The sequence below is a fragment of the Actinopolymorpha cephalotaxi genome, assembly GCF_013408535.1.
GTDB classification, from domain to species: domain Bacteria; phylum Actinomycetota; class Actinomycetes; order Propionibacteriales; family Actinopolymorphaceae; genus Actinopolymorpha; species Actinopolymorpha cephalotaxi.
Genome location: NZ_JACBZA010000001.1, coordinates 4,882,911 through 4,996,447, shown reverse-complemented (window position 1 = coordinate 4,996,447; position 113,537 = coordinate 4,882,911). Strand labels below are relative to the sequence as shown.

At 72.0% G+C, this 113,537-nt stretch carries 107 protein-coding genes (2 of these 107 cut by a window edge); 72 read left to right on the top strand and 35 right to left on the bottom strand.

Annotated features, from left to right (window positions below):
* Window positions 1–74, bottom strand: the beginning of a protein-coding gene (locus tag FHR37_RS22065) for a phytanoyl-CoA dioxygenase family protein (protein ID WP_092882277.1). The gene continues 709 nt to the left of window position 1, outside the view; the window shows 74 of its 783 coding nt (coding positions 1–74); its start codon is at window positions 72–74; its stop codon lies beyond the left edge, outside the window.
* 156 nt (window positions 75–230) lie between these two features.
* On the opposite strand from FHR37_RS22065, the gene FHR37_RS22060 reads away from it, so the two are divergent.
* Window positions 231–1,055, top strand: a complete 825-nt coding sequence (locus FHR37_RS22060) for a helix-turn-helix transcriptional regulator (protein WP_175542405.1) — start codon at window positions 231–233, stop codon at window positions 1,053–1,055.
* 30 nt (window positions 1,056–1,085) lie between these two features.
* Here FHR37_RS22060 and FHR37_RS22055 read toward each other — a convergent pair whose 3' ends face one another.
* Window positions 1,086–1,691, bottom strand: coding sequence for a TetR/AcrR family transcriptional regulator (locus FHR37_RS22055; protein WP_175542406.1), 606 nt, complete (start codon window positions 1,689–1,691; stop codon window positions 1,086–1,088).
* A 121-nt stretch (window positions 1,692–1,812) separates the two neighbouring features.
* Between FHR37_RS22055 and FHR37_RS22050 the strand changes: the two genes are divergently transcribed.
* The 3 genes from FHR37_RS22050 to FHR37_RS22040 all read left to right on the top strand — a co-directional run bounded on the left by FHR37_RS22050 (window position 1,813) and on the right by FHR37_RS22040 (window position 4,621).
* A complete protein-coding gene (locus FHR37_RS22050) occupies window positions 1,813–2,847 on the top strand; it encodes an alcohol dehydrogenase family protein (RefSeq protein WP_092882279.1) in 1,035 nt (344 codons plus the stop codon).
* Window positions 2,848–2,956: 109 nt separating this feature from the next.
* A complete protein-coding gene (locus FHR37_RS22045) occupies window positions 2,957–3,706 on the top strand; it encodes a dienelactone hydrolase family protein (protein ID WP_092882280.1) in 750 nt (249 codons plus the stop codon).
* A gap of 171 nt (window positions 3,707–3,877) precedes the next feature.
* Window positions 3,878–4,621 carry a hypothetical protein gene (locus tag FHR37_RS22040; RefSeq protein ID WP_092882281.1) on the top strand — a complete coding sequence of 248 codons (744 nt, stop codon included), beginning with the start codon at window positions 3,878–3,880 and terminating at the stop codon, window positions 4,619–4,621.
* Between the two features lie 24 nt (window positions 4,622–4,645).
* Here FHR37_RS22040 and FHR37_RS22035 read toward each other — a convergent pair whose 3' ends face one another.
* On the bottom strand, window positions 4,646–5,485 hold the full coding sequence (locus tag FHR37_RS22035; protein WP_092882477.1) for a glycosyltransferase family 2 protein: 840 nt from the start codon (window positions 5,483–5,485) through the stop codon (window positions 4,646–4,648).
* A gap of 346 nt (window positions 5,486–5,831) precedes the next feature.
* Between FHR37_RS22035 and FHR37_RS22030 the strand changes: the two genes are divergently transcribed.
* The 3 genes from FHR37_RS22030 to FHR37_RS22020 all read left to right on the top strand — a co-directional run bounded on the left by FHR37_RS22030 (window position 5,832) and on the right by FHR37_RS22020 (window position 8,539).
* On the top strand, window positions 5,832–7,328 hold the full coding sequence (locus tag FHR37_RS22030) for a hypothetical protein (protein ID WP_092882282.1): 1,497 nt from the start codon (window positions 5,832–5,834) through the stop codon (window positions 7,326–7,328).
* 83 nt (window positions 7,329–7,411) lie between these two features.
* Window positions 7,412–8,068 (top strand): class I SAM-dependent methyltransferase, encoded by a 657-nt coding sequence (locus FHR37_RS22025; RefSeq protein WP_237768657.1) that lies wholly within the window; start codon window positions 7,412–7,414, stop codon window positions 8,066–8,068.
* Window positions 8,069–8,128: 60 nt separating this feature from the next.
* The gene (locus FHR37_RS22020; RefSeq protein WP_092882284.1) at window positions 8,129–8,539 is read left to right on the top strand and encodes a RidA family protein; all 411 of its coding nucleotides are present in this window, start codon (window positions 8,129–8,131) and stop codon (window positions 8,537–8,539) included.
* A 70-nt stretch (window positions 8,540–8,609) separates the two neighbouring features.
* Here the strand turns inward: FHR37_RS22020 and FHR37_RS22015 are convergent, their stop codons facing one another.
* Window positions 8,610–8,885, bottom strand: coding sequence for a DUF5302 domain-containing protein (locus FHR37_RS22015; protein ID WP_175542407.1), 276 nt, complete (start codon window positions 8,883–8,885; stop codon window positions 8,610–8,612).
* A 151-nt stretch (window positions 8,886–9,036) separates the two neighbouring features.
* On the opposite strand from FHR37_RS22015, the gene FHR37_RS22010 reads away from it, so the two are divergent.
* The 5 genes from FHR37_RS22010 to FHR37_RS31940 all read left to right on the top strand — a co-directional run bounded on the left by FHR37_RS22010 (window position 9,037) and on the right by FHR37_RS31940 (window position 13,301).
* Entirely contained in the window at window positions 9,037–9,471 is a 435-nt protein-coding gene (locus tag FHR37_RS22010; RefSeq protein WP_092882286.1) for an SRPBCC family protein, read from the top strand.
* Window positions 9,472–9,632: 161 nt separating this feature from the next.
* Complete coding sequence (locus tag FHR37_RS22005) at window positions 9,633–10,421, top strand: vitamin K epoxide reductase family protein (protein WP_092882287.1); 789 nt, start codon at window positions 9,633–9,635, stop codon at window positions 10,419–10,421.
* 132 nt (window positions 10,422–10,553) lie between these two features.
* Entirely contained in the window at window positions 10,554–11,012 is a 459-nt protein-coding gene (locus tag FHR37_RS22000) for a DUF1707 SHOCT-like domain-containing protein (RefSeq protein WP_092882288.1), read from the top strand.
* A gap of 157 nt (window positions 11,013–11,169) precedes the next feature.
* Window positions 11,170–12,858: an aa3-type cytochrome oxidase subunit I gene (ctaD, locus tag FHR37_RS21995; RefSeq protein WP_092882289.1), complete on the top strand. Its 1,689-nt coding sequence runs from the start codon at window positions 11,170–11,172 to the stop codon at window positions 12,856–12,858.
* Window positions 12,859–13,001: 143 nt separating this feature from the next.
* On the top strand, window positions 13,002–13,301 hold the full coding sequence (locus FHR37_RS31940; RefSeq protein WP_237768658.1) for a hypothetical protein: 300 nt from the start codon (window positions 13,002–13,004) through the stop codon (window positions 13,299–13,301).
* A 157-nt stretch (window positions 13,302–13,458) separates the two neighbouring features.
* Here the strand turns inward: FHR37_RS31940 and FHR37_RS21985 are convergent, their stop codons facing one another.
* Entirely contained in the window at window positions 13,459–14,751 is a 1,293-nt protein-coding gene (locus FHR37_RS21985; RefSeq protein WP_092882290.1) for a GNAT family N-acetyltransferase, read from the bottom strand.
* Between the two features lie 113 nt (window positions 14,752–14,864).
* Entirely contained in the window at window positions 14,865–15,590 is a 726-nt protein-coding gene (locus FHR37_RS21980; RefSeq protein WP_092882291.1) for an SDR family NAD(P)-dependent oxidoreductase, read from the bottom strand.
* A 78-nt stretch (window positions 15,591–15,668) separates the two neighbouring features.
* On the opposite strand from FHR37_RS21980, the gene FHR37_RS21975 reads away from it, so the two are divergent.
* The 4 genes from FHR37_RS21975 (at window position 15,669) to FHR37_RS21960 (ending at window position 19,738) form a co-directional block, all read left to right on the top strand.
* Window positions 15,669–16,220: a MarR family winged helix-turn-helix transcriptional regulator gene (locus FHR37_RS21975; protein WP_092882292.1), complete on the top strand. Its 552-nt coding sequence runs from the start codon at window positions 15,669–15,671 to the stop codon at window positions 16,218–16,220.
* 144 nt (window positions 16,221–16,364) lie between these two features.
* Window positions 16,365–17,156, top strand: coding sequence for a phytanoyl-CoA dioxygenase family protein (locus FHR37_RS21970; protein WP_092882293.1), 792 nt, complete (start codon window positions 16,365–16,367; stop codon window positions 17,154–17,156).
* A gap of 314 nt (window positions 17,157–17,470) precedes the next feature.
* Complete coding sequence (locus FHR37_RS33255; RefSeq protein ID WP_092882294.1) at window positions 17,471–18,850, top strand: C40 family peptidase; 1,380 nt, start codon at window positions 17,471–17,473, stop codon at window positions 18,848–18,850.
* A 21-nt stretch (window positions 18,851–18,871) separates the two neighbouring features.
* Window positions 18,872–19,738, top strand: a complete 867-nt coding sequence (locus tag FHR37_RS21960) for an SAM hydrolase/SAM-dependent halogenase family protein (protein WP_092882295.1) — start codon at window positions 18,872–18,874, stop codon at window positions 19,736–19,738.
* A gap of 79 nt (window positions 19,739–19,817) precedes the next feature.
* On the opposite strand, the gene FHR37_RS21955 is transcribed toward FHR37_RS21960, so the two are convergent.
* Window positions 19,818–20,309 (bottom strand): inorganic diphosphatase, encoded by a 492-nt coding sequence (locus tag FHR37_RS21955; protein ID WP_092882296.1) that lies wholly within the window; start codon window positions 20,307–20,309, stop codon window positions 19,818–19,820.
* A gap of 247 nt (window positions 20,310–20,556) precedes the next feature.
* Here FHR37_RS21955 and dacB point away from each other — a divergent pair, with 247 nt between their 5' ends.
* From dacB to folE, 6 genes are all read left to right on the top strand, one after another.
* The gene (gene dacB / locus FHR37_RS21950) at window positions 20,557–22,311 is read left to right on the top strand and encodes a D-alanyl-D-alanine carboxypeptidase/D-alanyl-D-alanine endopeptidase (protein ID WP_175542408.1); all 1,755 of its coding nucleotides are present in this window, start codon (window positions 20,557–20,559) and stop codon (window positions 22,309–22,311) included.
* A 118-nt stretch (window positions 22,312–22,429) separates the two neighbouring features.
* Window positions 22,430–23,635: a zinc-dependent metalloprotease gene (locus FHR37_RS21945; RefSeq protein WP_237768659.1), complete on the top strand. Its 1,206-nt coding sequence runs from the start codon at window positions 22,430–22,432 to the stop codon at window positions 23,633–23,635.
* A gap of 40 nt (window positions 23,636–23,675) precedes the next feature.
* Window positions 23,676–24,692, top strand: a complete 1,017-nt coding sequence (tilS, locus tag FHR37_RS21940) for a tRNA lysidine(34) synthetase TilS (protein ID WP_092882299.1) — start codon at window positions 23,676–23,678, stop codon at window positions 24,690–24,692.
* 70 nt (window positions 24,693–24,762) lie between these two features.
* Complete coding sequence (hpt, locus tag FHR37_RS21935; RefSeq protein WP_202884550.1) at window positions 24,763–25,332, top strand: hypoxanthine phosphoribosyltransferase; 570 nt, start codon at window positions 24,763–24,765, stop codon at window positions 25,330–25,332.
* A 425-nt stretch (window positions 25,333–25,757) separates the two neighbouring features.
* Window positions 25,758–27,782, top strand: a complete 2,025-nt coding sequence (gene ftsH / locus FHR37_RS21930) for an ATP-dependent zinc metalloprotease FtsH (protein WP_092882300.1) — start codon at window positions 25,758–25,760, stop codon at window positions 27,780–27,782.
* A 134-nt stretch (window positions 27,783–27,916) separates the two neighbouring features.
* Window positions 27,917–28,513, top strand: coding sequence for a GTP cyclohydrolase I FolE (folE, locus tag FHR37_RS21925; protein WP_456237030.1), 597 nt, complete (start codon window positions 27,917–27,919; stop codon window positions 28,511–28,513).
* 116 nt (window positions 28,514–28,629) lie between these two features.
* On the opposite strand, the gene FHR37_RS21920 is transcribed toward folE, so the two are convergent.
* Together FHR37_RS21920 and FHR37_RS21915 are read right to left on the bottom strand one after the other, a co-directional pair.
* The gene (locus FHR37_RS21920; RefSeq protein ID WP_092882301.1) at window positions 28,630–28,893 is read right to left on the bottom strand and encodes a DUF2795 domain-containing protein; all 264 of its coding nucleotides are present in this window, start codon (window positions 28,891–28,893) and stop codon (window positions 28,630–28,632) included.
* Window positions 28,894–29,018: 125 nt separating this feature from the next.
* Complete coding sequence (locus FHR37_RS21915) at window positions 29,019–30,107, bottom strand: alpha/beta hydrolase (protein WP_092882302.1); 1,089 nt, start codon at window positions 30,105–30,107, stop codon at window positions 29,019–29,021.
* A 282-nt stretch (window positions 30,108–30,389) separates the two neighbouring features.
* On the opposite strand from FHR37_RS21915, the gene folP reads away from it, so the two are divergent.
* From folP to FHR37_RS21890, 5 genes are all read left to right on the top strand, one after another.
* Window positions 30,390–31,232 (top strand): dihydropteroate synthase, encoded by an 843-nt coding sequence (folP, locus tag FHR37_RS21910; RefSeq protein WP_092882481.1) that lies wholly within the window; start codon window positions 30,390–30,392, stop codon window positions 31,230–31,232.
* A 191-nt stretch (window positions 31,233–31,423) separates the two neighbouring features.
* Window positions 31,424–31,786: a dihydroneopterin aldolase gene (folB, locus tag FHR37_RS21905; RefSeq protein WP_092882303.1), complete on the top strand. Its 363-nt coding sequence runs from the start codon at window positions 31,424–31,426 to the stop codon at window positions 31,784–31,786.
* Entirely contained in the window at window positions 31,783–32,349 is a 567-nt protein-coding gene (folK, locus tag FHR37_RS21900; RefSeq protein ID WP_092882304.1) for a 2-amino-4-hydroxy-6-hydroxymethyldihydropteridine diphosphokinase, read from the top strand. Before folB ends, folK begins: the two co-directional genes overlap by 4 nt.
* 5 nt (window positions 32,350–32,354) lie before the next feature.
* Window positions 32,355–32,843, top strand: a complete 489-nt coding sequence (locus FHR37_RS21895) for a DUF3180 domain-containing protein (protein WP_175542409.1) — start codon at window positions 32,355–32,357, stop codon at window positions 32,841–32,843.
* A gap of 181 nt (window positions 32,844–33,024) precedes the next feature.
* Window positions 33,025–34,047, top strand: coding sequence for a hypothetical protein (locus FHR37_RS21890; RefSeq protein ID WP_139238860.1), 1,023 nt, complete (start codon window positions 33,025–33,027; stop codon window positions 34,045–34,047).
* 95 nt (window positions 34,048–34,142) lie between these two features.
* On the opposite strand, the gene FHR37_RS21885 is transcribed toward FHR37_RS21890, so the two are convergent.
* Window positions 34,143–35,360, bottom strand: a complete 1,218-nt coding sequence (locus FHR37_RS21885; protein ID WP_092882307.1) for an NADH-quinone oxidoreductase subunit D — start codon at window positions 35,358–35,360, stop codon at window positions 34,143–34,145.
* Window positions 35,361–35,481: 121 nt separating this feature from the next.
* Between FHR37_RS21885 and FHR37_RS21880 the strand changes: the two genes are divergently transcribed.
* Both FHR37_RS21880 and FHR37_RS21875 read left to right on the top strand, forming a co-directional pair.
* Complete coding sequence (locus FHR37_RS21880) at window positions 35,482–35,970, top strand: PH domain-containing protein (protein WP_092882308.1); 489 nt, start codon at window positions 35,482–35,484, stop codon at window positions 35,968–35,970.
* Complete coding sequence (locus FHR37_RS21875; protein WP_092882309.1) at window positions 35,967–37,475, top strand: PH domain-containing protein; 1,509 nt, start codon at window positions 35,967–35,969, stop codon at window positions 37,473–37,475. The genes FHR37_RS21880 and FHR37_RS21875 overlap by 4 nt, the downstream gene beginning before the upstream one ends.
* Here the strand turns inward: FHR37_RS21875 and FHR37_RS21870 are convergent.
* On the bottom strand, window positions 37,379–38,461 hold the full coding sequence (locus FHR37_RS21870) for an SAM-dependent methyltransferase (RefSeq protein ID WP_092882310.1): 1,083 nt from the start codon (window positions 38,459–38,461) through the stop codon (window positions 37,379–37,381). The genes FHR37_RS21875 and FHR37_RS21870 overlap by 97 nt on opposite strands.
* Window positions 38,462–38,597: 136 nt before the next feature.
* Here FHR37_RS21870 and FHR37_RS21865 point away from each other — a divergent pair, with 136 nt between their 5' ends.
* On the top strand, window positions 38,598–39,971 hold the full coding sequence (locus FHR37_RS21865; protein ID WP_092882311.1) for a sensor histidine kinase: 1,374 nt from the start codon (window positions 38,598–38,600) through the stop codon (window positions 39,969–39,971).
* Window positions 39,968–40,633: a response regulator gene (locus tag FHR37_RS21860; protein WP_092882312.1), complete on the top strand. Its 666-nt coding sequence runs from the start codon at window positions 39,968–39,970 to the stop codon at window positions 40,631–40,633. The genes FHR37_RS21865 and FHR37_RS21860 overlap by 4 nt, the downstream gene beginning before the upstream one ends.
* Window positions 40,634–40,809: 176 nt before the next feature.
* On the opposite strand, the gene FHR37_RS33515 is transcribed toward FHR37_RS21860, so the two are convergent.
* Genes FHR37_RS33515 through FHR37_RS21840 form a run of 4 tightly spaced genes read right to left on the bottom strand, consistent with a single transcriptional unit; the run spans window position 40,810 to window position 41,894 of the window.
* Window positions 40,810–41,169, bottom strand: a complete 360-nt coding sequence (locus FHR37_RS33515) for an NAD-dependent epimerase/dehydratase family protein (RefSeq protein ID WP_378079820.1) — start codon at window positions 41,167–41,169, stop codon at window positions 40,810–40,812.
* On the bottom strand, window positions 41,144–41,446 hold the full coding sequence (locus tag FHR37_RS21850) for a hypothetical protein (protein WP_092882314.1): 303 nt from the start codon (window positions 41,444–41,446) through the stop codon (window positions 41,144–41,146). Before FHR37_RS21850 ends, FHR37_RS33515 begins: the two co-directional genes overlap by 26 nt.
* Window positions 41,446–41,628, bottom strand: a complete 183-nt coding sequence (locus tag FHR37_RS21845; RefSeq protein WP_139238862.1) for a hypothetical protein — start codon at window positions 41,626–41,628, stop codon at window positions 41,446–41,448. The genes FHR37_RS21850 and FHR37_RS21845 overlap by 1 nt, the downstream gene beginning before the upstream one ends.
* Window positions 41,625–41,894 carry a Rossmann-fold NAD(P)-binding domain-containing protein gene (locus tag FHR37_RS21840; protein WP_092882316.1) on the bottom strand — a complete coding sequence of 90 codons (270 nt, stop codon included), beginning with the start codon at window positions 41,892–41,894 and terminating at the stop codon, window positions 41,625–41,627. Before FHR37_RS21840 ends, FHR37_RS21845 begins: the two co-directional genes overlap by 4 nt.
* A gap of 520 nt (window positions 41,895–42,414) precedes the next feature.
* Here FHR37_RS21840 and FHR37_RS21835 point away from each other — a divergent pair.
* Window positions 42,415–43,167, top strand: coding sequence for an ABC transporter ATP-binding protein (locus FHR37_RS21835; protein ID WP_092882317.1), 753 nt, complete (start codon window positions 42,415–42,417; stop codon window positions 43,165–43,167).
* A 12-nt stretch (window positions 43,168–43,179) separates the two neighbouring features.
* Window positions 43,180–45,669, top strand: coding sequence for an FtsX-like permease family protein (locus FHR37_RS21830; protein WP_175542410.1), 2,490 nt, complete (start codon window positions 43,180–43,182; stop codon window positions 45,667–45,669).
* A gap of 54 nt (window positions 45,670–45,723) precedes the next feature.
* On the opposite strand, the gene FHR37_RS21825 is transcribed toward FHR37_RS21830, so the two are convergent.
* Both FHR37_RS21825 and FHR37_RS21820 read right to left on the bottom strand, forming a co-directional pair.
* Entirely contained in the window at window positions 45,724–46,446 is a 723-nt protein-coding gene (locus FHR37_RS21825) for a DUF1707 and DUF4190 domain-containing protein (protein ID WP_092882319.1), read from the bottom strand.
* Window positions 46,447–46,671: 225 nt separating this feature from the next.
* Window positions 46,672–47,175: a DUF1707 and DUF4190 domain-containing protein gene (locus FHR37_RS21820; RefSeq protein ID WP_092882320.1), complete on the bottom strand. Its 504-nt coding sequence runs from the start codon at window positions 47,173–47,175 to the stop codon at window positions 46,672–46,674.
* Window positions 47,176–47,424: 249 nt separating this feature from the next.
* Between FHR37_RS21820 and FHR37_RS21815 the strand changes: the two genes are divergently transcribed.
* Complete coding sequence (locus tag FHR37_RS21815) at window positions 47,425–48,207, top strand: type III pantothenate kinase (protein ID WP_092882321.1); 783 nt, start codon at window positions 47,425–47,427, stop codon at window positions 48,205–48,207.
* Window positions 48,208–48,220: 13 nt separating this feature from the next.
* Here the strand turns inward: FHR37_RS21815 and FHR37_RS21810 are convergent, their stop codons facing one another.
* The gene (locus FHR37_RS21810; protein ID WP_092882322.1) at window positions 48,221–48,550 is read right to left on the bottom strand and encodes an STAS domain-containing protein; all 330 of its coding nucleotides are present in this window, start codon (window positions 48,548–48,550) and stop codon (window positions 48,221–48,223) included.
* A gap of 44 nt (window positions 48,551–48,594) precedes the next feature.
* Window positions 48,595–49,365, bottom strand: a complete 771-nt coding sequence (locus FHR37_RS21805) for a glycerophosphodiester phosphodiesterase (protein WP_092882323.1) — start codon at window positions 49,363–49,365, stop codon at window positions 48,595–48,597.
* Between the two features lie 230 nt (window positions 49,366–49,595).
* On the opposite strand from FHR37_RS21805, the gene lysS reads away from it, so the two are divergent.
* From lysS to FHR37_RS21790, 3 genes are all read left to right on the top strand, one after another.
* Entirely contained in the window at window positions 49,596–51,110 is a 1,515-nt protein-coding gene (lysS, locus tag FHR37_RS21800; RefSeq protein WP_092882324.1) for a lysine--tRNA ligase, read from the top strand.
* Between the two features lie 358 nt (window positions 51,111–51,468).
* Window positions 51,469–51,807, top strand: a complete 339-nt coding sequence (locus FHR37_RS21795) for a histone-like nucleoid-structuring protein Lsr2 (RefSeq protein WP_092882325.1) — start codon at window positions 51,469–51,471, stop codon at window positions 51,805–51,807.
* Window positions 51,808–52,574: 767 nt separating this feature from the next.
* On the top strand, window positions 52,575–55,076 hold the full coding sequence (locus FHR37_RS21790; protein WP_092882326.1) for an ATP-dependent Clp protease ATP-binding subunit: 2,502 nt from the start codon (window positions 52,575–52,577) through the stop codon (window positions 55,074–55,076).
* A gap of 136 nt (window positions 55,077–55,212) precedes the next feature.
* Here the strand turns inward: FHR37_RS21790 and FHR37_RS21785 are convergent, their stop codons facing one another.
* Both FHR37_RS21785 and FHR37_RS21780 read right to left on the bottom strand, forming a co-directional pair.
* Window positions 55,213–57,915: a polysaccharide lyase 8 family protein gene (locus tag FHR37_RS21785; protein ID WP_092882327.1), complete on the bottom strand. Its 2,703-nt coding sequence runs from the start codon at window positions 57,913–57,915 to the stop codon at window positions 55,213–55,215.
* A gap of 201 nt (window positions 57,916–58,116) precedes the next feature.
* Window positions 58,117–59,019, bottom strand: a complete 903-nt coding sequence (locus FHR37_RS21780; RefSeq protein WP_092882328.1) for an HhH-GPD family protein — start codon at window positions 59,017–59,019, stop codon at window positions 58,117–58,119.
* A gap of 182 nt (window positions 59,020–59,201) precedes the next feature.
* Between FHR37_RS21780 and FHR37_RS21775 the strand changes: the two genes are divergently transcribed.
* Together FHR37_RS21775 and FHR37_RS21770 are read left to right on the top strand one after the other, a co-directional pair.
* On the top strand, window positions 59,202–59,945 hold the full coding sequence (locus FHR37_RS21775) for a hypothetical protein (protein ID WP_092882329.1): 744 nt from the start codon (window positions 59,202–59,204) through the stop codon (window positions 59,943–59,945).
* Between the two features lie 280 nt (window positions 59,946–60,225).
* Window positions 60,226–61,386, top strand: a complete 1,161-nt coding sequence (locus tag FHR37_RS21770) for a Gfo/Idh/MocA family protein (RefSeq protein WP_092882330.1) — start codon at window positions 60,226–60,228, stop codon at window positions 61,384–61,386.
* A 114-nt stretch (window positions 61,387–61,500) separates the two neighbouring features.
* Here FHR37_RS21770 and disA read toward each other — a convergent pair whose 3' ends face one another.
* Window positions 61,501–62,586 (bottom strand): DNA integrity scanning diadenylate cyclase DisA, encoded by a 1,086-nt coding sequence (gene disA, locus FHR37_RS21765; protein ID WP_092882331.1) that lies wholly within the window; start codon window positions 62,584–62,586, stop codon window positions 61,501–61,503.
* A 299-nt stretch (window positions 62,587–62,885) separates the two neighbouring features.
* Here disA and FHR37_RS21760 point away from each other — a divergent pair, with 299 nt between their 5' ends.
* Entirely contained in the window at window positions 62,886–65,573 is a 2,688-nt protein-coding gene (locus tag FHR37_RS21760; RefSeq protein WP_092882332.1) for an alpha-L-rhamnosidase, read from the top strand.
* 164 nt (window positions 65,574–65,737) lie between these two features.
* Here FHR37_RS21760 and radA read toward each other — a convergent pair whose 3' ends face one another.
* Window positions 65,738–67,186, bottom strand: a complete 1,449-nt coding sequence (gene radA, locus FHR37_RS21755) for a DNA repair protein RadA (RefSeq protein ID WP_092882333.1) — start codon at window positions 67,184–67,186, stop codon at window positions 65,738–65,740.
* 193 nt (window positions 67,187–67,379) lie between these two features.
* Here radA and FHR37_RS21750 point away from each other — a divergent pair, with 193 nt between their 5' ends.
* The gene (locus FHR37_RS21750; protein WP_237768661.1) at window positions 67,380–67,910 is read left to right on the top strand and encodes an SAM-dependent methyltransferase; all 531 of its coding nucleotides are present in this window, start codon (window positions 67,380–67,382) and stop codon (window positions 67,908–67,910) included.
* Window positions 67,911–67,970: 60 nt separating this feature from the next.
* Here the strand turns inward: FHR37_RS21750 and FHR37_RS21745 are convergent, their stop codons facing one another.
* Window positions 67,971–68,669, bottom strand: coding sequence for a class I SAM-dependent methyltransferase (locus FHR37_RS21745; protein ID WP_092882335.1), 699 nt, complete (start codon window positions 68,667–68,669; stop codon window positions 67,971–67,973).
* A 36-nt stretch (window positions 68,670–68,705) separates the two neighbouring features.
* A complete protein-coding gene (locus FHR37_RS21740) occupies window positions 68,706–69,599 on the bottom strand; it encodes a hypothetical protein (protein ID WP_330831764.1) in 894 nt (297 codons plus the stop codon).
* Window positions 69,600–69,820: 221 nt separating this feature from the next.
* On the opposite strand from FHR37_RS21740, the gene FHR37_RS21735 reads away from it, so the two are divergent.
* From FHR37_RS21735 to FHR37_RS21720, 4 genes are all read left to right on the top strand, one after another.
* Complete coding sequence (locus FHR37_RS21735) at window positions 69,821–70,762, top strand: Ppx/GppA phosphatase family protein (RefSeq protein ID WP_092882336.1); 942 nt, start codon at window positions 69,821–69,823, stop codon at window positions 70,760–70,762.
* Between the two features lie 36 nt (window positions 70,763–70,798).
* Complete coding sequence (locus FHR37_RS21730) at window positions 70,799–71,830, top strand: N-acetylglucosamine kinase (protein ID WP_139238863.1); 1,032 nt, start codon at window positions 70,799–70,801, stop codon at window positions 71,828–71,830.
* A gap of 110 nt (window positions 71,831–71,940) precedes the next feature.
* Complete coding sequence (locus tag FHR37_RS21725) at window positions 71,941–72,954, top strand: sugar phosphate isomerase/epimerase family protein (protein WP_330831763.1); 1,014 nt, start codon at window positions 71,941–71,943, stop codon at window positions 72,952–72,954.
* A 310-nt stretch (window positions 72,955–73,264) separates the two neighbouring features.
* A complete protein-coding gene (locus FHR37_RS21720) occupies window positions 73,265–74,047 on the top strand; it encodes an SGNH/GDSL hydrolase family protein (RefSeq protein WP_237768662.1) in 783 nt (260 codons plus the stop codon).
* Between the two features lie 150 nt (window positions 74,048–74,197).
* Here FHR37_RS21720 and aceA read toward each other — a convergent pair whose 3' ends face one another.
* A complete protein-coding gene (gene aceA, locus FHR37_RS21715) occupies window positions 74,198–75,736 on the bottom strand; it encodes an isocitrate lyase (protein WP_237768663.1) in 1,539 nt (512 codons plus the stop codon).
* A 157-nt stretch (window positions 75,737–75,893) separates the two neighbouring features.
* Here aceA and FHR37_RS21710 point away from each other — a divergent pair, with 157 nt between their 5' ends.
* From FHR37_RS21710 to proC, 5 genes are all read left to right on the top strand, one after another.
* Entirely contained in the window at window positions 75,894–77,330 is a 1,437-nt protein-coding gene (locus FHR37_RS21710; RefSeq protein WP_092882484.1) for a helix-turn-helix transcriptional regulator, read from the top strand.
* Between the two features lie 262 nt (window positions 77,331–77,592).
* Window positions 77,593–79,056, top strand: coding sequence for a hemolysin family protein (locus tag FHR37_RS21705; protein ID WP_092882339.1), 1,464 nt, complete (start codon window positions 77,593–77,595; stop codon window positions 79,054–79,056).
* Window positions 79,049–80,086, top strand: coding sequence for a hemolysin family protein (locus tag FHR37_RS21700; RefSeq protein ID WP_092882485.1), 1,038 nt, complete (start codon window positions 79,049–79,051; stop codon window positions 80,084–80,086). Before FHR37_RS21705 ends, FHR37_RS21700 begins: the two co-directional genes overlap by 8 nt.
* A 148-nt stretch (window positions 80,087–80,234) precedes the next feature.
* Complete coding sequence (locus FHR37_RS21695; protein ID WP_092882340.1) at window positions 80,235–81,167, top strand: proline dehydrogenase family protein; 933 nt, start codon at window positions 80,235–80,237, stop codon at window positions 81,165–81,167.
* Between the two features lie 116 nt (window positions 81,168–81,283).
* A complete protein-coding gene (gene proC, locus FHR37_RS21690; protein ID WP_092882341.1) occupies window positions 81,284–82,102 on the top strand; it encodes a pyrroline-5-carboxylate reductase in 819 nt (272 codons plus the stop codon).
* A gap of 31 nt (window positions 82,103–82,133) precedes the next feature.
* Here the strand turns inward: proC and FHR37_RS21685 are convergent, their stop codons facing one another.
* A complete protein-coding gene (locus FHR37_RS21685; protein ID WP_092882342.1) occupies window positions 82,134–82,514 on the bottom strand; it encodes a nitroreductase family deazaflavin-dependent oxidoreductase in 381 nt (126 codons plus the stop codon).
* A 75-nt stretch (window positions 82,515–82,589) separates the two neighbouring features.
* Window positions 82,590–83,645: a tryptophan--tRNA ligase gene (gene trpS, locus FHR37_RS21680; protein ID WP_092882343.1), complete on the bottom strand. Its 1,056-nt coding sequence runs from the start codon at window positions 83,643–83,645 to the stop codon at window positions 82,590–82,592.
* A 214-nt stretch (window positions 83,646–83,859) separates the two neighbouring features.
* On the opposite strand from trpS, the gene FHR37_RS21675 reads away from it, so the two are divergent.
* Window positions 83,860–84,498, top strand: a complete 639-nt coding sequence (locus FHR37_RS21675; RefSeq protein ID WP_237768664.1) for a GNAT family N-acetyltransferase — start codon at window positions 83,860–83,862, stop codon at window positions 84,496–84,498.
* Between the two features lie 11 nt (window positions 84,499–84,509).
* Here the strand turns inward: FHR37_RS21675 and FHR37_RS21670 are convergent, their stop codons facing one another.
* On the bottom strand, window positions 84,510–85,055 hold the full coding sequence (locus FHR37_RS21670) for an NUDIX hydrolase (protein ID WP_092882345.1): 546 nt from the start codon (window positions 85,053–85,055) through the stop codon (window positions 84,510–84,512).
* 121 nt (window positions 85,056–85,176) lie between these two features.
* Here FHR37_RS21670 and FHR37_RS21665 point away from each other — a divergent pair, with 121 nt between their 5' ends.
* From FHR37_RS21665 to FHR37_RS21645, 5 genes are all read left to right on the top strand, one after another.
* Window positions 85,177–86,226: an ROK family protein gene (locus FHR37_RS21665; RefSeq protein WP_202817964.1), complete on the top strand. Its 1,050-nt coding sequence runs from the start codon at window positions 85,177–85,179 to the stop codon at window positions 86,224–86,226.
* A gap of 4 nt (window positions 86,227–86,230) precedes the next feature.
* Window positions 86,231–87,454 carry an acetoin utilization protein AcuC gene (locus FHR37_RS21660; protein WP_092882347.1) on the top strand — a complete coding sequence of 408 codons (1,224 nt, stop codon included), beginning with the start codon at window positions 86,231–86,233 and terminating at the stop codon, window positions 87,452–87,454.
* A gap of 213 nt (window positions 87,455–87,667) precedes the next feature.
* Window positions 87,668–87,769 (top strand): 30S ribosomal protein bS22, encoded by a 102-nt coding sequence (locus tag FHR37_RS21655; protein ID WP_092652736.1) that lies wholly within the window; start codon window positions 87,668–87,670, stop codon window positions 87,767–87,769.
* Window positions 87,770–87,799: 30 nt separating this feature from the next.
* Entirely contained in the window at window positions 87,800–88,858 is a 1,059-nt protein-coding gene (locus FHR37_RS21650; protein ID WP_092882348.1) for an NAD-dependent epimerase/dehydratase family protein, read from the top strand.
* Window positions 88,851–89,876: a lysophospholipid acyltransferase family protein gene (locus FHR37_RS21645; RefSeq protein ID WP_092882349.1), complete on the top strand. Its 1,026-nt coding sequence runs from the start codon at window positions 88,851–88,853 to the stop codon at window positions 89,874–89,876. Before FHR37_RS21650 ends, FHR37_RS21645 begins: the two co-directional genes overlap by 8 nt.
* Before the next feature lie 492 nt (window positions 89,877–90,368).
* On the opposite strand, the gene FHR37_RS32645 is transcribed toward FHR37_RS21645, so the two are convergent.
* From FHR37_RS32645 to FHR37_RS21630, 3 genes are all read right to left on the bottom strand, one after another.
* Window positions 90,369–91,550, bottom strand: coding sequence for a DUF5667 domain-containing protein (locus FHR37_RS32645; protein WP_092882350.1), 1,182 nt, complete (start codon window positions 91,548–91,550; stop codon window positions 90,369–90,371).
* Window positions 91,551–91,786: 236 nt separating this feature from the next.
* A complete protein-coding gene (locus tag FHR37_RS21635) occupies window positions 91,787–92,647 on the bottom strand; it encodes a sigma-70 family RNA polymerase sigma factor (RefSeq protein WP_092882351.1) in 861 nt (286 codons plus the stop codon).
* Window positions 92,648–92,732: 85 nt separating this feature from the next.
* Window positions 92,733–93,647, bottom strand: a complete 915-nt coding sequence (locus tag FHR37_RS21630) for an HAD family hydrolase (RefSeq protein WP_092882352.1) — start codon at window positions 93,645–93,647, stop codon at window positions 92,733–92,735.
* A gap of 108 nt (window positions 93,648–93,755) precedes the next feature.
* Here FHR37_RS21630 and FHR37_RS21625 point away from each other — a divergent pair, with 108 nt between their 5' ends.
* From FHR37_RS21625 to FHR37_RS21560, 14 genes are all read left to right on the top strand, one after another.
* On the top strand, window positions 93,756–95,504 hold the full coding sequence (locus tag FHR37_RS21625; protein WP_175542411.1) for a class I adenylate-forming enzyme family protein: 1,749 nt from the start codon (window positions 93,756–93,758) through the stop codon (window positions 95,502–95,504).
* A 2-nt stretch (window positions 95,505–95,506) separates the two neighbouring features.
* A complete protein-coding gene (locus FHR37_RS21620; RefSeq protein ID WP_330831762.1) occupies window positions 95,507–95,815 on the top strand; it encodes a glutaredoxin family protein in 309 nt (102 codons plus the stop codon).
* Between the two features lie 300 nt (window positions 95,816–96,115).
* Window positions 96,116–96,859 carry a redox-sensing transcriptional repressor Rex gene (locus FHR37_RS21615; protein ID WP_092882353.1) on the top strand — a complete coding sequence of 248 codons (744 nt, stop codon included), beginning with the start codon at window positions 96,116–96,118 and terminating at the stop codon, window positions 96,857–96,859.
* Window positions 96,856–98,202 carry a glutamyl-tRNA reductase gene (locus FHR37_RS21610; protein ID WP_092882354.1) on the top strand — a complete coding sequence of 449 codons (1,347 nt, stop codon included), beginning with the start codon at window positions 96,856–96,858 and terminating at the stop codon, window positions 98,200–98,202. The genes FHR37_RS21615 and FHR37_RS21610 overlap by 4 nt, the downstream gene beginning before the upstream one ends.
* Window positions 98,199–99,161 (top strand): hydroxymethylbilane synthase, encoded by a 963-nt coding sequence (gene hemC, locus FHR37_RS21605; protein WP_202817965.1) that lies wholly within the window; start codon window positions 98,199–98,201, stop codon window positions 99,159–99,161. The genes FHR37_RS21610 and hemC overlap by 4 nt, the downstream gene beginning before the upstream one ends.
* Window positions 99,158–100,765: a bifunctional uroporphyrinogen-III C-methyltransferase/uroporphyrinogen-III synthase gene (locus FHR37_RS21600; protein ID WP_092882355.1), complete on the top strand. Its 1,608-nt coding sequence runs from the start codon at window positions 99,158–99,160 to the stop codon at window positions 100,763–100,765. The genes hemC and FHR37_RS21600 overlap by 4 nt, the downstream gene beginning before the upstream one ends.
* A 130-nt stretch (window positions 100,766–100,895) precedes the next feature.
* A complete protein-coding gene (gene hemB / locus FHR37_RS21595; RefSeq protein WP_092882356.1) occupies window positions 100,896–101,870 on the top strand; it encodes a porphobilinogen synthase in 975 nt (324 codons plus the stop codon).
* A gap of 741 nt (window positions 101,871–102,611) precedes the next feature.
* On the top strand, window positions 102,612–103,994 hold the full coding sequence (hemL, locus tag FHR37_RS21590) for a glutamate-1-semialdehyde 2,1-aminomutase (protein ID WP_237768665.1): 1,383 nt from the start codon (window positions 102,612–102,614) through the stop codon (window positions 103,992–103,994).
* Window positions 103,991–104,647, top strand: coding sequence for a histidine phosphatase family protein (locus FHR37_RS21585; protein WP_092882358.1), 657 nt, complete (start codon window positions 103,991–103,993; stop codon window positions 104,645–104,647). Before hemL ends, FHR37_RS21585 begins: the two co-directional genes overlap by 4 nt.
* 25 nt (window positions 104,648–104,672) lie before the next feature.
* Window positions 104,673–105,323, top strand: a complete 651-nt coding sequence (locus FHR37_RS21580; protein WP_092882359.1) for a TlpA disulfide reductase family protein — start codon at window positions 104,673–104,675, stop codon at window positions 105,321–105,323.
* A 26-nt stretch (window positions 105,324–105,349) separates the two neighbouring features.
* Window positions 105,350–106,096: a cytochrome c biogenesis CcdA family protein gene (locus tag FHR37_RS21575; protein ID WP_092882489.1), complete on the top strand. Its 747-nt coding sequence runs from the start codon at window positions 105,350–105,352 to the stop codon at window positions 106,094–106,096.
* 3 nt (window positions 106,097–106,099) lie between these two features.
* A complete protein-coding gene (resB, locus tag FHR37_RS21570; RefSeq protein WP_092882360.1) occupies window positions 106,100–107,821 on the top strand; it encodes a cytochrome c biogenesis protein ResB in 1,722 nt (573 codons plus the stop codon).
* Window positions 107,818–108,882 (top strand): c-type cytochrome biogenesis protein CcsB, encoded by a 1,065-nt coding sequence (gene ccsB, locus FHR37_RS21565; RefSeq protein WP_092882361.1) that lies wholly within the window; start codon window positions 107,818–107,820, stop codon window positions 108,880–108,882. The genes resB and ccsB overlap by 4 nt, the downstream gene beginning before the upstream one ends.
* Window positions 108,883–108,931: 49 nt before the next feature.
* Entirely contained in the window at window positions 108,932–109,900 is a 969-nt protein-coding gene (locus FHR37_RS21560; RefSeq protein WP_092882362.1) for a hypothetical protein, read from the top strand.
* Between the two features lie 19 nt (window positions 109,901–109,919).
* Here FHR37_RS21560 and FHR37_RS21555 read toward each other — a convergent pair whose 3' ends face one another.
* The 3 genes from FHR37_RS21555 to FHR37_RS21545 form a co-directional block, all read right to left on the bottom strand.
* Window positions 109,920–111,254: a hypothetical protein gene (locus tag FHR37_RS21555; protein ID WP_092882363.1), complete on the bottom strand. Its 1,335-nt coding sequence runs from the start codon at window positions 111,252–111,254 to the stop codon at window positions 109,920–109,922.
* A 49-nt stretch (window positions 111,255–111,303) separates the two neighbouring features.
* The gene (locus FHR37_RS21550) at window positions 111,304–111,684 is read right to left on the bottom strand and encodes a PLD nuclease N-terminal domain-containing protein (protein ID WP_175542412.1); all 381 of its coding nucleotides are present in this window, start codon (window positions 111,682–111,684) and stop codon (window positions 111,304–111,306) included.
* Between the two features lie 156 nt (window positions 111,685–111,840).
* The gene (locus FHR37_RS21545) at window positions 111,841–112,026 is read right to left on the bottom strand and encodes a hypothetical protein (RefSeq protein WP_092882365.1); all 186 of its coding nucleotides are present in this window, start codon (window positions 112,024–112,026) and stop codon (window positions 111,841–111,843) included.
* A gap of 121 nt (window positions 112,027–112,147) precedes the next feature.
* Between FHR37_RS21545 and FHR37_RS21540 the strand changes: the two genes are divergently transcribed.
* Complete coding sequence (locus FHR37_RS21540) at window positions 112,148–112,654, top strand: Lrp/AsnC family transcriptional regulator (RefSeq protein WP_092882366.1); 507 nt, start codon at window positions 112,148–112,150, stop codon at window positions 112,652–112,654.
* A gap of 10 nt (window positions 112,655–112,664) precedes the next feature.
* Window positions 112,665–113,537 carry the 5' portion of a threonine ammonia-lyase gene (locus FHR37_RS21535; protein ID WP_092882367.1) on the top strand. The gene runs 90 nt beyond the window's last position, so the window shows 873 of its 963 coding nt (coding positions 1–873); the start codon lies at window positions 112,665–112,667; the stop codon falls past the right edge of the window.

Sequence of the window (113,537 nt, the reverse complement as noted above, 5' to 3'; positions counted from 1 at the left end):
TAGCCGTCGTTCTCGTACTGCTCCCGCATCTGCGGGGTGACCAGGCCGGTCCTGGTCTCCTCGGTCGAGGTCATGGGTCGCTGCCTCCAGCGCGTCGGTGCGGGCGTCGGTGTGTACGGACGACGCTAGGCCGGGTGGCCGCCCGAATGGAATGGTCACGCTGGCCGGTACATGTACGTTCTGGCGCCCGGGTCGGCCCCCGGCCGGGCCGCCCGGGTAGCGTCGCCGGCATGGACTCGGGGATGGACTCGGGCACCCGGATCGCCGTGTCCGCCGCGCCGGTGACCAGGCTGGGCCAGCTGGTGCTGGCCGGTGAGGTGATCGACGACGAGCCGATGATGCCGTCGCCGCTGAGGGTGATGGAGGCGTACGTCCTGTCGGTGGTGGTGGCGGGATCCGGCCGCTACCGGCACGCCGACGGCAGGGAGGAGCCGGTCACCCCCGGCGCGCACACGCTGGTCCCGCCCGGCCGGCCGCACTGGTACGGCACCCTCGGCGGGCGGACCTGGACGGAGGTGTTCGTCGTCTTCACCGGGCCGTTGTTCGACGCCCTCGCCCGGGCGGGCGTGCTGGCCGAGGACGGCCCACGGTATCCGCGCCCGGCCCCGTCCGCCGCCGCGCTGCGGACCATCCTGGCGTCCACGCCGCGGTCGGTGCAGGCGGCCGAGCACCAGCTGGTGGCGTTCGCGGACTGGCTGCTGGACGTGAACGGGCCGCAGGAGTCGGCGGAGTCCGCGGGCCCGAGCCCCGCCGTGGCCGCGGCCGTCGACCGGCTCGCCGACGACCTGACCGGCCGGCTCGACATGCGGTCGGTGGCGGCGGAGGTGGGCCTGCCGTACGACACGTTCCGGCGGAGGTTCGCGGCCGAGGTCGGCCAGTCGCCGCTGGCGTTCCGTAACGCGCGCCGGCTGCAGACCGCCGCCACGCTGTTGCGGGTCACCGACATGACCACCAGGGAGATCGCCCGCACCCTCGGCTACACCGACGAGTTCCATCTGTCGCGGAGGTTCCGCGCGCACTTCGGGCTGCCGCCGAGCGACTATCGACGATCGTGAGGCCTGTCCTGCCGCAGGTTTCGCCGTACGTCAGTCGTCGCCGGTGAGTGAGAGGGCGGCGAGGCGCCTGGCCTGCGCGACGGCACGAGTGGGTACGCCGGTGCCGAAGCTGACGCTCGCGCCCTCGTGCAGGACGAGCAGGCCGGCCGCGACCGTGCCGGGCCGGCGGATGCCCGCGGCCTTCACCAGGTCCGTGAGATAGCCGAGCAGCCAGCGCTTCTGCTCCAGGATGACCGCGCGCCCGGGATGGTCGGCGTTCTCCGGGAGTTCGGCGAGGGCGTTGACGAACGCACAGCCGCGGACGTTCTCCCGCCGGGCCCACTGCTCCAGGGCGTCGAAGGTGAGCAGCACCCGCTCGACGCCGGCCTTCCGGTCCAGATCCCTGTCCCCGTTGGGTTCTCGGCCTGCGTGCTGGTCGACGTAGGACGTCAGCCACTCCCGCCAGCGCTCGTCGCGGGCCTGGAGATAGCAGGCGACGAGAACGTCCTTGGAGCCGAAGCAGTCGTACAAAGTCTTCTTCGTCACCCCGGCGGCACGTGCCACCGCGTCGACGCCCACGGCGTGGATGCCCTGGTCGTAGAAGAGGGTGGAGGCCGCGTCCAGGATCCGGCGGCCGGCCGGGGTGAGCTCGCGCATGCCGCCGACTATACCGACCGGTGAGTTGACAACGGCAGCGCCATCGCGAGATGGTCCAGGTATACCGATCTGTATACGTGCAGATTCCGGGGCGGTATTCCTACTGGAAAGAGTGATCCGGATGCGAGCAGTAGTCCTCACCGGCTTCGGTGGACCCGAGCGCCTCGAGCACCGTGACGTGCCCGATCCGGTCCCGGTGGCCGGTGAGGTGCGTGTCCGGGTCGGCGCCACCGCCCTGAACAACACCGACATCTGGACCCGGGAGGGGAAGTACGGCACGTCGTCCGACCCGGACGCGACCGCGGGCTGGCGGGGTGAGGCCCTGTCGTTCCCCCGGATCCAGGGCGCTGACGTGGCCGGCCGGATCGACCAGGTGGGCGCCGGTGTGCCCGAGGAGCGAATCGGCGAGCGGGTACTCCTGGACCCGGTGCTGTACGAGGGAGGTGAGCGCGAGCTGGTCACCGCCGCCTACCTCGGCAGCGAGCGTGACGGCGGGTTCGCGGAGTACGTCACCATCCCGGCGTCGAACGCCCATCGGATCGACAGTCCGCTCACCGACGCGGAGCTGGCGACCTTCCCGACCGCGTACACCACCGCGTTGCGGATGCTGAAGCGTGCCCGGGTCCGTAGCGGTGACACCGTGCTCGTCACCGGAGCGTCCGGCGGGGTGGGTTCGGCGCTGGTTCAGCTGTGTTCCGTGCTGGGCGCGGGCGCCATCGCCGTCGTCGGCGCCGGCAAGGAGGAGCAGGTGCGCGAGCTCGGCGCCCTGGCCACCGTGCGGCGGGACTCCTCCGATCTGGCCTATGCGGTGCGAAGCGTCGCGCCCGAGGTGGATGTCGTCGCCGACGTGGTGGCCGGCCCGATGTTCTCGAGCCTGCTGGAGGTGCTGGCGCCACTCGGCCGCTACGTCGTCGCCGGAGCAATCGCCGGGCCGGTCGTCGACACCGACCTGCGCACGGTCTACCTGCGTCAACTGGAGCTTGTCGGTTCCTCCTTCGGCGCCCACGAGGACTTCGCCGAGGTGGTGGAGTACGCCGGCGACGGTCGGCTGCGCCCGCTGCTCGCGGGCACCTACCCGCTGGCAGACCTGGCCAGGGCACAGCGGGATTTCGTAGCCAAGAAGTTCTTCGGCAAGCTCGTCGTGGAGGTCTCCTGACGAAGCCCACAACGCCGGTCGTCTGTACCCAGGCCGCGAAAGTCCTGGCCGGTTGATCGGCTCAGGCGCGTAGTGTGCAAGAGGATCATCGACGAAAAGGAGATCCAGCTTGCCCTCCACGACTGTGCAGATCCCGACTCCCGACGGCCAGGCCGACGCGTTTGCCGCGTTCCCCGACGGCGGCGGCCGGCACCCCGGGGTGCTGCTGTACGCGGACGCCTTCGGCCTGCGGCCCGTACTCCAGGAAATGGCCCGCGAACTCGCCGGACACGGCTACCACGTCCTCGCCCCCAACATCTTCTACCGGCACGGCCCGGCGCCGGCGATCGACCTACCCGAGCACATCGACCAGGAGACCCGGCCGGCGGTCTTCGCGCAGCTGATGCCGCTGATCGAGGCGCACACCACCGAACGCGTCCTGCGTGACGCCGACGCCTACCTGAAGTTCCTCACCGCCCAGCCCGAGGTCGGCGAAGGACCGGTCGCCGCGATCGGCTACTGCCTGGGCGCCGTGCTGGCGATGCGCACCGCGACGGCCCATCCCGGCCAGGTCGCGGCCGTCGCCGGGTTCCACCCCGGCCGCCTGGTCACCGACGAGCCGGACAGCCCGCACTGTCTCGTACCCCACCTCACCGCGCAGGTGCACCTCGGCCTCGCCGAAGGTGACATGGCGCCGGAGAAGATCAAGGAGCTCGACCAGGCTCTGGACACCGCGGGTGTCGAGCACTCGATCGAGATCTACCCCGGCACCGCCCACGGCTTCACCATGTCCGACACCTCCGCCTTCGACTCCGCAGGACTCCAGCGCCACTGGGACCGCCTGCTTCCGCTCCTCGAGCGCACCGTCGCCAACGGCTGAGGTCGCCCGCGACGATCGAGGTCGTCCGCCGGGCGGGAGCGCCGATCGCCGGTCGCGCACGTGGTCGCCGGATCGGCGACCTGTGGGTTCCGGGCTTTACTGCCGGGCCGGGCCCACCTACAACGGGAGAGAACGCAGGCGAGCGGTGCGCCCGCCGTGGGAGGGGACCCGATGAGCGAATCACCGCAGGACCCGGCCCCGGGATCGGACTCGCCCGACCCGACGCAGCGGCTGCGGGCGCGGCTCGGCGCCGTCCTCGACCTGGCGTCCGCCCAGCTGCCGCCGTCGGCCGCACCGGACTTTCGTACGCCCACCAGTCGTGGGCCGGCCGCCCGGACGCCGGTCGGGGTTCCGCCGACCGAGCGGAGGTGGGAGGACCAGCCCGGAGCTCCGGGTGCGCCCGCACCTGGGGCCCCTGCACCTGGAGCGCCCGCGCCCGGAGCTCCCGCAGCGCCCGAGCGGGCACCCGGTGGGAACGGTTCCACCACCCCGCTGATCACCGCCGCCGTCGGCGCCTCCGTCCGGGTGCGGGCGAGCGAACCGAATGATCTCGGCGTGGCCCACCGCGCCGACCTGGCGAGGCTGTTCCAGCGGGTCGGCGCCTGGGCGCTGGGGCTGAGCGCGGCCGGGATGTTCCTCGCGGCTCTTGCGGCGTTCCGATGGATCGGCGGCGAGAACGTCGACGTCGGCGCCGTCGGGTGGGCCGCGGTCGGGCTGGCGCTGGTCTCGCTGACCTCGCTCGTCCTGGCGTACTTCACCGTGATGGGCTTCCGGCAGATCGAGTACGAGGCGGATCTCGGCGGCGGCGAGCACGGGGTCAGCCGGCAGGGCAGCAGCCAGGGCGAGCAGGGCCGCGGCGAGCAGAGCCACGACCGTGCGGAATCCGGCGACGGCCGTCGCCCGTGGGGCGGCTGAACCCGAAGACCGGCCGGCCGCGGTTCACACGATCGGCGGCCGCCCGAGCAGAGTCATCCGCCAGACCGTGCGCCAGCGGATCGGCCGCCGGCCGCCGCAGGGCCGGCGCCAGCCCTCCACGAAGCCGCCCGCCCAGGCCCGCAGTCCGGCGAACGGCGGCCGGCGGACGACCGTCACCAGCACCCACACGGTCAGGTAGATCGGGACCAGCAGCCCGGGCAGGTGCCGCCGGGCCAGCCAGACGCGGTTGCGGGCGTTCATCCGGTAGTAGAGCTGGTGCCGGGCTGGGGAGGTGCGCGGATGCTGGAGCAGGATGTCGGGCCGGTAGTCGATCCGCCAGCCTGCGTCCAGCGCCCGCCACGCCACGTCGGTCTCCTCGTGCGCCCAGAAGAACTCCGCGGGCCAGTCGCCCACCTGCTCCGAGACCGCCATCCGGACGGCGTTGCCCCCGCCGAGGAACGTGGTCACCCGGGACGCGCGCAGCGGGTCGTGCGCGCGCAGGCGCGGGACGTGCCGGCGTTGGGTGACACCCTGTTCGTCGGCGATCCGGAAGCTGATGATGCCGAGGTCGGTGTCGGTGGCGAACGCGTCGCGTACCTTCTGGGCGGTCCAGCGGTCGGGCAGCAGCCCGTCGTCGTCGAGATACATCACCACGTCGACGTCGCCGTGGGCGCGCAGCCGGGCCAGTGCGACGTTGCGGCCCGCGGGCAAGCCGAGGTTGACAGGAAGCTCGATGCCTTCGACACCAGGTGGCAGCGCCTTCAGCCGGGTTCCCTGGCCGACCACCACCACCCGGTCCGGAGGAGAGGTCTGCCGGGTCAGCGAGGCCAGCAACGCGGAAAGCTCCGCCGGGCGGTTTCCCATGGTCACCACGACCGCCCCGAGCCGAACCCCGCCCACTGGCGACGGGCGGAGCGGGGCCTGTATCTGTCCGCTCGTCCGCACTGAAAACCCCCACGGAGCCCGTAGCCGCGCCGAAAGGGCCTCCGATCGATCGGCCGCGACGAATGTGTCCTTGCAGCGGATCGTAACCAAAGCGGGCGCGCTTACTGCTTATTGCTGCTATCAGTGACCAAACCGCGTTCTACGGCGGGAGGTTTCGGTGGATCGTACATGATTGTTTACGTATTTTCCGGAATCCTTGCCCTCGTGCGCCCCTGTCACGGTTAGCTTGTGGGTTCCTTTCGTGTCCCGGCCGTCGGGGGAGGTCATGGCTACATCGACGGGCACCGACCCGGGTGCCTGGCGCGCCGGCTGGGCGCGCCGGGAGAACGCCCGCCGTCGCCGCGAGCACGAGCACGCGAGTTCGGTCTGGGAGCGCGCCGACGCCGAACTCCGGTCCCTGGCGGCGACGGCCCGGTCGCCGCGTCCGGTGGCCGCCGACCAGGTCCCCTGGCTGGACCTGCGGCCGGGCGAACAGGTCTGGTGGCATTCGCCGTCGGCCAGGCTGGTGCGCGCCGCGGGCATCGTGCCCACCCTGCGTCGGCCGCGGTTCCACGACTTCACGCCGTCCCAGCTCGCCGGACCGTTCGCCGACCGGGTGCCGGCCGACCTCCGGCTGATGGACACCGGACCGGTCGCGATCACCGACCGGCGGGTGGTGTTCGGCGGTGCGCGGCGACGCGACTGGGTACTCGTCCGCCTCGCGCTGCTCGCCCACGATCCCGACCGCACCGTCACCTGGCTGTCGGCCGCCGGTACTCACGAGGGGCCGGCGATCGGGCTGGTGCTCGACTCGTACGCGGTCGCCGGCTTCCGCTTCCACCTCACCCGCGCGCTGGCCGAGATCAGCGGCAGGCGAAGTGAGTTCGCCGCACATCTGGAGCGGCTGCGGGCGGCGCACCGGCGGGAGCGCCCGCTGCCGCCGGCGACGGTCCGCCCGGCCGACGCGCCGAATCCCCTCGTCCCGCCGCTGGCCGCACTCGCCAGGCTCTACGCCGGTCCGTCCGGTGCCTCCTCCGCGCGGCGCGTCACCCGATGCGTCGCGGCGGTGGCCGTGACGCTGGCACTGGCCTCGGTGGCGTTGCCGGCGTTCCCCGCCTTCCCACGACCGTCGACGACCGTGCCCGGGGAGCTCACCGTGGCCGGTCTCGGCGGCCCGGAGGTCGACACCGAGAGCCTGGTTCCGCCCGGCGCGGACTCCGCGGACTCCGCTGACTCCGGCGCCGATTCCCAGCGGCTCGGCCCGGACCCGGCCCGCCACTCCGGTCCGTCCCCTCGGGCCTCCCGCTCACGGCCGGCCGACACGGCGACGCCGCGGCCGTCTGTGCCGGCGAACCGCGCACCATCCCCCGCGGCCGGCAAAGGGCACGGCCGTGGCCGCGAGCTCGCCCGGACGCGGGACCCGGCGGCTGCGGCCGGCGGCTCGGACTCGGCCCGCTCGCCAGGGTCCGCGGACTCGTCCGGCTCCTCGGGGCCGGCCGGGTCGCCGGACTCCCCGGGGCCGCAGGGGCAGTCCGGCGACGCGGATCGGTGCGGAGCGCCGGCCAACCCGTACGGCTACCACTTCTGCGGTAACGGCAGGCCGATCGCGAGTCCGGAGCCGGGGATCTGTGGGTACTTCCGTTGTACGACGGACTTCTGGGCAGGCACCGGCTTCCTGGTCCAGTGCCGGGACGACGCGATCAGCATGGACGGCGGACACCGGGGCGCCTGCGCCGGCCATCGCGGCGTACTCCGCATGGTGCGGGGCACGCCGGGGCGGTGACGTCTGTGCGGATGCGCCGGACGCCGGCCGCGTTCGGCTGACCACGCTCGACTGACCGCACGACCGGCTGGCAGCATGACCGGATGGGTGGCACGAGCGGTATGGACAGCACGGGATGGGACGAGCGGTACGCCGCGGTCGACCTTGTGTGGGGCGCCGAGCCCAACCGGTGGCTGGCCGCCGAGGCAGCCGGCCTGGCGCCCGGGCGGGCCCTGGACCTCGCGGCCGGCGAGGGCCGGAACGCGATCTGGCTGGCCCGGCGGGGCTGGGACGTCACCGCCGTGGACTTCTCCGGCGTCGCGGTCGAGCGGGGCCGGAGGCTGGCCGGGTCCGAGCCCGTGGACATCGCCGGGCGGATCACCTGGAAGGTGGCCGACGTACGGCAGGAGGTGGGCCCCGCCGGTGCGTACTCCCTGGTGTGCGTGGTCTACCTGCACCTGGTGGCCGACGAGCGGCGCCGGGCCGTGCGGCACGCGGCGAACGCCGTCGCGCCCGGCGGCGTCCTGCTGGTCGTGGGGCACGACACCACGAACCTCACCGAGGGCATCGGCGGGCCACAGGACCCACGGGTGCTGTTCACGCCCGACGACATCCTGGCCGACCTGAACGCCGAGGCCAATGGGCCGGTGGCGGACTGGGTGGTCGAGCGGGCCGAGCGGGTCCGGCGTCCGGTACGCACCGCGGACGGTGAGACCCGGGACGCCATCGACGCGCTGGTCCGCGTCCGTCGGAGCAGGTGAACTCCGGGTAGCTGAATTCCGGGCCGGTTGAACAACCCTGGCCCGTTGAATACTGGGGCCATGTCCAGACTGATCACCCGAACCAACCCCGACGAACTGCACCGGACCCCGGGCTACCACCACGTCACGGTGGTGGAGGCCGGCCGGACGGCCCATCTCGCCGGCCAGTGCCCGCTGGACCGGACCGGCGCGGTGGTGGCGCCCGGCGACCCGGAACGCCAGGTCGACCAGATCGTGGCCAACGCCATGGTCGTACTCGCGGCGGTCGGCGCCGGTCCCGCGGACGTCGTGCGTTCGGTGATCTACGTCGTCAGCTCACAGCGGGAGGAGCTCGCCTCGGTCTGGCAGCGGTTCAACGCCTCGGAGCTGGCGCCGGCGTTCACCACGGCGAGCACGTTGCTCGGGGTGAGTCAGCTGGGCTTCGGCGGTCAGCGCGTCGAACTCGACCTGACCGCCGCCCTGCCCGACTGAGCGCCACCCGACCGGGCTCAGTCGGACTGGGTTCAGTCGGACTGGGTTCAGTCCGGCTGGGCGCCGGACGTCACCCGCTCTTACGCCGGAAGGAACGCCGACCGGTCGTCGGAGCGAGACCTTCCTGGATCTTCTGCGACGCCTTGCCGGTCCCGTCGGCGGTCTGCTCACGGTGCTGGTGGCGCTTGCGCTCCAGGCTCTCGCGGAACTTACGGCGTACGTCGTCCTCGGCGTCGCCGCTGGTTGCCTCGGGTGCCTCGGCGCCGTCCTGGGTGTCGGGCACCTCTGCGGCGTCTCGTGCCGGCTTGGACCCGGCTTCGGGCTTACCCCGCTCTTTGCTGGCCATGGGGCAAAGCCTCGCACGCCTGCCCGCGAGGACGCGAGCGGATTGGCCGTGGCGTACCGGCGGGCGACCCACAGGCACGGGCAGGTCACCGAGCGGCGCGGGTGGACGCCGGTCGGTGACCGAGGTCGGTGGCGGTCGGTAGGGTCGCGGAATGGACATCAGCGTGTCGCGGGAGATCGCCGCGCCGGCGCGGCGGGTCTGGGACCTGCTGGTCGACTGGGAACGCCAGGGTGAGTGGATGCCCCTCACGAAGGTCCGGGTGCTGCCCGGTCCGCGCGAGGGAGTCGGCACCCGGTTGGAGGCGGTCACCGGTGTCGGGCCGGCCGGCGTGGCCGACCCGATGGAGGTGGTCGACTGGGCGCCGCCCGGTCGCTGCGTGGTCCGGCACGACGGCCGGGTGCTGCGGGGGAGCGGGACGTTCGAGATCGAGCCCCTCGCGGCGGACCGGTGCCGCTTCACCTGGCGCGAGGACCTCACCGCGCCCGGCGGAGCGGTCGGAGCAGCCGTGTTCGCCGGGCTCGGGCGGGTGTCCACGCCGTTCTTCGGGTACGCCCTGTCGCGGCTGGCCCGGCTCGCCGAACGCTGAGCAGGTGCCGCGCTCCGGGCCGGACATCGGCGACGGACGACACGATGGATGACGCGGTGGACATTCGGTGCCGTACGCCGCCCGGCCGAACCCGGTCGCGGCCGGCTCAGGTGGCCGCTGGAAGATAGACGACGCTGAACGCCGAACACCCGGGGGCTCACATGCCGCACTCGCCGACCGATCCGCCCGCCGCCCAGACGAACGCCGCCCTGACGGACGCCGTCAACCAGGGCGAACCGGGCGACGACGCGCTCCAGGCCCCCGACGAGGACCTCGACGACGACCTCGACGACCTCGACGACCTCGACGACCTCGAGGCGGCGGCCCGCCCGCGCGCATGGGCAAGTGTGCCCGGGTCCGAGGGGCCCTTCCCCCGGCTGCTCCCCCTGCTGTACGTGATCGGCGGCGCCATCGGCCTGGCCGCGGCGTTCGTGCTGATGGTCGAGAAGATCGAGCTGCTGATCAACCCGGAGTACGTCCCGAGCTGCAACCTCAACCCGATCATCTCCTGCGGTTCGGTGATGAAGACCGGGCAGGCCGCCGCGTTCGGATTCCCCAACCCGCTGCTTGGGGTGGCGGGTTTCGCGGTGGTCCTCACCATCGGCGCCGCGTTGTTCGCGGGCGCGACCTTCCGGCGGTGGTTCTGGCTGGGGCTGCAGGCCGGCACGGTGCTCGCGGTGATCTTCGTGCACTGGCTGATGTACCAGACGCTCTACCGGATCGGCGCGGTCTGTCCGTACTGCGTCGTGGTGTGGTTCGTGACCATCCCGATCTTCCTCTACACCACACTGCACAACCTCGACCGCGGCCACCTGCCCGGCGGCGGCGCCGGCCGGAAGGTCGCCGGCGTGCTGACCCGCTACCACGCGACGATCCTGACCGCGTGGATCATGCTGGTCCTGGTGCTGATCGGGACCCGGTTCTGGTCCTACTGGAGCACCCTGCTCTGAGCGGGCCAGGTGAGCGGGCGTCGGAGTGAGTCGGGCTGAGTCGGCCTGAGTCGGTCGGTACGTCCCACGGCGTAGGCGGGAGTCGTCCGCATGGGCGATTGCCCGGGCCCGGTGTGCGAGCGACTATGAGGCATGAGCACCGAGCAGCAGCCGATGAGGGCCTCGGACCGAGAGCGCGACGAGGTGGCGCAGCGGATCCAGGAGGCCACCGCCGAGGGCCGGTTGACGCTGGAGGAGTCCGGCGAGCGGCTCAGCGGGGTGTTCGCCAGCAGGTACCGCCACGAACTCGCCGCCCTGGTCGCCGACCTGCCGGCGAGCAGTCCGGCGGTGCCGGAGCGGACGGGGTCACCGGCCCGGCCGGCCCGGCCGTCCATGCAGCGGCCGTCCGGCGCCCGGCGATGGGGCGATCCCGGCCTGCTGATCCACACCCTCATCGTGGTGCTGTTGTCGGCCGCGATGCTCGGGCACTGGGTGGGCAGCAACCAGGGGCATCATCCGTGGCCGGTCTTCCCGCTGGTCTGGCTCTGGGTGAGCGTGGCCATCCACGCCCGCCGGCGAAACGACCGGGCCGATCGGCAAAGCCGCCCGTGAGAGCATTCTCGCGGAACGCCGGAGGGTGAGAGAACTCTTCGATTGACCGTGTTCGCGGCCGGTGTCCCGCGGTGCCGCAGAATCGGTCCTGCGGCCTTACGTTTCGTTTTTGTGGCCCGGGCAACGATCCTTGGTGGATCGTAGTCCGGGGGACTTGATGGCTACTCAAGTGCGGGGTGTGTCGCGGCCGGAGCCGGTGATACGCCACAGGATCGGAACTCTCGTCGTTCGTTGGCTGACGACGACCGACCACAAAGTCATCGGTCAGCTGTATCTCATCACGTCGTTCGTCTTCTTCCTGATCGCCGGCGTGATGGCGATGTTCATGCGCGCCGAACTCGCCCGCCCCGGTCAGCAGGTCTTTCGCGGTGACGGTGGAGCGCTGCTCTACAACCAGTTCTTCACCATCCACGGCACCGTCATGTTGTTGTTGTTCGCGACCCCGTTGTTCGTCGGATTCGCGAACGTCATCATGCCGTTGCAGATCGGTGCGCCGGACGTCGCGTTCCCGCGGATGAACATGCTCAGCTACTGGATGTTCCTGTTCGGCGGGCTGATCGTGATGTCGTCGTTCCTCGACCCCGACGGCGCCGCGGCCTTCGGCTGGACGGCGTACACCACGCTGAGCGGACCGGAGTACTCCCCGACGTTCGGTGGCGACCTGTGGGTGATGGGCCTCTACCTCGCGGGCCTGGGCACCATCCTGGGCGGGGTCAACTTCGTCACCACGATCGCCTGCCTGCGCGCGCCCGGAATGACGATGTTCCGGATGCCGATCTTCACCTGGAACGTGCTGTTCACCAGCATCCTGGTGCTGATGGCCTTCCCGGTGCTCGCCGGAACGCTGCTGATGCTGGAGGCCGACCGCAGGCTCGGGGCGCACGTGTTCGACCCCACGTCGTACGGGCCGCTGCTGTGGCAGCACCTGTTCTGGTTCTTCGGTCATCCCGAGGTCTACATCATCGCGCTGCCGTTCTTCGGGATCATCACCGAGATCATTCCGGTGTTCAGCCGCAAACCGTTGTTCGGGTACGTCGGCATGGTGGCCGCCACGACCGGAATCGCGGCGCTGTCGATGGCGGTCTGGGCACACCACATGTTCGTCACGGGCAGTGTGGACCTGCCGTTCTTCTCGTTCATGACGTTCCTCATCGCGGTGCCGACCGGGGTGAAGTTCTTCAACTGGATCGGCTCGATGTGGCGGGGATCGGTGACGTTCGAGACCCCGATGCTGTGGGCGATCGGGTTCCTGGTGACGTTCCTGTTCGGCGGGCTCACCGGGGTGATCCTGGCGTCACCGCCGCTGGACTTCCAGGTCAGCGACACCTATTTCGTGGTGGCTCACTTCCACTACGTCGTCTTCGGCACCGTGGTGTTCGCGATGTTCGGCGGGTTCTACTTCTGGTGGCCGAAGATGACCGGCCGGATGCTGGACGAACGACTGGGAAAGATCCATTTCTGGACGTTGTTCGTCGGATTCCAGATGACGTTCATGGTGCAGCACTGGCTGGGCGTGGAGGGCATGCCCCGGCGATACGTCAACTACCAGCCGGAGGACGGGTTCACCACCCTCAACACCGTGTCCACGGTCGGCGCGTTCCTGCTCGGCCTTTCCACGTTGCCGTTCATTCTCAACGTGATCGTCTCGCGCAACCACCCGAAGGTGGAGCTGGACGACCCCTGGGGCTGGGGTCGCTCGCTGGAGTGGGCGACGGCATCGCCCGCACCGCGCCACAACTTCACCTCCATGCCCCGGATCCGGTCCGACAGTCCGGCCTTTGATCTGCATCACCCCGAGATCGCGAGATTGGAGATCGAGGACAACACCCCCGCAACAACACCCTGAGAATCCGAACGGGACGAAGTTCGCCGGCGTACGCGCCCTTGTGGGGGGCGAGGCCGCAGGTGCTCGGCGTTTCGATCGGAGGATGTGATCACTTCCCCGTGCATCACACATTTTCCGATGACCTGCGAAGGAGGAGGGTCGGGATGACCGAGAATTCCACGTTGGACGTGGATACCGGCGTAAGGCTCGTATCCGAGGAACGGGGCGAGTACGGGGCCGGGCACATTCCGGCGCCGCGCGTGGAGCCCGAGAGTGCAAGGGGCCGGGGCCGGCCGTCGCTGGGTGGGCAGGGTCGCTCGCCACAGGTGACGTTCCGCGCTCCACCGGCTCTTCGGGCGATGGCCGAGGAGCAGGCCGCGCGGGACGGCAAGACGGTGTCCCAGCTCGCGCGCGAGGCGTTCGAGATGTATCTCGCCAGCAAGGGCGGCGCCGGGCTCGGCTGAGGTCGGCTGAGTACGGATCACTGACGAGCAGCGCCCGGGATCCTTCCCGGGCGCTGCTCGCTGCTGTCTGGTGACCGGTGAACCAGAAGCCGGTGAACCAGAAGCCGGTGAACCAGAAGCCGGTGAACCAGAAGCCGGTGAACCAGTAACCGGTGAATCAGAAGCCGGAGAAGAGGTACGGCGCGGCAGGCGGGAAGATCGTGCGCAGCGCCTGGGCGGTCTCGGCGTCGACGGTGCCGTAGCCCTGCAGCGTCAGCTCGGCCGGGTCGATGACGCCGTAGACCAGGGCGGCCAGCCCGTGTGAGGTCAGCCGGGCCGTGCCACCGGAGCCGTTGCCACCGGCGCTCCCGGGCGTGACCTCGAGGGTCCCGCCGCGGCCGTCCAGCGTCCAGGTGCCGGCCACGAAGGGGTCGTCCACCACCTCGACCGTCGCCCGGGCAGCACCGGTCGCGATCCCGGCCAGTCCGGGCACCGACAGTACCCGGCCCATCGGCGCGCTGTGGTTGGGCCCGCTGACCTTCGTCTCGTCGTCGTAGGCGAGGTCGACGTACCACAGGTCGGGGCGTTCGTCCGGCGGCAGCTCGAACGTGAACGAGCTGTACTGGTCGTGGTGGCGGGCCAGCCACTGCAGCAGGAGCGTGCGCCCGATCGGTCCGCGGGTGAGCAGCTGCCGGCCCTGGAGCTCGTTGCCGAAGCCGTTGGTGCGGTAGAGCAGGGCGCCGACGACCTCACCCTCGTGGCGGGCCAGGACGATCCAGTGCTTGTTCTCCTTCGCCACCTCCACGGTGCCGGCCCGGGTGAAGATCGAGAAGCCGTGCCGCTCGCGAAGGAGCGTCTCCAGCAGGGCGTAGTAGTCGTCGAACACCTCACCGATGCGGTGGACGCTCACCTCGCCGGGCACCTCGACCCGCAGCATCCGCTCCAGGCCGCGGGCCTCCAGCCGGATGCTGCGCGGCTTGGGGAACCCGACGTAGCCGAAGCGTTCGTAGAACGACTGCCGGAACGGGTAGAGCGTGCTCAGCACGTGCCCGCTGTCACGCATCTCCTCGTGCATCTGCGTGAGCAGGGTGCGGACGTGGCCGCGCCGGCGGGCCTTCGGGTGGGTCGCCACCCCGCTGATGCCGACCATCGGGAACACCGTGCCCCGGACGTTGTGCCGCATCGAGATCCCGGCCACGACGGCTTCCGCCTCGTCGCCGCCGAACGCGACCAGGTTGACCCGGGAGTCGTCCGCCTCACCGGACTCGAGCTCGGCCCGCTGGCGCTCGACCTGCTCGTCGGGGACCGGTGAGCTCGAGAAGGCGTACGCCCACAGGGGGTTGGCGGTGGTGAGCAGCTCCGTGCCGCTCACCCGGCGGATCGTGGTGGCGGGGTCGGCCGCGCCGTCCTTGCTGGTGGCAGCGGGCGAGGTGGCGGCCTGCGTACCGGCCGGGTCCGGGATCGTGTTCACAGTCGGCGACCCTAACGGCCACCACCCCCAAAGGCCCAGAGGGTCGGCACGGTGACGGTCCGGTCACGCACCGCGCGACCGTCTCCTGATCACCACGTCACCGGATCACCGGGTCACCGGGTGGTGCGGGCGCCGCCGTTGACGTGCAGAACCTGTCCGGTGATGTGCCGGGCGCCGTCGGAGGCCAGGAAGTAGGCCGTCTCGGCGATGTCGGCGGGCTGCCCGATCCGGTCGTTGAGGGTGGCCGTGCGCAGCTGGTCCCGCCGCTGCGGCGTCATCCGGTCGCGGAAGAACTCCGTGGTGGCGATGTAGCCGGGTGCGATCACGTTGGCGGTGATCCCGCGCGGGCCGAGAACGGCCGCGGTGCTCAGGTTCCAGGTGGTCAGCGCCGCCTTGGCCGCGCCGTAGGCTCCGGCGCCGTTGTCCGCCGCGATCGAGCCGACGGAGATCACCGATCCGTGGTCGGCGATGCGGCCGGCGAGCGCGTGCGTGGTGAGGACGGCGGTGAGCACGTTGGCCTCGAAGTTCGTTCGCCACTGGTCGGCGAGGGATTCCAGACTGTCCGGTTCCGCGAGGTCGAAGTCGGTGTTTCCGCCGGCGTTGTTGACCAGGACGTCGACCCGTCCGGGCAGACGTTCGGCGAGTTCGCGTACCTGGGTGGGGTCGGCGCCGTCGCACCGGACGGCCTCGATCCGGCCGGTGCCGGCCCGCACGGTCTCCTTCAGCGGCTCGGGCCGGCGCCCGGTCACGACCACGGTGTCGCCGGCGGCGTCGAACCGCAGGGCGATCGCACGGCCGATGCCGGTGCCGCCGCCGGTGACCACGATGGTGCGGGACATGGTGGCTCCTTCGGAAGGCGTACGTTTAGGTCTAAACGTACGCCGGGACGGGACCCGGACGTCAAGCCGGGAGGATCGATGGCGAAGAAACAGGTGCCCCGCGAGGACGACGACCTGGCGGCGCGGATCGCGACGGCCTGGGAACGCGAACGCCCCGGCACGCCGGTCGGGTCCATCGGGGTCGTCTCCCGGGTGTGGGCGCTGGCGAAGGCGTTCGGTGAGAACCGCCGCCGCGTCCTCGCCGCGGCCGGGGTGGACGCGGCGACTCTCGACCTGCTGAGCACCATCCGGCGCGCGGGCCCGCCGTACACCCTCACCACCCGCGAGATCACCGAACGCACGTTGGTCACCGCCGGGGCCGTCTCGCAGCGGGTGGCCCGGGCCGAACGACAGGGCCTGGTTCGCCGGCGGCCCGTCGGGCCGGGGTCCCGGGCCGTGCGGGTGGAGCTCACCCGGCAGGGACACGCCACGGTCGAGCGCACCGTCGACCTCGTGCTCGGCCAGGAGGTCGAACTGCTCGGCGGCCTCGACGCCGGACAACGGGAGACGCTCGCCGAGCTGCTCCGGCTGCTGTTGCGCGACGTCCGGGAGCGGGTCGGCGAGCTGCCGCCCACCCACGTCGGCACCTGATCCGAGGACTTCGCAACGGCCGGGTTGGCCGGGTGCGGCCCAGCGAACCCACGGCGGGTGGCACCGGTGCGTACTCGTGCCAGGATCGTCGCCAGACGTCGAGCACCCGACCACCGGCGACCACCCACGAGGGGGCGGCATCCCATGACGACGAGCGGCGTACTCGAATGGCGCAGCGACGTCGACAGCACAGGTCGACTCGAACCCGGCCTGATCGAGCGGTACCGCCGCGACGGCTTCGTCCGGGTGCGCGGCGTCCTCGACCAGGCCGAGGCCGAGCACTTCCGCGGCGCGGCCGAACGCTTCCTGCAGGCGCACCGGTCGGAGAGCCTCGCGAAGGACCAGGTGTTCACCCAGCTGGTGAACGTCTGGCGGCAGGACCCGGCGATGAGCGAGCTCACCCTGCACCCGCGACTGGCCGGTGTGGCCGAGCAGCTCGCCGGAATTCCGTTGCGCATCTGGCACGACCACATGCTGGTGAAGGAGCCGCACAACGAGGCGGCGACGGAGTTCCACCAGGACCGGCCGTACTGGCCGCACGACGGCGACCGCCACTCGCTGTCGGCCTGGATCGCGCTGGTCGACGTGCCACCCGAACGCGGCTGCATGACCTTTCTGCCCGGCACGCAGGAACTCACCGGGTTCCGCCCGCAGAACCTCCGCGACGAGGAGGACCTGTTCGACCTCGACCCGTCGCTTCGCTGGGTGCCGCGGGTGACGGTTCCGCTGAAGGCCGGCGACTGCACCTTCCACAGCAGCTACACCGGCCACATGGCGACCCCCAACCGGACCGACCTGGCGCGGCTGGCGCACGTGGCGATCTACATGGACGCCGGTACAAAGTTCTCCGGCGCGCCCCACCCGGTGACCGAGCCGCTCGGTCTCACCGCCGGTCAGTCGCTGGACGGAGAGATGTTCCCGCGCCCGGGCGCATGACGAATTCCCTTCACCAGTAGGGCATTTCGGCGGGTCCGCTTTAATTTCGTCGGACGGCTTCTGTGGTGCGAAGCCGGCTGTCGTACGAATATGTTTCCGGTGCTTTCGTGTTCGCGAGGTCGGCCCATTCCCGAATGCCGGGGACGCCTCCATCCGAGTGTTTTCCCGCGTCTATTCGCCGTGGTGACCGGACTGGCCAACCTTGACCAGGCAAAGGCGTTTCGCGGCCTCCCTCGGATAGGTACCTTCCGAGCGGCAGGTGTTGTTTGTTCTCTGGTGGGGGCGCCGCTTCCGCCGCGAGGAGGCGAATCGCCGTGGAGCCACCCGACGTGGAGTCGTCCGGCCCGTGTTCGTCACGGCCGGCCCGGAGGGTACGGGAAGCGCTCGCGCTGCTGGTCGGTGTGGCGGTGGTGGCCACCGCCGTTCCCGCGGCGGCCGAACCCCCGGACCCGCAGAGCATTCCGAGCCGGCACCAGGTGGAGGTGGCGCGCGGCCGGGCCGCGGACGCGGCGGCCGACGTCGGTCAGGTGCAGGCCCGGCTCGCCGAGGCCGATGCCCGGATGCGTGCGCTCGACGTCGCCGCGCAGATGGCCGTCGAGGCGTACGACACCGCCGTCTTCGGTCGTACGAAAGCCGGCCAGGCGGCTGCTGCCGCGGCGGCGCGGGCGGACCGGGCACGTCGTCAGGTCGAGCAACGCCGGCGTGAGGTGGCCGGCCTCGCGGTGGCCGACTACAGCCAGGACGGCCGGCTGACCGAGATCGTCGCCTACCTGGACGCCGACGGTCCGCGCACCATGCTGGACCGCGCGTCGACGGCGTCGATGGTCTCCACCTCCGCCAACGACGCCTACCAACGGCTGCGCGCCAGCCAGGCGGTCTCCCATGTGCTCGCGCAGGAGGCGACCGCCTCGGCGGGCGTCGAGCGCCGGCGGGCAGCGGACGCGGACCGGGCCCGGCGGCAGGCCGAGGCCGCCCTGGCCACCCAGACCCGGGCCGTCGGTTCGATCGAGGCCGAGAAGGCCGCTCTGGTCGCCCGGCTGGCCGCACTGCAGAACGTCTCCACCGACCTGGCCACGAAACGTCAGGCAGGGCTGGCCGAACAGGCCCGTCAGCGCGCGGAGGCAGCACGTCGCCGCGCCGAACAGGCCGAGCGTGCCCGCCGCCAGCGCGACCAGGGCCGTGCCGACGACAACGGCGGCGGCAGCAGCAGCAGAAAGAGCGGCGGCAACGAGAATCGCAGGGACAAGAAGGACGACGGCGACAACGGTGGCGGCAGTCGGAAATACGACGGCGGATCCTCGCCAGGCAAGGGCGGCGGGTCGTCGCGTCAAGGCGAGCTTGCGGTGGAGTACGCGCTGCGGCAGGTCGGTGAGCCGTACGTCTTCGGCGCCGACGGGCCGGGCAGCTGGGACTGTTCGGGACTGACCATGCGGGCCTGGGAGCACGCGGGCATCTCGATGCCGCACTTCGCCCGCGGTCAGTACTGGCAGTCGCGGAAGGTCCGGCTGGGCCAACTGCGCCCCGGCGACCTGTTGTTCTGGGCCAACAACCCGCGCGACTCGAACACGATCTACCACGTGGCGATGTACATCGGGAACGGCGAGATGGTGCAGGCGCCGCGCCCCGGTCGCGGCGTCGAGGTCAAGTCGATGTTCTACATGGGCAGGCCCACCCAGTTCGCCCGACCGCGCTGAGCCCCGGCACAATCGGCGAGCATGCCGGACCTGATCGCCTTTCTCACCGACTACGGCACGCGGGACGGCTTCGCCGCCGTCTGCCACGGGGTGGCCGCGACGCGGGCGCCGTCGGCCAGGGTGCTCGACCTCACCCACGACGTGCCGCCGCAGGACGTACGCCACGGATCGGTGGTGCTGGCGCGGGTGGCCCGGCACCTGCCGCCGGCGGTCTACGTCGCGGTCGTCGATCCGGGAGTCGGTACGACCCGCCGGGGGCTGGCGCTGCGGGCCGGAACGAGCGTGCTGGTCGGGCCGGACAACGGCCTGCTGCCACCCGCCGCGGACGTGCTCGGCGGTGTGTCCGACGCCTACGCGCTCACCAACACGACGTTGTGGTTGCCGGCCGTCGACCGGACGTTCCACGGCCGGGACGTCTTCATGCCGGTCGGGGCGTTCCTCGCCGCGGGCGGTGCGCTCGGCGAGGTGGGTGACCAGGTGGCGGCCGGCTCCCTGGTGCGGTTGCCCGCACCCGGCCGGACCAGAACCGCCACGTCACTCACGTGTGAGGTGACGTACGTCGACCACTACGGCAACGTGCAGTTGGCAGGAGACGAGGACGACCTCGTGGTCCTGCGCGACTGGGCCGCGCAAGGCTGGGTTGACATCGAGGTGACCGGGCCGGGACCGGCACGCGCGGGTGAGCCAGGGGAGCCGGGCGCGCCGGGCGGAGTACGCGACCGCGCGCGGGTCGGCCGGGCGTTCGGCGACGTACCGGCCGGTGAGCTCCTCGCCTACCTGGACTCCGACCGGCGGCTCGCACTGGCGGTCAACGAGGGTTCGGCGGCGGCCCGGTTGCGGGTGCGCGGCGGCGCCGTGATCACCGTCGCCGCGCCGACGGAAGCGTGAGCGGCCGGCTCCGAACGTCACCGCCCGGAGCCGGCGGCACCACCGCATGTCAGTGCAGGCCGGCGGAGGTCAATGATCTTCAGTGGCCGCCGTTGTCCTTCGCGCGCTGGATGGAGGCGTTGATCTCCTCCTCGGCCTCGGCCCGGCCCACCCAGGTGGCGCCCTCGACCGACTTGCCGGGCTCGAGTTCCTTGTAGACCTCGAAGAAGTGCTGGATCTCCAGCCGGTCGAACTTCGGCAGGTCTTCGATGTCCTCCATGTGGGCCAGCCGCGGGTCCGCGGACGGGACGCACAGGACCTTGTCGTCGCGGCCCTTCTCGTCGCGCATCCGGAACATCGCGATCGGCCGGGCACGGATCAGGCAGCCCGGGAAGGTCGGCTCCTGCAGCAGGACAAGGGCGTCGAGCGGATCGCCGTCCTGGCCGAGAGTGTCGTCGACGAAGCCGTAGTCGGCCGGATACTGCGTCGCCGTGAACAGCGTCCGGTCCAACCGAATTCGACCTGTCACGTGATCCATCTCGTACTTGTTGCGCTGACCCTTGGGGATCTCGATCGTCACGTCGACGTCCACAACGCCTGCCTTTCGTCTTAAGGACCTGCCCGCACAGTGTCCCGCACGTGCGGAGTCGACGGTGGCAGGGCGTTCGGTGCCCGTCGAGGGACGCCCGATCAGTGACGATCGCCCCTCCGGACGGGGGCCGGCCGGAGTGAGCCGGGGGAGGCATCGGCAGGTCCGTGCTGTCCGACACGTAAGGTCACCCGGCAGGTCGGGGTATCTGGACGGTGGGCTTTCGTGGCGGATCGGGGAGGGACGACACGTGCCGGATCGACGAGACGACAGGCGTTCCCACGGTGACGAGCCGGAGGGGCCGGGTCGCGAGGGGGCCGGCCGCGACCCGAGCCCCGACCCGAGTCCCGACTGGTGGGCGGACGAGCGCCGGAGGCGTCAGACCGAGCGCGCCCAGGACGCCGAGGGCGACCGGCCACGGGACACCGACCCTACGCCGGCGGCCCCGCTCCACCCGGCCACCGGCGACTCGGGCACCGGCAGGTCCGGCACCGGCACCGGCGACGCGGGCAGCGGTCACGCGGGCACCGGCCGGTCCCTGATCGACAGTGGTGTCCCCGGCCCCCGCCGGCGTCTGACCGCTGCGGGGGTGGCGATCCTGGTGGTCTGTGCCCTGGTGGTTGCCGGCGTCACGGTGGTGGCGACCGGTGCCGTACGCCTGGGTGGCTCCGGGGCCGGCGTCGCCACGTCGCCCGGCTCGGGCCGTACCACCTCCGCGTCCTCGCCGACGGCGACCCCGACATCCACCCGGGCGCCCGCCCGGGCCGTCCTGCCACCGCCCGGCGGGACACTGCCGACCGCCGCCGGTCTGGCGGCGGCCCTGAAGCGCGAGCTCGGCGTACCCGAACTCGCCAAGCAGCCCACCTCGGTCGCCATCCGGGACGTCACCTCGGGCCGGCTGCTGTACGGCAAGGACCCGTCGGCAGGTTTCATCCCGGCGTCCACCACGAAGCTGCTCACCAGCACCGCGGCGCTCGGCCTGCTCGGTCCGGACCACCGGTTCACCACGAAGGTGGTCCGCGGTGCCAAGCCGGGGCAGATCGTCCTGGTCGGCGGCGGCGACCCGTCCCTGGCGACCGCCGCCGCCCGGAGCCGGATCGCCGATCCCGCGCACAGCTTCCGCGACGCCCCGACCGTGGACAGCCTCGCCGCCCGGACCGCGAAGGCGCTGCGGGCCGCCGGCACCACGTCGGTGTCCGTACGCGTCGACGACTCGTTGTTCTCCGAGCAGGTCAACCCCAAGTGGGAGGCGCAGTACGTCCCGACCGGCGTGGTGGCCCGGATCTCCGCGCTGTGGGTGGACGAGAACAAGCTGTCCTGGCCCTCCCGGTTGCCGCGGGCCAAGGATCCGGCGGTGGTGGCCGGTGACGCGTTCGTCGCCGCGCTGGGCAAGAACGGCATCACCGTGACGGGAGAGCCGAGCCACGGTCGGGCACCGGCCAAGGCCGCGACCGTCGCCTCGGTCCAGTCGCCGCCGCTGGCGGACCTCGTAGGACACGTGCTGCTGGTCAGCGACAACGACGGTGCGGAGATCCTCGCCCGGCAGGTGGCGGTGGCCTCGGGAAAGCCGGCGACGTTCGCCGGAGCCGCCGCGGCGGTCAAGGCCGAGCTCACCCGGCTCGGTGTCGCCGGGGCGGACAAGATCTCGCTGTACGACGGAAGCGGGCTGTCCCGGCACAACCGGATCAGCGCCGACGTGCTCACCAAGGTCCTCGTGGTGGCGTCCCGGTCCCAGAACCCGAAGCTGCGCCCGGTCCTCGCCGGCCTTCCGATCGCCGGCTTCACCGGCAGCCTCGCCCGGCGCTTCGGCGGGTCGGACGGTGTGGGCCTGGTCCGGGCCAAGACCGGAACGCTGAGCGGAGTGTCCTCGCTGGCCGGTCTGGCGACCACGAAGGACGGCGCCACGCTGGCCTTCGCCGTGATGTCGGACAAGGCCACCAAATACGACCCGCACACGGCGATCGACGCCCTGGTGGCCGAGCTCGCCGACTGCGGTTGCCGTTGACGGACCCCCAGGTACACCCGGAACGGCGCGGGTCCAACCCTCGAGGACCCGCCCCGGCCCGGCCCGGAGGTTTCGCATCGATCGCTGGACGGTCGGCGGGAGCGCGTACGGTGGGGGAATGAGTCAAACCGAGGCAGCTGACGGCATCGACTCCATGGTCGACTGGGACCTCGCTCTCACGACCGCACGCCGTCTTCTCCGACCCGGACCCGACGTCAGCGTCGACGAGGCGCGGCAGGTGGTCTCCGACCTTCGCGAGTTCGCCCAGCAGGCCGAGGGACACGTGCGCGCCTACACCGGGCTGCAGGCCACCGGGGCCAGGGCTCCGGTCGTCGTGGTCGACCGGGCCGGCTGGACCCAGGCCAACGTCGACGCGTTCCGCCAGATCCTCGAGCCGCTGGCCGAGAAGCTGGCCGAACGGCGCGGGGCGGACTCGCCGATGGGCGCCCTCGGTTCACGGGTGACCGGGGTGGAGACCGGCGCCCTGCTGGCGTTCCTTTCCAGCAAGGTGCTCGGGCAGTTCGACCCGTTCTGGTCCGACGACCTCCCGGCGACGGTGCCCGAGCCGCGGCACAGCGCCGACCGACCCCAGGGCACCGGCACGTTCGTCGATCCCTCGGGTGGCCCCGACGGCCACTCCTCCGAGCTGGCGACGGCGCCGCCGGTGGGCCGGCTGCTGCTGGTCGCCCCCAACGTCGCCCACATCGAACGCGAGCTGGAGGTCGACCCGCGCGACTTCCGCCTGTGGGTGTGCCTGCACGAGGAGACCCACCGGGTGCAGTTCACCGCAGTCCCGTGGCTGCGTGACCATCTGCGTGGCCAGATCAGGTCGTTCCTGGAGCACACCGACCTCGACCCGAGCGCGGTGTTCGGCCAGCTGCGGCAGGGGCTTGAGCAGGTCGGCCGGATGGCCCGGGGTGGCGGCGACCAGAACGTCTCGTTCCTCGACCTGGTGCAGACCCCGGAACAGCGGGAGGTGCTCGACCGGGTCACGGCCGTCATGTCCCTGCTGGAGGGCCACGCCGACGTCGTGATGGACGGCGTGGGCCCGGAGGTCATCCCGTCCGTCGCCACCATCCGCGACCGCTTCCAGCACCGCAGGGGCGGCGGCAACTGGCTCGACCAGTTGCTCAAGCGCATGCTCGGCCTGGACGCGAAGCTGCGGCAGTACCGCGACGGCGCGGCGTTCGTGCGCACCGTCGTCAGCCGGGTCGGCCAGGACGGCTTCAACCAGGTCTGGTCCGGGCCGGACGCGCTGCCGACCAAGGCCGAGATCACCGACCCCGACGCGTGGGTGCGGCGGGTGCACGGCTTCCCGAACTGACTCGCCCACACCTGACCCACACCTGACCGGAAGCTGATCCATGGGGCCGTACCCCGCCGTCGCGTCGGTCCGGCTGGCGGTCCGCCGGGCGCTCGCCGACCTCCCACCGGGGGCGCGGGTGCTGGTGGCCTGCTCCGGCGGCGCGGACTCCACCGCGCTGGCCGCCGCCACCGCCTTCGAGGCCGCGCGGGCGGACTGGTCCGCGGGCGGGGTGACGGTCGACCACGGGTTGCAGGCCGGTTCGGCCGAGCGCGCCGCCGCGGTCGAGGAGTTCCTGCTCGGCCTCGGCCTGGCGCCGGTGGAGACCGCGACCGTACGCGTCGAACGGGCCGGCGGGCCCGAGGCGGCCGCCCGCCGGGCCCGCTACACCGCACTGGACGAGGTGGCCGACCGGCACGGCGCGGCCGCCGTCCTGCTCGGGCACACCCTCGACGACCAGGCCGAGACCGTGCTGCTCGGCCTGGCCCGCGGTTCGGGTACGCGGTCGCTGGCGGGGATGTCGCCCGGTGGCGCCATGTCCCGGAGTGGTGCCGGCCGCTACCGCCGTCCGCTGCTCGGCCTGACCCGCGCCACCACCGAGGCGGCCTGTACGGCGGAGGGGCTGCGGTTCTGGTCCGACCCGCACAACACCGACCCGGCGTACACCCGGTCCCGCGTCCGCCACCAGGTGCTGCCGGTGCTCGAACGCGAACTCGGCCCCGGCGTCGCCGCCGCCCTGGCCCGCACCGGTGACCTGCTCCGCGACGACGCCGACGCGCTGGACGAGGCGGCTGACGAGGCGTACGCCAAGTGCCGTACGCCCGGCCCGGCGGCCGGCGCCGCGGCGGTCGTGCTCGAGGTCGAGGTGCTCGCCGCGCTGCCGGCGGCGATCCGGCGCCGGGTGCTGCGGCGCGCGGCCCTGGCCGCCGGTAGCCCCGGCACCGACCTCACCGCGGGCCACCTCGCCGCGCTCGACGCCCTGGTCACCGACTGGCACGGCCAGGCGTGGGTGGAGGTGCCCGGCGACGTCCGGATCACCCGGCGTGACGGAGAGATCCGGCTGCGGCGGGAGCGGTGACACGGGCGCGGGGTGCGGGTCCGTACGCCCGGGCAGGTGTGGCACGCTGCTGCCAGATGCCCGGTTCGAGATGCGGAGCTGCGCGGTGGACCCCGAGCACATCAGTCAGGACCTGAAGGCCGTCCTCCTCACCGAGGAGGAAATCCAGAGCAAGATCCTCGAACTCGCCGCCGCCGTCGAGCGCGACTACGACGGCATGGAGCTCCTGCTCGTCGGCGTACTCAAGGGCGCGGTCATGGTGATGGCCGACTTCGCCCGCGCCCTGACCCGGCACGCCGAGATGGACTGGGTGGCGTACTCCTCCTACGGCTCGGGCACGCGCTCCTCGGGTGTGGTGCGCATCCTCAAGGACCTCGACACCGACATCACCGGGCGCAACGTGCTGATCGTCGAGGACATCATCGACACCGGGCTCACGCTGTCCTGGCTGGTGGCCAATCTGCGGTCCCGGGGTGCGGCGTCGGTGGAGATCTGTACCCTTCTGCGCAAGCCGGAGGCGGCCAAGATGGCGGTGTCGGTGAAGTATGTCGGTTTCGACATTCCCGACGAGTTCGTCGTCGGCTACGGCCTGGACCACGCCGAGCGTTACCGCAACCTGCGCTGTGTCGGCACGCTCGCGCCGCACGTGTACTCCGACTGAGCCCACCGGGGCCCGAACCGCTCGGACCGGACCTGGCCTGAGCAGTCGGACTGAGCAGTCGGCCTGGCGGGCATCGGGTAGGAGAGGCGCCGAAGGAGGTTCGACCTGGAGCAGTCGCCACGACCGCACGAGGTCGGCACGTCGCACGGCGTGCCGGTCCGGGACGTTTGCCCGGATCCGCACCACTAACGGGTGCTGCTGGGAACACTCGACCTGACCTGCGACGTTGCGTCTGTTGAGATAGACGGGCCAGAGTACGCCGTGGTGTGTCGGCCAACCGGCCGGTGTACCGTCGTACTTTCCTCACGCCGTGGGGCAAGAGCGGTGCGATCACCGTTCGAGGGACGGTCGTTCCGAAGCACCGCACCGCCCCCTGGCGATGCGGAACGATGAGCAGGAGGGACGGGGCCTAAAGCCCCGGGAGTATGGACGTCAAGCGATTCTTCCGCGGGCCGATCTTCTGGATCGCCGTACTCATCATCGCGATCCTGTTCGTCGGTGAAATCGCCTCGAGATCGGGCGGTTTCCAGGCGGAGGACACCTACAAGGTCGTCGACCAGATCCGGTCCAACCGCGTCGCCTCCGCCGTCATCGTGGGCGGCACCGACCAGGAGATCCGGATCACCACCAAGGACGGCAAGAAGCTGCGTGCCGCCTGGGTGAACGGCCAGGACCTCGAGCTGCAGAAGCTGCTCCAGCAGAAGGCCGACCAGAAGCAGCTGACCGACGGCTACAACGTCGAGATCGCCCAGCCCAGCCTGTTCGGGTCACTGCTGTCGACCCTGTTGCCGTTCGTACTCATCGCCTTGTTGTTCCTGTTCCTGATGAACCAGTTCCAGGGCGGCGGCAGCCGGGTGATGAACTTCGGCAAGTCCAAGGCCAAACTCATCAGCAAGGACACCCCGAAGTCCACCTTCAACGACGTCGCCGGCTGCGACGAGGCGATCGAGGAACTCGGCGAGATCAAGGAGTTCCTGCAGGAGCCGGCGAAGTTCCAGGCCGTGGGAGCGAAGATCCCCAAGGGTGTCCTGCTCTACGGCCAGCCCGGCACCGGTAAGACACTGCTGGCCCGCGCTGTCGCCGGTGAGGCGGGAGTCCCCTTCTACTCCATCTCCGGTTCGGACTTCGTGGAGATGTTCGTCGGTGTCGGCGCCTCCCGGGTGCGCGACCTGTTCGAACAGGCCAAGGCCAACGCGCCCGCCATCGTCTTCATCGACGAGATCGACGCGGTGGGCCGCCACCGCGGCGCCGGTCTCGGCGGTGGTCACGACGAGCGCGAGCAGACCCTCAACCAGCTGCTGGTCGAGATGGACGGCTTCGACGTACGCGGCGGCGTCATCCTGATCGCGGCCACCAACCGGCCCGACATCCTCGACCCGGCGCTGCTGCGCCCGGGCCGCTTCGACCGGCAGATCAGCGTCGAGGCGCCCGACCTGATCGGCCGTAACAAGATCCTCCAGGTGCACGCGCGCGGCAAGCCCATGCAGACCGAGGTCGACCTGATGGCGGTGGCCCGGCGCACGCCCGGCTTCAGCGGTGCCGACCTGGCCAACGTGCTGAACGAGGCGGCGCTGCTCACCGCCCGCCAGAACAAGAAGCTCATCGACGACGACGCGCTGGACGAGGCCATCGACCGGGTGATCGCCGGCCCGCAGAAGCGCACCCGCCTGATGAGCGACAAGGAGAAGAAGATCACGGCCTACCACGAGGGCGGACACGCTCTGGTGGCGGCGGCGCTGCCGGGCACCGACCCGGTGCACAAGGTCACGATTCTTCCGCGCGGGCGGGCACTCGGCTACACCATGGTGCTGCCGGACGAGGACAAGTACTCCACCACCCGGTCGGAGATGCTGGACAAGCTCGCCTACATGATGGGCGGCCGGGCCGCCGAGGAGCTCGTCTTCCACGACCCGACGACCGGCGCCTCCAACGACATCGAGAAGGCCAGCGCGCTGGCCCGGGCGATGGTCACGCAGTACGGCATGACCGAACGCCTCGGCGCCATCCGGTTCGGGGAGAACAACGGCGAGCCGTTCCTGGGCCGCGACATCGGTCACCAGCGCAACTACTCCGAAGAGGTCGCCGCCCTGGTCGACGAGGAGGTCCGCCGCCTGGTCGACAACGCGCACCAGGAAGCGTTCGACATCCTGGTCGAGAACCGCGACGTCCTGGACAGCCTCGTGCTGGAGCTGTTCGAGCACGAGACCCTGGACAAGGGCGAGATCGAGACCGTCTTCCAGCCGATCCGCCGGCGTCCGATCCGGCCCGCCTGGACCGGGTCGCCGACCCGCCGTCCGTCGGAGATCCCGCCCGTCGACGCGCCGAAGGTGACGCTGTCGCCCAACGGCAACCAGCCCGAGGGTGGCCTGGTGATCGCGCCGTCGCCGGAGGGTGAGTCGGACGTGCAGGGCGGACGCCCGACTCCGGGGGACCACGCCGAGCCGTCGTGAGGTCCGAACGGGATCGACGGGCCGACGACGACCGGCGACGACCGGCGACCGAAACCTCACGACGTACAGACCCACGACGTACAGAGACCGACGACAGGACTGCCGTGACCGCAGACGCGACGGGCGTGACTGACGTGACAGATCTGCACGCCCCGGCCGAGATTCCACCGTTCGACCACGGCCGGGCCGAGCGGGCCATCCGTGAGCTGCTGCTCGCGGTGGGGGAGGACCCCGACCGGGAAGGGCTGCGCGACACCCCGGCCCGGGTGGCGCGTTCGTACGCCGAGATGTTCGCCGGCCTGCGGATGACGCCGGAGTCGGTGCTGAGCACCACCTTCGACCTCGGCCACGACGAGATGGTGCTGGTCAAGGACATCGAGGTGTGGTCGGTGTGCGAGCACCACCTGGTGCCGTTCACCGGCAACGCGCACATCGGCTACATCCCGAACGCCGAGGGGCAGATCACCGGCCTGTCCAAGCTGGCCCGGCTGGTCGACGTGTACGCGAAGCGGCCACAGGTGCAGGAGCGGCTGACCACCCAGGTGGCGGAGGCGTTGCTGCGCATCCTGTCCCCGCGCGGCGTCATCGTGGTGATCGAGTGCGAGCACCTGTGCATGACCATGCGGGGCGTCCGCAAACCGGGCGCGAAGACCGTGACGTCGGCGGTGCGTGGTCAGCTGCGCGACCCGGCCACCCGGGCCGAGGCGATGAGCCTCATCATCGGCGCCTGAGCGGAACTCCGCACCGGAGCGAACCCCGGGAGCGGTCACGGCATCGGCCCCCGAGCGGCGCCGTCGGCCCTCCTGGCAGGGAGAGCCGCCGGCGCCGTCGTACTTCGCGCCTCGCTCTACAACCCGACCGGGACGTGCGGCATGTGCACCCACAACTGGCGTTGGTGGAGGTAGGAACGGTCGGGGATCTGCTCCAGCAGTGAGACGACCTCGCGCCGGGCACCTTGGGCACGTGCGGTCTGGACGAGCTGACCACGGGAGGCGGGGCCGGTCGCGAACGCGTCGTCGAGGATCTCGAGGATCTCGACCCGGGTGACGGGCTCGGCGGGCGCGACGTCGGCCGTGGGGGTGACGGTGACGTCGGCGGTGGCGGGGCTCATGACTCTCCTTTCATGTGGGCGGCCGGAATCTCCGCCGCCCTTTCGAGCTGTGACCCATCCCTCACCCGCAGTCAACGTACCAAAGGTCCCCGGCCCTCGGGCACTTCCCCGGCAATCGCAGGCTCTCAGTGCAGGGCGTCGAGGAGCATGGGCAACGAGCGGTGGAGTTCGCGTTGCCAGTAAGGCCAGCTGTGGGTTCCGGGCCCGTAGAAGTGGGTCTCCACCCGGCGAGCCCCGGCCTGCTCCAGCCGGTCGGCCAGCACCCGATTCTCCGACTCGAGGAGCGTCTCCAACGCGCTCGTACGTCCGGGTGGGTCCAACGGGCCTGTCTGGCCGTTGCCACAGGAGAGATAGATCGGGATGCGCCGCAGTTGCCGCACCAGGTCCACCGGGTTGTGCGCGGCCCACACCCCCGCCTGGGCACTCGGGTCGCCCCACAGGTTCATCGGGTCGTCGACGTACCCGCCGACCAGGTCCAGGACGAACTGCGTCGCCCCGGGCGTGTACCGGGTGTCGACGACGCCGCTGTAGGACGCGGCGGCGCGGAACATCCCCGGGTGCCGGCCGGCGTACGACAGCGCGCCGAAGCCGCCCATCGACAGCCCGGCGACCACCCGGCGGTGGCCGGCGCCGTAGTCGCGTTCGACGATCCGGCGTACCTCGGTCAGGTGGAACCGCTCCCAGGCGGGCGGACCGGCCTGCCCGGCGTTGTACCAGTCGCTGTAGAAGCCGATGTTGCCCGCCTCGGGCATCACCACGAGGACGTTCCGCAGCGCGGGGATCGAGGCCACGTCGGTGAGCGCGGTCCAGCTGGTGTAGTCGCCGCAGCACCCGTGCAGCAGGTAGAGCACCGGCCAGTGCCGGCCCGGCCGCCGGTGCTCCCAGCCGTCCGGTGTCAGCAGCCGCACCTTGGCGGTCGTGCCGAGGGCGGGTGAGTCGATCGTCAGGTCGATCTGGCGGGGCGCGACCTGCTCCTCGCCGACGACCCGGGCACCACCGGCCGCGCCGGTGGAGGCGATGGAGGCGGTGAAGTTGGTGGAGCCGGTGCCCGCGGTGGCCGCCCGCGCCGGCGCCGCACCGGTGACCAGGGCGGACAGGGCGAGCAGGAACGCGACGAGGAGGACGGCGACGCGACGGTTGTCGGAGCGAGGCTCTACGATCGCCGCGCGGGCGACGCCAGGCGGCGCCGCGGAGCTGGTGGGGAGCGGGGACATCCGGTGACCTCCCGGGTTCGGGGTGGCTGAGCTGATGTCAGCCGACGCCGGGCCGATGTCGGGCCGGCTTCGGGGGCTGGCTTCGGGGCTGGCTTCGGGCTGGTTCGATCTCTGGTGTCGCCGCTGAAGGTCGTGGTGGCCTGGCTGTGAGTCAAGGTCTGCCGCCGACGTTGGCCAACCGGCGCCGGGCGCCACGAGACGAAGTGAGGTGAGGTCGTGCGGGTGAGTGGTGTACCCACTGCGTACCTCCCTGGCCTGCCCCAGCCCCGCCGCGCGCTGGTGATGGGGGTGCTCAACGTCACGCCCGACTCGTTCTCCGACGGCGGCCGGTGGCTGGAGCCCGACAAGGCGATCGCCCACGGCCACGAGCTGCTCGTCGAAGGTGCCGATCTGCTCGACGTGGGCGGTGAGTCGACCCGTCCCGGTGCCGACCGACCCTCGGAGGAGGAAGAACTGGCCCGGGTTCTGCCGGTGGTGCGGGCGCTGGCCGGCGCCGGTGCGCTGGTCTCGGTCGACACCATGCGCTCCCGGGTCGCCCAGGAGACGGTCGAGGCCGGTGCGGTGATGGTCAACGACGTGTCCGGCGGCCTGGCCGACCCGCGGATGCTGCCCTTCGTCGCGGCCGCGGGGATTCCGTACATCTGCATGCACTGGCGGGCGCACTCGGCCCGGATGCAGGAGCACGCCACCTACGACGACGTGGTGGAGACGGTGGTCACCGAGCTGGGCGACCGCCTGGCGGCCGCCGAGGCCGCCGGCATCGCGCCGGAGCTGCTGGCGATCGACCCGGGTCTGGGGTTCGCGAAGACCGGCGAACACAACTGGGCCCTGCTGGCCGGGTTCGACCGCCTCGCCTCGCTCGGCCGCCCGGTGCTGGTGGCCGCCTCCCGCAAGGCGTTCCTGGGCAACCTGCTGGCCGACCCGCAGACCGGGCAGCGCCGGCGCACGGTCGACCGCGACGACGCCAGCGCGGCGGTCGCGGTGCTGGCGGCAGCGGCCGGCGCATGGTGTGTCCGGGCCCACGCCGTCCGGCCAACTCTGGACGGTGTCCGGGTGGCCGCCGCCTGGGGTGCGGCCCCGGCGGGGCACGACACCGGCCACGATCGACCGGACACCCGCACGTGATCACCGCCGGACGACCACCGCGAACACGCTGTGACCAGGCCGTGAGCGGGCGGTGAACATCGTGACGACCGTTTCCCCCACCCGCTGCGGCCCGCGTGGCGGACGAAACAAACAGGCCCCTCGGGTTGTCGTTATGGCAGGGCGCGCCGGTACTGTCTGGCCAGGGATGTTTCGACCGGGAGGAGGACATAGTGGCTGATCTGATCACCCTGCGTGGGCTCCGCGTCTTCGGCCACCATGGCGTCCACCCCGAAGAACGCGCACAGGGCCAGACCTTCGTGGTCGACGTGGCACTCGGCGTCGACACCCGGCCGGCGGCCCTGGCCGACGACCTCTCCCAGACGCTCGACTACTCACTGCTGGCGACCCAGGTCGCCGACGCCGTGGGCAAGCAACCAGTTGATCTCATCGAGACGGTGGCGCAGCGCGTCGCCGATCTCTGCCTCGACCATCCGCGGGTCGAGCATGTCGAGGTCACCCTGCACAAGCCCGAGGCGCCGGTCGGGCTTTCGCTCGACGACGTCGCCGTGACCATCCACCGGAGCCGTACGTGAACGAGACCCCCAACCCGCACATCATCGACGCCGACACGTTGACCGGTGGGTTCCGCCCGATCCGGCGGGTCGTGGTCGCGCTGGGCAGCAACCTCGGCGACCGGGTGGCCAACCTGCAGGGCGCCCTGAACGCGGTGGCGGACACCCCGGACGTCGAGATCGTCGGGGTGTCGCCGGTCTACGAGAGCTCGGCCGTCGGTGGCCCCGAGGGCTCGCCGGACTTCCTCAACGCCGTGGTGGTGGTCGACTCGACGCTGCACGCCCGCACCCTGCTGGAGCGGGCGCTGGCGATCGAGGACGCCTTCGGCCGGGTCCGCACCGAGCCGGGCGCTCCCCGCACCCTCGACGTCGACCTTGTGGTGGTCGGCGACAAGGTGATCGAGGAGGACGACTTCGTACTCCCGCATCCCCGTGCGCACGAGCGTGCGTTCGTGGTCCTTCCGTGGGCATCGGTCGACGCCGACGGCATGATTCCCGGCCAGGGCCGGGTCGGTGACCTCGCGTGCGAGGTGGACACGACGACCATCACGCGCGTGGACGGCCTCGAACTGCGCATCGAGTGAGACCAGTGCGTACGACGCGGCCAGCGGTACTGGTCGCCCTGATCCTGATCGGTGGCGCGGTCGCCTGGAGCGGCGTCGCCATCCTGCAGGCGATGGGTCAGACGGTCGGGCGGACTCCCTGGTCCGCTTCCGGCGGGCTGGCGTTCTTCGCCGCGTTGCTGCTGCTCGGCGCGTGGTACATGTACGACCGGGTTCACCGCAAGCAGCGGTCGGTCGACGGGCTGACCGCGGTCCGGCTGCTCGCGCTGGCCAAGGCCAGTTCGCTGGTAGGCGCGCTGGCCGTCGGGGTGTACGCCGGGATCGCGATCCGGTTCCTGCCCAGCGCGGACATCCCCGACGTCCGCACCCGGGTGATCCGGGCGGCGGTGACGGTCGTCGCCGCCGTGGCCGTGATGGTCGGCGGGCTGCTGCTCGAACGCGCCTGCAAGGTGCCGGAGGACCCCGACCAGGAGGAGCGCGCGGTGCGGCGCGGCGGGAACGGTCACCGCGACTGAGGTCCGCGGCCATCCCGCGCGGTGCCGCGCGGCGCAGCGGGCGCCGGTCCGGTGGGCGAACGAGGGCGGGCCGCGCCGGTTTCGTCCCGATATCGTGTCAGCGGTGTGACGTAAGGTAGCCGACACTCGGTAAATGCCGGATATGCCACACATCCGCGGCCACAAACCGTAACCTCTCCCCATGCCACGTCAGGGGGATCACCGCGTACGTCACCTCGCCAGATGGGTGGCGACTCCGGTGCTGGTGCTGAGCGCCGCACTGGTGTTGTTCGCTCTCACTCAGGGCGCTCCGGCGCTGCTGGCAGGTGCTGCCATCACCACGCTCGTTTCCGGAGTCGTCGCGGTGGCCGTCTACGACATCGAACTACTACGTGCCCGGCGCGCGCACGGCGCCGACCGGGCCGCGCAGGCGCGCTCCTACGCCGCGATGTACGCCGCGCACGTCCGGGTGATGGCCCAGGGCTTCACCCTCGCCAACAACCGGCAGCAGCTCGAGGTCCCGGCCAAGCCCGCGGGCGCCGAGGACGCCGCCACGCCGGCGGGGAAGGTCGAGCAGGCCGCCCGGGTGGCGCGCGCGGCGACGCCGGTCCGCACGCAGCGGCGTGCTGCCGGCAGCGGAAACCTGGTGGAGTGGGACACCCTCGCCGGTGCCGGGCCCGAAGCCTCTGCCGAGAAGGCCGAGCCTGCGAAGAAGGACGAGGCCACCGAGGTCAAGCCGGCGGCGAAGGCCGACGAGAAGGCCGAGAAGCCTGCCGAGGCCAAGCCCGCGGCGAAGACCGAGAAGCCCGCGGCGGTGGCCGAGGAAAAGATCAAGCCCGCCGCGAAGGCCGACGAGGAGTCGAAGCCGGCAGACAAGGCCGACAAGGCTGCCGAGGCCGAGGCCGCGAAGGCGGAGGAGAAGAGCAAGCCCGCCGCGAAGGCCGAGGAGTCCGAGGAGTCCGCGGAGGGGGCCGAGCACGCCGACGCCAAGCCGGCGGCTCCGGAGCTGTGGAAGGGCACCGACGCTCCCACGGTCGTCAACCTGAAGGCGTGGGAGGTACGCGCCCGGATCGCCGAGGAAGAGCGCGCCGCCCAGGAGAAGGCCCAGGGCAAGGCCGCCGACGCCGGGCAGGACGGCGGGAGCGACCGGACCAGCGCACCGACGAAGGCGGCCGAGGCCGACGCCGGCAAGGAATCCTCCGCCCAGGAGCGCAAGGGCGCCTGACCGTCCCCAGTTCCTAACCCAGTTCGTAGCCCGGAACAGCGGGCCGGCCGAGTTCAGTCTCGGCCGGCCCGCTGTCCGTTTGCCGACCTGGTGGGCTACTTGTCGATGTCGCCGACCACGAAGAACAGCGACCCCAGGATCGCCACCAGGTCGGCGACGACGCAGCCGGGTACGAGTTCGGGCAGGACGGCGATGTTGTTGAACGACGCCGAGCGCAGCTTCAGCCGCCACGGGGTCTTCTCCCCGCGGGACACGAGGTAGTAGCCGTTCAGGCCGAGGGGGCTCTCGGTCCAGGCGTACGTCTGTCCCTCCGGTGCCTTGAGGATCTTCGGCAGCCGTACGTTGACCGGCCCGGGTGGCAGTGTGCGCAGCCGCTCCACGCAGGCGCGCGCCAGGTCGAGGGAGACGTGGATCTGCTCGCGCAGCACGTCGAACCGCGCGAACGAGTCGCCCTCGGTCCGGGTGACGACCCGGCCGGGGCCGCCGGCCGCGAAGAGTTCGCCGTAGGCGAGGTACGGCTCGTCGCGGCGCAGGTCGAAGTCGACCCCGCTGGCCCGGGCGATCGGCCCGGAGACGCCGTAGGAATGCACCAGGTCCGCCGGCAGGACCCCCACACCCCGGGTGCGGGCGCGGAAGATCTCGTTGCCGAAGATCAGGTCCTCGAGGTCGGGCAGCCGGCGGGCCACCGCGCCGATAGCAGCGTCCACCCGGTCCAGCCAGCCGGCGGGCAGGTCCTCCTTCAGTCCGCCGACCCGGTTGAACATGTAGTGCATCCGGCCGCCGGAGATCTCCTCCATCACCTGCTGCAGCGTCTCCCGCTCGCGGAACGCGTAGAAGATCGGCGTGATCGCGCCGACCTCCAGCGGGTAGCTGCCGAGGAACATCAGGTGGTTCAGGACGCGGTTGAGCTCGGCCAGCAGGGTGCGCGCCCACACCGCGCGGACCGGCACCTCGATACCGGTCATGCGTTCGACGGCGAGGACCACTCCGAGCTCGTTGGCGAACGCCGACAGCCAGTCGTGCCGGTTGGCGAGCATGATGATCTGGCGGTAGTCGCGTACCTCGAACAGCTTCTCCGCGCCCCGGTGCATGTAGCCGACGACGGGCTCGCACCCGACGATCCGCTCACCGTCGAGGGTGATCCGCAGCCGCAGCACGCCGTGGGTGGCCGGGTGCTGGGGCCCGATGTTGAGGATCATGTCCTGGGTGGCGAGCTCGTCACCGCCGCCCCGCTCGTAGCGCTCCGTCCCACCGGACAGGCCGGCCGCTCCCGCGCCGAGGCTCACGATCCGTTCGGTCGTCACGGCGCCCATGCTCGCACGCGGACGGCCGGTTGATCAGCACGGCTCGGCCGCCCGTCGCGGCCGTTCTTTCGGCCACCTGCCCGGCCGGACGTCTCGGCCGGCCTCCTTCGCTCGGCTAATCTCCTTGGCTATGGACACGTTGTTCGCGCCGCCGGGGGAGCGGTGGCAACCGGTGTCCCCTCGGCTGTGCCAGTTGCGGCGGGTGGTCCTGACCTTCTGGACCGGACTTCTGGGACTGGCCGGCGCGGCGGCCGCGGGCCTGCTGCTGGGCTGGGGCTACGCCGCGGCCGTGCTGGCGGTGGCGGCGGCCGTCTTCGGCTGGGGCTGGTGGGTGGTCGGGCGCAACTGGCGTTCGTGGGGGTACGCCGAGCGGGGCGACGACCTGCTGGTCACCCACGGTGTGCTGTTCCGCACGCTGGTGGTGGTGCCGTACGGCCGGATGCAGTTCGTCGACGTCACCGCCGGCCCGGCCGAGCGGAAGTTCGGGATCGCGAAGGTGCAGTTGCACACCGCGACCCCGGCCACCGACGCCGAGATCCCCGGACTGCCGCCGGAGGAGGCCGAACGCCTGCGTGATCGGCTGGCCGCGCTGGGCGAGGCGCGGGCAGCGGGCCTGTGAGCGAGCAGGACGCGCACCGCGAACCCCTCGCCGCCGGTACGCCGCTGCCGGACGGCCCGCCGCTGCCGGACGGTGGTGACCCGGCCGCGGTCACCGCGCTGCGCCGGCTGCACCCTGCGACCCCGGTGCTGAACGGCTGGAAGTGGTTCGCGCTCGCGATCGCGGCGATCGGCCAGAACGCCGTCCGCGACCTGAACTTCAAGCTGTTCGGCCTGCAGGTGGTGGCCGCGCTGGTCCTCGGTGTGGTGCTGGGGACGTTCTCGTGGTGGTTCACGAAGTACCGCATCGAGGGCGAGGAGCTGCGGATCGAGAGCGGCTTCCTGTTCCGGCGTTCGCGCCGGATCCGGATCGACCGGCTGCAGGCGGTGGACATCGTGCGGCCGGTGCTGGCGCGGTTCCTCGGGGTGGCCGAGCTCCGGCTCGAGGTCGCGGGCGGCGGCAAGACCGAGGCCCCGCTGGCGTACCTGAACGAACCCGGCGCCCAGCAACTGCGGGCGGAGCTGCTGGCCCGCGCGGCCGGGCTGGACGCGGACACCCCGGAGGCCCCGGAGCACCAGCTGGTCGCCGTACCACCGGGTGTCCTGCTGGCGTCCACGGTGGTGAGCGCGCCGTTCCTCACCGCCGTGCTGGGGTTCGTGGTGGTCGCGATCGCGTCGGTGGTCGTGCGCGAGATCGTCGGCCTGGCGTTCCTGCTGCCGTGGGCGCTCGGCGGACTCGGGGTGGTGTGGCGGCAGTTCGTCGGCGAGTTCGGCTTCACCGTGAGCCAGTCGCCGGACGGGCTGCGGATCCGCAAGGGCCTGCTGGACACCTGGGCACAGACCGTCCCGCCGGGCCGGGTGCAGGGCGTGGAGATCGAGCAGCAGTTCCTGTGGCGGCCGAAGGGCTGGGTGAAGCTGTCGGTCGACGTGGCGGGGTACGGCGGGAAGGGCTCCGAAGGGCAGACCTCGTCCACCCTGCTGCCGGTCGCGCCCTGGCCGGTGGCCAAGGCCCTGCTGGAACGCGTGCTGCCGGGCGTCGACGTGGACGGCGTCGCCCGGGTGGCCGCGCCGCGCCGGGCCCGCTGGCTGCGCCCGATCGGCTGGCGCTACCTCCGGCACGGCGTGGACGAGCGGGTGTTCGTCAGCGACGCCGGCTGGCTGACCCGGCGGACCGCGGTGGTGCCACACGTCAAGATGCAGAGCGTGCGGGCCACGCAGGGGCCGTACCAGCGGCTGCTCGGCCTGGCCAGCGTGCACGTCGACACCCCCGTCGGCCCGGTCAACGCGGTCGCTCTGCACCGGGCGCCCGAGGTGGCCCGGGAACTGGTGCGCGACCAGGCCGAACGCTCCGGGCTGGCCAGGCGCACCGCCGGGCCCGAGCGCTGGATGCAGCAGCGGATGGCGGTCGCCGCGGTCCCGCCGGACGCGCCTCAGCCCACGGAACGCGGCGTGCGACCGGACGCTTCCGTACGACCGGACGGGGACGGGGACAGCGCCGTCGGCGGATCCGGCTCGCCCAGCGCCTGACGCAGGTCGACCGCCCGGGCGCCCGGCCCGGGGAAACTCGTCTGGGCCAGCCACCAGAAGTCGCCGAGCCCGCCGGGAGCGACGAGTTCGGCCGCCTCGCCGGCCCGGGACAGCGCACCCAGATAACCGACGGGATCCGTACCGGCCAGGGCGAGCGGCGGCCGGGCGGCGTCCACGCCCAGTGCGGTCAGCGCGGCCCGCTGGGAGGTGAGCACCGTCTGGCCGGCGCCGGCGCGTTCGCCCGCCCGGGCCACCGAGTCCACCGCGACGTGGGCGGTGATGTCGCAGGAGCGGTCGGGTACCGGCGCGACCGGACGGCCGGAGCGGTAGCCGCGGAGGGTGCCCGCCGGTGGGCGCCGCCACCGCACGTGGCCGTAGTCGACGGCGAGGGCGAGCCCGGACCGCAGCCGGCGTACGACCTCCGCCCAGGCAAGGTCTCGTGGCCGGCCGATCTCCGCCCGGGCGCCGGGCGGCCCGTCGGCCAGCGGCCACCACTCGGCCAGCCAGGCGAGGTCCTCCTCGCCGACGGGGGTGCCCAGGCGTTCGTCGCCGGTGGCGGCGTCCACCTCCACCAGCCGGGGCACCCGGGCCTCGTCGAGCTCGGCGACGTCGACGGGGATGTCGTCCAGCCACTCGTTCGCGACCAGTAGCCCGTCCACCTCCTCGGGGAGGTCGGCCGTCCAGCGCACCGCCTCGGGCAGGCCGGCCGGCCGCTCGGCCACCTCCACCCCGACCAGCCGAAGGCCCGGGTCGAGGTCGTGCAGGGCACGCAGGAGTTCGCCCCGCCCGGCGCCGACGTCGACCACGGTCCGCGCCCCGACGGTCCGGGCCAGCCGCGCCAGCGCGGCGGCGAAGGCGGGAGAGACGTGCACGGACGTACGGAAGTGCGCGGCCGGCGCCTGCGTACGGAAGAACCCCTCCGCGCCGTACAGCGCCTCCTCGGTCGCGGCCCGCCACGTCCGCCAGTCCCGCCTCGCGTCCCCCATGGCGGCGACCCTATGCGGTCCACCCTTACTTCGCCGGGTGAAGCCGGGTGAAGCCGGGTGAACTGGTCCTGCCCGGGGACCCCGGGTCCTACCCAGGGTGGACGCTCGCCGCCGCGCCGAGACGTACGCTCGGGCCGTGCGCCTCCACCAGCTCTACGACTGGCCGCGCCGCCGGCCCTATCTCGTGGACGGCGCGCTGGCCGCCTCGCTCGCGTCGTTCGGCCTGCCGGTCGGGTACGCCGTGGACCAGGTGCTCGGCCTGCTCGTCAGCACGGCGCTGATCCTCCCGCTGGTGTGGCGGCGCCGTTACCCGATGAGCGTGTTCCTCGTGGTCACCCTGGCCTGCCTGGCCCAGGTGGTGTTCATGAGGTCGCCGATCGGCGCCGACCTCGCGTTCCTCTTCGCGCTCTACTCCGCCAGCGCCTACTCCCGGCAGACGGCGGCCCGGATCGGCGCGCTCCTGGTCGGCGCGGTCGGGTCGTTCCTGGGGCCGGTCGACTGGGGGCTGTTCACCTACTCCCGGCGGGGCGCGCTGGACGTGCTGCTGCCCGGTCTCGTCCTGCTGGCGATGGTCGCGTTCGTGTGGACGTTCGGTGACCTCATGCGCACCCGCCGGGCGTACGTCGGGGAGCTGGAGGAGCGCGCACGGAGGCTGGAGTTCGAACGCGACCAGCAGGCCAGGCTGGCCCGGTCGGCCGAGCGGGCCCGGATCGCCCGCGAGCTGCACGACGTGATCGCGCACTCGTTGTCGGTCGTGGTCGCCCAGGCCGACGGCGGGCTGTACGCCGGGGCCAAGGACGCCGAGGCGGCCCGGACCGCGCTGGCCACCATCGGCAAGACCGGACGGCAGGCGCTGGCGGAGATGCGCCGGCTGCTCGGCGTGCTCCGGACCGACTCCGCACCCTCGATCGTCTCCGAGACGGCCGCGGCCGGGCCCGGCGAGCTGCCGTACGCCCGGTCGTACGGCAGCTCGGAGGTCCACGCCGACGTCCACTCCGACCCGCGCTCGCAGACGCGCTCGGAGACGCGCGGGGCAGTCGGGCCGGGCCGCACCGTGGTGCAACCGGTCGCTCGGGAACCCGTGGGCCCCGAGCTCGCCCCCCAGCCGAGCCTGGCCCAGCTGCCCGACCTGATCGAGCAGGTGCGGGCCAGCGGGCTGCCGATCGAGGTGGAGGTCGGCGGCCACGAGCGGCCGCTCACCGGCGGCACCGAGCTCGCGGCGTACCGCGTCGTGCAGGAGGCGCTGACCAACACCCTCAAGCACGGCGGGCCGCGCACCAGCGCCACCGTCCGGCTCCGCTACGACCGGGACCGGCTGCGGATCCACGTCCTCGACGACGGCCGCGGCGGTGCGGCGCACGGCGACGGCAACGGGCACGGCATCCTTGGCATGCGCGAACGCGTCGCGGTCTACGGCGGCCTGCTGCGGGCGGGCCCGCGGATCGGCGGCGGTTTCGAGGTGCTGGCGGAGATTCCGCTCAGCGGAGACGAGACGAGGGTGGGCACGTGAAGATCCGGGTCTTCCTGGTCGACGACCAGGTGCTGGTCCGTACCGGCTTCACGATGGTGGTCGACTCCCAGCCCGACATGGAGGTCGTCGGCCAGGCGGGCAACGGCGCCGAGGCTCTCGAACGCCTCAGTGTGGTCGGCGCCGACGTCGTGCTGATGGACGTACGGATGCCCCGGATGGACGGCGTGGAGGCGACCCGCCGGCTGCGGGCCCGCGGCGGGGCGGCGCCCCGGGTGATCGTCCTCACCACCTTCGACCTGGACGAGTACGCCTTCACCGCGCTCAAGGCCGGCGCGGCGGGCTTCCTGCTCAAGGACGCGCCACCGGACGACCTGCTGTCGGCGGTCCGGGCGGTGCACTCCGGTGACTCGGTGGTCGCGCCGAGCACCACCCGCCGGCTGCTGGAACGCTTCGCCCCCCATCTGCCCGACCAGGACGAACGTCCCGACGAACGCGTCACCGGCCTCACCGAACGCGAGCGCGAGGTCCTGCTGGAGGTGGCCCGCGGCCTGTCCAACGCCGAGATCGGTGCCCAGCTGCACCTCGCCGAGGCGACCGTGAAGACCCACGTCGGCCGGATCCTCGCCAAGCTGGGGTTGCGCGACCGGGTGCAGCTGGTGGTCTTCGCGTACGAGAACGGCCTGGTCCGCGCCGGCGCCTGAGTTACGGTCTCTGCAGGGCTCTCGCTTCGGGGGAGGAGGCCCTCGATGACTCGTGAGCGCTCCTTCGCCGGCATCAAAGTCTCGCCCGTACGACGTGCCGACCTGCTCGCCGAACTCGACCTGGGGGACCGGACGGACGGCACCCGCCCGCTGACGGTCACCTACCTGAACCCCGACTACGCGCGCCGGGCGTTGCGCAGCCCGCGGCTCCGGGACGACATCAACGCCTTCGACGTGGTGCTGGTCGACGGCAACGGCGTCCGGCTGCTGACGCCGCTGTTCGGTTTCACGGTTCCCGAACGCCTGGACACCGACTCCCTCGCACCTGACGTGTTCGGCCGGCTCGCCCGGCGCGGCATCGCGGCCACGACGTTGCGGGTGCCGCCGACGTTGACCGCGTCCGCGCGCACCGGGTCGAGGTCGCAGAGCGGGAACCCGACCAGCGCGGCGAGGTGCACCACCGCGTCGTGCTCGGGCACCTCCCGCGCCACCTGGTCGGCGTTGGTGACGTCACCGCGGACGACCCGGGCGCCCAACCTGTGCAGGCCGATCGCCTGACCCTCGCCGTAGCGCAACCTTGTGCACGATCTCGGTCCCGTCGTCGCACAACTCGACGTACGTGCCGTGCCCCGACGTGACCAGGATGTACTCGTCGAACTCCTTGTGGTAGTGGAATCCCCGCGCGTTGCCGGTGCGGGTGAACAGCAGGTTCCACTCCACGATCGGGCGCTCGGGATAGTAGGTGAAGATGCCGCCGCGTCCGTCCCGGACAGTGTCCAGGTTGCACTCGGGACTCAGCCGCTGTGCCGTCATCACGACCTCCCCGGGTCGATCACGGTGCCCCGCGGACCTCCGGGGGGTTGGTACAGATACCGCAGTACGACGTCCGCGACGTACTGCGCCGGATAGAAGGCGTTCGGGTCGCCCGGCGGCAGTTCCCCCGGCGGGTTGGCCGGTGTGCTCACCCGGCCGGGCCAGATCATGTTCATCGTCACGGGGGCGGCGGCGTCCACGCGGGCTGGCGGACGTTGCCGTTCTGCAGGAAGCTGCCCATCAGCACGACGTTGCGGGGGTTGCGGGGACTCCCCACCAGGCCGTGATCCTCCAGCGCGCTCCACAACGCGAACGGCCCGAGCGCGTTGGTCCGCAAGTGCCGCTCCACCTGGTCGACGGTCCACTGCGAGCGGCTCTTGTCGGCCAGCGCGGCGTTCAGCACCACACCGTCCAGTGGCCCGCCGGTCATCGAGGCGAGGCGTTCCACCGCCGGCGGGATCGCCTCGACGTCGCCGAGGTCGGCCTTGACCCAGGTGTCGACACGTCGCGGCGGTGTCCTGCTCAGACTGACAACGCGGTCACCGCGCGCCTCGACCGCATCGCGATCGCGGCGCCGAGTCCGTACGACGCACCGGTCACCAGGATCGTCCGCGTCCGGCCCTCCGTCATCGCCCTGCCCCCCTGCCCAGTGGTGGCACGAACGTAGCAACGCCAACCGGGTCGGACAGCGGGGCTTCGCGGCTATCCAGAACGAGGTGTATTCCGGCTACGGGGTGGACGGAGAACCTCGGCCGGGAATGCCCTGCCGGCCGGAAACAAACCGCCGTGCCGGGGTCCCCGTAGGGGTGTGCCGTACGCCGCAGGTCGTACCCCGCTCACCCCTGGAGGTACGTACGAGCCTGCGAAGGCCATCATCGCGGCGGACGCCCGCCGAGGGCTCGGGAACCTAGGCTCGACGATGGTTCGCCACGGGGGCGAACCCCCCTGCCCCACGAAGGAGTCCACGCATGACATCCGCGCCATCCACGGTCGGCGTCGAATCGGCCGCCAGCGCCGTCAACCTGGTCAAGACCTACGGCTCCGGCCCGACCGCGGTCCGGGCGCTGGACGAGGTTTCGTTGGAGTTCGGCGCGGGACAGTTCACCGCGATCATGGGCCCGTCCGGGTCGGGCAAGTCGACGCTGATGCACTGCCTGGCCGGGCTGGACGCCGCGACGTCGGGTTCGGTCGTGCTCGGCGGCACCGACCTGACGACGCTGTCCGACCGGCAGCTCACGGTGTTGCGCCGGGAGCGGGTCGGTTTCGTCTTCCAGGCGTTCAACCTGATGCCCACGTTGACCGCCGAGCAGAACATCACCCTTCCGCTGGAGCTGGCCGGCCGCCGTCCGGACGAGAAGTGGCTGGCCACCCTGATCGACGTCCTCGGTCTCGCCGACCGGCTGAAGCACCGTCCTTCCGAACTCTCCGGCGGCCAGCAGCAGCGAGTGGCGATCGCCCGCGCGCTGGCGTCCCGTCCGGACGTCGTCTTCGCCGACGAGCCCACCGGAAACCTCGACTCCCGTACCGGCGCGGAGGTGCTGTCGTTCCTGCGCCGGTCGGTCCGCGAGTTCGGGCAGACGATCGTCATGGTGACCCACGACCCGGTGGCCGCGTCCTACGCCGACCGGGTGGTGCTGGTCGCAGACGGCCGGGTGGTCGGCGAGATCGACCGCCCGTCCGCGGACGCGGTGCTGGACGCGATGCGTGAGCTGGGGGCCTGACCGATGCGCCGGATGATCCTCGCAGCCCTTCGCGGGCACGCCGGCCGGTACGTTGCCGGCGGTCTGGCCATCATGCTCGGCGTGGCGTTCGTGGCCACCGCGCTGATGGTGCTGAGCTCTGCCAAGGCCGCGATGGCCCAGGCCGCGGGCGCGCAGTACGCCCGGGCCGACCTCGTGGTCACCAACGCCCCGAAACCGATCACCGCCGCGGTGGTCGACCGGCTCGGCCGCCTCGACGGCGTGGCCGGTGCCGCCGGGCTGGCCGGCGGGGCTGTCCGGGTGCAGTTCCCCGACGCGTCCAGGCCGACCTTCGCGAGCGTGTCCGGCCTGCCCGCCGACCCGTCCTTCCGCTGGCAGCGGGTGGACACCGGCCGGTTGCCGTCCGGTCCCGCCGAGGTGGCCGTTCCCCGCGACCTGGCCCGCGACCGGGGCCTGAAGGTCGGCTCGGTGCTGCGCGTCGAACTGGTCAGGGGCGCCATCCACCCGGCCCGGGTGGTCGGCGTGGTCAGCGGCGGCTCGCTGCAGGACAGCTCCTCGCTGGTGGCCGACGACAGTGCGATCGCCGCCTGGTCGGGTGAGGTGACCTACGGCGAGGTGCTCGTCCGCACCGCCCCCGGTGCGGACCGGACCGCCGTGACCGACCGGCTGCGCGAGGATGTCAGGGGCGCGACCGTGCAGACCGCCGCCCAGCGCACCGACGAGCAGGTCAGGTCGTTCACCAACGGCGTCGACGTGCTCGGCGGCCTGCTGCTCGGGTTCGCCGGCATCGCGGTCTTCGTGGCCACGCTCGTGGTGGCCAACACGTTCACCATCCTGCTCGCCCAGCGGACCCGTGAGCTCGCCCTGCTGCGCTGCGTCGGCGCCCTTCGCCGGCAGGTCTTCGGGTCGGTGGTGGTCGAGTCGCTGCTGCTCGGTCTGGTCGCCTCGGTCGCCGGGATCGCCGTGGGCACCGGGCTGGCCGGGCTCGCGGTGGTCCTGCTGGGCCGGTCGTCGCTCGGCATCCCGGCCGGCGGGCTGGTGGTGACCCCGGCCGGGATCGCCGTACCGCTCGTGGTCGGCCTGGTCACCACGGTGCTGGCCGCGCTCGCCCCGGCCCGCCGGGCGACCAGGGTGTCGCCGCTGGCGGCGCTGCGCCCCGAGCTCGCGGCCGGTGCCCGGTCCCGGGCCGGGATCGTCCGGACGATTCTCGCGGTGCTGTGCGTGCTGGCCGGTGGGGCCGCCCTGCTCGGCGCGATGACGCTGACCGGGTTCATGGCCGCGCTCGCGATCGGGATCGGCGGCGGGCTGTTGTCGTTCGTCGGGATCCTGCTGGGCGCCCCGCTGCTGGTACCCGCGCTGGTACGCCTGCTGGGCGCGCTGACCGGCCGGTTCGGCGGCCCACCGGCCCGGCTCGCCGTCGGCAACGCGGTCCGCAACCCGCGACGTACCGCGGCCACCGCCGCCGCCCTCCTGGTCGGCGTGACCCTGATCGCGATGATGAGCGTCGGCGCGGCGTCGGTGCAGAAGTCGTTCAACGCCTCGCTGGACAGCAGGTACCCGCTCGACCTGAGCGTGGATGTCTCCACCGGCGCCCTGCCCGACGCGGTGGTGAAGGGGATGCCCGGGGTCGAGGGGGTCTCGCGTACGGCGACTCTCACCGGCGCGCAGGTCCGCGTCGCCGCCGCCGGCACACCGGCGCCCGGCCAGTCGATCGAGACAACCGTCACCGCGGTGGACCCCTCGAAGGCGAACGCGGTGCTGCGCAACCCGAAGTTGCTCACCGGCGTGGGCGAGCGTACGGCGGTCGTCGGGCCGTCGACGGCGAACTCACTCGGCGTCCGCAACGGCGACCGGCTCACCCTCGGCACGGGAAGCTCCCGGGTCGAGCTGCGTGCCCGGGTGGTGCAGAGCGAGGCCCTCCCGCAGGTGCTGGTGAGCTCGGCCGACCTGGCCCGGGTGGCGCCGAAGGCGCCGGTCACCGCGGTCTGGGCCCGGGTCGCCGACACCGCCGACGGCACCCAGGTGGTCAGCCGGGCCCAGGAGGTCGTCGGAAACGACGACACGATCCACCTCGGCGGCGCCGCTGCCGAACGCGCGATCTACGACAAGGTCCTGAACGTGCTGCTGCTGGTGGCCACCGGCCTCCTCGCCGTGGCCGTGGTGATCGCCCTGGTCGGCGTGGGCAACACGCTCAGCCTGTCGGTGCTCGAACGCACCCGCGAACAGGCGATGCTGCGCGCCCTCGGCCTCACGAAGGGGCAGCTGCGGGCGATGCTCGCGGGCGAGGCGTTGCTGATCGCGGCGGCCGCGGTGGTCGCCGGGCTGGTGCTCGGCACCGCGTACGGCTTCGCCGGCACGCGGATCCTGCTGGGCGAGGTGACCTCGCACATCGAGTTCGGCGTCCCTGTCGGCCGGTTGGTGCTGGTGGCGGCGGTCGCGCTGGCGGCCGGGCTGGCCGCGTCGGTGCTGCCGGCGCGTCGTGCCGTCCGCGTACCCCCGGCCGCGGCGATCGGCACCGAGTGACCGCGGGCTACTGAACCGTTGCGCCGCCGGCCCCTGGGCCGGCGGCCCGAGGGTTCAGCGGCCGAGGCCCAGCACCACCGACAGCACGAACACCAGCGCCACGACGGCGAGTTCGAGATAGCCGAGGATCAGACCGGTGACCGCGAGCCCGATGCCGTCGCCGTTGGTCCGCCGGATGCGAGCCAGGGCGAGATGCCCGGTGACGATGGCGGGTACGGCGCTCATGCCGGTGGTGCACAGCCCGAGGACCGCGCAGGCCACGGACACCTTGGCCAGCGGCTCGGTCGCGCGGACCGGCGCGGGCACGTAGTTGGCCCACGGGTTGGCCAGGGGAGCGGGTGGCGCGGGCGGCAACCGGTTGGAGGGATAGCCCGGGTTGGCCGGATGCGTGCCCGGAAGCTGTCCGGGGAGCTGTCCGGGAAGTTGTCCGGGGAGCGCACCGGGATACATCCCGCGTACGCCTGGCAGCCGGGGCTGTCCGGGGTGCTGGCCGATCCCGCCGAGCGGCATCGCCGGCGGGATCGCCTGGGCCGGCTGTCCGGCCGGCAGCTGCTCCGGCGACTGCTGCTGGGGAATCGGGAACGGCGTGGGGCCGACGGGGAGGTCGGCGATCAGCTCGGTCAGCTCGCCGTACGTACGTGCTTCCATCACCGCGTCGACGCGATCGTGGTGCTCGCCCCAGTCCAGCCGCCCCTCGGCCAGGGCCGCCTTGAGCACGTCGGCCGCGCGTTCCCGGTCGGCGTCGGACGCCCGCATCGAGTGCCAGTCGGTGCCCATGTCACCCCCAGCCGCTGGGAGCCGGCCCACACTGGAGGCGGCCCGGCGTACCTTCCCCTCTCGCCATTGTGCCGCCGGATCCGGCGAATGACCGCTCTCTCATCCAGCCCGCCCGGGAGGTCGGCCGTTCCCCGTAGGTCCAGAACGTCCCGGACGCGCGGTGTCGCCGGTGGTGGCCTGAGGAGGTTCGGGCGGGGTTGGGACGGTTGGCCGGCCCGGGGTGGCTCAGTTGAAGCCGCTGATGATCGCCAACAGCATGAACAACGTGCCGCCGACGATGTTGAGATAGCCGAGGACCAGGCCGCCGATGGCCATGCCGCGGCCCTCGTCGCCGGAGTTGCCGACCCGGGCAAGTGCCATGTGGCCGGTGACGATGGCCGGGATCGCGGACAGGCCGCAGGTCAGCGGCGTGACCGCCCCCATGATCAGGGACGCCTTGGCCAGCGGCTCGGTCCGCCGCACGGGGGCGATCGCGGCCATTCCCCACGGGTTCGCCTGGAGCGCCCGGTTGGCGGCGTCGAAGGAAGGAGGCGTGAACGGCGTCGGACCGGCCGGCAGGTCGGCCACCTGGCGCTGGATCTCGCCGTAGGTCTGGGACCGCATGGCCGCGTCCAGCCGGGTGCGGTGCTCGGTGGGGTTGAGCCGCCCCTCCGCGAACGCCGCCTTGAGGATGTCCGCCGCGCGTTCCCGGTCGGCGTCGGACGCGCGCATCGTGTGCCAGTTGTTCATGCGTCCCCCTCGGCGGCACAGACCCCCGCTGCCCGTGCGGGGGTGATCTTGTTCAGGTTACGTCGCTCCCGGCGGTTCGGCAGGGGTGTCGTGACCAGGACGGGCCGGGGCAGGGATGAGTGACGGATGAGTACGGATACGGCTGCACGTCACCAGTACGCTGGCCACGCCGCGGAACCGGTGTCGCGAGATTCGTCCGACGCCTCGGAATCCCCGCGACCTCATCGAAGGACGGAGAGGCCCCGGCCCATGCTGCTCGCTGTCGACGTGGGCAACACCCACACCGTGCTCGGCCTGTTCGACCGAACCCGGCTGGTCGAGCACTGGCGGGTGTCCACCGAGGACCGGCGGACGGCCGACGAGCTCGCGGTGCTGGTCGCCGGGCTGCTCGCCGGGCACACCGGCGCGGAGGGCGTGACGGGGGTCGCGATCTGTTCCACCGTGCCGACGGTCCTGCACGAACTCCGGGAGATGGTCGCCCGCTACTACGGCGAGGTGCCGAGCGTCATCGTCGAGCCGGGCGTGCGTACCGGCGTACCCGTCCTGATGGACAACCCGCGCGAGGTCGGCGCGGACCGGATCGTGAACGCGCTCGCGGTGTACGAGCAGTTCGGCACCGCCGCCATCGTGGTCGACTTCGGCACCGCCACGACGTTCGACGTGGTGAGCGAACGCGGGGAGTACGTCGGCGGGGCGATCTCACCCGGTATCGAGATCTCGCTGGAGGCGCTGGGCCGACGGGGCGCGCAACTGCGCCGGGTCGAACTCCTCCGTCCCCGTACCGTCATCGCCAAGAACACCGTCGAGGCGCTGCAGTCCGGCGCCGTGTACGGCTTCGCCGGGCAGGTCGACGGGCTGGTGACCCGGATGATCGGCGAACTCGGTCTGGACCCGGCCGCCGTCACGGTGGTGGCCACCGGGGGACTGGCTCCGGTCGTGGTCGAGGAGTGCCGCACGGTGAACGCACACGAGCCGTGGCTCACGCTGCACGGCCTGCGCCTGGTCTTCGCCCGCAACCAGCCGGCCGGCTGAGCCCCTCCGGCGGTCACCGCGAGCCGGACATGACCGGGCGGTGCGGCCAGTGCGCGGCCTCCAGCGCCCGCCGGGTCTGCTCGTTGACCATGGCCAGTGCCACGTCGTGTCCGCGCTGTTCACCCTGACGGGCCAGGGCGGACAGGAAGCACAGGCCGGCGTGCTCCAGCGCCGTCACCTCCCGGACGTCCACCACCACCCGGTCGTGGCCGTCGATGTCGTTCAGCAGCGCGATTCGCTCCACCGCCGCGTCCAGCCGCGGGCGGAGCGCCTCGTCGATCGGGCCACGCAGATAGACCAGAATCTCCCGGTCGCCGTGGTCGACGACCTCGATGTCGCCCATGGGGTCCCCACCTCCCGCGTCGGCAGGCACCCTTGCCCACCACGCTACGGCGAGACGTGTCCCGAGGTGGCCTGCGCCTGCCCGGACCCGGCGACCGTCCCGGCGCGTGCGGCCAGGAGTTCGCCCACCTCCGGAACCTCGGTGCGGGACGTACGGAGCAGGTCGGGAAAGTCGGAGGTGACGCCGGCGACGCCGATTCGCAGCGCGTGCAGCAGGCGGTCGGCGTCGTTGGCCGGCCAGCCGATGACCTCGAGTCCCCGCCGGTCGCACTCGCCGACGAACTCCGCGTCCAGGTGGGCCAGGCCGAGGCACAGCACCTCGACACCGAGTTCGCCGGCCTTGTCGAGCAGATCCTGTGGTGCGCGGGAGGAGATGAGTCCGGTGCGTACGCCGGAAAAGTAGTCCCGGGTGTCGGCGATGACGTCGACGGAGAAAGAGGTGACGGTAACCCGGTCCAGCAGTTCCCGGTCGCGAATTGTGTCCACGGCGACACGGCCCGCAGCGAACGCCTTGATCTCGGCCTGAATCGGTATGTCCACCACATCGAGGACCTCGTCGAAGGTCGGGATGGTTTCTCCCCGGCCGGCGTCGAGCGCCTTCAGCTCGGCCAATGTCAGGTCGGCGACGTTGCCCTTTCCGTCGGTGGTCCGGCTCACGTCGCCGTCGTGCAGGATCACCAGGTGGCCGTCGCGGCTGACCCACAGGTCGAGTTCTACGGCGTCGGCACCTTCGGCGACCGCGCGGCGAAAAGATCGCAGGGTGTTCTCGGGTTCGAGGCCCATGGCCCCGCGGTGTCCGATGAGCGTGAAGGTCACTGCGTCCGTCCTGTCCGTTCGGATTTGTTCGGCGGTCGTTCCGCGTTGGTTCTGCGTTGGTTCCGCGTCCGGCGAGGCGCGTACGAGCGGTGTACCCGGGTGTGTCGGAGCCTCTCACGGAACGTCACAACCGGTCCGCAAGGCCCGCGGGTGAACCATCGCGGGAGACGGGATTTTTGCCGGCACCCCAACAAAGGGGAGAACTCCCGCACCCCATAATCTTGTGAGCCATGACCGAGACACCGGCGACAAATCCCGCCCCGGAGGAAGATGATCTTCCCGAGCAGATGCGGATCCGGCGGGAGAAGCGAGAGCGCCTGATCGGTCGCGGGGTCGACCCGTATCCGGTCTCGGTAACCCGAACCCACACCCTGGCAGAGCTGCGTTCGTCCTACCCCGACCTGCCGGTCGACCACGCCACCGGTGACACGGTGACGATCGTGGGCCGGGTCATTTTCTCGCGGGTCGCCGGGAAGTTGTGTTTCGCCAGACTTCGCGACGGTGACGGCACCGAGGTCCAGGCGATGGTTTCTCTCGATCGGGTCGGAGAGGATTCCCTCGCCGACTGGAAGTCCACCGTCGACATCGGCGACCACGTGGGTGTGGAGGGTGAGGTCGTCACCAGCCGCCGGGGTGAGCTTTCGGTCGCGGCCACCCGGTGGTTCGTGGTTTCCAAGGCACTGCGCCCACTTCCGGTCGAGCACAAGGACCTCTCCGACGAGTCCCGGGTTCGCCAGCGGTATCTCGATCTCATCCAGCGCCCGCGTGCCCGCGAGCTGATGCTGGCCCGCTCGACCGTGGTCGGTTCGATCCGGCGCACCCTGCTCAACCGGGGTTATCTCGAGGTCGAAACCCCGATCCTGCAGGCGATCCACGGCGGTGCGGCCGCGCGGCCGTTCGCCGCTCACTTCAACGCCTTCGACCGGGAGTACTACCTCCGCATCGCCATCGAGCTCTACCTCAAGCGGCTGGTGGTCGGCGGCGCCCACAAGGTCTTCGAGATCGGCCGCAATTTCCGGAACGAAGGTATCGACTCCACCCACTCTCCGGAGTTCACGATGCTGGAGGCCTACGAGGCCTACGGCGATTACCACACGATGGCCGAGCTTGTTCGCACTCTCGTCGTCGACGCGGCCAGGGCGCTGGGGTCGACCGTCGTGCCGGACGGGCGTGGCGGTGAGATCGACCTGGAAGCCCAGTGGCACTGGCTGCCCATTCACGAGGCGGTTTCCGCGGCAGTCGGAGTGGAAGTGACGCCGGACACCACCGAAAAGGAACTCCGCGAACACGCCGCTCGTTTCGACGTCGAGTTGCAGCCGGGGTGGGGCTCCGGGGAGATCGTGCTCGAACTCTTCGAGAAGCTGGTCGAGCACACCCTGATCGAGCCCACATTTGTCTGCGACTATCCCGCCGAAGTACGCCCGCTGGCCAGACCGCACCGCAAGGATCCCCGATTGGCTGAGGCGTTCGACCTCATCGCCGCCGGAGTGGAGTTGTCCCCGGCCTATTCGGAGTTGGTCGATCCGGTCGAACAACGCGAGCGCCTGGTCGAGCAGTCCGTACGCGCGGCCGGTGGTGACGTCGACGCGATGCAACTCGATGAGGATTTCCTCCGTGCCCTCGAATACGGCATGCCGCCGACCGGTGGGATGGGGATGGGAATCGACCGGCTGGTCATGCTCCTCACCGGTGTCCGCTCCATTCGCGACACCATCCTCTTCCCTCTGGTGAAGCCCGACGCGTGAGTCGCCGCGCCGACGGCCAGACCATGCAAGGCAAAACGCAAGGCGCGGTTGGCAGCCCACTTCCGGCACGGCCGGAGTTCTGGTAGTCCCTCTGCTCGTTCTCCGGTCGTACTCTGCTCGTTCTCGGGTCGTACTCGGGTCGTACTCGGGTCGTACTCGGGTCGTACTCGGGTCGTACTCGGGTCGTACTCCGCCGGGTCCGCGCACGGTCCGCATTGGCGGTGCCGGCTGCGATTGCGATGTGGCGCGGAGTGAACAACGGAGTTTTGTGCAACTGCCCTTATTCAATGTTTGCCCGGGCAGGTCGGATGGCTCTATTGTTGTCGCCAGTCCCCCAAATTCTTAGAAGGGAACAGCAGTGGCGACGAAGACCAACGTCGTTCTCATCGACGACCTCGATGGTTCCGAGGCCGAGGAGAGCGTGAAGTTCGGGTTGGACGGCGTGTCCTACGAAATTGACCTGTCCGCCAAGAATGCGACCAAACTGCGTAACGCCTTCGCCGGCTACGTGGGTTCTGCTCGTCGGGTCGGTGGCCGCGCGGCCCGCGGCCGGGCCGGCCGACCGGCCGGCGGATCGGCCCGCAAGCCGGAGACCGCCGAGATCCGGGCGTGGGCACGTGACCAGGGCTACGACGTCAGCGACCGGGGCCGCATCCCGGCCGAGATCATCGAGGCCTACCAGAAGGGCCGGCGCTAGTCCGGCCTCGGCGGCTTCCGCCGGCCCGGGCCTTGTGCCCGGCAAGCCGGCGTGATCCGCCACCGACTTGCCGCACCACACCGTCGATGACCATGTCGCCACGGTCCTCAGGTACGCCGTCGGTGTGGGTGTGCCACGCAGGCTCCTTGCCTGGCTTTCGGCGCGGACCCCCGGGGATTCGTCCCCGGGGGTCTCGTCATGTGTCTCGTCATGTCTCGCATCGTGGGTCGCCCGAGTCGTCCCGCCACGACCTGCTTCGAAGGGTGACCGGTGGTCACGTTCCGTCGTCATGGTCGGTGATCCGCGTACGCCTTCGCCCGGTACTCCCCTCGGGCACCTCTTCGAGGGTCCGACATTCCGGACGCTCCTTCGGGGCGATCCCGTGGGTGTCCCGGGTCGGCCGCCGGGTAGGGTCCGTCCGAGCCCGGCCACGAAGGACGCCACGCCAGCGGCCGGCCGAGGCCGGTGCTGAGCCGGTGGCCGGACCAGGACCGGCCCGCTCGGATCAGGACCGGCCCGCGCGGTATGGCCGGTCCGCCCCATTCCGGCGTTCGCTTCGGGCGTAACGCCTCGCCAGCGGGGCCGGCATGGAACACAGTGGTAGGTCGACGAGTTACACAGTTACGTACTGCTCACCGCTCGCCGGCAGTTCGATCCCCACTCGCAACATGGTGGGAGGAGGCTGTGTCGGAAGCGGGGACTAGCATGAAACGCAGGGGCCGGGTAGATCCGGACTCCCACGCCGTCTCCAGCCCGGGGAGCGAAAGATGTTCGAAAGGTTCACCGACCGCGCGAGGCGGGTTGTCGTCCTGGCCCAAGAAGAGGCCCGGATGCTCAGCCACAACTACATCGGGACCGAGCACATCCTCTTGGGCCTCATCCACGAGGGTGAGGGCGTCGCCGCCAAGGCGCTCGAGAGCCTCGGTATCTCGCTGGAGGCTGTGCGCGCCCAGGTCGAGGAGATCATCGGCCAGGGTCAGCAGGCACCCAGCGGGCACATCCCGTTCACGCCGAGGGCCAAGAAGGTTCTCGAGCTGTCGTTGCGCGAGGCCCTCCAGCTCGGTCACAACTACATCGGCACCGAACACATCCTGCTCGGTCTCATCCGCGAGGGTGAGGGCGTGGCTGCCCAGGTGCTGGTGAAGCTCGGCGCCGATCTCGGCCGAGTCCGTCAGCAGGTGATCCAGCTGCTGTCCGGTTACCAGGGCAAGGAGACCGCAGGCGCGGCCGCCGGCGCCAGTGGCGAGGGTTCGCCGCAGGGATCGCTCGTTCTCGACCAGTTCGGGCGCAACCTCACCCAGGGTGCGCGCGAGGGCAAGCTCGACCCGGTGATCGGGCGCGAGAAGGAGATCGAGCGGGTCATGCAGGTGCTGTCCCGCCGCACCAAGAACAACCCCGTGCTCATCGGCGAGCCCGGCGTCGGCAAGACCGCCATCGTCGAAGGTCTCGCCCAGGCGATCGTGCGCGGAGACGTGCCCGAGACGCTCAAGGACAAGCAGATCTACACCCTCGACCTGGGTGCACTGGTCGCGGGCTCGCGCTACCGCGGTGACTTCGAGGAGCGGCTGAAGAAGGTCCTCAAGGAGATCCGCACCCGCGGTGACATCGTGCTCTTCATCGACGAGCTGCACACCCTGGTGGGTGCCGGCGCGGCCGAGGGCGCGATCGACGCAGCGAGCATCCTCAAGCCGATGCTGGCCCGGGGCGAGCTGCAGACCGTCGGCGCCACCACGCTCGACGAATACCGGAAGTACCTCGAGAAGGACGCCGCGCTGGAGCGCCGTTTCCAGCCGATCCACGTCCAGGAGCCCTCGATGGCGCTCACCATCGAGATGCTCAAGGGACAGCGCGACCGTTACGAGGCACACCACCGCGTGACGATCACCGACGCGGCGATCGTGGCGGCGGCCCAGCTCTCCGACCGCTACATCTCCGACCGGTTCCTGCCCGACAAGGCCATCGACCTGATCGACGAGGCCGGTTCGCGACTGCGCATCCGCCGGATGACCGCGCCGCCGGACCTGCGGGAGTTCGACGAGCGGATCGCCAACGTCCGCCGCGACAAGGAAGCGGCCATCGACGCGCAGGACTTCGAGCGTGCCGCGTCGCTGCGCGACGAGGAGAAGAAGCTCATCGCGCAGAAGGCCGAGCGGGAGAAGCAGTGGAAGGCCGGCGACATGGATGTCGTCGCCGAGGTCGACGAGGAGCTGATCGCGGAGGTCCTGTCCACTGCGACCGGCATCCCGGTGTTCAAGCTGACCGAGGAGGAGTCGCAGCGCCTGCTCCGCATGGAGGACGAGCTGCACAAGCGCTACGTCGGCCAGGAGGACGCGGTCCGCGCGCTCTCCAAGGCGATCCGGCGCACCCGAGCCGGTCTGAAGGACCCCAAGCGTCCGGGTGGCTCGTTCATCTTCGCCGGCCCGTCCGGTGTCGGTAAGACCGAGCTGTCCAAGGCGCTGACGGAGTTCCTGTTCGGTGACGAGGACGCGCTCATCCAGCTGGACATGAGCGAGTACTCCGAGAAGCACACCGTCTCGCGGCTGTTCGGTTCCCCGCCCGGCTACGTCGGCTACGACGAGGGCGGACAGCTCACCGAGAAGGTGCGCCGCAAGCCGTTCTCCGTCGTGCTCTTCGACGAGGTGGAGAAGGCCCACCCGGAGATCTTCAACTCGCTGTTGCAGATCCTCGAGGAAGGTCGGCTCACCGACGCGCAGGGCCGGGTGGTCGACTTCAAGAACACCGTGATCATCATGACCACCAACCTCGGCACCAAGGACATCGCCAAGGGCGTCAACCTCGGCTTCACCCAGTCGAAGGATGCAGGCGGGTCCTACGAGCGGATGAAGTCGAAGGTCCAGGAGGAGCTCAAGCAGCACTTCCGGCCGGAGTTCCTCAACCGGGTCGACGACATCATCGTCTTCCCGCCGCTGACCGAGGAGCAGCTCGTCGACATCGTCGACCTGCTGGTCGCCAAGGTCGAGGAGCGGCTGCGCGACAAGGACATGGGCATCGAGCTGACGACCAACGCCAAGCTCCTGCTCGCCAAGCGCGGCTACGACCCGGTGCTCGGCGCCCGGCCGCTGCGGCGCACGCTGCAGCGCGAGATCGAGGACACGCTGGCGGAGAAGCTGCTGTACGGCGAGCTCACTCCCGGCCAGATCGTGCTCGTCGACGTCCAGGGAGAGGGCAAGGGGGCGACGTTCACCTTCACGGGTACGTCCAAGGCTCCGGTGCCCGACCTGCCGACGATCGAGGCCAGCACCGAGTAAGCAGCACCGAGTAAGCAGCACCGAGTAAGCAGCACCGAGTAAGCAGCACCGAGTAAGCAGCACCACGCATCGGAGGGGGCGGCCGCGCAAGCGGTCGCCCCCTCCGTGCGTTCCGGTCGGGTCAGGGCCGGTCAGGTCAGGGGCGCAGCCGGGCGAACAGCCGCTGGGCGCCGTCGTCCAGCGTGCCGGCTGCCTCCGGGCTGACGGCGTGGCCCCGCAGGGCCGCGATCTTGCGGCGCAGCGCCCACAGCTGGGCGTGTGCCGGCCGATCGCGTTCGGCCAGGTCGGCGAGGGTGTCCAGGGCCTGGTTCAGGGCCTGCCGGGCGCTCGGAGCCACCTCGTCCGCGTCCAGTCCGGCCAGTACCTGCTGCAGGTCCGGGACGGACCAGGGACGATAGGCGGCCCGCAGGCCGCGGCTGGTGCCGTTGGCTCCGCCGAGGGTCACCTCGACGGTCAGTGGGTCCAGCGCGATCACCCGGACGCCCTCGTCCGCGGCCAGCACCCTGCTCGCCGCCACCCCCACGCGGACCCACACCTTCGCCGTGGCGCGGGTCGGGTCGGACACCGCGAACCCGACCTCCTCGTCGCCTTCCTGCACCACCACGCAGGCCGGTGCCCTGGTGGACACGATCGAGGCGGCGCCGAGCGGCGCCCACACGTTCACGCCGAGCACGCCGGAGTTCAGCGCTCGCGCGGCCTGTACGCGGGAGGTGTTCGCGACCACCGCGGTGCCGGGCCGTTCGGCGTACCGGCTGGTCGTCTCCGCGTCGGCGGTCGGCAGCAGGACGTAGGAATAGCCGGCCTGGTCGGGGTCCACACCGTGGTCGAGCCAGAGGGTGAAGTAGTCGCGGGGGAGCGGGGTGTCGTCCTTCCAGGACGGGTGCTGGGTGATGTCGGACCAGCGGCCCACCCGGTGCTCGCGTTTCAGGTGCGCCCGGGCGCCGGCGGGGAAGACGTACCCGCCCGTCCCGGCGAGGTGGACCCAGCGGGCGGCCGGCGCGGTGGCCTCGTCACCGAGGCCGGGCACCGCGGTGGTGCCGTTCACCATCACCGCCTCTGACCCGGTCGCCAGCCGGCGGTTCTCCACCACCGTCTCCACCCGGCGGCCGTCGTGTGCGGTGATGCCGGTGCCCAGCGCGACCACCTCGTCGTCGAAGCAGAACCACGACCGCCGCGAGACCAGCGAGCTGCCCTGTGAGTGCAGCCACATCCCGGCCGCGGTGTAACGGTCGGCGAGCGTGGTGCCGCCCACCCAGTCCTGCGGGTTGAGGTAGCCGCGGCCCTCCATCGGCGCGCGCTCGCGCACGTCCACGGTGGTGCCGGGAATCCGGTAGGGGTCCACCGTGGGCCAGAACGCGTCGTTGTAGTGGTCGACCTGGTGGTCGCAGAGGTAGGTGGCGCCGTCCGCGGTGAGCCAGCCGTGGAGGTTCTCGTCGTTGATGGACTCGAAGTTCGCGATCCGCCGGGAGTACATCGAGATCCCGTACGCCCAGTTCGTACGCCGGTGCACCACCCGGTCCATGGCGGCGAAGACGTGGCTGGTCACCAGCGGCCCCCGCCGGGGTACGGACCCGTCGGCGAGCAGCGTGCGCGCCTGCAGGAGAACGGGGACGCTGCGGCCGGCCAGTGGGTCGTCCTGGGTGTCGGCCAGGATCCACTCCTTCAGCATCGGCCCGAGCCAGGTCCTGGTCGCGGGCGGCGCGGCCACCCACAGGCCGAGGGCGGCGTTGACCGCCGCGTGCCCGGCGTTGTGGTCCTGCTCGTTGTGGCGGGCGATCACCCGGCCGCTGGCCATGTCCATCAGCCCGCCGTGCCAGATCAGCGGGTCGTAGGCGTCCCGGATCCACTCGTACACGATCGGGTCGCTGACCGCGAACGGCGTACCCGCGACCCGTTGGAAGATGCCCGGCAGCGTGGCCACCAGGCCGACACCGTAGGAGCCGTTGTAGGGGTAGTAGTCGTGCTGGATGAAGGACCCGTCGCGGTGGAAGCCGTCGCCCGCGTCGGCGTACGCCAGCACCGGCGCCAGCCCGTCCACCCCGAGCCGCACCGCCGCGGCGTCCCCGGCGAGGATGCCGCGCCCGATGACCACGTCGGCGGTGAGCACCCGGTTGGCCGCGGTGGCGATGGGTTCGGGGGTGTAGTGGGCGACCGCCCGGGTGTAGGCACCGATCTGGTCCGCGCTGAGGTGGTCGTACACCAGCATCGCCGCGAGGTTGAACGGCTGCGGACCCGAGATCATCCACTCGAACCAGTTGCCGATGATCTGCCCGTCCTCGCGGTAGTAGTGCGCGACCATCCAGTCCATCGCGGCGATCAGGTCGGCGAGCAGCTTCGGGTCGCCGTGGGTGTCGATGCCGGGGGTCGCCCAGCCGAGCGCCATCCGGGAGAGCCGGCCGAACGAGATCGAGATGGCGAACGAGATCTGCACGTCGAGCCGGGCGTCCGGCCACAGGTACGCCCGGTCCGCCCCGGTTTCCATCGTCGACCACCACTGGTGGGTGTCCGCGGCGAGCTGGGCGAGTCCGGGTGCGATCGCCGGGTCTGCCGAGTCGTAGTCGCTGCCCACGAAGGCCGCCCGCCACTGGGCGCGCATCCGGGCGAAATCGTCGGAGGTGTCGGCGGCATCGTCCGCGGCGGCCGGTGCGGTGCCCGCGGCTGTGACGGCGGCGACCGAGGCCGCGGTCCTACCCGCCGCGCTGGTGCCCGCCCGGGCCTGGTGGGCCTGCCCGAGGCCCAGCACGCCCGTACCGGCGAGGAGCGCGCCGAGGTGGAGGGCATGCCGTCGGGACAGCGGAACGTGGTGCCCGGGGCCGGCGGGGTTTCCGGCGTCGTTCAAGGTCGGTCTCCGTTCGTCGTCGTTGCACGCGGCGAGGAGGGCGCAACCTTCGTGTCTAGGCGCGGATGGGGACGAAGTGAAGGAAATCGGTCGAGATCGGTCGGCCGAAAACCGCCAGGGTCAGGAGCCAGGGCCCGGGCGTCAGGGCGGCCGGGTCGGAGTTCGGGTGTAGAGAGAGGCAGCCGGGTTGGAGCCCGGGTGTCAGGACGTGGGCGGGAACACCGGCGCGCTCACCGGGAGCCGGAACGTCCCGTCCGCCAGCGGCTCCACCAGGCCGTCGGCGACCAGGGTGTCCAGGGCGCGCTCGCGCTGGGGGGCCGCGGACCAGGCCGCGTCCAGGTCGGATCGGGAGACCGGCCCGCTGGCCTCGCGCAGCACCCGCAACAGCCGGCCGCGGCACTGCCGGTCGGTGCCGTCGTAGGACTGCCGGCGACGGGGCGGTCCGTCGTACGCCGGCTTGCCCGCGAGCCGCCAGGCGCACTGGCGCCGGATCGGGCAGTCCGCGCACCGCGGTCCGGCGGCGGTGCACACCAGCGCGCCGAGTTCCATCGTGGCCACCGCCCACCGGGCAGCAGTTTCGGGCTCGTCGGGCAGCAGGGTGAGCGCGGTCCGGCGTTCGGCGGCGGTGGTCGCCGTGGGTGGGTACTGCACGCCGCCGACCGCCCGGGCGAAAACCCTGCGCACGTTGGTATCCAGGACGACGTGCCGGCGGCCGAACGCGAACGACGCGACCGCGGCGGCGGTGTAGTCGCCGATGCCGGGCAGGTCGCGAAGCTCGTCGTAGTCGGCGGGTACGTCGCCGCCGTGCCGCCGGCTGATCGTGGTCGCGGCGGCGTGCAGTCGCAGGGCGCGGCGGGGGTAGCCGAGCCGGCCCCACTGGCGTACGGCCTCTCCGGGTTCGGCGGCGGCCTGCGCGCTCGGCGTGGGCCAGCGTCCGAGCCAGGCGGCGTGCGCGGGCAGCACCCGGCTCACCGGCGTCTGCTGCAGCATCACCTCGCTGACCAGCACCGACCACGGCGAGGCGTCCGGACGGCGCCAGGGAAGGTCGCGGGCGTTGGTGGCGTACCACGCGAGGACGGGCGTGTGCAGCGGTGACTTCGGCATGGCGGTTCCGATCCTGCCACGGGTACGGCGACCGAACCCGCAGCCGTACCCCCGCCGTATATCCCCGCCGTACCTCACGGTCGACCCGCAGCCGTGTCCCCGTCGTACCCCCAGCCGCACATGGTCACGTCGGCGCGGCGTGGGAACCCGGACATCCGGCAGCGGGCGGTTAACCTCCGGCTATGATCCGCCCGCTGTTGCGCCCCGTCGGGCCGTTGCCTGCTTCGGCGTACTGGCTCCGGCGCGGTGTCCTGCTGGCTGTGGTCGTCCTGTTGGTGTGGGCGCTGGTGGCGTTCATCACCCCGGACGGCCCGGGCCGTGGGAACGCGCAGGGCGCCCCGACGGACAGCCCCACACCGACCCAGGGACCGACGATCGGACCCAACAGTGCGGACGACAGCGGCGCGGTGAGGCGTTCGCCGGCGGCGACCGTCCGTCCGTCCGGGACGTCCTCACCGTCACCGACGACCTCTCCCAAGCCGTCGAAGACTCCGGCCCGGGAGGCGAGCCCGAAGACCACGCCCCGTAAGTCCGCCGGCCTGGCCGCCTGTGATCCCGGTTGGCTCGGCGTGAAGGCCGAGGTGACCCGGAGCCCGGTCGAGGCCGGCAAGCCGGTGGTGGTCACGGTGCGGTTGCTCAACAGCGGATCGGACCCGTGCCGGCTGACCATCGACTCCAAGAGCCTGCGCGTGCTCGTCACCTCCGGAAGCGACCACATCTGGGACACCGCCGACTGCCGTGGGCTGCCCGAGGTGCCGGTCGTCCTGAAGGCGAAGGAGCAGCGCAACCTCGCCGTGCGCTGGCCGGGAGTGCGCTCCCGCGCGGGCTGCCCGAGCGGGCAACCCGCGGCGAAGCCCGGCTACTACACGGCGGACGTCACCGTCGGCGGAGTGGGCCCGGTCACCGCGCGTTTCCGGCTCAGTTAGTACGCCCCCTGGGCGACCCAGGCGACTCTGCCGAACGAATCCTGCCGACCGAATCCTGGCGACCGAATCCTGACGGCCACATCCTGACGGCCGGTTCCTGAGATTGCCCCGGCACGCTCGTGACACTGCGGGCGCGGCGTACTAGCGTGCCTTCAGCGCCTGCACAAAATCGCCCGTCGTTCCGCTGTTCCGCACAGCTTTGCGCAACTCGCAGCGAGCGGTGGTGAGACTTCCGGGCGAGCGGGCGCCTCGGCCGGGACAACGAACGGAGTGGCACAGCATGGCGGACCTTGCGATCGGCGTGATCGGCTACGGGCTGCGGGGCAGCCTGGCACGGCACGCGCACCGGCCCGGCGAAGGCTCCAAGCTGGTCGCGGTGTACGACCCGGACGTCGCGGCCCACCAGCGGTTCCGTGAGGCGTTCGGCGCGGACCTTGCCGCCACCACCGACCTGGACGAGTTCCTCAAGCTCGACCTCGACGCGGCCTTCGTGCTCAGCCCCGACTTCCTGCACGAGGAGCACGCGCTCGCGCTGCTCAACGCCGGCATCCCGGTCTACCTCGAGAAGCCGATGGCGATCACCACCGAGGGCTGCGACCGGCTGCTGTCGGCCGCGCAGCAGACCGGCGGCCGCCTCTACCTCGGCCACAACATGCGGCACATGCCGTTCGTCCGGGAGATGAAGCAGCTGATCGACTCCGGTGCGATCGGTGAGCCGAAGGTCGCCTGGTGCCGCCACTTCGTCGGAAACGGCGGCGACTTCTACTTCGGCGACTGGCACGCCGAGCGCAAGTACGGCACCAGCCTGCTGCTGCAGAAGGGCGCGCACGACCTCGACGTCCTGCACTGGCTGTGCGGCTCCTACGCCAGCGAGGTCACCGCGATGGGCGACCGGATGGTCTACGGCGCCGAGCAGGGCGGCGAGGAGGACCCGTGGTGGCAGGGCGAGCGCAACCTCAAGCGCTGGCCCCCGAAGTCGCTCACCGGGCTCAACCCGAAGATGGACGTCGAGGACGTCTCGATGATGACGATGCGGCTGCAGAACGGCATCCTCGCGTCGTACGAGCAGTGCCACTTCACGCCCGACTACTGGCGCAACTACACGATCATCGGCACCGAGGGCCGGATCGAGAACTTCGGCAACGGCGAGCCCGGCACGGTGATCCGGCTGTGGAACCAGCGCCACGACTACGCCGCCCAGGGCGACCACGAGATTCCGCTCGGGCCGGAGACCGGCGGGCACGGCGGCGCCGACCCGCGGATCGTGGGGGAGTTCCTGCGCTACGTCCGTGAGGGCGGGCAGACCGACACCTCGCCGGTGGCCGCGCGTTACGCCGTGGCGGCCGGATGCGCGGGGGCGGAGTCGCTGCGGTCGGGGAGCAGGCCGGTGCGGGTGCCCGAGGCCGCGCCGGAGGTCACGGCGTACTTCGACCAGGCCTGAACGTCGGGGGCCCGCGGTTTCTGACGAAGCACCACGGACGAAAGCGCGGTCGGCCGGACGGTGACAGCCGTTCGGCCGGCGGCGTTCGGTCAGCGGCGTTCGGTCTGCGGCGGCTCAGACGTAGCGTTCGAGAATGCTCGACTCGGCCAGCCGGGACAGGCCCTCGCGGACCGAACGCGCGCGGTTCTCACCGACCCCACCGACGGCCTGCAGGTCGTCGATGCTGGCGGCGAGCAGCTTCTGCAGGCTGCCGAAGTGGTCGACCAGCCGGTCGATGACGGTGCCGGGCAGCCGTGGCACCTTCGCCAGCAGGCGGTAGCCACGCGGGCTGACCGCGGCGTCCAGCGTGTCGCCGCCGTGGCCGAGTGCGCGGGCCACCGCACCGATGTCGAGCAGGTCGGCGGCGGACAGCGCGTCGAGTTCCTCCAGCGCCTCCTCGACGCTGCGTGCGCGCCGGCCGGGGATCTGCGGGAGGTAGTCGCGGGCGACGAGGTTGCGTTCGGGGTCCACGCCGGCGACCAGCTCGTCGAGCTGCAGCGACAGCAGCCGGCCGTCGACACCCAGCTCGACGACGTACCCGTGGATCTCGTTGGCGATCCGGCGGACCATCTCCAGCCGCTGCGCCACCTGGGCGACGTCGCGGACGGTCACGAGGTCCTCGATCTCCAGCGCGGACAGGGTGCCGGACACCTCGTCGAGGCGAAGCTTGTAGCGCTCCAGGGTGGCCAGGGCCTGGTTGGCGCGGGAGAGGATCTGCCCGGTGTCCTCCAGGACGTACCGGATGTCGTCGACGTACAGGCCGATGATCCGCATCGACTGCGACACCGACACCACCGGGAAGCCGGTCTGCTTGGCGATCCGCTCGGCGGTCCGGTGACGGGTGCCGGTCTCGACCGTGGGGATGGAGGGGTCGGGCATCAGGTGGACGGCCGCCCGGACGATGCGCGTGCACTCCCGGTCGACGACGATCGCGCCGTCCATCTTGGCGAGCTCGCGCAGCCCGGTGGCGCTGAACTCCACGTCGAGGGTGAACCCGCCGGTGCACAGGCTTTCCACCGTACGGTCGTATCCGAGGACGATGAGCGCTCCCGTGCGCCCCCGGAGGACACGCTCGAGCCCGTCGCGCAGAGAGGTACCTGGCGCGACCGCGGCGAGCGTGGCCCGGAACTTCGCGTCCGGGCTCTTGTCACTTGCAGCCACAACTCTCCTGGGATGGTCAGCTTGCTCGGCAGCAAAGTCTACGGTCCCGGATTCCGGGATGCGCCACGCGCCATGCTCTGCTCCCCGGCGCGGGATCGCCCGATCGGACGTCGAAGCCGGCACGGCCAGCCCCCGGGATTGCTGGATGTGACCGCTTGCGGACGGTGTGGCGCTGCCTGGGTATAGGCAGATCGGGTGTGACACGCAATTGTGGTGCAGTCCGTCCCCGTTGGCGCGGTGTTCCCGGTAATTGACGGGGTACGCGCCGATTCGCCGAACCCTAGTGGAGTACGCCCCGCATGACTGCTGCCAGTGCCCCAGGTGTCCTGATCCCGCACACCCTCCGCACCGAGTACGCCGAGAACCCGCTCGGTGTGGAGGAACCCCGGCCGCGACTGTCCTGGTTGCTCCGCCCGGCGCCGCGGGCGTCGTCCGGTGCCTCCGGGTCCGACGAGTCCGGGTCCGGCCTGTCCGGCGCGTACGCGGCGCAGACCGCCTACCAGGTGATCGTGGCCACCGACCTCGCCGACCTGGACGCCGGCCGCGGGCCGGTCTGGGACTCCGGGCGGGTGGACTCCGGTCGTACGGGACAGGTGGAGTACGCCGGTGCCGAGCTGGCCGCCGACACCGGGCACGTGTGGACCGTCCGGGTCTGGGACGGTTCCGGCCAGGTGTCGGACTGGGCCGAGCCGGTCACCTTCGTCACCGCACCGGCAGGCCCGCAGGCCTGGGCGGGAGCGACGTGGATCGGGCAGGCGGCGGCCGTGCAGACCGACGGCCAGCCTGCCGCGCCCCTGCTGCGCAAGGTGTTCCGGCTGCCCACCGGCGACGTCGCGCACGCCCGCCTGCACGTCAGCGGGCTCGGCTACGGCGAGTTCTACCTGGACGGTGAGCGGATCGGCCGGTCGGTGCTCGACCCGGCGCCGACCAACTACGACGCGACCGTTCTGTACTCGACGTACGACGTGACCGCACAGGTGCGGCCCGGCGCCTCCGACTCCGACCACGTGCTCGCCGCGGTGCTCGGGCGCGGGCGTTACGGCGACCCCACGCCGAACGTGTGGTACTGGCAGAAGGCGCCGTGGTGGGACCACCCCAAGCTGCTGGCGCACCTGGCGGTGACCTACGCCGACGGGCGCGTCGTCCGCGTGGTCAGCGACCTGAGCTGGCGCGGTGTGGAGGGGCCCGTACGGTCGGACTCGCTGTACGCGGGGGAGCACCACGACGCCCGGCACGCCCGCCGCGGCTGGACCACCGTCGACTTCGACGACAGCGACTGGCCGGAGGTGGTGGCGGCGACCCCGCCGCGCGGGCAGCTGCGCGCGCAGCAACTGGAGCCGATCGAGGTGATCGGGGAGCTGGAGCCGGTCGGCCTGTCCGAACCGCTGCCGGGTGTGTACGTCTACGACCTCGGCCGGCAGCTCACCGGATGGACGCGGCTGCACGTCGCAGGCCCCGCCGGGACGACCGTGCGGGTGCGGCACGGCGAACGGCTCCTGCCCGACGGCACCGTCGACATCCGTCAGGTTCACATCGACGGCGACATCCAGACCGACTTCTTCACGCTGGCCGGTGAGGGCACGGAGTCGTTCGAACCCTCCTTCTCCTACAAGGGTTTCCAGTACGTCCAGATCGACGGGCACCCCGGCCGGCCGGAGCTCGGCGACCTGCGCGGGGTGGTCGTGCACACCGCCGTCGCGTCCACCGCGGAACTCGACACCGACCACCCGATCGTGAACAAGCTGCACACCGCGACCAGGTGGGCGGTGCTGAACAACCTGCACGGCATCCCGACCGACACCCCGGTGTTCGAGAAGAACGGCTGGACCGGCGACGCCCACCTCACCGCCGACGTCGCCGCCTACAACTTCCACATGCCGCGCTTCTACACCAAGTGGCTGCAGGACTGGGTTGACGCGCAGTTGCCGAGCGGAGAGTTCCCGCCGATCGTGCCGACCGCCGGCTGGGGCTACCACCACGACACCGAGGCCGGCATCGTCGGACCGATCCCGGCGTGGGACGTGGCGTACGTCGAGATCCCCTGGGTGATGTACCAGCACTACGGCGACGAACGGATCCTGCGCCGGCACTACGACCCGGCACGGCGCTACCTCGACTTCCTCGTCGACGGCTTCGTGAAGGACGACATCGTGCTGGCCGGCCTGGGCGACTGGCTGCCGCCCGGGTTCAACGGGATGCCGCCGGAGGGGCCGGGCATCTACGAGACGGCGTACACGGTGCGGTTCGTGGACCTGCTCGACCGGATCGCGCGGGTGATCGGCCGGGAGGCCGACACCAAGGAGTACGCCGAACTCCGCGAGCGGCTCGCGACCGGCTTCGACCGCGCGTTCTACGACGCGGACTCGGGGACCTACCACGGCGAACGCCCCACCGGCTACCGGCAGTCGGCCAACGTGGTCGCGCTCGCCTTCGGGCTGGTCCCACGGGGGAGGTACGACCAGGTCCTGGACCGGCTGGTCGCCGACATCCACGAGCGCGAGGACCACCTGGACACCGGCGTCATCGGCACGAAGTTCCTGCTGCCGCTGCTCAGCCGCAACGGACAGCCCGACCTGGCGTTCACCGTGGCGACCCAGCGCACCTACCCCGGGTACGGCTTCTGGATCGAGCAGGGTGCGACGTCGCTGTACGAGCACTGGCAGGCCGACTCCAGGTCGCGCAACCACCACTTCTTCGGCCACGTGGACCAGTGGTTCATCGAGGACCTGGTGGGGGTGACCGCGGCCGAGCCCGGCTTCAGCCGGGTGCGGGTGCGGCCACTGCCGCCGGCCGAACTCGGCCGGGCCCGGGTCGGTCTGGACACCGTGCGCGGACGGGTGGCCGCCGGCTGGGAGCGGCGCGGCGCGGGCTACAGCGTCCGGGTGGACCTTCCGCCGGGGGTGACCGCCGAGGTGCACGTCCCCACGTCGGACGGCGGGCACCTGGTGGAGGAGTGCGGGCCGGGGCGGCACACCCTGGAGTCCTGACCCGCGCCCGGCCGGCGCGGAGCCGGTTGAGTCGAAGTGTGGAGACTTACGGGGGCTATGACCCCCGTAAGTCTCCACACTTCACGGGGGAGGGCTTCGCCCTCAGAGGGGGCGGATTCTTCCGCGGAAGAATCCGGCGCCCGGCTCCGCGCCGGCCGCGGGGCTCACCACTTCTCCCAGGGCTGCTGCGGCTCCCACTGTTCCTGGGGCTCGTCCGGCTGCTCGAGGCGGACCACCTTGACCAGCCGGCTGACCGCCTGCAGCGCTTCGCTCACGTTGCTCGCCTCCCAGGCGCGGATGCCGTCGGGTGGGTTGCCGCTGTCGGGCGGGACGATCGCGTCGGTGAAGCCCAGCCGCATCGCCTCCGACAGCCGGCGTTCGACACCGGTCACCCGGCGGATGTCGCCGCCCAGGCCGACCTCGCCGATCGCGATCATGTACGGCGGCAGCGGCTGGTCGATGGTGGCGCTGGCCACCGCGACCGCGACCGCGAGGTCCGACGCCGGCTCGCGCAGCTTCACCCCGCCCACGGTGGAGGCGTAGACGTCCTGGTTGCCGATGCGCAGGTTGCAGCGGCGTTCGAGCACGGCGAGGATCATCGACATCCGGCTGGAGTCGAGCCCGGACGTGGCCCGCCGGGGCGTGCCCAGGGCGCTGGCCGCCACCAGCGACTGGACCTCGGCCAGCAGGGGCCGCTTGCCCTCCAGCGTCACCGTGACGCAGCTGCCGGACACCGGGACCGCCCGGCGGGTGAGGAAGAGACCGCTGGGGTCGGGCAGGCTCTGCAGGCCGCCGTCGGCGAAGTCGAAACAGCCCACCTCGTCGGTCGGGCCGTAGCGGTTCTTCACCGCCCGGACCAGCCGCAGCCTGGAGTGCCGCTCGCCCTCGAAGTGCAGCACCACGTCGACCAGGTGCTCCAGGGCACGCGGGCCGGCGATGGAGCCGTCCTTGGTCACGTGGCCGACGACGATCGTGGCGATGTTGCGTTCCTTGGCCACCCGGATGAGTGCGCCCGCGACCTCGCGTACCTGCGTGACTCCGCCCGGCGCGCCGTCGACCTGGGCCGACGCCACCGTCTGGACCGAGTCGAGCACGATCAGGTCGGGGCGTACGGCGTCGATCTGGCCGAGCACCGCGCCCAGGTCGGTCTCGGCGGTCAGGAACAGCTGCGGCGCCATGGCGCCGACCCGCTCCGCCCGCAGCCGGACCTGGGCGGCGGACTCCTCGCCGGACACGTAGAGGCTCCGCCCACCCGCCCGCGCCCGCTCGGCCGCGGTCTCCAGCAGCAGGGTCGACTTGCCGACGCCGGGCTCGCCGGCCACCAGGACCACCGCGCCGGGGACCAGGCCGCCGCCGAGCACCCGGTCGAGCTCGCCGATCCGGGTGGGCTCGGCGCGCGCGGCCTCGACGTCGACCTCGTCGATCGGGATGGCGGGCCGGGTGACCGGCTGCGCGCTGGTCACCGTCACCCGGGCGGCGCCGACCCCGGTCTCCTCGACCGTGCCCCAGGCCTGGCACTCACCGCACCGGCCGATCCACTTGGTGGTCTGCCAGCCGCACTCGCCGCAACGGTAGGAGGGGCGGAGGGTTCGAGACGTCGACGTTTTCGCCATGCCCGCGAGGCTAGAGGTCGCCACCGACAAACCACCCGACAGCGGGCAGGATCGAGTTTCGGTCACGCTTTCGTCACGCGCGGGTCGCGGAACGGCCGGATCCCACCGGCCCGGCGGCAGGTTGCGGACAGGCGCGCCGAGCCGCCCCCAAATCCCTGGGTGGACCGCCTCCATGGTTCTACGCTCGGGAGATGTGAGCACCGAGACCAGTTCGAACGTGAGCACACAGGGCACCCAGAGCGCCCAGGGCGCACCAGGCACACAGGTCCCACAGATCACCCTCGTACCCCTCGGGTACGTCCACGGTGGCCGACGGGAGATCCGCGACGACAGGTGGGACCAGGAGACGGCGAGGATCGTTCTCGACCCGGACCTGCTGGAGCCGTCGGCGACCCAGGGCCTGGCGGCGTTCTCCCACCTCGAGGTGATCTTCCACTTCCACCGGTCGACCCGGGCCAGATCCGGCGCGGCCCACCCGCGCAGCAACCCGCACTGGCCGCGGGTCGGAATCCTCGCCGACCGTACCCAGCACCGGCTCAACCACCTCGGGGTCTCCCGGTGCGAGCTGGTCGCGGTGAACGGCCTGGAGCTGACGGTGCGCGGGCTGGACGCGGTGGACGGCACACCCGTGCTGGACGTCAAGCCGTACTTCGAGGAGTACGGCCCGCGCGGACCCGTCCGGGAGCCGGCCTGGACCCGGCAGCTGATGAGCAGCTACTCCTGACGAGCAGCTACTCCTGAGGATCGGTCCGCACGACGGTCCGAATGCCGTGGGGCTGTCCGCTCAGAACGTCCGCCACCACAGGTTGACGGCGTAGTCGACCTCGACACCGGTGTGTTCGGCGATCACGCGTTCGGCCACCTCGGGCCGGAACTCGATCCGGACGACCGCCTCGAAGTCGGCCCGCCGGTCGAACCTCCACGAGATGTCCAGGGGCGTACGCGACCAGCCGCGGACCGTCCAGAAGCGTTCCACCGCATCCGGGTCGTACGCCGGAAACGCCTCCCGGAACCACCCGCCGAACGTGCTCCGGGTGGCGTCGTTGTCGATCACGAACGCCGCCCCGCCGCGCCGGACGACCCGGGACAGCTCGGCCAGCCCCGGCTCGCATCCGGGACCGAAGAAGTACGCCCAGCGTGCGTGCACCACGTCCACCGAGGCGTCCGGGACGGGCAGCGCCTGCGCGGAACCCTGCCGGACCTCGACGTTCGCCAGCCCGGCGCAGCGACGGCGGGCCTGTTCGGCCAGGCCGCGGTGCGGCTCGACACCGATCACCCCGGCGGCCTCGGCGGCGAACCGGGGCAGGTGGTAGCCGGTGCCGCAGCCCACGTCGAGGACTCGCGCGCCGGCCCAGGTCCGGTGACCGGACATGGCGCGTTCGAGAACGCCGTCGGGGTCGACCGCGGCGTTCTCCAGCTCGTACGTCGCGGGGTTGTTCCAGATGTTGGGGCTCGGGGTGGCGCCGGTGGCGATGCGGGGCACACCCCGGAGGCTACGACAGACCCCTCCGGGCGGCGCCTACGACTGGGCGCCGTCGCCCGTCGGCTGCTGGGTGGAGGGCAGCTTGCGCGGCAAGGTGCTCGAGCCGTTCCGGCCGGGCTTCCCCGCCTTCCCTGACGTCTCGGACTTGCCCGCCTTCCCGGACTTCGCCCGGCGAGGCTCCTCGGCCGGCTCGGGGTCGGCGGGGTGACGCGCGACCGGCTGTTTGGAGGCCAGGTGCGCCTCGCAGTGCTTGGCCACCTCGTCGTAGGCCTCCTGGCCGAGCAGCTCGACCAGCTCGGCGCGACTGTTGAGGTAGACCGGCTCGGGCGCGTTGTGCGCCTCGGTGTTGCCGGTGCAGTACCACTCGAAGTCGTGTCCGCCCGGGCCCCAGCCACGGCGGTCGTACTCGGTGATCGTGACCTCGGTGTACGTCGTGCCGTCGGTCAGCTCGACGTCGCGGTAGAGCCGCCGGATCGGCAGCTGCCAGCACACGTCGGGCTTGGTCGTCAGCGGGTGCACGCCGGTGCGCAGGGCGTACCTGTGCAGGGCGCACCCGGTGCCGCCGGCGAAGCCCTCGCGGTTGTGGAAGATGCACGCGCCGTCGACGACCCGGGTCTTGCGGTCGCCGTCCTCGTCGAGCTCGACGAAGCCGTCACGGCGGCCCTCGGCGCGGTACTGCCAGTCCTCGGCGGTGAGCTTCTTGGCGTACCCACGCACGCGCTTCTCGTCCGCCTTGTCGGCGAAATGGGCGCCGAGCACGCAGCATCCGGCATCCGGCTTCTCGTGGAAGATGCCGGGGCAGCCGGCACCGAAGATGCAGTTGTAGCTGGACGTCAGCCAGGTCAGGTCGGCGCGGACCACCTGGTCGGCGTCCGCCGGGTCGGTGAACTCCACCCACGCGCGGGGAAAGTCGAGTGATACCTCGGGCACGCCGGAACCCTACGCCCCGGTGGGTTCGTCGCGTGGGACCCCCGGGGAAATCGCCGCGCGAGCGGAGTGTCGCGCGACACCGCAGGCACTGCGGGTAGGCGGGTACGCCCGACCAGCCCGTGGGAACCCCGAGGGATCAGAGCGGACCGATCGGTTGCGTACGTACCGATTTGTGTCGGACACGGCGAGAGTCGGCGCCCGGCAACCGGTAGCGTCGGGGCATGCGGCTCGGTGTACTCGACGTGGGCTCCAACACTGTCCATCTGCTGGTGGTGGACGCGCGCCTCGGCGCCCGCCCGCTGCCTGCCTACTCCCACAAGACCGAGCTCCGGCTCGCCGAGCATCTGAACGACGACGGCGCGATCTCGTCCTCGGGTGTCTCCGCGCTGGAGGATCTTGTCGGCGAGGCGCTGGAGATCGGCGAGGACAAGGGCTGCCAGTCCGTGCTCGCGTTCGCGACCTCCGCGGTCCGGGAGGCCACCAACGGCGACGACGTGCTGGCCTCGGTGGACGCGTCCACCGGTGTCCACCTCGGGGTGCTCAGCGGTGACCAGGAGGCCCGGCTGACGTTCCTCGCGGTACGCCGGTGGTTCGGCTGGTCCTCGCGCCGGCTGCTGGTGCTGGACATCGGCGGCGGCTCCCTGGAGATCGCCACCGGCGTGGACGAGGACCCCGACGCCGCGCTGTCGGTGCCGCTCGGTGCCGGCCGGCTGACCCGCGCCTGGTTCACTGCCGACCCGCCCTCGCGGGGTGAGGTGAAGGACCTGCGGAAGTTCGCCCGCGCGGAGATCGCGAAGAACGCCGGCCAGGTGCTGAGGTACGGCGCGCCCGACCACGTCGTGGGTACGTCGAAGACCTTCCGGCAGCTCGCCCGGGTCTGTGGTGCGGCACCCTCCGCCGAGGGCCCCTATGTCAAGCGCACGTTGACACGGGAGGTCCTGCACCAGTGGATCCCCAAGCTGGCCGAGATGCCGAGCTCGGAGCGGGCCCAGCTGCCCGGGGTGTCGGCCGGCCGTGCTCCGCAGTTGCTGGCGGGCGCACTGGTGGCCGAGGCGGCGATGGACATCCTCGAGGTGGAGGAGCTGGAGATCTGCCCCTGGGCACTTCGCGAGGGCGTCATCCTGCGCCACCTCGACACGATGCCTCCGGAGGATTTCGCGTGAGGCCGCCGGAGGACTCCGCGTGACCGGATCCGCGTGGTGAGCGGCCCGGTCCGGCTGGCCGTCGACGGTGGCCAGACCATGCTGCGGATGGGGCTGCTCGTCGACTCCGATGGCGATGCCGACGCCGGAACCGGTGAACCCGGGGCGGCGGCGCCCGGGTTCGTCCGGCAGGTGTCGGTCCCGGGGTTCCAGTGGACGCTGGGGGAGGACCCGGTCGAGCAGCAGTGCCGGCGGGTGGAGGACGCCTGGGAGGCGCTGGGCCGGCCGGCACCGGTCGACGTCGTGGCCCTCGGCCTGGCCGGCGGCGCGTCCGACCCGGACAGCCGGCGCCGGCTCGCGCCGCTGGTCGCCCACCGGCTCGGTGCCCGCCGCGTCCTGCTCACCGGCGACGACGTGACCACGCACCTCGGCGTACTGGCCGGTGCGCCCGGCGTGGTGATCGCCGCGGGCACCGGCGTCGCCTGCCTCGCGGTCACCGCCGCCGGCGACCTGCTCAACGTCGACGGGCTCGGCTACCTGTTCGGCGACGCCGGCGGGGGCTTCTCGATCGGGCTGGCCGGGATGCGCGCGGCGCTCGAGGGGTACGAGGGGCGCGGGCCGGCGACCGTACTCACCGAACGCGCCGAACGCCTGGTCGGCGCGCCGCTGCGGCTGGCGATCAAGCGGTGGTACGCCTCACCGTCCCTGGTCGCCGACGTCGCGGCGTTCTCCGCGCAGGTCACCCAGGCGGCCGGACCACCCGAGGACGACGCCGTGGCCAGGAGCCTGTGCCTGCGGGCGGGCCGGGACCTCGCGACCAGCGCGGCCACCGCGGCCCGCCGGGCGTTCCCGGACGCGCCCGGGGGAAGCGTCCCGGTCTCCTGGGCGGGTGGCGTACTCGGAGCGCCGGTCGTCTTCGAGGCGTTCGCCGCCGAGCTCGCCGCATCCTGCCCGGCGGCCACGCTGCGGGACCCGGCCGGCGGCTCGATGAGCGGCGCCGCCCGGCTGGCCGCCGGAAGTGACGTACCCCACCTGGCCAGCGTGGTGGCGCACAGCGCGGTGGCACACCCCGGCCCCGGCGGGTCGTGACCGCACGGCCCGGGGGTTCGCCGGAGCGAACCTCAGGTGATCACCGGGTATTCGCCGGGCAATCCGCACTCGGCGCGTCGGCGGGGGACGCGAGCCGTACGCTGGGGCCCGTGCAGCCCGTGCAGCCCGTGCAGCCCGTTGTGCCCTCGACCCACGTGCGCGGCAAGGACGCCGTCGTGCGCGTGCCGGACGCCCGGATCGCCCTGTCCACGGCCTCGGTCTATCCGGAGTCGACGGCCACCGCGTTCGAGTTGGCCGCCCGGCTCGGCTTCGACGGGGTGGAGGTCATGGTCGGCGCCGACCCGCTGAGCCAGGACGTCGACGCGCTGCGCCGGATCAGCGACTACCACCAGGTGCCGATCGTGTCGATCCACGCGCCGACCCTGCTCATCACGCAGCGGGTCTGGGGCACCGACCCGTGGGGCAAGATCGACCGCAGTGCCGAGGCCGCCAAGGCCCTGGGCGCGTCCGTGGTGGTCGTGCACCCGCCGTTCCGGTGGCAGCGCGACTACGCCCGCGACTTCGTCGGCGGCATCGCCCGGCGCCAGGCCGAGAGCGGGGTCAGCCTCGCGGTGGAGAACATGTTTCCGTGGAAGGCCGCGGGTCAGGGCGTCCAGGCCTACCTGCCCGGCTGGGATCCGCGGGACTTCGACTACGCCGAGGTGACGCTCGACCTGTCCCACACCGCGACCGCCGGCGTGGACGCGTACCAAATGGCGTACGACCTCGGTGACCGGCTCACCCACATCCACCTCGCCGACGGCAGCGGCTCCAACAAGGACGAGCACCTGGTGCCCGGGCGAGGCAGCCAGCGCTGTTCCGACGTCCTCGAACTCCTCGCCCGCCGCGGCTTCACCGGCAGCATCGTGCTGGAGGTCAACACCCGCAAGGCCCCCGGTCGTACGGAGCGGGAGGCCGACCTGGTGGAGGCGCTGGCGTTCGCCCGGCTGAGCTTCGCCGCACCGGTGGTTCCGTCGTACGCCGTGACCGCCGACGGGACGATCGAGGCCGTCGCGCCGCGGACCTCCGGCGACGACAGCGGGTCCGCCGCATCCGGCGCACCCGGCGGGCCCGGCACGCCCGGTGGGCCCGGCACGCCCGGCACGCCCGGCACAGCCGGCTGAGTCGCGGCCCGACCCCGGTCGCCTCGTCCCGGGATGGATCCGGGGATCACCCGCCACGCCCGGATCCGCTGTACGCGGTAGAGATCCGCTCCGGAGTGCGGTCGTACGGAAGTATCCGATGCCGCGATAAGTCGTACAGCTTCGGCTATTGCCCCGAACGCACCCACGTCGCACGCTGTGGGCACATCGAGGCGCGCCCCGACCACCATGCCGGGCCGCGACCCCGTGACCTGCGGGCGGCAAAGGGGTCCGGGACATGTTCGTCCTACGAAAGCGTCGGCGGCTTCGGCTGCGCACCATCCTTGTCCTGTTGGGATTCGCGTCCGGCTCGGTGGTGTTCGCCGCGCCGGCGCAGGCGGCCCCGCCGGCCTACGCCGCGCTCGGGGACTCCTACTCCTCCGGGCTCGGCACCCGCTCGTACTATCCCGACAGCGGGTCCTGCTACCGCTCGCCACTCAGCTATCCCGTCCTGGACGCGGCCCGGATCGGTGCCAGGCTGACGTTCCTCGCCTGTGCGGGCGCGACCGTCGCCGGGGTGCGCGGCCAGGTCGGCGGCATCCCTTCCGGTGCGGCGCTGGTGACCGTGTCCGCCGGCGGCAACGACGCGGGCTTCGGCAACGTGCTCCTGCGGTGCGCGCTGCCGTGGCCGCTGACCTGCTGGGACCAGATCGACCACGCGAACACCGTCATCCGCACGGTTCTGCCGGCCCGGCTCGACGGGTTGTACGCCGCGATCCGGGCCGCCGCCCCGCGTGCCAGGGTGCTGGTGGTCGGGTACCCGCGGCTGTTCAACGGGCGTGAGTGCAACCTCGCGTCCCGGATCAGCGCGAGCGAGCAGCGGGCGCTGAACGCCACCGCGGACCTGCTGGCGACGACGATCGCGGCGCGGGCGGCCGCGCACGGGTTCGGCTACGCCGACGCGAGGGATCCGTTCACCGGGCACTCGGTGTGCGCGGACGCGGAATGGATCAACGGCCTGTCCAACCCGGTCGCCGAGTCCTACCACCCGAACCGGCCCGGACAGCGCGGCTACGCCGACCTGGTGGGCCCCGCACTCAGCAGCCTGGCCGCCAGTCGTAGAGCCCGGATCTGATCTGCTCGGCGCCGATTCGTCGCGGACCACGTTCTCGTCGGAAACACGTTGCCGGTGAACGTGAGGGGCCGCCGCGGAACGTCGACCGGACGTCCCGCGGCGGCCCCGGCCCCCTGGTGTGGTCGCCAGGCCGTGCTTCACGACCTCGGTTCAGCGGCCGGTGGAGGTGAACTGCTCCTCCTCCGTCGATCCGGTGAGTGCCGTCGTCGCCGACTGGGGCGAGATGGCCGTGCTCACCAGGTCGAAGTAGCCGGTCCCCACCTCGCGCTGGTGCCGGGTGGCGGTGTAGCCGTCGGACTCGGCGGCGAACTCGCGTTCCTGCAGGGCGACGTACGCCGTCATGCCGTCTCGCGCGTATCCCTTGGCGAGGTCGAACATCGACTCGTTCAGCGCATGGAACCCTGCCAGCGTGATGAACTGGAACGCGTAACCCATCTCGCCCAGCTCGCGCTGGAACTTCGCGATCGTCCCGTCGTCCAGGTGCTGCTTCCAGTTGAACGACGGCGAGCAGTTGTAGGCGAGCATCTGGTCCGGGTACTCCGCCTTGATCGCCTCGGCGAACTCCCGCGCCACCTCCAGGTCCGGCTTGGACGTCTCCATCCACAACAGATCGGAGTACGGCGCGTAGGCGAGCCCCCTGGACACGCACGCCGCCAACCCGTTGTTGACGCGGTAGAAGCCCTCCGCGGTCCGGTCGCCGGTGACGAACACCCGGTCGCGTTCGTCGACGTCGCTGGTCACCAGCGTCGCCGCCTGGGCGTCCGTCCGCGCGATGATCAGCGACGGCACGCCGGACACGTCGGCCGCCAGCCGGGCCGCGTTGAGCGTGCGGATGTGCTGTCCGGTGGGGATCAGCACCTTGCCGCCGAGGTGGCCGCACTTCTTCTCCGAGGCCAGCTGGTCCTCCCAGTGCACCCCGGCCGCGCCGGCGGCGATCATCGCCTTCATCAGCTCGAACGCGTTCAGCACGCCACCGAAGCCGGCCTCCGCGTCGGCCACGATCGGTGCCAGCCAGTACGGCGCGTCCGCATCGCCCTCCGCCCAGGTGATCTGGTCGGCTCGCTGGAGCGCGTTGTTGATCCGGCGAACCACCTGGGGTACGGAGTTCGCGGGGTACAGGCTCTGGTCCGGATAGGTCTGGCCGGCGAGGTTCGCGTCGGCGGCGACCTGCCAACCGGACAGGTAGATCGCCTCCAGTCCGGCGCGTACCTGCTGCACGGCCTGGTTACCGGTCAGCGCGCCGAGCGCGGCCACGTAGTCACGCTCGTGCAGCAGCTCCCACAGCCGCTCCGCGCCGAGCTTCGCGAGGGTGTGTTGCTCGGGCACCGAACCCCGCAGGCGTACGACGTCCTCGGCGGTGTAGTCGCGTCGGATGCCGGCCCAGCGCGGGTCGCGTTCCCATGCCTGCCGCAGTTCCTGGGCCGCGGCGCGGATGCGGCGCTCGACCGGCCGGTCGCCGTTCGGGCTGTGCTGGTCCGCGCCTTCGCGAGGCGAGGGGATGTTCTGGTCCGCTCGGTTGTGCCTGCTGTGCCTGCTGTGCTGGGTTGTGTTCGTGGTGGTGGTTTCGCCCTGACCAGCCGGGGTCCGCGCCGGATTGGTCCGGCCGGTCCTGGTCCGCTCGGGCTTGGGCGCGGGCTCCTCCGGCGCGGCATCGCCCTGCCCGCGCGGAGTCGTCTCGCTCGGTCGCATCGTGCTCCCCCTCCGTTGGATGGGTGCTTCCGACCCGAGTGTCGGACGCTACCGAGGCCGGCGGAGGAGTTCGTCGGGGGAAACATCCGCGGTTCTTCTCCTACGATGAAAGCAGCGATTCCTTCGGGCCGAGGTGATCGAAGAGGAGTCCACCATCGTGCCGGCAGACCTCCATCTGCCCACATTCGGGCAGCAACTGCGCCACCTGCGACGCAACCGACAGTTGACACTGGCCGAACTCGGCGAGCGGGTGGGCCGTGCCCCGTCCCAGCTTTCCCTTCTGGAGAACGGCCGGCGCGAGCCCAAACTGTCCCTGATCACCGCACTTGCCAAGGCTCTGGACGTAACCGTCGACGACCTGCTGTCCCCGACACCGCCGAGCAGACGTGCGCAACTGGAGATTGCGCTGGAGGAGGCGCAACGCGAAACCCTTTACAAACAACTCGATCTGCCACAACTTCGGGTCGGGCCGCGGGTGCCCACCGAGGTGCTCGAACACCTCACCGCGCTCTACGGCGAACTCCGGCGCCGCGACACCAAACCCACCGCCACGCCGGAGGACGCACGCGCCGCCAACGCGGAGTTGCGCCGGCGGATGCGGGACCGCGGCAACTACTTCACCGAGGTCGAACGCCTCGCGGTGGAAACCCTGACCGCGGTCGGCTACCGCGGCGGAACGTTGTCGGACGCACTGGCGGCCGCGATCGTGATGCACTGCGGATTCCAGGTGCGGTACGCCGAGGACCTGCCGCGCTCGGTCCGGTCCGTCACCGACCTGCGCAACAACCGCATCTACCTGCGGCGGGAGTCGCTCGGGATGCACACCCACCGAGGCATCCTGCTGCAGACCGTCGGCCACTTCGTCCTCGGGCACGAGCAGCCACGCGACTTCGCCGACTTCCTGCGCCAGCGGGTGGAGGCCAACTACTTCGCCGCCGCCGTCCTCGTACCCGAGCAGCAGGCGGTGCCGTTTCTCCAACGGGCGAAGGCGGATCGCGACCTCGCAGTGGAGGACCTGCGGGACGTGTTCGCGGTGTCGTACGAGATGGCCGCGCACCGGTTCACCAACCTCGCCACCCGCCACCTCGACCTGCGGTGCCACTTCGTCCGCAACGACGAGGCCGGCACGATCTACAAGGCGTACGAGAACGACGGGTTGTTGTTCCCGGCCGACCCGACCGGTGCGATCGAGGGCCAGCGGATGTGCCGGCGCTGGGCCGGCCGGCGGGTCTTCGCCGCCGCGGACCGCTACTCGCCGTACTACCAGTACACCGACACCCCGGACGGCACGCACTGGTGCGTCTCCCACGTCGACCCCGGCCGGGAGCGCCACTTCGCGGTCACCCTGGGTGTGGCGTACGAGCAGTCGCGGTGGTTCCGCGGCCGGGAGACCACCAACCGGGCCACGTCGCGCTGCCCGGCCGGCCCGTGCTGCTCCCTGCCGCCACCGGAGCTCAGCGCCCGCTGGGAGGGCGCGGCCTGGCCGTCGGCGCGGGCGCACTCCCACGTGCTCGCCGCGTTGCCGACCGGGAACTTCCCGGGCGTGGACGAGACCGACGTCTACACCTTCCTCGACCGGCACGACCCGTCCTGACCTCCCCTCCCGATCTCCCGTCCCGACCTCCCGAGCCTGGTCTCCCGTCCCTACGGGAAGCGGGCGCGCCCCGTCGCGGGTAGGCTCGGCGGCTGCGGCCGACCGCGGACACCGGGGCCCCAGGGCCCGACCGTCGCCGGGCCGCACCGACGACCACCGTCCACTGGACTGGAGACATGGCAGGTTCACAACGCTCCGCCGGAGCGGCGTACCGACATCCGTCCGACCGCCCGCCCGGCAGTGAAACGCTGGTGACGTACACATGCTGACCGCCCTGCTGGTGGCGGCGTCCGTCCTTCTCATCCTGGTTTGCGGCGTCTTCGTCGCCGCGGAGTTCTCGCTGGTGACGGTGAGCCGCCCCGCGGTCGAGCGGGCCGCCGAGGCCGGGATGAAGGGCGCGCGTAGCCTCGAAGCCGCCCTCCCGAACCTCTCCACCCACCTGTCCAGCGCCCAGATCGGCATCACCGTCACCAACCTCGCCGTCGGCTGGCTGGCCGAGCCCGCGGTGGCCGGACTCCTGCATGCCCCGCTCGCGGCGGTCGGTGTCGGCGACGGCGGGGTCCGCGGGATCTCCCTGACCCTCGCGCTGGTGATCGTGACGCTGGCCACCATGGTGTTCGGCGAACTCGTGCCGAAGAACCTCGCCATCGCCCATCCGATGGGTGTCGCGCGGACGGTGCAGTTGCCGCTGCGGGCCTTCACCACCGCCACCAAGCCGCTCACCGTCGCGCTCAACAGCTCCGCCAACCGCGTGGTCCGGGCGCTCGGCATCGAGCCGCAGGAGGAGCTGGCCTCGGCCCGCACCCCCGAGGAGCTGGTGTCGGTCGTACGCAGTTCGGCCGAGTCGGGCTCGCTGGCGGAGTCCACCGCCGACCTGGTCGAACGCATGCTCCGCTTCGACGACAAGCGGGCCCGCGACGTCCTCACTCCGCGCACCCGGCTGGTCTGGCTGGCCGACCACGACTCCGCGCAGCGGGTGGTCGACCTGGCCCGTGAGCACGGCCTGTCCCGGTTCCCGGTGGCGCGCGGTGACGACCTGGACGACATCGTGGGCGTGGTCCAGCTGAGCCAGGCGATCGCGGTGCCGGCCGCGGAGCGCGCGACCACCACCGTCGGCACGTTCGCCGGCGAACCCCTGGTGGTGCCCGACACCGCACCCCTGGACGAGGTGCTGTGGGCGCTGCGCGACTACCGGACCGAGCTGTGCGTCGTGCTCGACGAGTACGGCGGGACCGCCGGCATCACGACGTTCGAGGACGTCGTGGAGGAGATCGTCGGCGAGGTGTCCGACGAGCACGACGAGCCGGCCCCGACGCACGAGCGCACCGAGGACGGCTGGGTGATCTCCGGGCTGCTCCGCCCGGACGAGGTGCGCGAGCTGACCCGCGTCCGGCTGCCGGCCGACGACCATCGGTACGAGACCGTCGCCGGCCTGGTGCTGCACCGGCTCGGCCGGGTGCCCGAGGCCGGTGACTCCGCGGTCGTGGACGGCGTACGGATCACGGTGGCCCGGATGGACAACCACCGCATCGACCAGGTGCACGTCGAGCCCACCCCCGACGGCGAGCAGCCCGACGGGCAGAGCGGCGAGCGGGCCGACGGGCCGGCCGGCGGCACCCAGGAAGCCGGTGTGGGCGCCGGCAACGGACACGCGGCGGGCAACAGACACGCAGCGGGCAACGGACGCGCCGTACGCAACGGACACGGAGGTGCGGGCCATGAGTGACGGCGGCGCACTGATCCTGTCGCTCGTCCTGCTGGCGGCGAACGCGTTCTTCGTCGGGGCGGAGTTCGCCCTGGTCTCGGTCCGCCGCAGCCAGATCGAGCCACTGGTGGAGGCCGGGTCCCGCCGGGCGCGTTCGACGATGTGGGCGATCCGCCGGGTGACGCTGATGATGGCCGGCGCCCAGCTCGGCATCACGTTGTCCACGGTCGGGCTCGGCGCGGTCGCCGAACCCGCCCTGGCGCACCTGATCCAGCCGGCGTTCGAGACGGTCGGCGTACCCCACGCGCTGCTCCACCCGGTCGCCATTGTGATCGCTTTGCTGGTGGTGGTCGCGCTGCACGTGGTCCTGGGGGAGATGGTCCCCAAGAACATCGCCCTGGCCGCACCCGACCGGGCGGCGCTCGCCCTCGGACCGCCGCTGCGGGCGATGGTGCGGGCCATCCGTCCGGTGATCACCGGACTGAACGGCGCCGCCAACGGCGTCCTGTGGCTGCTGCGGGTCACCCCGCAGGACGAGGTGGACGACGCGGTGACCCACGAGGAGGTGGGCCACCTGCTCGCGGAGTCACGGAACGAGGGCCTGGTCGACGAGGACGAGCACCGGCTCACCACCGAGGCGCTGGCGTTCGCCGAGGGCACCGCCGGCGACGTCGCCATCCCGCTGGACTCGGTGGTGCTGATCGACGCGCGAGCCACCGCCGCCGACGTGGAGGAGCTGTCCGCCCGCACCGGCCACTCGCGCTTCCCCCGCCGGGACTCCGAGGGGCTTCTGTCCGGGTACGTCCACCTCAAGGACGTCCTCGCCGACACCGCCGACGAGCGCCCGCGGCCGCTGGTGCCGGACCGGATCCGCCGGCTGCCGGCGATCACCACCGCGACGCCGCTGGTGGAGGTGCTGGCAGCACTCCGGCTCGGTGCGAGCCACCTGGCCCGGGTCGACGACGAGTCGGGTACGACCACGGGCGTGCTCACCCTGGACGACGTACTCCTGCGACTGGTACCCCCTCGCCAGCACCAGGAGGCCCGCTGACATGATCGGCCTCCGTTCGGCGGGTGCCGGGGCGTAGCCTGACAGGGCCGGGTACCGACCGACGGATGAGATCACCGATCACACCGATCGCTGATCTCACTGATCGCTGATCTCACTGATCGCGGGGCTCGACCTTGGGAGGGTCACGGTGGTCCTACGCCAGGCGCTGCTGACCGGCGCCCGCAGCCGGCGGCTGCGGAAGCTGGTCTCCACGATGCCGGTCTCGTCGGCGATCGTGGCGCGGTACGTCGCCGGGGAGACCGCCGACGAGGCGGTGGAAGCGGCGCGCCGGTTGCTCACCGACGGCTTGCAGTCCTCGATCGACTACCTCGGCGAGGACACCCGCGACCGCGACCAGGCCACCCGGGCCACCCAGGCGTACCTCATCCTGCTCGACCGGCTGCACCGCGCCGGCCTCACCCGCGGCGCGGAGATCTCGGTCAAGCTGTCCGCCGTGGGCCGGGCGCTCGGCGCCGACGGGGAGAAGATCGCCCTCGACAACGCCCGGTCCATCGCCGACGCCGCCCGCAACGCCGGCACCACGGTGACCCTCGACATGGAGGACCACACCGCCGTCGAGGCCACGCTGTCGATCCTGCACGAGCTGCGCCGCGACTTCCCCGAGACCGGCGCGGTCCTGCAGGCGTACCTCCACCGCACGGAGGCCGACTGCCGCGACCTCGCCCACGAGGGTTCCCGGGTGCGGCTGTGCAAGGGCGCCTACGCCGAGCCCGCCTCGGTGGCGTACCAGAAGACCGGCGACGTGGACCGGTCCTACGTCCGCTGCCTGAAGATCCTGATGGCCGGCCAGGGCTACCCGATGATCGCCACCCACGACCCGCGGCTGATCGAGATCGCCGGCGCTCTCGCGATGCGCCACGACCGGTCCCGCGGCAGCTACGAGTACCAGATGCTGTACGGCATCCGGCCGCAGGAGCAGCGGCGGCTGGCCGACCTGGGCGACACCGTCCGGGTCTACGTGCCGTACGGCGACGAGTGGTACGCCTACCTCATGCGCCGGATGGCGGAGCGCCCGGCCAACACCGCGTTCTTCGTGCGCTCGCTGCTCACCCGGACCTGAGCCGGACCCGGGACCTGACCGGGTCGCCGGCGACGGGCCGGGTGGGTGTAGGTGTAGGGCTGTCCGCGCGTACGAGAAGCCAACTCACCGCACCCGCTCGTAAGGATGATGCCGCGATGAACGCCGTCCAGCACACGATCGCCGTGATCGGCGCCGGGAAGATGGGCGAGGCCATCCTGTCCGGCCTGCTCCGGGCCGGCTGGCCGGCGAACCGGCTGATCGCGACGGCCCGCCGGGCCGAGCGCGGCGAACAGCTCGCCGAGCGCTACGGCGTCCGCGTCCTGCCCAACACCGAGGCGGCCGCCGCCGCGGACGTGCTGGTGATCGCGGTCAAGCCGCAGGATGCCGGCACGTTGATGGTCGAGCTCGCGCCGGCTGTCCCGGCCGGGAAGCTGGTGGTGACCCTGTGCGCCGGGCTGCCGACCGCGTTCTTCGAGAAGCGGCTGCCGGACGCCACCCCGGTCGTACGGGTGATGTCCAACACCCCGGCCCTGGTCGACCAGGCGATGAGCGCGATCTCGGCCGGTTCGCACGCCAGCGCGGAGCACCTCGCGCTGACCGAGGAGATGCTGAGCCCGCTGGGACAGACGCTGCGGCTGCCCGAGTCGCAGCAGGACGCGGTGACGGCCCTGTCGGGTTCGGGCCCGGCGTACTTCTACTACCTCGTCGAGGCGATGACCGACGCCGGCATCCTGCTCGGGCTGCCGCGCCAGGTGGCGCACGACCTGATCGTGCAGGCCGCGCTCGGTGCGGCGGTGATGCTGCGCGACACAGGTGAGCACCCGGTGGCGTTGCGGGAGGCGGTCACCTCCCCGGGCGGCACCACGATCAATGCCATCCGCGAGCTGGAGAGCCACCGGGTCCGGGCCGCGGTGCTGGACGCCATCGAGGCGGCCCGCGACCGGGCCCGCGAGATCGCGGCCGCCGCCGAGTGAGCCGACGGCCGCAGCGCTCGGTCCGTGCTGCTCAGTCCACGCGGCGCAGGTGCAGGAAGTCGGTCACGCCGAAGCGGGCCAGGATGAACCTGACCCGCTTCGGCATGTCCGTACGAGCCTCGTCGTGCACCACGCGAGGGTCGGTCAGCCGGATCGTCTCGCCCTTGCTGACGATCTCGCAGCCGCCCGCGGCGAGCACGTTGCGCACCCAGTCCGCGTCGGGTCCGTAGGTCAGGGCTATGACGTAGCCGTCGGGGCGTGCGAAGACGTTCACCGGCGTCTCGTACCGCCGGCCCGACGTGCGGCCCTGGTGGACGACCATCGCCAGCCCCGGCAGCCGGGGCGCCGCCCTGCCGAGGACCCGGTTGGTGGCGACCTTGTTGAACCTCGCGACCCGCTTGCTCAGCACCATGCCCCGATCGTTCCCCGCATCCCCGGAAGGATCAACACCCTCCGGGGACGGGTGAGGCCCGGTCGTTCCCTCCGATCACAGCCCGATCGCCGTCCGGGCGGCGGCGAGGGTGGGTGCGGCGAGTTCCCGGGCGCGTTCGGCGCCGAGGCGAAGGGTCGCGTCGACGTGTGCGGGATCCGCGGCGAGTTCGGCGTACCTGTTCTGCAGCGGCTCCAGTACGCCCACGACTGCGTCGGCGGTGTCCCGTTTGAGCGCGGCGTACCCGTCGTACTTCCCGGCCAGCGCGGCCGGGTCGGACTCCCCGGTGCAGCCCGCGAGGATCTCCAGCAGGTTGGACACCCCCGGCCGGTTCTCGGGGTCGTAACCGACGTCCGGCGAGGTGTCGGTGACCGCGCGGGACACCTTGCGGACGATCACCTCGGGCGGGTCGAGCAGCCGGATGGATCCCAGCGAGTCCGCGGGTGCGTCCTTGCTCATCTTCGCGGTCGGGTTCTGCAGGTCCATCACCCGCGCGCCCACGGTGGCCGGGCTCATCTCCGGCACGACGAACGTACGCCCGTACTCCCGGTTGAACCGGATCGCCAGGTCGCGGGCGAGCTCCACGTGCTGGCGCTGGTCGTCACCGACCGGCACCTCCGTACCCCCGTACAGCAGGATGTCGGCGGCCATCAGCACCGGATAGGTGTACAGCGACACCCGGGTGCGCGGCCGGCCGCGCCCCTTCTCCTTGAACTGGATCATCCGGTTCAGCTCGCCGACGTAGGCCGTCGACTCCAGCAGGTACATGAGTTCGGTGTGCGCGGACACGTCGCTCTGCCTGGTGAGTACGCAGACCGCCGGGTCCAGGCCGGCCGCGAGGTAGATCGTCGCGGTCTCCCGGGTCAGCTGGTGCAGCCGCCTCGGATCGTGCTCGACGGTGAGCGCGTGCAGGTCGACGACGCAGAACACGCACCGGGCGGCGTGCTGCAGGTCGACGAACCGGCCCAGCGCGCCGAGATAGTTGCCGAGGGTCAGCCGGCCGGTGGGCTGGATGCCGGAGAAGATCGTGCGGTTCGTGCCCGCGGGGTTCGTGGCCCGGTGGCTCGTGACCGTGTCGTCGATGCCCCTGTTGTCGGTGGCTGTGTGGCTCATGTGAGGCTCCTTGGTCGGAGCCGCCGCCGCGAGGGACGGGTCCACACATGCGACGGCCGCCCTCGCAGGGGCGGCCGGATGCTGGGTGCGTCGTACGCGATCGGGGGCCGCCCTAGGCGGCCCACCAACCAAGTGGTCGGAGAACGATCTGCGTACGCACACCCACACGATAACCGCTCGGCGGTTGCCGTGTCCGCAGGAGAGGATGACCTCCGTGACGAACGTGGAGAATGCGGCGACCGAAACCGGCCCTGTCAAGGATGAGTTGACAGGTGCCGGAGCGGCGGACACTGGTGCGAACGACTCTGGCGTGGTGGTCCGGCAGGTCGGCCCGGACGACTGGCGGGAGTGGCGGGCGATCCGGCTGGCGGCGCTGGAGGAGGCACCGTGGGCGTTCGGGTCGACGCTCGCCCAGGCACGGACGTTCGTCGAGGACGACTGGCGGCGCCGATTGTCCGGCTTCCCCTGCTACCTCGCCCACCTGCCGGAAGAACCAGCGGTGGCGGTCGGGATGAGCGGGGCCTACGTCGAGGAACCCGAGCCGGGCGAGCCGGGAATCGACGATCCCGGCTCCGGCGCGGCCGAGGGGCGCGGCGCCACCTTCGGACTGGTGTCGATGTGGGTCAGCCCCACCGCCCGGGGACGCGGAGTCGGCGCCCACCTGATCGCGGCCGTGGTCGACTGGGCCGCCCGGTCCGGCGCCGCCCGGGTGCACCTGTGGGTGACGGACGGGAACGACCCGGCTCGCCGGTTGTACGAACGCTGCGGCTTCGTGCCCACCGGCGAACGCGCCCCGCTGCCCTCCGACCCGAGCCTGAGCGAGATCGGTATGGTGCGCGAACTCTCCGCGTGAGCCTGGCCCGGTCAGCAGGTCCGGCGGATTTCCCAGGCCAGGTCGAGCAGTTCGGGATACCAGTCGCCGTCGGTACGCAGCAACTCCCGGGCCCGGGCGACCGGGACCACGCGTACCTCCTCCACCTGCTCACCGCCCGGCGGGTTGCTCGGCGTCCCGTCGACCACGACGTCGGTGAGGCACCACAGCCAGGCCTTCTCCGGGTGCGGCAGGTGCGGGCGGTACGGCTCGGCCCGGTCGGACACGCAGTGGTGCGCGCCGAACCACCGCAGCGGGCCCACCCGGCGGGCGCCGGCCTCCTCGGCGATCTCCCGGTCGACGGCGGCGAGCACGGACTCACCCGGCTCCCTGGTGCCGCCGGGCAGGAACCACACGTCGCGGTGGTCCCGGCACACCGCCACCTCCTCGCCCACGAAGCCGACCACGTGGATGCTCTGAACCAGCGGCTCGGGCGGGAGCGTTGTGGAGAACTGCGCGTCGACGCTCGCCCACTCCCACCGCTGCGGCGCGTAGAGCAGCGGGAAACGGTCGGCCGGCCCGGCGGGGATCACGTCCATGACCAAGCACCCTAGGGTCCGGCCGCATCGAGGCGAACGGTCGGCTTTCCGCCCGGCCGGATCGGGATCAGCTCGGGATCACGTCCGTACTCGAGATCCGTTGTGGGGCAGGATGGCAGGCGTGACGAACTCACCACCTGCCGAGCCCACGCAGCCCGAGCCCACGCAGCCCGAGCCCACGCAGCCCGAGTCCACGCAGCCCGTGATCGGGGTGGACGTCGGCGGGAGGTTGATCAAGGCCGCGGTGGTGTACGCCGACGGGCGGGTCGGCGCCAGGGCGGAGGAGCCCACACCGCCGGCCCGCGACGCCGACACGGTGCTGTCCTCGGTCGTCTCGGTCGTGGCCGGGCTGCGGGAACGTACGCGAAGCGAGGAGCCGTACGCCGACGTCGCGGCGCTTGGCGTCGCGGTCCCCGGCATCATCGACGAACAGCGCGGCGTCGCCGTGATGGCCGCCAACCTCGGCTGGCGGGACACTCCGGTGCGCGCGCTCCTGTCCGAGGCGACCGGCCTGCCGGTGGCACTCGGGCACGACGTCCGCGCCGCCTGCGTCGCGGAGTGGCAACTCGGCGCCGCCCGCGAATCCGCCGACGCGCTGCTGGTGACGCTCGGCACCAGCATCGGCGCGGGCGTGGTCAGCGACGGCCGGCTGCTCGTCGGCGGCGGGTACGCCGGGCAGCTCGGGCACGTCGTCGTCGACCCGGGCGGCGCGCGGTGCACCTGCGGACAGTACGGCTGCCTGGCGACGCTGGCCTCGGCCACCGCCGTCGTCCGCCGCTACACCGAACGCGCCGCGGCGACCGGCACCACGACCGGCACCACGACCGGCACCCCGGCGGACCTCACCGCCCGGGACGTGGCCCGGCTGGCCCGTACCGGCGACCCGGCCGCGGCCGCGGTGTGGGAGGAGGCCGTCACCGCACTCGCCGACGCGCTGGCGTCGGCGGTGACGGTGTTCGGCTCGGAGCTGGTGGTGCTCGGCGGCGGGCTCGCCCTGGCCGGCGACCAGCTCGTCGACCCCGTACGCGAACGGCTGCTGACCCGGCTGACGTTCCAGCGCCGGCCGCGCGTCGTGCGCGCCGCGATGGGTGCGGAGTCCGGCGTCCTCGGCGCCGCCCTTCTCGGCCGGGCCGCCCTGCTCGACGCGCTGCCCCACGAAACGGCAAGGTAGGAACGTGACCGGACACGCACGGCTGGTGTACGACCCGGAGCTCACGGCGTACGACTTCGGCCCCCACCACCCGCTGGCCCCGATCAGGGTGCGGCTGACCGTCGCCCTGGCCACCGAGCTCGGCCTGGTCGACACCACCCCACCTACCGAATCGAGCTCACCCACCGAGGCGAACGGCCGCGTCCTCCAGGTGCCGGCCCCCTCGGCCACCGACGAGCTGCTCGCCCTGGTCCACGACCCGGCCTACCTCGAGGCGGTCAAGCGCGCCGGCGAACACCCGGAGTGGGCCGACGCGGAGTTCGGCCTGGGGAGCTCGGACAACCCGACGTTCGCCGGCATGCACGACGCGGCCGCCCATGTCGTCGGCGCCAGCGTCGAGGCGGCGCGCATCGTCTGGTCGGGGGAGGCGCTGCACGCGGTCAACGTCGCCGGCGGGCTTCACCACGCGATGCCCGCCTCGGCCAGCGGCTTCTGCGTCTACAACGACCCCGCGCTGGCGATCCGCTGGCTGCTGGACGCCGGGTGTCCCCGGGTCGCCTACCTCGACCTCGACGTCCACCACGGCGACGGCGTACAGGAGATCTTCTGGAACGACCCGCGGGTGCTCACGATCAGCGTGCACGAGTCGCCGCGGACGTTGTTCCCGTACGTCAGCGGCTTTCCCACCGAGATCGGCGGCCCGGACGCCGAGGGCTTCGCTGTCAACCTCGCCTTGCCCGCGGGTACGGGCGACGCCGGCTGGCTGCGCGCGTTCCACGCCGTCGTACCCCACCTGCTGGAGGCGTTCCAGCCCACCGTCCTGGTCAGCCAGCACGGCTGCGACAGCCACCGGGCCGACCCGCTGGCCCACCTCGCCCTGTCCGTCGACGGGCAGCGCGCGGCCGCTCTAGCCGTGCACGACCTGGCCCACCAGATCTGCGAGGGGCGCTGGGTGGCCACCGGCGGAGGAGGCTACGCCCTGGTGGAGGTGGTGCCGCGCACCTGGAGCCACCTGCTGGCGATCGCCGGCGGCCGGCCTCTCTCACCGAGCACGCCCACCCCGCCGGGCTGGCGTCACCTGGTGGAGACGGAGTGCCGCCGGCCGGCGCCGACGTCGATGACGGACGGGGAGGACCCCACGTACGCCGACTGGGACACCGGGTACGACCCCGCCGACGAACTGGACCGGGCGGTCCGCGCGACCCGGCAGGCGGTCTTCCCCTGCCACGGCCTGGACCCCCACCTCTGAGTCCACGTCCGAGTCCACCTCTGAGCCCACCTTCGGGGTCACCTCTGGGCCCAGTACCGGGCCGGACGGTCCGGGCGGAAGCGGACAGGCTCGTGGCCTGTACCCTGTGAAGACGCATCGGTCCGCCATGGTCATCGCCTGCCCACAGGCGTCGCGATTTCCGACGTTCAGGTGCGTATTCCTTGGGGTACGAACAGTCCGAAAGGGTTCCGCGTGGGTTCCGTCATCAAGAAGCGTCGCAAGCGAATGTCGAAGAAGAAGCATCGCAAGCTCCTCAAGAGGACGCGCGTGCAGCGCAGGCGTCAGGGGAAGTAGCGACCTTCGTGCCCACGGGGTGAGGCCGATATGGCGCGTGTAGTACTGGTCACCGGAGTCTCCCGCGATCTCGGTAGCAGGTTCGCGCGTCGGTTGGCCGCCGACCCTGGCATCGACCGGGTGCTCGCCGTCGATGTCGTACCTCCGCGTCACGATCTCGGTGACGCGGAGTTCGTACGTGTCGACCTGCGCAGCCCGGTCGTCTCCCGCGTCCTCGCCCGGGAGAGCATCGACACCGTTGTCCACCTGAACGTGATCGCCACCCCGCAGCACGCGGGCGGGCGGGCCACGATGAAGGAGATCAACGTCATCGGCACGATGCAGCTGCTGGCCGCCTGCCAGCGGCTGCCGTCGGTGAGCAAGGTCGTGGTCAAGTCCTCGACGGCCGTCTACGGCGCGTCGCCGGCGGACCCGGCGATGTTCACCGAGGACATGGAGCCGCGCGCGCTGCCGCAGTCCGGGTTCGCCAAGGACGCGGTGGAGGTGGAGAGCTACGTCCGCGGCTTCGCCCGTCGCCGCCCGGACGTGGCCGTGTCGACGCTCCGTTTCGCCAACGTCATCGGTCCGCGGGTTCGGACACCGATGACGCGTTACTTCACCCTGCCGGTGGTTCCGACCGTGCTCGGCTTCGACGCGCGACTGCAGTTCCTCCACGAGGACGACCTACTGGAGGCGCTGCGCCTCGCCACCGTGGGCCAGGTGCCCGGCACGTTCAACGTCGCGGGGGACGGCGTGATGATGCTGTCCCAGGCCATCCGCCGGATGGGCCGGCCCACCGCTCCCGTCCCGGCGTTCGCGGTGGCGACGTTCGGGCAGATGTTCCGGGCCGCCCGGCTGGCCGACTTCACCCCCGAGCAGCTCTCCTATCTCACCTACGGTCGCGGCGTCGACACCAGCCGGATGGGCGACGACCTGGGCTTCAAGCCGACCCACACCACCGCGGAGGCGTTCGAGACCTTCGCCTCGGTGCACGAACAGGGCCTGCTGAGCTCCGAACGCATCGCGGCCGCCGAGGAGGAGGCCGCGACGTTCCTCGGTGTACGCGATGTGCGAGACGAGGCCGAAGGGGTACGACAGGGCCATGGCTGACTCCTCCCAGGCGAAGGTGATTCCCCTCCACGGCTCGCCCTCGGCCGACGACGCGGGCGCGCCGCCGAACGGCTCGGGCCCCGGCTCGACCGGCGGGCCCGAGCGGCCGGCGAGCCTCGGCGACGGCCTGCGCGAGGCGGCCGGAGCGCTCGCCCAGGGCCTGGCCGAACGCACCCTCGGCGACGACTGGCGGACGAAGGTCGCCGGCGGGCTGGAGTTCGCCCGGCGCCGGCTGACCGGTGAGTACGAGGTCGACGACCTCGGCTTCGACCCCGACCTCACCGAGAACGTCCTGCTCGCCATCCTGCGGCCGCTCTACCAGAGCTGGTTCCGGGTCGAGGTGCGCGGCCTGGAGAACATCCCCTCCGTCGGTGGTGCGCTCCTGGTGGCCAACCACTCGGGCACGCTGCCCGTCGACGGCCTGATGACCCACGTCGCGGTGCACGACCACCACCCGGCTCACCGCCACATCCGGATGCTCGGCGCCGACCTCGTCTTCCGTACGCCGGTGATCTCCGAACTCGCCCGCAAGGGTGGCACCACGCTCGCCTGCAACGAGGACGCGGAGCGGCTGCTCAGCGCGGGTGAGCTGGTCGCGGTGTTCCCCGAGGGCTACAAGGGGCTGGGCAAGCCGTTCTCCGAGCGCTACAAGCTGCAGCGGTTCGGACGGGGCGGCTTCGTCGCGGCCGCGCTGCGTACCGGCGTACCCATCGTGCCGTGCTCGATCGTCGGCGCCGAGGAGACCTACCCTCTGCTCGGCAACGTCGAGCCGCTCGCCCGGCTGCTCGGAGTTCCGTACCTCCCGATCACGCCGACGTTCCCCTGGCTCGGCCCGCTCGGGCTGGTCCCGCTCCCGTCGAAGTGGATCATCTCCTTCGGCGAGCCGATCCCCACCGACGGCTACGACGCGGAGGCGGCCGAGGACCCGATGCTGGTCTTCGACCTCACCGACCAGGTACGCGAGACCATCCAGCACACCCTGTACGCACTTCTCCTCGATCGCCCCGACGCCTTCTGAGGCCCCGCGCGTCCCCGCATCCCGCCTGGCGGCGTTGTCGTCGTCGCGCGTAGAACGCCGTTGCGCGACTGCTGCTCGCGAATTCTTCCGCGGAAGAATTCTGGCGCCGCGCACGGCTGCGTTGTCGACGTGACCGGCATTGCCGGGACCCGGAAGCGTGAAGACGCAGGGTGGCCAGAGCCCCCGTTTCGTTTCACGCTTCGTCGAGGAGCCGGCCCTTCGCCGCGAAGTGTGAAGCGCCGCGGAGGCTCTGGGCACCGTACGTCGTCTTCACGCTTCGTCCTGACGCTTCGTCGCCGGCTGACCCGACACCCGAGGGTCAGTTCCGGACCCGGGTTTCGCCGCCGAACCGGGCCGCTCACAGACCCTCGCGGATTCTTCCGCGGAAGAATCCGCGAGCGCGCAGCGGCCGCAGTACGTCCGGGAGTTCGCCTCGAAAGTTCGTCGCCAGGCGGAACCGGCGGCCCACCTCGACCGCCTCGACCACCCGTCCTAGTTTGGCAAGGGGAGGGGCAGCGGCAGCGGCAGAGTCGGAAGCGGAAGCGGCAGCGGCAGCCCGGGCGGCGGCGTCGTGGGTGTCCCCGTCGGGCCCGGGGTGGTCGGCTTCGGGTTCGGCGTGCCGGGTCCGTTCGGCCCAGGCAGCGGCACGGTGAGCGTCGGTAACGGCAGCGGAAGCGGGTCGGCGGTGCGGGACGGCAGCGGACCGCCCGGACCGGGGTTGGTCGGCACCGGACCGGGCCCCCTGGGAGGGCGCGCCGGCCCGGGCGTGGGCGGCACCGGCCCGGACGTCGGCCCGGTCGTCGGACCGGAGGTCGGGGTGGGGCGCGGTGACGTCGCCCGCTCGGGGGAGTCGGGGTCGGCGGTCGTGGTTCCGCACGTGGGGCAGGCCGCGCGGGCCCGGCGGTCGGCGTCGGCGATCGTGGCGGCCGCGCGGGCGTACGCCCCGGACAGCCCCCGCGGCAGCAGCGGGCGCAGCTCTCGTAGCCGCGGCCGGGCGTCGGCGGTGAAGTCCCGGATCGCGACCACCGGCGCGGTGTTCCTGTCGGCCTGGTGGGCACGCAGGAGCAGGTCGGCGCCCCGGCGGGTGTCGGCGCTCACCTGGTCGAGGGTGGTCCGCGCCAGGTCGACGCGCTCGGTGTCGGCGTCGCGGAGGGGTGCGTCGCCGGCCATCCGGCTCACCTCGGTCAACCGGGTCGAGGCGTGCGTGAGGTACTCCCGGCCGCGGGACTCCTGGCTGGAGGCCACCGCCACCTGGGTGCGCTCCAGGCCGATCTTGATGGGGTAGAACATCCCGCCAGGCTGGGCGTCCCGGGCCGCCACGGCCGTTCCGGCCACCCCGCCGGCCAGCACCACGGCAGCGGCGACGGCGACGATCCGTGAACGCCTCGGAGTTGCGGCCACGGGCCGGGCCGAGCGGTCCCCGCGTGACCCGGCACCGCCCGAACGGCCGGCGGCGGCACCGCCGCTCCCCTCGATGGACGCCCGCGCCGCGGCCACCACCAGGCGCTCCCGGAGGGCCGTACGGAACTGCTCCGACGGCTCGACCGCGGAGGGTCGCAGCCGCATGGCGACGGAGTGCAGGTCACGGAGCGTGGGGTCGGCGGAGCGGCCGGTGCCATCCACCAGCCGGGCGAATTCCTCGGCCCGCCGGCGTGACGCCAGGAGGGAGGTCATCGACGTGTGCTCCTTCGACCAGTCGACCGGTGTGGCCGGGTTTCTCCGTGCCCTTCCGGTGGTTCGTACGGCGGGACGTGGTGTCCCGGATCTCCGGGGGACACCTGCGAAAACGAGCGGTCGCGCCCGTGGTTACGGTCCGGCGTCGTCCATGATCGACAACCTGCCGAGCCTCTGCGGTCCGGCACGGCCCGGGGGGCGGGAGCGGCCGGTCCCCGGATGCCGGCTCGGCGAGCTCACCGCAGCCCGTCGGGGAGCAGCTTCGCGAGGTTGCGGACAGCCCGCAACTGGAGCTGCTTGACCGCCCCCTCGCTCTTGCCCAGCGACTGCGCGGTCTCGGCCACCGACATGCCGTTGAGGAAGCGCATCACCAGGCACTCCTGCTGGTCCGGGCCGAGCCGGCGAAGCGCCTCCACCAGCGCCTCGTTGGTCAGCCGGGTGAGTACGTCGTCCTCCGGGCCCGCGGTGACCGAGTCCGAGTCGAGGATCTCCCCGGTCGCGACCTCCAGCCGGAACCGGCCCGACTTGAAGTGGTCGGTGACGAGGTTGCGGGCGATCGTCACCAGCCAGGCACCGAAGTCGCGTCCCTGCCAGCGGAACGACCCCAGCGAGCGCAGGGCACGCAGGAACGTCTCGCTGGTGATGTCCTCGGCCAGGGCGTGCGTGCCGACCCGGTAGTAGACGTACCGGTACACGCTCGGGACGTAGTGGTCGTACAGCTGGCCGAACGCCTCGGCGTCGCCGCGCTGGGCGAGTTCGACCAGCGCCACGATCCGGGCCTTGGCGGCGTCGGCGGGGGCATGGCCGCCGATGCCGTCGGCGGAGCGGGTGCCCGCCCGGGCCCGGGGCGAGGCGGTCTCCTGGTGCGATGCCTGGCACAGCCGGCCGTCGCCGGGCTTGGCGGAGTGCCCGGCGGAGTGCTGGGAGAGGTGCCCGGCGGAGGTCGAGGCGGCGCCGGGAGCGGGGGAGACCGGAACGAGAACACGCCCACCGGACGGACCCCAGGCGTCGGTCGTACGCAGCGCGGCGCGCAGCAGCTCGACGAGCTCCCGCACGCCCGCGCCGTCGGCGAGCGTGGTCCGGCGGTCATCCAACATCGCTACCTGCCCCCCAGCAGGAGTGGGTACGGCCCCCCTCGCGGCATCGTAGGGAAGATCCCGGCAAACGGGAAACCCGGCGCATTCAGCGCAGCTTCCACCACGGAGAGTGGCGCCGTCGAAGCGAGGGCCGGAGCGGTACCCCGAGCGTGGAGTGGTGCCGGCCGAGCGCCGTACGGCGCAGCGCCGCCGCGGCCGCCGCCGCGCCGCCGAACGCTCCGGCCATGGCCGCCGCCGCGAGCCCCGCTCGGGCCGCTCTCCGTGCCCGGCGGAAGTCGCGGATGCGCCACCCGTGCTTGCGGGCGTACCGGCGCAGCTTGCGGTCGGGGTTGATGGCGTACGGCAGACCGACCAGCGACAGCATCGGGACGTCGTTGGCCGAGTCGGAGTACGCGGCACAGCGGGACAGGTCGAGGTCCTCCCGCGCGGCCAGGATCCGGACCGCCTCGGCCTTGGCCTGGCCGTGCATGAGGTCACCGACCAGCCGGCCGGTGTATTTGCCGTCGTGCGTCTCCGCGACCGTGCCGAGCGCGCCGGTGAGGTTGAGCCGGTCGGCGATCAGCTGGGCGATCTCCACCGGCGCGGCGGTGACCAGCCACACCCGCTGGCCCTGGTCGAGGTGCCGCTGGGCGAGCGCGGCCGTGCCCGGCCAGATCTTGGTGGCCAGCGCCTCGTCGAAGATCTCCGAGGCGAGCTCGGCTAGGTCCTCGACCTCCCAGCCGGCGATGAACGCCAGCCCGAGCTCGCGGATCTGGCTGATCCCGTCGGCGTCCTCCGCGCCGCCGATCCGGAACTTCAGCTGCTGCCAGCCCGCGCTGAGGAACTCCCGGGTCGGGTAGTAGTCGCGCGAGTGCAGGCCACGGGCGAGGTAGAACAGCGAGGCGCCGCGCATCAGCGTGTTGTCCACGTCGAAGAACGCCGCCGCGGCCAGGTCGGCGGGTGGTCGGTCGGGGGCGTGGATCGGGGACGGAGCCGGCTTGTCTTCCTCCGCGGACGTCATGCCCACCGAGCTTAGGGCGTACGACCGACAGCGCGCCGGTGAGGATGTGGGAATCCTCCGGGTTCGGGAGCGGTCCCGGGGGTGGACACCCGCAGCCGTGGCGGTTCGATGTGTGCCAGACTCGCCGACGTGGTGATGGCGCCTCGTACGCAGCTGCAGCCGGACCGGGTGGTCACGGCGGTCAACGTCGCCGACCTGGTGCGACGGGCAGCCCAGGATGCCCCCGACCACCTCGCGCTGGTGGCCGGCGGCGACCGGCTGACCTGGGCCGAGCTCGACCGCGAGGTCGACGCCGTGGCGGCCGCCTGGTCTGGTGCCGGGCTGGTGACCGGGTTCCGGGTCGCGCTGGCCATGTCCAACTCCCTGGAGTTCGTCACCGCCTACTTCGGCGCGCTCCGCGCGGGTGTGGTCGCCGTACCCCTCAATCCCGCCGGCACGGCCCAGGAGATCGGGTCGATGCTGGCTGCGGTGAAGGCGCGGGTGGTCCTCGCCGACGACTCGAGCGTGGCCGCCGTCCGGGCCGCGGTGGACGAGCTCGCCGGCGCCGGTGGACCCGCCCTCGACGCGGACGCCGTTCCGGTGGTGGTCCCGGTCGGGGTCGCCTCCCGTCCCGGCGAACGCAGCTACGACGAGCTGCTGGCCGCCGCGTCCAGCGCGCCGGCCGTTCCTCCGGCGGATCCAGAGACTCTCGCCGTACTGCTGTTCACCTCCGGCGCGGCGAGCCCTCCGGTGATGCTCACGCACCGTGCGCTGCTGGCCAACCTCGACCAGCTGGCCGCCATCGACCCGCCGGTGATGACACCCGCCGACGTGGTGCTCGGCGTGCTGCCGATGTGTCACGTGTACGGCCTGAACGCCGTGCTCGGCATGGTCGCCCGGGTGGCCGGCACGTTGGTCCTTGTCCGCCGGTTCACCCCGGAGGGCAGCCTCGACCTGGTGGCGGCCGAGCACGTGACGAACGTCCCGGCGGTCCCCACGGTCTTCGCGAGCTGGCTGAGGACGGTCGCCGACGATGCCGAGCTCGCCCGCAGGCTCGTGGGTGTCCGGCTGCTGGTGTCCGGTGCGGCGCCGCTGCCGCCGTCGCTGCTGAGCGCCCTGCGCGCGGCCACCGGTCTGGTCGTCCAGGAGGGGTACGGCCTGACCGAGGCCGGCCCGGTGGTGACCAGCACCCTGTGCTCGGCCGGCGCGGCGCCGGAGACGGCGGGGCCGGCGGGTGCGACCGGGGCGACCGGCTCGGCGGAGTCGCCGGAGACCGCGGAGACTCCGGACGAGGCGCCCGCCCACGCCCATCCCACCGGCCGGGCGAAGCACACGGTGGGCGCCCCCCTGCCGGGGGTGGAGCTGCGGATCGTCGACGAGACCGGCGCCGACGTCGAGGCAGGGGAGCCGGGCCAGGTACTCGTCCGCGGACCGAACCTGTTCTCCGGCTACTGGCCGGACGGCGCCGACGCGCCGGGCGAGAAGGGCTGGCTGGCCACCGGCGACATCGGCTACCTCGACGAGGACGGCGACCTGGTCCTGGTCGACCGGATCAAGGAACTCGTGATCGTCTCCGGCTTCAACGTCTACCCGCGCGAGGTCGAGGAGGCGATCGCCGAAGTCGACGGCGTGGCCGAGGTCGCGGTGGTGGCGATGCCCGACCCGCAGACCGGCGAGGCGGTCCGGGCCTACGTCGTTCCCGCCGCGGGTGCACAGGTGAGTGCCGAAGACGTACGCCGGCACTGCGAGGTCCGGCTGGCGCGGTTCAAGCGGCCCAGCGTGGTGGAGATCGTTCCCGAGCTGCCGCGTTCGGTGACCGGCAAGGTCGCGAAGGCCAGTCTGCGGCGCGCCGCCCGCGAGTCGGCGATCGGCTTCTGAGCGTGACCCAGCCGTCCCAGCCACCTCAGCCGAAGCAGCCACCCCAGCTGAAGCAGCCGAAGCAGCCGAAGCCGGAACGCGTGACGCTCTACAGCAAGCCGGGCTGCCACCTGTGTGACGACGCCCGGGCGGTGGTCGCCGCCGTTTGCGCCGACCTCGACGTCGGCTGGAGCGAGATCGACATCCAGGGCGACGAGTCGTTGTACCGCAGGTTCTGGGAGCAGATCCCGGTCACGTTCGTGGACGGCCGCCAGCACGACTTCTGGCGGGTGGACGCGGATCGGTTACGCTCCGCACTCACCGCCGGCTGACCAGGCCGACCGCCTGGTCGGCCGAGGAGGCCGTGCCGCGGGTCCGGAGATCGCCGTTCCCGGTCCGGATTTCGGCGTTCCGGCGATCGTGCCGAACCCCCGCACAAGGGTCGATTTCGGTGCAGATCCGCTCCGAGCGCGCCGGATGTGACGACCGGCACGTCCGCCCAGCGCTACGCTCGATTTTGTTCGCACGTTCACAAAGTCCTAGGCTTGGAGATCGCCGGTCGGGACGGCTCCGATCGAGCAGAGGCGTCACCCAGCCCATTCGACGACGTCTCGTGTCACTACGGGAGAGAAGTGAGTCCGCCGAACCCCCGCCGTACGAACGAGCAGGAAGCGCGCCCGAGCCGCGGCATCCCCGAGGCGACCGTGGCGCGACTGCCGGTCTACCTCCGGGCGCTGACCGCGCTCGCGGACCGGGGGATCGCGACCGCCTCCAGCGAGGAGCTCGCCCGGGCGGCCGGCGTCAACTCCGCGAAGCTGCGCAAGGACCTGTCCTACCTCGGGTCCTACGGCACCCGCGGGGTGGGGTACGACGTGGAGTACCTCCGCTACCAGATCGCGCGGGAGATCGGTCTCACCCAGGACTGGCCCGTGGTGATCGTCGGGATCGGTAACCTCGGCCACGCGCTCGCCAACTACTCCGGCTTCGTGTCCCGCGGGTTCGGCATCGTCGGACTGCTCGACGCCGACCCGGCGCGGGTCGGTGAGCAGGTCGGTGACCACGAGATCCAGGCGTACGGCGAACTCGAACGCGTCGTGTCAGAGTACGGCGTGGCCATCGGCGTCATCTCGACGCCGGCGACCGCCGCGCAGGAGGTCTGCGACCGCATGGTTGCGGCGGGCATCACCAGCGTGCTCAACTTCGCTCCCGTGGTGCTGAGCGTTCCGGCCGGTGTGGACGTCCGCAAGGTCGATCTGTCCACCGAGCTGCAGATCCTCGCCTACCACGAACAACGCAAGGCGCTCGCGGGCCCGGGTACGGGTCCGCTGAGCCAGGTCGACGGCATTCCAGTCGAGAGGAGCCCCCTCGTCCCATGAGCATCCTGGTCGTCGGCCTGTCCCACCGTGGCACCCCCGTCCACCTGCTGGAGCGCGTGGTGCCCGCCCCGGAGACGCTGGACAAGGTCCTCGTCGACGCGGTGGCCTGCCCGCACGTCGCCGCGGCGGTGGTGCTGTCCACCTGCAACCGGGTGGAGATCTACGCCGAGGTGGAGCGCTTCCACGGCGGTGTCGAGGAGCTCGCCGAGCTGCTGGCCCGGCACGCCGGTGTCTCCGCCGCCGAGCTCACCCCGCACCTTTACGTGCGGTACGAGGACGGCGCGGTGAGCCACCTCTTCTCGGTGGTGTGCGGCCTGGACTCGATGGTCGTCGGCGAGACCCAGATCCTCGGCCAGGCCAAGGCGGCGCTGCGCAACGCCCAGGACGCGGAGACGATCGGCTCGGTGCTGAACGGCGTCTTCCAGCGCGCGCTGCGGGTCGGCAAGCGGGCGCACACCGAGACCGACCTCGGCCGGGCCGGCCGGTCGGTGGTCAGCGCGGCGTTGGCGCAGGCCGAAGGCGTGCACGGCGACCTGGCCGGGCGTACGGCACTGGTGGTCGGCGCGGGTTCGATGGCGGCACTCGCCGCCACCACCCTGCGCCGTGACCACGACGCCAAAGTGGTGGTGACCAACCGCACGCCGTCGCGCGCCCGCCGGATCGCCGAACAGGTCGAGGGCACCGCGGTCCCGCTGGCGGACCTTCGAAGCGCGCTTGCCGACGCCGACGTGCTGGTGTCGTGCACCGGCGCGGTCGGCACCGTGATCTCCGCCGTCGACCTCGCCGCGGCGATGCGCCACCGCCCGGACCGCCCGCTGGTGGTCTGCGACCTGGCGATGCCGCGGGACGTCGAGATCGAGGCCGGTCAGGTCGCCGGTGTCACCCTGATCGACCTGGGCCGGCTGGCCGAGACCGTGGACGACGGTGTCGCCACCGACGTGGAGGCGGTACGGGCGATCGTGGCCGAGGAGGTCGCCGACTTCGTGGCCACGCGCAGGGCCGCGACCGTGGCGCCGACCGTGGTGGCGTTGCGCAGCATGGCCGCCGAGGTCGTCGACGCCGAACTGCGCCGGTTGACCGCACGGGTGCCGCACCTGGACGACCACTCCCACTCCGAGGTGGCGAGGACCGTACGCCGGGTGGTCGACAAGCTGCTGCACGCGCCCACGATCCGGGTGAAGGAGCTCGCCGAGCAGACGGTCGAGACGTCCTACACCGACGCGCTGCGAGAGCTGTTCGCCCTCGACCTCAGCGCGCTGGAGGCGTTCACCAGCGTCGAGCCGGTGGAGCCGGCCCAGCCGGACCGTTCTGTGCAGCCCGGAGAGCCGGGAGGTGCGCCATGACCTCCACGACCTCCATGACCTCCACACCGATGACGGCAGCGTTCCGCGTCGGCACCCGGCGCAGCGCCCTCGCGCTCGCCCAGGCCGGGCACGTCGCCGCCGCGCTGGAGCGGGCCGGCCACCGGTGCGAGCTGGTCGAGGTGACCACCGAGGGCGACCGCAACCGCGCGCCACTGGCCACGATCGGTGGCCAGGGCGTCTTCACCGGTGCCCTGCGCGAGGCGCTGCTCCGCAAGGAGATCGACGTCGCGGTGCACTCGCTGAAGGACCTGCCGACCCAGGATGCCGACGGCATCGTCCTCGCCGCCGTACCCCCGCGCGAGGACCCCCGCGACGCGCTCGTCGCCCGCGACGGGCTGCGCCTGGCGGACCTGCCGGCGGGTGCGCGGGTGGGCACCGGCTCACCACGGCGGCTGGCTCTGCTCCGGCTGCTGCGAGAGTACGACCTCGAGCTGGTCGAGATCCGGGGGAATGTCGACACCCGGATCAGGAAGGTACGCGACGGCGAGCTCGACGCCGTCGTTCTCGCCCGCGCGGGTCTCACCAGACTCGGGCGCAGCGAGGAGATCACCGACAGCTTCGATCCCACCGCGTTCGTCCCGGCCCCCGGCCAGGGCGCACTGGGGATCGAGTGCCGGAACGCCGACGAGGACGTGGTGCGCGCCCTCGCCGGGCTCGACGAAACCCGCACCCGGGCGGCGGTTACCGCCGAACGCGCCGTACTCGCCGGAATCGGGGCCGGCTGCAGCGCACCCATGGGAGCCTTCGCCGAGGCCACCGCCGGGGCGGAGGGGGACACGCTCTCCCTCCACGCCGTCGTGGCCGCCGTCGACGGCTCCGCAAGCGTCCGTCTGTCCACCTCGGGGTCTCTGGGCGATGCGGAGGAGCTCGGCCGTCAGCTGGCGGCCGCCCTGCTCGCCGAGGGCGCCAGTCGTTTGATCGAGGAACGCGTCACGTGACCGCCAAGACAAAGACCACCAAAAAACTCCAGGGATCGGTCTCGTTCGTCGGGGTCGGCCCCGGCGACCCCGCTCTCGTCACCGCCAGGGCGAAGGAGCTCCTGGGCCGTGCCGACGTCATCGCCGGTGAGCTCGCGGCCTTCGAGGCCGTCGTCAGCACTCACGTCCCCGAGGACGCCGAGCGGCTGGAGCTGACCGAGGACGCCGTGACCGCGGCCGAGGCCGGCCGGGTACTCGCCAAGCACGGGAAGGACGGCAAGCACGTCGTCCGCCTGTACCACGGCGACCCCTTCCTCGACGGCAACGCCGCCGAGCACGTCGCCGCGTTCGTCCGGCACCACGTGCCGTTCGAGGTGACGCCGGGTCTGCCGGTGGCGACCGCGGTGCCCGCCTACGCGGGGATCCCGCTGACCGGTACGAAGGTACGCGAGACCCGGTTCGTCGACCTCCGCGGCGGCGAGCCCGCCTGGGAGACGTTCGCCGAGGGCTCGGCCACCCTGGTGCTCACCAACGTCACCGAGGGCCTGAAGGACATCGCCGCGTTCCTGGTCAAGGCCGGCCGGGAGCCCTCCACGCCGGTGGCCGCGACCACCGCCGGCACCACCACCGACCAGCGCACCGTCGCCGGGACGCTGGAGACGATCGCGGCCGAGGTGAAGTCGTCCCGGCTCGCCGGTCCGTTCGTCCTCGTCGTCGGCTCGGCCGTAGCGCACCGCGACAAGCTGTCGTGGTTCGAGACCAAGCCGCTGTTCGGCTGGCGGATCCTGGTGCCGCGGACCAAGGAGCAGGCGGGCGTGCTGTCCAAGCTGCTCCGGCAGTACGGCGCGGTGCCGGAGGAGGTGCCCACCATCTCGGTGGAGCCGCCGCGCAACCCCCAGCAGCTGGACCGGGCCATCACCGGGCTGGTCACCGGCCGCTACCAGTGGGTCGCGTTCACCTCGGTCAACGCGGTGCGCGCGGTGCGGGAGAAGTTCGAGGAGTACGGCCTGGACGCGCGGGCGTTCGCCGGCCTGAAGATCGCCGCGGTGGGGGAGAAGACCGCCGAGGCGATCCAGTCCTGGGGTATCAAGCCCGACCTGGTGCCCTCCGGTGAGCACTCCGCGCGCGGGCTGGTCGAGGACTGGCCGCCCTACGACCGGGTCCTGGACCCGATCAACCGGGTGTTCCTGCCCCGTGCCGACATCGCCACCGAGACGCTGGTGGCCGGACTGGTCGAGCTCGGCTGGGAGGTCGACGACGTGACGGCGTACCGCACGGTGCGCGCCGCGCCGCCGCCCGCCCCGATCCGGGAGGCGATCAAGTCCGGCAAGTTCGACGCGGTCGCGTTCACCTCCAGCTCGACGGTGCGCAACCTCGTCGGCATCGCCGGCAAGCCGCACACGACCACCGTGATCGCCACGATCGGCGCGCAGACCGCGACGACGGCGGAGGAGCACGGCCTGCGGGTCGACGTGCAGCCGACGGAGACGTCGATCGAGGCGCTGGCGGAGGCGCTTGCCGACTTCGGCGAGGCGCGCCGCGCGGCCCAGATCGAGGCCGGCGACCCGGTGACCAAGCCGTCGGAGCGCAAGGCGGGTGCCCGGCGCCGGGCCACCACCAAGTAACGGGACGAACGGGCCGAACCGCGTACGCGCGGGGAGTACGTCGCACCGAGCCGCGTACGCGCCGAGGAGTACGTCGAAAGGGGCCGCCGGACCGGCGGCCCCTTCGCACGTCCTGGCTAGGCTGGACGGCATGGGTTATCCGGAGATGCGCCCCAGGCGCCTTCGTACGACGCCCGCGATGCGCCGGCTGGTCGCCGAGACCGACGTGCCCCCGCGCTCGCTGGTGCTGCCGGTCTTCGTCGCGGAGGGCGCGGCCGAGCCGGTCCCGATCCCGTCCATGCCCGGCGTGGTGCAACACACCCTGGACTCCCTGCGCAAGGCGGCCGTCGAGGCCGCCGAGGCGGGGGTCGGCGGGCTGATGCTGTTCGCGATCCCGCGGGCCAAGGACGCGATCGGCTCCGGGGCGACCGACCCGGACGGCATCCTCAACGTCGCGATCCGCGAGGTCGCCGCGGAGGTCGGTGACGCGACCGTGGTGATGGCCGACCTGTGCCTGGACGAGTTCACCGACCACGGGCACTGCGGCGTCCTCACCGCCGACGGGCGGGTGGACAACGACGCCACGCTGGTGAGGTATGCCGACATGGCGGTCGCGCAGGCCGAGGCCGGGGTGCAGGTGGTCGGGCCGAGCGGCATGATGGACGGCCAGATCGGGGCGATCCGCGCTGCCCTCGACCGGGCCGGGCACACCGACGTGAGCGCGATGGCCTACTCCGCGAAGTACGCCTCGGCGTTCTTCGGTCCCTTCCGCGACGCGGTGCAGTCCAGCCTCGAGGGCGACCGGAGTACGTACCAGCAGGATCCCGCCAACGCCACCGAGTCGATGCGGGAGGTCGCGCTCGACCTCGCCGAGGGCGCCGACATGGTGCTCGTCAAACCCGCGCTGGGCTACCTCGACGTGGTCCGCCGGACCCGGGACGCGGTGGATGTTCCGGTCGCCGCGTACAACGTGTCCGGTGAGTACTCCATGGTCGAGGCGGCCGCCGCCCAGGGGTGGATCGACCGTGACCGCGCGATCCTCGAGGTCCTCACCTCGATCCGCAGGGCCGGCGCCGACATCGTGCTGACCTACTGGGCGGTGGAGGCGGCGCGCCGGCTGCGCTGATCACCCGTACGTTCTCGTACCTCGACCGGTACCACCTCGAGGCCCGCTGTCCGACTCCGGACGGCGGGCCTCGTCATGTGCCGAGCCCGCGTTTGGCCGGGCATCGGCGGACCACCTGACAAAGGAGGGGCCGCCACGGCGCCCGGTCGGGGGGGAGGTAACCAGGCACCGCGGCGGCCGAGGAGGCTCGGCGCGCCCGGGGGGGTGGAGGCGCCGAGCCGGCTTGGGGAGCCCGGTGCGCGGGTCGCGCACGTCGCGGCTGTGGGCTCGTGGAGGAAGTCGGTGGTCTGTGCTGTGGGTGCTGTCCTGTTCGGTGGTCGTCCGGTGGAGCGGGAAGTCGGTGGAGCGGAAGGTCAGTGGGCGAGGCCGTCGTGGGAGCCGAGCAGGTCAGGGACTCGACAATGGGTGTGCCGTGTCGGTTGCCCGCGACCCCACCCCGATGGGCCCGACTCCGGTGTTTGTCCGCGCGGGTGGAACCGGCCCGTCACAGGACCCCCGCGTGGTCTCGACCTCCCCGGCGCACGCCTCACCTTACGTCCCTACTCCGAGTCTTTGAAGTGTTGGCACGGTGCCGTCTCCATCAACGACTGTGCGAGCCGGAGGTTACGCCCGGCTTCTGCCGAGTTTCGACCGATGGGATTTCGTTGGTCGCGGAACGCCGGGGACCTCCCCGCCTGCCCCGCCGGACGGCCGACCCCCCACCCCTGCGGGCGGCCCAGCCGGGCGAGGGACAATGACGCGGTGACCGAGCCGCGAAACCCCGCCACGCACGGAAGTGCCGCCTCGCAGGCGTTGTTCGACCGTGCCCGCGTCGTCACTCCTGGTGGCGTCAACTCACCGGTCCGGGCGTTCCACGCGGTGGGCGGCACGCCGAGGTTCGTCACCTCCGCGCGCGGCCCGTACCTCCTGGACGCCGACGGCAACGAGTACGTCGACCTGATCGGCTCGTGGGGGCCGATGATCCTCGGTCACGCCCACCCGGAGGTGATCGCCGCGGTCACCCGCGCGGTGTCGGCGGGCACGTCCTACGGCACGCCCACCCGCCCGGAGGTGGAGCTGGCCGAGGAGATCGTCGCCCGTACGCCGATCGAGCAGGTGAGATTCGTCTCGTCCGGCACCGAGGCCACCATGTCGGCGATCCGGCTGGCCCGGGGCGTCACCGGCCGGGCGAAGCTGGTGAAGTTCGCCGGCTGCTACCACGGTCACGTCGACGCGCTGCTGGCCTCCGCCGGGTCGGGGGTGGCGACGTTCGGGCACCCGGACTCCCCGGGCGTGACCGGCGCCCAGGCGGGCGACACCCTGGTCGTGCCGTACAACGACCGGGCGGCGGTGAGCGACGTCTTCGCGCGGTACGGCGAGGAGATCGCGGCGATCATCACCGAGGCCGCGCCGGGCAACATGGGAGCGGTCCCACCCGAGGACGGGTTCAACGAGTTCCTGGCCGCGACCGCGCACGAGCACGGGGCGCTGTTCATCTCCGACGAGGTGATGACGGGCTTCCGGGTCAGCCGTTCCGGTTGGTACGGCATCGACGGCGTGGCCGCCGACCTGGTGACGTTCGGCAAGGTGATGGGTGGCGGCTTCCCGGCCGCGGCGTTCGGCGGGAAGGCCGCGCACATGGAGCGGCTGTCCCCGGCCGGGCCGGTCTACCAGGCCGGCACGCTGGCCGGAAACCCCGTCGCCACCACCGCCGGGCTCACCACGCTGCGGCTGGCCGACGCGCAGGTCTACGCACACCTGGACAGGACGGCTGCCACCATCGCCGGACTGGTCGGTGAGGCGCTGACCAAGGAGGGCGTACCCCACCTGCCGCAGTTCGCCGGGAACCTCTTCAGCATCTTCTTCGTCGACCCCACCGAGGTGCCGCGGGTCCGCAACTTCGACGACGCCCGCTCGCAGGCGCAGCACCGCTTCCGGGCGTTCTTCCACGCGATGCTCGACGGCGGGGTGCACCTGCCGCCGAGCGCGTTCGAGGCGTGGTTCGTCAGCGCCGCGCACGACGAGGAGGCGCTGGAGCGCATCGCCTCCGCCCTGCCGGCCGCGGCCCGGGCCGCCGCTGCCGCCGAACCCGATCCGGCCCCGACAGCCGAGACAGCCGACCCGACTCAGCAGGAGCGTTCGTGAGCCGAAGCCGCACCCTCGTCCATCTGCTGCGCCACGGCGAGGTCGACAACCCGCAGAAGATTCTCTACGGCCGGCTCCCCGGCTACCACCTGTCCCAGCTGGGACGGGACATGGCCGAACGCGTCGCGGAGACGGTCGCGTCCCGGCCGATCACCCACCTGGTGGCGTCCCCGCTGGAGCGCGCGCAGGAGACCGCGCAGCCCGCGTCGGACAAGCTGAGCCTGCCGATCAACACCGACGAACGCCTGATCGAGGCAGGCAACCTCTTCGAGGGGCTGACGTTCGGGGTGGGCGACGGCTCGCTGCGCCGCCCGAGTTCGTGGAAGCACCTGCGCAACCCGATGCGCCCCTCGTGGGGCGAGCCCTACCGCGCGATCGTGGTGCGGATGCTGGCGGCGATGGCGGACGCGCGGACCGCCGCGGAGGGCGACGAGGCGCTGCTCGTCTCCCACCAGCTGCCGATCTGGACGGTGCGTTCCTACGTCGAGGGCCGCCGGCTGTGGCACGACCCGCGCAAGCGTCAATGCACGCTTGCCAGCCTGACGACCTTCACCTACGAGGGCGGGCGGATCGTGTCCGTCGACTACTCCGAGCCGGCGGCCGACCTGCTGCCGGGCGGCCTGGCGGGCAAGAAGTTCGTCGCCGGGGCGTGAGCTGCAGCTGAGGATGAACGGCGGTATGGGTTCCAGGGCACCGAAACCTTCGCGGGGCGCACGGTCGCGTGCGCTCGCCGCGGTGGCGACGCTCGCCGTCGTGGGCGTGGCCGGACTCGCCGGGTGCTCCTCCGACGACGGCACCGGCGGTGGCGGCGAGGGCGGCGACGGCTCGCGTTCGACCAACGCCACCACGAGGTTCGTCTCCGGCAGCGGCACCGTCACCACCATGCCGCCGGGCGAACGCAAGCAGGCGCCGGCGGTGGCCGGCGCCACGCTGGACGGCAGGCGGGTCTCGCTCGCCGACTACCGCGGCAAGGTCGTCGTGCTGAACGTCTGGGGCTCCTGGTGCGCGCCCTGCCGCAAGGAGGCGCCCGACCTGGCCGCCGCCTCCCGCGCCCTGCGGGCCAAGGGGGTGGAGTTCCTCGGCATCAACACCCGGGACAACACCCGGCAGCCGGCGCAGGCGTTCGTGCGGACCTTCGGCGTGCCGTACCCGAGCATCTACGACCCGAACGGCGACCAGCTGCTGGGGTTCCGGGCGACCCTGCCGCCGAGCGCGATCCCGTCGACGCTGGTGATAGACAAGCAGGGCCGGGTCGCCGCGCGGGTGCTCGGCAGCGTCAGCCGCCGCACCCTCGAACAACTCACCACCGACGTGACGGGGCTGCGGTGAGCATGTTCGCCCTGGCCGCGACCTCGGTGGGTGACGGTTTCGCGCGGACGGCGCTGAACGGCTCGCTGATGCTGGCGATCCCGATCGCGGCACTGGCCGGCCTGGTGTCGTTCCTGTCCCCGTGCGTGCTGCCGCTGGTGCCGGGCTACCTGTCCTACGTCACCGGGCTCACCGGCGCCGACCTGGCCTCGGCGCGGCGGGGCCGGATGCTGGCCGGCGCGCTGCTGTTCGTCCTCGGTTTCGCGGCCGTGTTCGTCTCCATCGGTGCGGTGTTCGGTGTGGTGGGCAACTTCCTCGCTGTCAACGCCGGCTTGCTCACCCGGATCCTGGGCGTGGTGGCGATCCTGCTCGGGCTGGCGTTCGTCGGCCTCGTGCCCTGGCTGCAGCGCGACGTACGGGTGCACAAGGTGCCGGCGGTCGGGCTGGCCGCGGCGCCGCTGCTCGGTGTGCTGTTCGGCCTGGGCTGGACGCCGTGTGTCGGCCCGACGCTCGGCGTGGCGGCGACGCTCGCGGTGAACGAGGGGACCGCCGGGCGCGGCTCGCTGCTGATGCTCGCGTACGCCCTCGGTCTCGGCATTCCGTTCGTCGCGGTGGCGCTCGGCTTCCGCCGGGTGCTGGGCGGGTTGTCCTGGGTGCGCCGTCACCACGTGTGGGTGACCCGAGCCGGTGGCGCGCTGCTGATCCTGGTCGGCCTGGCCATGGTCACCGGTGTCTGGGACGCCGTGATCGGCCCGCTGCGGCAGTGGGCCGGAAACTTCCTGACGGTGGTGTGACGGATGACTTCGACGCAGGAACGCGAACGCGAGACGACGGCGCCCAGGGACGCGCCGCCGCTGGGCCCGTGGGAGCTGACCCGCTGGGTCTGGCGGCAGCTGACGTCCATGCGTACCGCCCTCATCCTGTTGTTCCTGCTGGCGGTGGCGTCCATCCCCGGCACCCTCATCCCGCAGCGCCGGATCAACCCGGTGACGGTGGCGGAGTTCATCCGCAACAACCCCGGGCTGTCGCGGTGGTACGAGAAGTTCGGGCTGTTCGACGTGTTCGGCTCGCCGTGGTTCGGCGCGATCTACCTGCTGTTGCTGGTGTCCCTGCTCGGCTGCATCCTGCCTCGCACGCTCGCGCACTGGCGGCTGGTCCGGTCCCGCCCGCCGGCCGCGCCGCGCCGCCTGGAGCGGCTGTCGGTGCATCGGTCCTGGACCACCGACACCCCGCCGGACAAGGTGCTCGCGGCCGCGCGGGAACGCCTGCGCGCGGCGCGGTACCGCGTGGTGGCCGACGAGGGGGCGGCCGGATCAGCCGGGCCGGCTGGATCCTCCGGATCCTCGCTGTCCGCCGAACGCGGTTACCTGCGCGAGGTCGGCAACCTGCTCTTCCACATGGCGATCGTGGTGGTGCTGGTCGGCGTGGCCATCGGCAGCCTGTTCGGCTTCCGCGGCACCGTGCTGGTCGTCGTCGGCAACGGCTTCGCCAACACCGTGACGCAGTACGACGGCTACCAGGGCGGCGGGTTGTTCAAGGAGAGCCAGCTGGCGCCGTTCTCGTTCACCGTGAAGAGCTTCAAGGTGAAGTTCGCCACCAAGGGGGAGGAGAGCGGCTCGCCGCGTTCGTTCGACGCGGCGCTGGCCTACACCCCGCGACCGGGTGCCTCCGCCCGCGACTACCACCTGCGGATCAACCATCCGCTGCACGTCGACGGTACGCAGATCCACCTGAGCGGGCACGGGTACGCGCCCCGGTTCACCGTCCGGGACGGCACCGGCAAGGTGGCCTTCTCCGGGCCGGTGCCGTTCCTGCCGCAGGACCCGAACTTCTCCTCCACCGGCGTGGTGAAGGTGCCCGACGCCCGGCCGAAACAGTTCGGCTTCGAGGGCTTCTTCCTGCCGACGGGGATGGTCGACCAGCAGCGCGGCCCGATCTCGGCGTTCCCGGACGCGTTGCGGCCGATGGTGTTCCTCACCGGGTACGCCGGCAACCTCGGCCTGGACGAGGGTGTGCCGCAGTCGGTCTACAGCCTGGACAAGACCCGGCTGACCCAGCTCAAGGGCGGGGACGGTCCCTGGCGCAAATCGCTGGAGCCCGGGCAGGCCGCCCCCCTGCCGGGCGGCGGCAGCATCCGCTTCGACGGCTACACCCGCTGGGTCAACCTCCAGATCAGCAGCAATCCCGGCGCGCCGGTGGCGCTGGTGGGCGCGGTGCTCGCCCTGGCCGGGTTGCTACTATCCCTTGTAGTACGTCGCCGCCGGGTGTGGGTGCGGGTCGCCACGGACAACGGGCGTACCGTGGTCGCGATCGCCGGCATGGACAAGGGCGAGCGGCTCAGCTCCCGCGCACCGGGCGTGGCCCGGGCGGCTCCCGACGAGGGAGACCGCACCGAACGGGAGGGGCGGCCCGGCCCGGCCGGCGCCGCTGACGACGAGACCCGCGACCTCGCCGTCGAGATCGACAGAATCGCCGCGGACCTTCCAGGTCGAGCGGCCCCGGCCGGGGAGGAGACGTGAGTTCGGTGCTCGCGAGCTTGTCGGACAACTTCGTCTACGCCTCGACGGCGGTCATCGCGCTGGCGATGCTCGCGCACGCGGCGGAGTGGGCGTTCCGCCGCGAACGCCGTACCTCCGGTCAGGTGGAGCAGACCGCGGCCGTCGGCGGCGAGTCGAGCACCGGGGCGGCCACCACGAAGGCGGAGTCGGCAGCGGGCGAGGAGTCAGGTGGCGGTGTCGCCGTTCTCGAACGCGAGCAGGAGCCGGGCGACGGTGGCGCGGGCGACGAGAGCGATGGCGGCGAGGACGTCGAGGGTGGCGTGGATCGGGCCGACCTGTTCGCCCGGATCGGCGTCGCGCTGACGATCCTTTCCACCGGCCTGCTCGGTATCGGCGTGCTCTGCCGCGGTTTCGCGGCCGGCCGGGTGCCCTGGAGCAACCTGTACGAGTTCTCCATCACCGGCAGCTTCGTGATCCTGGTCGTCTACCTCGTGTCCCTGCGGAAGCTGCGCACCAACTTCCTCGGGCTGCCGCTGACCGGGTTCGTCCTGGTCCTGCTCACGGTGGCGATCTCGGTGCTCTACGTTCCGGTGACCGGGCTGATCCCCGCGCTGCAGTCGTACTGGCTGGCCATCCACGTCTCCGCTGCCTGTCTGGCCACCGGCATCTTCACCCTGGGCGCGGTGGCCAGCGCCCTGCAGATCGTCAAGGCCCGCTACGAACGCCGGGTGGCCGCCGGTGGCCGTACCTCCGGCGGCTACCTCGCCCAGCTTCCGTCCGCTCAGGTCATCGACCGGGTGGCGTACCGGCTGAACGCGTTCGCCTTCCCGATCTGGACGTTCGCGCTGATCGCGGGCGCGGTGTGGGCGGCGGCGGCCTGGGGCCGCTACTGGGGCTGGGACCCCAAGGAAACCTGGATGTTCATCACCTGGGTCTGCTACGCCGCCTACCTGCACGCGCGGTCCACCGCCGGCTGGCGGACCAAGGTGTCGGGGATCGCGCTGGTGAGCTACGCCGCGCTGGTGTTCAACCTGGTCGGCGTCAACTTCTTCATCGCGGGCCTGCACTCCTACGCCAAGTAGGTCCGATCCGTACAAGCCTGCCGGCGTCCCGCCGGGGCAGACTCGTCTCATGGTTGATCTGTCCGCCGCGAGCTCTTTCGTCGCCACTCACGCCCGGCTGCTCGAGCGCCGCCGGTTCGGCCTGCTGACCGGGCAGGCCACGCCCGACCAGGTGGTGACCGCGCTGGTCGCCTACCGCAATCCCGACGGCGGATTCGGCTCCGGCCTCGAGCCCGACCTACGCTCGGCGAGCAGTCAGCCGGTGGGCGCGCTGGGGGCGTTCGAGGTGCTGGGTGAGGTCGCGACGACAGCCGGTGCGGTCGTCGAGCCCGGCCTGGTGGCGCGGACGATGGACTGGCTGGACTCGGTGACCGGGCCCGATGGCGGGGTGCCGTTCGTCCTGCCCACCGCGGCCGATGCCGCGCACGCGCCCCAGTGGACGCCCGAACCCGATCCGGCCTCCTCGCTGCACCTGACCGCCGCGGTCGCCGCCGCCGCGCACCGGATCGCGGGAGTCGACACCAACTCCGAGGTGGGTTCCGACGCGGGTTCCGGCGTGGCCGCCCACCCGTGGCTGCGCCGGGCGACCGACTACTGCTGGGCCCAGCTCACCGACGGCTACCGGCCCGCGCATGCCATCGAACTCCGTTACGTCGTCGAGTTTCTCGACGCGGTGCCCGACCGTCAGCGTGCCCGCGCGGTGCTGGAGTCGTCGATCCGCCCGAACGTGCCCGCGGCCGGTGACCTCGCCGTGGCCGGCGGCGCCGAGGGGGAGCGGCAGACGACCACCGACCTCAGCCCGCTACCGGACTCGGCGTCCCGCGTGCTGTTCGATCCCCGCGCGGTCGACCGTGACCTTTCCCGGCTGGCGGCGGGTCAGCGCGCCGACGGCGGCTGGACGGTCGACTGGGCGCCGTTCTCCGAGCTCTCCGACCTGGAGTGGCGGGGGATCGTCACCGTACGCGCGCTGCGGGTGCTGGCCGCAAACGATCGGATCGACCTGCCCGGCATGCCACGCCGAGTCGCCCGGCCGGAGTGACCTTCCTGCCGAACGATGCTCAGCCGAACGCGGGGTAGATCGGCAGCAGTCCCACACCCGGCCAGGCCTTCGTGGTTGTCGCCCGAACCGTGTCGGCGAGGTCACCCAGCGCCGCAAGGCGGGGTTGACGGCGGGCGGCGTCGGCGAGATTCTCCAACCGGAGTACGAACAACTCGCGGTGCGATGGCAGGTCGAACGACCACTCGTCGAACCGTCTCCGTTCGGCGCCTTCGGCCGCGAGGGCCCGAGGCGTCATCCAGGCCAGCGACCACAGCGCCCAGTACGCCGCGCATGCGTCCAGCGCCGCGTCGAAGTCTGCGGTGCCGGTGCCGTCCGTGCTGTCGGGGCAGGTCACGTCCCGGCCGGCCTCGGCGAGCCGTTGGCGGTAGCGGCCGACCAGCACGTCGGGGAGCCCTTCCGGCAACCGGCGTACACACCAGCAGGTGGGCATGACCGTGCGGACGTAGGCGAGGTCGAGGAGCGCGTGCCGGAAGCCGCCGAACTCCAGGTCGAACAACCGCACCGTGGCGTCGTCGTCGACGTGGTTGTTGTCCGGGCAGCAGTCGTTCGGGCTGTACGCCTGCCAGGAGGGCACGGCCAGGGTCTCCTCGATCCAGTCGACCGCGGCCAGGGCGGCCTCGTCGATGGCGGTGGCGAGGCCGGGATCGAGGTCGGCCAGCGCGGGGACGAGCTTGGTGCGGACGTCGTACCCGATGCCCTCCTCCTTGGCCGGCACCCCGAACCGCGCGCGCAACCGGTCGTACTCCTCGTTCCGGTCGAAGGAGGCCAGGTGGACGCGGGCCAGGGCGTCGACGTAGCCGGCCATCCCGGCCCGGGCGGGCTCGGCGCCCTCGCGCAGCAGGATGTGGGCGAGGCTGTGGTCGGCGCCGAGGTCCTCGATCAGGATGAACCCGAGGTCGGCGTCACCGCCGTAAAAGGTGGGGGTTCCGCCCTTGCTCGGGGTGGAGGACAGGAACTCCAGTCCGCACCACTCGTTCCACAGCCGGTGGGCGGGGCTCCAGAAATCGGTGGCGGCCCGGTCGAACTCCCCGTCGTCGCCGCGATGCGCCACTTTCACCACCGCTGACGGGAACGGCGCGCCGTCGAGGACCAGCCGGGCGACGTGCGCGTGGCCGTCCACGCGCAGCGGCTCGTAGCCCGTCACCCGGACAGGTGTGGCGAGGTGCTCGCTCAGCAGGGCGGACGCGCGGGCCGCGATCCCGGCCGGAAGATGGACGTCGAGGGACTCCTCGGCGGCCTGATCTGGCCCAGGCCGATCGATCACGGGCTCGTCGGTGACAGGTTGGTCGACCATGGGCTCGTCGGGCGCGGCCTTCGACGACGGCGGGATCATCGCCGCAGAGTAGGCCCCGGCAGCCACCGGCGGTAGCGGATTTCCCGCGTCAGGTGCGGCTGCTGCCGGCGGGGCCGGAGGTCTCTCCCTCGTCACCGCCGAGGTCGCGTTCGCGGCGTTCGAGGTCGGCCTGCCACTGTCGCAGCCGGTCGTCCTCGGACTTCTGCCGCATCCGGGCGAGCCGGGCGAGGAACTCCGGGTCGTCGTCGGGCGCCGGTGGCCGGCCGGACCGGACCGCGGGCCGGCTGGACGAGCCGCCCTCGGCGGGTCGGCCGAGTGTCAGCCAGCCGACCGGTCCGGCGTACGGAAGGAACGTGACGACCAGCGCCCACGCCCAGCGGGGCATGGCGCGGACCCGGTCGGATCGGCTCTGCGCGAGGTCGACCAGGCAGTAGACGAGCAGGACCAGGGCGATGAGGACTGGTAGCACGCGAAGCACCGGACCCCCTCCCGGACGGCTGTGGGGTGAAGTTACCCCCGAGCGTAGCCGTCCGGAAGGTTCGAGGCCCGTGGTCCGGCGGGTGGCCGGCTCAGCGCTGCCGGTCGGAGCGGCTGGTTCGGAGCGGCTGGCTCGGCGTGGGCGGGTTCAGCGCGGCCGGCGGGTGAAGCGGCGGAACCGGTGGCCCATGCGGCCGGCGGTCGCGGACGCCTGCAGGTCGGCCGCGAGCGAACCCTGCGAGGGTGTGGGGACGCGACGGGAGGTCGCGAGCGAGGTGGTGCCGAGGTGCGGAAGCTGACGGAGCGTCGGGAACTCCGGGGAACCGATGAACATCGTGGTGGTTGTGCCCCTTGGATCGTTGGTGTATCTAGATGTACGCCGATGATTCTATGGCTTTGATGCGCAAAACGCCAACGAAACACTGATCATTTGCCCGGGACGACGGAGGAATGTGATGGACGAGCTGGACGGCCGCCTGGTCGCCGCCCTGCGGGAGAACGCCCGCGCGTCGTACGCCGAACTCGGCCGGCTCGTCGGCCTGTCCGGCCCGAGCGTCCAGGAGCGCGTCCGCCGGCTGGAGGAACGCGGCGTGCTCACCGGCTACCGCGCCCTGGTCCGGCCGAACGCCGTCGGCCTCACCGTGACCTCGCTGATCGGGCTGCTGCTGTCCGACAACGCCGACCAGAACGCGGTGGTGGAGCGGCTCGTCGGCGTACCCGAGATCGAGGACTGCTGGTTCGTCGCCGGTGACGAGTCCTACGTCGTCAAGGTGCGGGTCGCCGACGTCGACGCGCTGGAGGAGTTGCTGGGCCGGCTGCTGCGGGTCGAGGGCATCAGCCGTACGCGCACCACCCTGGTCCTGTCCACGAAGTGGGAGGGGCGGCTGCCGATGAGCGGGCTGCCGGACGCGAGCAGTGCCGAGCCCGACGCGGACGCCGGCGCCGACCCCGGTGCCGGGTAGCGTTTCGCACATGGCCGAGAGCGCACTGGTGACGCTGGACGACGTACGCACCGCCGCCAACCGGATCGCCGACCAGGTGCTGCGCACCCCGCTGGTCGCGACGTCCTGGGGCGAGCCCGACCGGCCGCTGTGGCTGAAGCCGGAGAACCTCCAGGTCATCGGGGCCTTCAAGGTCCGGGGCGCACTGAACGCCGTCGGCGCGCTGACCGAGCAGGAGCGCGCGCACGGCATCGTCACGCACTCCTCCGGCAACCACGCGCAGGCGGTCGCGCTGGCCGGCCGGGAGTACGCCGCGCAGGTGACGGTGGTGATGCCGGACACCGCGCCCGGGGTGAAGATCGCCGCCACTCGCGCGCTGGGCGCCGAGGTGGTGATGGTGCCGGCCGCCGAGCGGGAGTCGCGCACCGCCGAACTCGTCGCCGAGCACGGCTACGCCTACGTCCCGCCGTACGAACATCCCGACGTGATCGCCGGTCAGGGCACGATCGGGCTGGAGATCCTCGCCGACCTGCCCGACGTGGCGACCGTCCTGGTGCCGGTCGGCGGAGGTGGCCTGCTGTCGGGTGTGGCCACCGCGGTCAAGGCGCTGCGGCCCAACGTCACGGTGCTCGGCTGCGAGCCGGAGCTGGCCGGTGACGCCGCGGAGAGCATGCGTCTCGGCGAACGCCGGGTGTGGCCGGTCGAGCGGACCTACCGCACGATGGCCGACTCGCTGCGGACCGGGCTCGGCGAGCTCACCTGGGCGCACCTGCGTGAGCACGCGGACGGCGTGCTCACCGTCACCGAGGACGCCATCGCCGAAGCGGTGCGGGTGCTCGCCACCCGGTCCCGGCTGGTGGCCGAGCCCGGGGGTGCGGTGACCACGGCCGCCTACCTCAGCCGC

Bases quoted from the DNA above. Each gene is read 5' to 3' on its own strand.
- FHR37_RS21915 (WP_092882302.1), bottom strand. From the start codon at position 30,107: ATGTCCCCGCTCCCCACCAGCTCCGCGGCGCCGCCTGGCGTCGCCCGC.
- proC (WP_092882341.1), top strand. From the start codon at position 81,284: ATGAACGCCGTCCAGCACACGATCGCCGTGATCGGCGCCGGGAAGATG.
- folP (WP_092882481.1), top strand. From the start codon at position 30,390: ATGGGGGTGCTCAACGTCACGCCCGACTCGTTCTCCGACGGCGGCCGG.
- FHR37_RS21870 (WP_092882310.1), bottom strand. From the start codon at position 38,461: ATGGGGGACGCGAGGCGGGACTGGCGGACGTGGCGGGCCGCGACCGAG.
- FHR37_RS22025 (WP_237768657.1), top strand. From the start codon at position 7,412: ATGGGTGGCACGAGCGGTATGGACAGCACGGGATGGGACGAGCGGTAC.
- ftsH (WP_092882300.1), top strand. From the start codon at position 25,758: ATGGACGTCAAGCGATTCTTCCGCGGGCCGATCTTCTGGATCGCCGTA.
- FHR37_RS21820 (WP_092882320.1), bottom strand. From the start codon at position 47,175: ATGAACAACTGGCACACGATGCGCGCGTCCGACGCCGACCGGGAACGC.
- FHR37_RS22055 (WP_175542406.1), bottom strand. From the start codon at position 1,691: ATGCGCGAGCTCACCCCGGCCGGCCGCCGGATCCTGGACGCGGCCTCC.
- FHR37_RS21970 (WP_092882293.1), top strand. From the start codon at position 16,365: ATGACGACGAGCGGCGTACTCGAATGGCGCAGCGACGTCGACAGCACA.
- FHR37_RS21825 (WP_092882319.1), bottom strand. From the start codon at position 46,446: ATGGGCACCGACTGGCACTCGATGCGGGCGTCCGACGCCGACCGGGAA.
- FHR37_RS21790 (WP_092882326.1), top strand. From the start codon at position 52,575: ATGTTCGAAAGGTTCACCGACCGCGCGAGGCGGGTTGTCGTCCTGGCC.
- FHR37_RS22035 (WP_092882477.1), bottom strand. From the start codon at position 5,485: ATGGGAAACCGCCCGGCGGAGCTTTCCGCGTTGCTGGCCTCGCTGACC.
- FHR37_RS21810 (WP_092882322.1), bottom strand. From the start codon at position 48,550: ATGGGCGACATCGAGGTCGTCGACCACGGCGACCGGGAGATTCTGGTC.
- FHR37_RS21560 (WP_092882362.1), top strand. From the start codon at position 108,932: ATGGTTGATCTGTCCGCCGCGAGCTCTTTCGTCGCCACTCACGCCCGG.
- FHR37_RS22005 (WP_092882287.1), top strand. From the start codon at position 9,633: ATGCCGCACTCGCCGACCGATCCGCCCGCCGCCCAGACGAACGCCGCC.
- hpt (WP_202884550.1), top strand. From the start codon at position 24,763: ATGCGGAGCTGCGCGGTGGACCCCGAGCACATCAGTCAGGACCTGAAG.
- FHR37_RS21890 (WP_139238860.1), top strand. From the start codon at position 33,025: ATGCCACGTCAGGGGGATCACCGCGTACGTCACCTCGCCAGATGGGTG.
- FHR37_RS21835 (WP_092882317.1), top strand. From the start codon at position 42,415: ATGACATCCGCGCCATCCACGGTCGGCGTCGAATCGGCCGCCAGCGCC.
- FHR37_RS22010 (WP_092882286.1), top strand. From the start codon at position 9,037: ATGGACATCAGCGTGTCGCGGGAGATCGCCGCGCCGGCGCGGCGGGTC.
- radA (WP_092882333.1), bottom strand. From the start codon at position 67,186: ATGGCGAAAACGTCGACGTCTCGAACCCTCCGCCCCTCCTACCGTTGC.
- FHR37_RS21780 (WP_092882328.1), bottom strand. From the start codon at position 59,019: ATGCCGAAGTCACCGCTGCACACGCCCGTCCTCGCGTGGTACGCCACC.
- FHR37_RS21880 (WP_092882308.1), top strand. From the start codon at position 35,482: ATGGACACGTTGTTCGCGCCGCCGGGGGAGCGGTGGCAACCGGTGTCC.
- FHR37_RS22050 (WP_092882279.1), top strand. From the start codon at position 1,813: ATGCGAGCAGTAGTCCTCACCGGCTTCGGTGGACCCGAGCGCCTCGAG.
- FHR37_RS21735 (WP_092882336.1), top strand. From the start codon at position 69,821: ATGCGGCTCGGTGTACTCGACGTGGGCTCCAACACTGTCCATCTGCTG.
- FHR37_RS22060 (WP_175542405.1), top strand. From the start codon at position 231: ATGGACTCGGGGATGGACTCGGGCACCCGGATCGCCGTGTCCGCCGCG.
- FHR37_RS21815 (WP_092882321.1), top strand. From the start codon at position 47,425: ATGCTGCTCGCTGTCGACGTGGGCAACACCCACACCGTGCTCGGCCTG.
- FHR37_RS22030 (WP_092882282.1), top strand. From the start codon at position 5,832: ATGGCTACATCGACGGGCACCGACCCGGGTGCCTGGCGCGCCGGCTGG.
- aceA (WP_237768663.1), bottom strand. From the start codon at position 75,736: ATGCGACCGAGCGAGACGACTCCGCGCGGGCAGGGCGATGCCGCGCCG.
- FHR37_RS21545 (WP_092882365.1), bottom strand. From the start codon at position 112,026: ATGTTCATCGGTTCCCCGGAGTTCCCGACGCTCCGTCAGCTTCCGCAC.
- FHR37_RS22015 (WP_175542407.1), bottom strand. From the start codon at position 8,885: ATGGCCAGCAAAGAGCGGGGTAAGCCCGAAGCCGGGTCCAAGCCGGCA.
- ctaD (WP_092882289.1), top strand. From the start codon at position 11,170: ATGGCTACTCAAGTGCGGGGTGTGTCGCGGCCGGAGCCGGTGATACGC.
- FHR37_RS21540 (WP_092882366.1), top strand. From the start codon at position 112,148: ATGGACGAGCTGGACGGCCGCCTGGTCGCCGCCCTGCGGGAGAACGCC.
- FHR37_RS21960 (WP_092882295.1), top strand. From the start codon at position 18,872: ATGCCGGACCTGATCGCCTTTCTCACCGACTACGGCACGCGGGACGGC.
- hemC (WP_202817965.1), top strand. From the start codon at position 98,199: ATGACCTCCACGACCTCCATGACCTCCACACCGATGACGGCAGCGTTC.
- FHR37_RS21830 (WP_175542410.1), top strand. From the start codon at position 43,180: ATGATCCTCGCAGCCCTTCGCGGGCACGCCGGCCGGTACGTTGCCGGC.
- FHR37_RS21945 (WP_237768659.1), top strand. From the start codon at position 22,430: ATGAGTCAAACCGAGGCAGCTGACGGCATCGACTCCATGGTCGACTGG.
- lysS (WP_092882324.1), top strand. From the start codon at position 49,596: ATGACCGAGACACCGGCGACAAATCCCGCCCCGGAGGAAGATGATCTT.
- FHR37_RS21630 (WP_092882352.1), bottom strand. From the start codon at position 93,647: ATGACGTCCGCGGAGGAAGACAAGCCGGCTCCGTCCCCGATCCACGCC.
- FHR37_RS21770 (WP_092882330.1), top strand. From the start codon at position 60,226: ATGGCGGACCTTGCGATCGGCGTGATCGGCTACGGGCTGCGGGGCAGC.
- FHR37_RS21980 (WP_092882291.1), bottom strand. From the start codon at position 15,590: ATGTCCCGCACCATCGTGGTCACCGGCGGCGGCACCGGCATCGGCCGT.
- FHR37_RS22020 (WP_092882284.1), top strand. From the start codon at position 8,129: ATGTCCAGACTGATCACCCGAACCAACCCCGACGAACTGCACCGGACC.
- FHR37_RS21885 (WP_092882307.1), bottom strand. From the start codon at position 35,360: ATGGGCGCCGTGACGACCGAACGGATCGTGAGCCTCGGCGCGGGAGCG.
- FHR37_RS21700 (WP_092882485.1), top strand. From the start codon at position 79,049: ATGAGTGACGGCGGCGCACTGATCCTGTCGCTCGTCCTGCTGGCGGCG.
- FHR37_RS21555 (WP_092882363.1), bottom strand. From the start codon at position 111,254: ATGATCCCGCCGTCGTCGAAGGCCGCGCCCGACGAGCCCATGGTCGAC.
- FHR37_RS21670 (WP_092882345.1), bottom strand. From the start codon at position 85,055: ATGGACGTGATCCCCGCCGGGCCGGCCGACCGTTTCCCGCTGCTCTAC.
- FHR37_RS21850 (WP_092882314.1), bottom strand. From the start codon at position 41,446: ATGACGGCACAGCGGCTGAGTCCCGAGTGCAACCTGGACACTGTCCGG.
- FHR37_RS21635 (WP_092882351.1), bottom strand. From the start codon at position 92,647: ATGTTGGATGACCGCCGGACCACGCTCGCCGACGGCGCGGGCGTGCGG.
- FHR37_RS22000 (WP_092882288.1), top strand. From the start codon at position 10,554: ATGAGCACCGAGCAGCAGCCGATGAGGGCCTCGGACCGAGAGCGCGAC.
- FHR37_RS31940 (WP_237768658.1), top strand. From the start codon at position 13,002: ATGACCGAGAATTCCACGTTGGACGTGGATACCGGCGTAAGGCTCGTA.
- FHR37_RS21920 (WP_092882301.1), bottom strand. From the start codon at position 28,893: ATGAGCCCCGCCACCGCCGACGTCACCGTCACCCCCACGGCCGACGTC.
- FHR37_RS22040 (WP_092882281.1), top strand. From the start codon at position 3,878: ATGAGCGAATCACCGCAGGACCCGGCCCCGGGATCGGACTCGCCCGAC.
- trpS (WP_092882343.1), bottom strand. From the start codon at position 83,645: ATGAGCCACACAGCCACCGACAACAGGGGCATCGACGACACGGTCACG.
- resB (WP_092882360.1), top strand. From the start codon at position 106,100: ATGACTTCGACGCAGGAACGCGAACGCGAGACGACGGCGCCCAGGGAC.
- FHR37_RS21645 (WP_092882349.1), top strand. From the start codon at position 88,851: ATGGCTGACTCCTCCCAGGCGAAGGTGATTCCCCTCCACGGCTCGCCC.
- FHR37_RS21685 (WP_092882342.1), bottom strand. From the start codon at position 82,514: ATGGTGCTGAGCAAGCGGGTCGCGAGGTTCAACAAGGTCGCCACCAAC.
- FHR37_RS21625 (WP_175542411.1), top strand. From the start codon at position 93,756: ATGTGTGCCAGACTCGCCGACGTGGTGATGGCGCCTCGTACGCAGCTG.
- FHR37_RS21610 (WP_092882354.1), top strand. From the start codon at position 96,856: ATGAGCATCCTGGTCGTCGGCCTGTCCCACCGTGGCACCCCCGTCCAC.
- FHR37_RS21760 (WP_092882332.1), top strand. From the start codon at position 62,886: ATGACTGCTGCCAGTGCCCCAGGTGTCCTGATCCCGCACACCCTCCGC.
- FHR37_RS21775 (WP_092882329.1), top strand. From the start codon at position 59,202: ATGATCCGCCCGCTGTTGCGCCCCGTCGGGCCGTTGCCTGCTTCGGCG.
- FHR37_RS21650 (WP_092882348.1), top strand. From the start codon at position 87,800: ATGGCGCGTGTAGTACTGGTCACCGGAGTCTCCCGCGATCTCGGTAGC.
- hemB (WP_092882356.1), top strand. From the start codon at position 100,896: ATGGGTTATCCGGAGATGCGCCCCAGGCGCCTTCGTACGACGCCCGCG.
- FHR37_RS21975 (WP_092882292.1), top strand. From the start codon at position 15,669: ATGGCGAAGAAACAGGTGCCCCGCGAGGACGACGACCTGGCGGCGCGG.
- FHR37_RS21705 (WP_092882339.1), top strand. From the start codon at position 77,593: ATGCTGACCGCCCTGCTGGTGGCGGCGTCCGTCCTTCTCATCCTGGTT.
- tilS (WP_092882299.1), top strand. From the start codon at position 23,676: ATGGGGCCGTACCCCGCCGTCGCGTCGGTCCGGCTGGCGGTCCGCCGG.
- FHR37_RS21580 (WP_092882359.1), top strand. From the start codon at position 104,673: ATGGGTTCCAGGGCACCGAAACCTTCGCGGGGCGCACGGTCGCGTGCG.
- FHR37_RS32645 (WP_092882350.1), bottom strand. From the start codon at position 91,550: ATGACCTCCCTCCTGGCGTCACGCCGGCGGGCCGAGGAATTCGCCCGG.